102 protein-coding genes, 1 tRNA gene, 1 pseudogene and 1 riboswitch (2 of these 105 only partly in view) are annotated in these 115,343 nt (G+C 57.4%); of the genes and pseudogenes, 48 read left to right on the top strand and 56 right to left on the bottom strand.

What is annotated here, in order from left to right:
• Both NR795_RS19075 and NR795_RS19070 read left to right on the top strand, forming a co-directional pair.
• On the top strand, positions 1 to 284 hold the end of the coding sequence (locus NR795_RS19075; protein ID WP_257759047.1) for a DUF3300 domain-containing protein. Its footprint begins 1,222 nt before the window's first position; only the last 284 of its 1,506 coding nucleotides appear in the window; its start codon lies off the left edge, out of view; the stop codon is at positions 282 to 284.
• 12 nt (positions 285 to 296) lie between these two features.
• Positions 297 to 1,091 carry a DUF2950 domain-containing protein gene (locus NR795_RS19070; RefSeq protein WP_257759046.1) on the top strand — a complete coding sequence of 265 codons (795 nt, stop codon included), beginning with the start codon at positions 297 to 299 and terminating at the stop codon, positions 1,089 to 1,091.
• A gap of 92 nt (positions 1,092 to 1,183) precedes the next feature.
• On the opposite strand, the gene NR795_RS19065 is transcribed toward NR795_RS19070, so the two are convergent.
• From NR795_RS19065 to pdhR, 5 genes are all read right to left on the bottom strand, one after another.
• Complete coding sequence (locus NR795_RS19065; RefSeq protein ID WP_144817718.1) at positions 1,184 to 1,468, bottom strand: hypothetical protein; 285 nt, start codon at positions 1,466 to 1,468, stop codon at positions 1,184 to 1,186.
• A gap of 246 nt (positions 1,469 to 1,714) precedes the next feature.
• Positions 1,715 to 3,139, bottom strand: a complete 1,425-nt coding sequence (lpdA, locus tag NR795_RS19060; RefSeq protein ID WP_144817717.1) for a dihydrolipoyl dehydrogenase — start codon at positions 3,137 to 3,139, stop codon at positions 1,715 to 1,717.
• Positions 3,140 to 3,337: 198 nt separating this feature from the next.
• Positions 3,338 to 5,239, bottom strand: coding sequence for a pyruvate dehydrogenase complex dihydrolipoyllysine-residue acetyltransferase (aceF, locus tag NR795_RS19055; RefSeq protein WP_257759045.1), 1,902 nt, complete (start codon positions 5,237 to 5,239; stop codon positions 3,338 to 3,340).
• Between the two features lie 14 nt (positions 5,240 to 5,253).
• The gene (aceE, locus tag NR795_RS19050; RefSeq protein ID WP_257759044.1) at positions 5,254 to 7,917 is read right to left on the bottom strand and encodes a pyruvate dehydrogenase (acetyl-transferring), homodimeric type; all 2,664 of its coding nucleotides are present in this window, start codon (positions 7,915 to 7,917) and stop codon (positions 5,254 to 5,256) included.
• A gap of 241 nt (positions 7,918 to 8,158) precedes the next feature.
• Positions 8,159 to 8,923: a pyruvate dehydrogenase complex transcriptional repressor PdhR gene (pdhR, locus tag NR795_RS19045; RefSeq protein WP_042390535.1), complete on the bottom strand. Its 765-nt coding sequence runs from the start codon at positions 8,921 to 8,923 to the stop codon at positions 8,159 to 8,161.
• Between the two features lie 544 nt (positions 8,924 to 9,467).
• Here pdhR and aroP point away from each other — a divergent pair.
• The 3 genes from aroP (at position 9,468) to NR795_RS19030 (ending at position 13,377) form a co-directional block, all read left to right on the top strand.
• Positions 9,468 to 10,844 carry an aromatic amino acid transporter AroP gene (gene aroP, locus NR795_RS19040; protein WP_144817663.1) on the top strand — a complete coding sequence of 459 codons (1,377 nt, stop codon included), beginning with the start codon at positions 9,468 to 9,470 and terminating at the stop codon, positions 10,842 to 10,844.
• Positions 10,845 to 11,018: 174 nt separating this feature from the next.
• A complete protein-coding gene (locus tag NR795_RS19035) occupies positions 11,019 to 12,416 on the top strand; it encodes a glycoside-pentoside-hexuronide (GPH):cation symporter (protein ID WP_144817662.1) in 1,398 nt (465 codons plus the stop codon).
• Positions 12,417 to 12,426: 10 nt separating this feature from the next.
• Positions 12,427 to 13,377, top strand: coding sequence for a family 43 glycosylhydrolase (locus NR795_RS19030; protein ID WP_257759043.1), 951 nt, complete (start codon positions 12,427 to 12,429; stop codon positions 13,375 to 13,377).
• A 58-nt stretch (positions 13,378 to 13,435) separates the two neighbouring features.
• Here the strand turns inward: NR795_RS19030 and ampE are convergent, their stop codons facing one another.
• A complete protein-coding gene (gene ampE, locus NR795_RS19025) occupies positions 13,436 to 14,290 on the bottom strand; it encodes a beta-lactamase regulator AmpE (RefSeq protein WP_144817660.1) in 855 nt (284 codons plus the stop codon).
• Complete coding sequence (gene ampD / locus NR795_RS19020; protein ID WP_144817659.1) at positions 14,287 to 14,850, bottom strand: 1,6-anhydro-N-acetylmuramyl-L-alanine amidase AmpD; 564 nt, start codon at positions 14,848 to 14,850, stop codon at positions 14,287 to 14,289. Before ampD ends, ampE begins: the two co-directional genes overlap by 4 nt.
• A gap of 88 nt (positions 14,851 to 14,938) precedes the next feature.
• On the opposite strand from ampD, the gene nadC reads away from it, so the two are divergent.
• The 4 genes and pseudogenes from nadC (at position 14,939) to hofC (ending at position 18,881) form a co-directional block, all read left to right on the top strand.
• On the top strand, positions 14,939 to 15,832 hold the full coding sequence (nadC, locus tag NR795_RS19015) for a carboxylating nicotinate-nucleotide diphosphorylase (protein WP_257759042.1): 894 nt from the start codon (positions 14,939 to 14,941) through the stop codon (positions 15,830 to 15,832).
• A gap of 198 nt (positions 15,833 to 16,030) precedes the next feature.
• The gene (ppdD, locus tag NR795_RS19010) at positions 16,031 to 16,468 is read left to right on the top strand and encodes a prepilin peptidase-dependent pilin (RefSeq protein ID WP_257759092.1); all 438 of its coding nucleotides are present in this window, start codon (positions 16,031 to 16,033) and stop codon (positions 16,466 to 16,468) included.
• A 36-nt stretch (positions 16,469 to 16,504) separates the two neighbouring features.
• A pseudogene (gene gspE / locus NR795_RS19005) lies at positions 16,505 to 17,689 on the top strand (type II secretion system protein GspE); the annotation flags it as partial.
• Positions 17,679 to 18,881 (top strand): protein transport protein HofC, encoded by a 1,203-nt coding sequence (gene hofC, locus NR795_RS19000; RefSeq protein ID WP_257759039.1) that lies wholly within the window; start codon positions 17,679 to 17,681, stop codon positions 18,879 to 18,881. The pseudogene gspE and the gene hofC, both read left to right, overlap by 11 nt.
• 44 nt (positions 18,882 to 18,925) lie before the next feature.
• Here the strand turns inward: hofC and NR795_RS18995 are convergent, their stop codons facing one another.
• Positions 18,926 to 19,969 (bottom strand): GMP reductase, encoded by a 1,044-nt coding sequence (locus NR795_RS18995; RefSeq protein WP_144817655.1) that lies wholly within the window; start codon positions 19,967 to 19,969, stop codon positions 18,926 to 18,928.
• A 261-nt stretch (positions 19,970 to 20,230) separates the two neighbouring features.
• On the opposite strand from NR795_RS18995, the gene coaE reads away from it, so the two are divergent.
• From coaE to yacG, 3 genes are read left to right on the top strand one after another with little or no spacing between them, the layout of a single operon-like run.
• Complete coding sequence (gene coaE, locus NR795_RS18990; RefSeq protein WP_144817654.1) at positions 20,231 to 20,851, top strand: dephospho-CoA kinase; 621 nt, start codon at positions 20,231 to 20,233, stop codon at positions 20,849 to 20,851.
• Entirely contained in the window at positions 20,851 to 21,594 is a 744-nt protein-coding gene (gene zapD / locus NR795_RS18985) for a cell division protein ZapD (RefSeq protein ID WP_144817653.1), read from the top strand. Before coaE ends, zapD begins: the two co-directional genes overlap by 1 nt.
• Before the next feature lie 9 nt (positions 21,595 to 21,603).
• Positions 21,604 to 21,798 carry a DNA gyrase inhibitor YacG gene (gene yacG / locus NR795_RS18980; RefSeq protein ID WP_222889600.1) on the top strand — a complete coding sequence of 65 codons (195 nt, stop codon included), beginning with the start codon at positions 21,604 to 21,606 and terminating at the stop codon, positions 21,796 to 21,798.
• A 69-nt stretch (positions 21,799 to 21,867) separates the two neighbouring features.
• Here the strand turns inward: yacG and mutT are convergent, their stop codons facing one another.
• The 23 genes from mutT to leuO all read right to left on the bottom strand — a co-directional run bounded on the left by mutT (position 21,868) and on the right by leuO (position 49,082).
• The gene (gene mutT, locus NR795_RS18975) at positions 21,868 to 22,257 is read right to left on the bottom strand and encodes an 8-oxo-dGTP diphosphatase MutT (protein ID WP_144817651.1); all 390 of its coding nucleotides are present in this window, start codon (positions 22,255 to 22,257) and stop codon (positions 21,868 to 21,870) included.
• 59 nt (positions 22,258 to 22,316) lie between these two features.
• Positions 22,317 to 25,022 (bottom strand): preprotein translocase subunit SecA, encoded by a 2,706-nt coding sequence (secA, locus tag NR795_RS18970; RefSeq protein WP_144817650.1) that lies wholly within the window; start codon positions 25,020 to 25,022, stop codon positions 22,317 to 22,319.
• Between the two features lie 58 nt (positions 25,023 to 25,080).
• Entirely contained in the window at positions 25,081 to 25,584 is a 504-nt protein-coding gene (gene secM, locus NR795_RS18965; RefSeq protein WP_238083097.1) for a secA translation cis-regulator SecM, read from the bottom strand.
• Between the two features lie 291 nt (positions 25,585 to 25,875).
• Positions 25,876 to 26,793, bottom strand: coding sequence for a UDP-3-O-acyl-N-acetylglucosamine deacetylase (gene lpxC, locus NR795_RS18960; protein ID WP_144817648.1), 918 nt, complete (start codon positions 26,791 to 26,793; stop codon positions 25,876 to 25,878).
• Between the two features lie 100 nt (positions 26,794 to 26,893).
• On the bottom strand, positions 26,894 to 28,045 hold the full coding sequence (gene ftsZ / locus NR795_RS18955) for a cell division protein FtsZ (protein ID WP_042390697.1): 1,152 nt from the start codon (positions 28,043 to 28,045) through the stop codon (positions 26,894 to 26,896).
• A gap of 114 nt (positions 28,046 to 28,159) precedes the next feature.
• Entirely contained in the window at positions 28,160 to 29,416 is a 1,257-nt protein-coding gene (ftsA, locus tag NR795_RS18950; protein WP_144817647.1) for a cell division protein FtsA, read from the bottom strand.
• Positions 29,416 to 30,246: a cell division protein FtsQ gene (ftsQ, locus tag NR795_RS18945; protein WP_144817646.1), complete on the bottom strand. Its 831-nt coding sequence runs from the start codon at positions 30,244 to 30,246 to the stop codon at positions 29,416 to 29,418. The genes ftsA and ftsQ overlap by 1 nt, the downstream gene beginning before the upstream one ends.
• Position 30,247: 1 nt before the next feature.
• Complete coding sequence (locus NR795_RS18940; protein WP_257759038.1) at positions 30,248 to 31,168, bottom strand: D-alanine--D-alanine ligase; 921 nt, start codon at positions 31,166 to 31,168, stop codon at positions 30,248 to 30,250.
• Positions 31,161 to 32,639: a UDP-N-acetylmuramate--L-alanine ligase gene (gene murC, locus NR795_RS18935; RefSeq protein WP_144817644.1), complete on the bottom strand. Its 1,479-nt coding sequence runs from the start codon at positions 32,637 to 32,639 to the stop codon at positions 31,161 to 31,163. The genes NR795_RS18940 and murC overlap by 8 nt, the downstream gene beginning before the upstream one ends.
• A gap of 55 nt (positions 32,640 to 32,694) precedes the next feature.
• The gene (murG, locus tag NR795_RS18930) at positions 32,695 to 33,762 is read right to left on the bottom strand and encodes an undecaprenyldiphospho-muramoylpentapeptide beta-N-acetylglucosaminyltransferase (RefSeq protein WP_257759037.1); all 1,068 of its coding nucleotides are present in this window, start codon (positions 33,760 to 33,762) and stop codon (positions 32,695 to 32,697) included.
• Positions 33,759 to 35,012, bottom strand: a complete 1,254-nt coding sequence (ftsW, locus tag NR795_RS18925; protein WP_042390452.1) for a cell division protein FtsW — start codon at positions 35,010 to 35,012, stop codon at positions 33,759 to 33,761. Before ftsW ends, murG begins: the two co-directional genes overlap by 4 nt.
• The gene (murD, locus tag NR795_RS18920; protein WP_222889593.1) at positions 35,012 to 36,328 is read right to left on the bottom strand and encodes a UDP-N-acetylmuramoyl-L-alanine--D-glutamate ligase; all 1,317 of its coding nucleotides are present in this window, start codon (positions 36,326 to 36,328) and stop codon (positions 35,012 to 35,014) included. Before murD ends, ftsW begins: the two co-directional genes overlap by 1 nt.
• 2 nt (positions 36,329 to 36,330) lie before the next feature.
• Positions 36,331 to 37,413, bottom strand: coding sequence for a phospho-N-acetylmuramoyl-pentapeptide-transferase (gene mraY / locus NR795_RS18915; RefSeq protein WP_144817641.1), 1,083 nt, complete (start codon positions 37,411 to 37,413; stop codon positions 36,331 to 36,333).
• Positions 37,407 to 38,765, bottom strand: a complete 1,359-nt coding sequence (gene murF, locus NR795_RS18910; protein ID WP_257759036.1) for a UDP-N-acetylmuramoyl-tripeptide--D-alanyl-D-alanine ligase — start codon at positions 38,763 to 38,765, stop codon at positions 37,407 to 37,409. Before murF ends, mraY begins: the two co-directional genes overlap by 7 nt.
• Complete coding sequence (gene murE, locus NR795_RS18905) at positions 38,762 to 40,249, bottom strand: UDP-N-acetylmuramoyl-L-alanyl-D-glutamate--2,6-diaminopimelate ligase (protein ID WP_222889590.1); 1,488 nt, start codon at positions 40,247 to 40,249, stop codon at positions 38,762 to 38,764. Before murE ends, murF begins: the two co-directional genes overlap by 4 nt.
• Positions 40,236 to 42,002 (bottom strand): peptidoglycan glycosyltransferase FtsI, encoded by a 1,767-nt coding sequence (gene ftsI / locus NR795_RS18900; protein WP_144817638.1) that lies wholly within the window; start codon positions 42,000 to 42,002, stop codon positions 40,236 to 40,238. Before ftsI ends, murE begins: the two co-directional genes overlap by 14 nt.
• Before the next feature lie 15 nt (positions 42,003 to 42,017).
• Complete coding sequence (gene ftsL, locus NR795_RS18895) at positions 42,018 to 42,383, bottom strand: cell division protein FtsL (RefSeq protein ID WP_042390442.1); 366 nt, start codon at positions 42,381 to 42,383, stop codon at positions 42,018 to 42,020.
• Positions 42,380 to 43,321, bottom strand: coding sequence for a 16S rRNA (cytosine(1402)-N(4))-methyltransferase RsmH (gene rsmH / locus NR795_RS18890; protein WP_042390440.1), 942 nt, complete (start codon positions 43,319 to 43,321; stop codon positions 42,380 to 42,382). The genes ftsL and rsmH overlap by 4 nt, the downstream gene beginning before the upstream one ends.
• 2 nt (positions 43,322 to 43,323) lie before the next feature.
• On the bottom strand, positions 43,324 to 43,782 hold the full coding sequence (gene mraZ, locus NR795_RS18885; RefSeq protein WP_042390438.1) for a division/cell wall cluster transcriptional repressor MraZ: 459 nt from the start codon (positions 43,780 to 43,782) through the stop codon (positions 43,324 to 43,326).
• Positions 43,783 to 44,403: 621 nt separating this feature from the next.
• The gene (cra, locus tag NR795_RS18880; protein WP_103820720.1) at positions 44,404 to 45,408 is read right to left on the bottom strand and encodes a catabolite repressor/activator; all 1,005 of its coding nucleotides are present in this window, start codon (positions 45,406 to 45,408) and stop codon (positions 44,404 to 44,406) included.
• 180 nt (positions 45,409 to 45,588) lie between these two features.
• On the bottom strand, positions 45,589 to 46,080 hold the full coding sequence (gene ilvN, locus NR795_RS18875; RefSeq protein ID WP_103820721.1) for an acetolactate synthase small subunit: 492 nt from the start codon (positions 46,078 to 46,080) through the stop codon (positions 45,589 to 45,591).
• Between the two features lie 2 nt (positions 46,081 to 46,082).
• Entirely contained in the window at positions 46,083 to 47,807 is a 1,725-nt protein-coding gene (gene ilvI, locus NR795_RS18870; RefSeq protein ID WP_257759035.1) for an acetolactate synthase 3 large subunit, read from the bottom strand.
• Positions 47,808 to 48,116: 309 nt separating this feature from the next.
• On the bottom strand, positions 48,117 to 49,082 hold the full coding sequence (leuO, locus tag NR795_RS18865; protein ID WP_144817636.1) for a transcriptional regulator LeuO: 966 nt from the start codon (positions 49,080 to 49,082) through the stop codon (positions 48,117 to 48,119).
• Positions 49,083 to 49,701: 619 nt separating this feature from the next.
• Between leuO and leuL the strand changes: the two genes are divergently transcribed.
• The 6 genes from leuL (at position 49,702) to NR795_RS18840 (ending at position 54,981) form a co-directional block, all read left to right on the top strand.
• Positions 49,702 to 49,788: a leu operon leader peptide gene (leuL, locus tag NR795_RS20760; protein ID WP_374544398.1), complete on the top strand. Its 87-nt coding sequence runs from the start codon at positions 49,702 to 49,704 to the stop codon at positions 49,786 to 49,788.
• 95 nt (positions 49,789 to 49,883) lie between these two features.
• Complete coding sequence (leuA, locus tag NR795_RS18860; protein WP_257759034.1) at positions 49,884 to 51,455, top strand: 2-isopropylmalate synthase; 1,572 nt, start codon at positions 49,884 to 49,886, stop codon at positions 51,453 to 51,455.
• Complete coding sequence (gene leuB / locus NR795_RS18855; RefSeq protein ID WP_042390427.1) at positions 51,455 to 52,546, top strand: 3-isopropylmalate dehydrogenase; 1,092 nt, start codon at positions 51,455 to 51,457, stop codon at positions 52,544 to 52,546. The genes leuA and leuB overlap by 1 nt, the downstream gene beginning before the upstream one ends.
• Positions 52,547 to 52,548: 2 nt before the next feature.
• Positions 52,549 to 53,949 (top strand): 3-isopropylmalate dehydratase large subunit, encoded by a 1,401-nt coding sequence (gene leuC, locus NR795_RS18850; protein WP_257759032.1) that lies wholly within the window; start codon positions 52,549 to 52,551, stop codon positions 53,947 to 53,949.
• Between the two features lie 10 nt (positions 53,950 to 53,959).
• Positions 53,960 to 54,565: a 3-isopropylmalate dehydratase small subunit gene (leuD, locus tag NR795_RS18845; protein ID WP_144817632.1), complete on the top strand. Its 606-nt coding sequence runs from the start codon at positions 53,960 to 53,962 to the stop codon at positions 54,563 to 54,565.
• 203 nt (positions 54,566 to 54,768) lie between these two features.
• Positions 54,769 to 54,981: a YdgH/BhsA/McbA-like domain containing protein gene (locus NR795_RS18840; protein ID WP_103820729.1), complete on the top strand. Its 213-nt coding sequence runs from the start codon at positions 54,769 to 54,771 to the stop codon at positions 54,979 to 54,981.
• A gap of 36 nt (positions 54,982 to 55,017) precedes the next feature.
• Here the strand turns inward: NR795_RS18840 and NR795_RS18835 are convergent, their stop codons facing one another.
• On the bottom strand, positions 55,018 to 56,196 hold the full coding sequence (locus NR795_RS18835; RefSeq protein ID WP_257759031.1) for a sugar efflux transporter: 1,179 nt from the start codon (positions 56,194 to 56,196) through the stop codon (positions 55,018 to 55,020).
• A 185-nt stretch (positions 56,197 to 56,381) separates the two neighbouring features.
• On the opposite strand from NR795_RS18835, the gene sgrR reads away from it, so the two are divergent.
• From sgrR to thiQ, 4 genes are all read left to right on the top strand, one after another.
• On the top strand, positions 56,382 to 58,037 hold the full coding sequence (gene sgrR / locus NR795_RS18830; protein WP_257759030.1) for an HTH-type transcriptional regulator SgrR: 1,656 nt from the start codon (positions 56,382 to 56,384) through the stop codon (positions 58,035 to 58,037).
• Positions 58,038 to 58,073: 36 nt separating this feature from the next.
• A riboswitch (TPP riboswitch) is annotated at positions 58,074 to 58,172 on the top strand.
• A gap of 35 nt (positions 58,173 to 58,207) precedes the next feature.
• Positions 58,208 to 59,206, top strand: a complete 999-nt coding sequence (gene thiB, locus NR795_RS18825; protein WP_257759029.1) for a thiamine ABC transporter substrate binding subunit — start codon at positions 58,208 to 58,210, stop codon at positions 59,204 to 59,206.
• Entirely contained in the window at positions 59,182 to 60,792 is a 1,611-nt protein-coding gene (gene thiP, locus NR795_RS18820) for a thiamine/thiamine pyrophosphate ABC transporter permease ThiP (protein WP_257759028.1), read from the top strand. The genes thiB and thiP overlap by 25 nt, the downstream gene beginning before the upstream one ends.
• Positions 60,776 to 61,477, top strand: coding sequence for a thiamine ABC transporter ATP-binding protein ThiQ (gene thiQ / locus NR795_RS18815; protein ID WP_257759027.1), 702 nt, complete (start codon positions 60,776 to 60,778; stop codon positions 61,475 to 61,477). The genes thiP and thiQ overlap by 17 nt, the downstream gene beginning before the upstream one ends.
• Here thiQ and NR795_RS18810 read toward each other — a convergent pair.
• Both NR795_RS18810 and araC read right to left on the bottom strand, forming a co-directional pair.
• Positions 61,471 to 62,241: a DedA family protein gene (locus NR795_RS18810; RefSeq protein WP_257759026.1), complete on the bottom strand. Its 771-nt coding sequence runs from the start codon at positions 62,239 to 62,241 to the stop codon at positions 61,471 to 61,473. The two genes, thiQ and NR795_RS18810, sit on opposite strands and share 7 nt — an antisense overlap.
• 125 nt (positions 62,242 to 62,366) lie before the next feature.
• On the bottom strand, positions 62,367 to 63,212 hold the full coding sequence (araC, locus tag NR795_RS18805) for an arabinose operon transcriptional regulator AraC (RefSeq protein ID WP_144817624.1): 846 nt from the start codon (positions 63,210 to 63,212) through the stop codon (positions 62,367 to 62,369).
• 337 nt (positions 63,213 to 63,549) lie between these two features.
• On the opposite strand from araC, the gene araB reads away from it, so the two are divergent.
• From araB to rluA, 6 genes are all read left to right on the top strand, one after another.
• The gene (gene araB / locus NR795_RS18800) at positions 63,550 to 65,244 is read left to right on the top strand and encodes a ribulokinase (RefSeq protein ID WP_257759024.1); all 1,695 of its coding nucleotides are present in this window, start codon (positions 63,550 to 63,552) and stop codon (positions 65,242 to 65,244) included.
• Positions 65,245 to 65,254: 10 nt separating this feature from the next.
• The gene (araA, locus tag NR795_RS18795) at positions 65,255 to 66,757 is read left to right on the top strand and encodes an L-arabinose isomerase (RefSeq protein ID WP_238083058.1); all 1,503 of its coding nucleotides are present in this window, start codon (positions 65,255 to 65,257) and stop codon (positions 66,755 to 66,757) included.
• A gap of 51 nt (positions 66,758 to 66,808) precedes the next feature.
• Positions 66,809 to 67,504 (top strand): L-ribulose-5-phosphate 4-epimerase, encoded by a 696-nt coding sequence (araD, locus tag NR795_RS18790; RefSeq protein WP_144817621.1) that lies wholly within the window; start codon positions 66,809 to 66,811, stop codon positions 67,502 to 67,504.
• A gap of 75 nt (positions 67,505 to 67,579) precedes the next feature.
• A complete protein-coding gene (gene polB, locus NR795_RS18785) occupies positions 67,580 to 69,937 on the top strand; it encodes a DNA polymerase II (protein ID WP_257759023.1) in 2,358 nt (785 codons plus the stop codon).
• 154 nt (positions 69,938 to 70,091) lie between these two features.
• Positions 70,092 to 72,998 (top strand): RNA polymerase-associated protein RapA, encoded by a 2,907-nt coding sequence (gene rapA, locus NR795_RS18780; protein ID WP_144817619.1) that lies wholly within the window; start codon positions 70,092 to 70,094, stop codon positions 72,996 to 72,998.
• Positions 72,999 to 73,010: 12 nt separating this feature from the next.
• Positions 73,011 to 73,670 (top strand): bifunctional tRNA pseudouridine(32) synthase/23S rRNA pseudouridine(746) synthase RluA, encoded by a 660-nt coding sequence (rluA, locus tag NR795_RS18775; RefSeq protein WP_144817618.1) that lies wholly within the window; start codon positions 73,011 to 73,013, stop codon positions 73,668 to 73,670.
• A gap of 24 nt (positions 73,671 to 73,694) precedes the next feature.
• On the opposite strand, the gene NR795_RS18770 is transcribed toward rluA, so the two are convergent.
• Genes NR795_RS18770 through trmB form a run of 3 tightly spaced genes read right to left on the bottom strand, consistent with a single transcriptional unit; the run spans position 73,695 to position 75,518 of the window.
• The gene (locus NR795_RS18770) at positions 73,695 to 74,414 is read right to left on the bottom strand and encodes a DUF2884 domain-containing protein (RefSeq protein WP_257759022.1); all 720 of its coding nucleotides are present in this window, start codon (positions 74,412 to 74,414) and stop codon (positions 73,695 to 73,697) included.
• Between the two features lie 58 nt (positions 74,415 to 74,472).
• On the bottom strand, positions 74,473 to 74,799 hold the full coding sequence (locus NR795_RS18765; RefSeq protein WP_042390393.1) for a YggL family protein: 327 nt from the start codon (positions 74,797 to 74,799) through the stop codon (positions 74,473 to 74,475).
• Positions 74,799 to 75,518 carry a tRNA (guanosine(46)-N7)-methyltransferase TrmB gene (gene trmB / locus NR795_RS18760; protein ID WP_144817616.1) on the bottom strand — a complete coding sequence of 240 codons (720 nt, stop codon included), beginning with the start codon at positions 75,516 to 75,518 and terminating at the stop codon, positions 74,799 to 74,801. Before trmB ends, NR795_RS18765 begins: the two co-directional genes overlap by 1 nt.
• Before the next feature lie 155 nt (positions 75,519 to 75,673).
• On the opposite strand from trmB, the gene mutY reads away from it, so the two are divergent.
• Genes mutY through mltC form a run of 3 tightly spaced genes read left to right on the top strand, consistent with a single transcriptional unit; the run spans position 75,674 to position 78,169 of the window.
• Positions 75,674 to 76,726 carry an A/G-specific adenine glycosylase gene (mutY, locus tag NR795_RS18755; protein WP_257759091.1) on the top strand — a complete coding sequence of 351 codons (1,053 nt, stop codon included), beginning with the start codon at positions 75,674 to 75,676 and terminating at the stop codon, positions 76,724 to 76,726.
• 25 nt (positions 76,727 to 76,751) lie between these two features.
• Positions 76,752 to 77,021: an oxidative damage protection protein gene (locus NR795_RS18750; protein WP_257759021.1), complete on the top strand. Its 270-nt coding sequence runs from the start codon at positions 76,752 to 76,754 to the stop codon at positions 77,019 to 77,021.
• A gap of 59 nt (positions 77,022 to 77,080) precedes the next feature.
• Positions 77,081 to 78,169, top strand: coding sequence for a membrane-bound lytic murein transglycosylase MltC (gene mltC / locus NR795_RS18745; RefSeq protein WP_257759020.1), 1,089 nt, complete (start codon positions 77,081 to 77,083; stop codon positions 78,167 to 78,169).
• Positions 78,170 to 78,208: 39 nt separating this feature from the next.
• On the opposite strand, the gene NR795_RS18740 is transcribed toward mltC, so the two are convergent.
• Positions 78,209 to 80,350: an ornithine decarboxylase gene (locus NR795_RS18740; RefSeq protein ID WP_257759019.1), complete on the bottom strand. Its 2,142-nt coding sequence runs from the start codon at positions 80,348 to 80,350 to the stop codon at positions 78,209 to 78,211.
• A gap of 286 nt (positions 80,351 to 80,636) precedes the next feature.
• On the opposite strand from NR795_RS18740, the gene NR795_RS18735 reads away from it, so the two are divergent.
• Together NR795_RS18735 and NR795_RS18730 are read left to right on the top strand one after the other, a co-directional pair.
• Entirely contained in the window at positions 80,637 to 81,353 is a 717-nt protein-coding gene (locus tag NR795_RS18735) for a DUF554 domain-containing protein (protein WP_257759018.1), read from the top strand.
• 105 nt (positions 81,354 to 81,458) lie between these two features.
• Positions 81,459 to 81,534, top strand: a tRNA-Phe gene (locus tag NR795_RS18730).
• A 672-nt stretch (positions 81,535 to 82,206) separates the two neighbouring features.
• Here the strand turns inward: NR795_RS18730 and NR795_RS18725 are convergent.
• On the bottom strand, positions 82,207 to 82,443 hold the full coding sequence (locus NR795_RS18725; RefSeq protein WP_144817612.1) for a hypothetical protein: 237 nt from the start codon (positions 82,441 to 82,443) through the stop codon (positions 82,207 to 82,209).
• A gap of 471 nt (positions 82,444 to 82,914) precedes the next feature.
• On the opposite strand from NR795_RS18725, the gene NR795_RS18720 reads away from it, so the two are divergent.
• The 3 genes from NR795_RS18720 to NR795_RS18710 all read left to right on the top strand — a co-directional run bounded on the left by NR795_RS18720 (position 82,915) and on the right by NR795_RS18710 (position 85,513).
• Positions 82,915 to 83,475 carry a thioredoxin gene (locus tag NR795_RS18720; RefSeq protein ID WP_144817611.1) on the top strand — a complete coding sequence of 187 codons (561 nt, stop codon included), beginning with the start codon at positions 82,915 to 82,917 and terminating at the stop codon, positions 83,473 to 83,475.
• A 62-nt stretch (positions 83,476 to 83,537) separates the two neighbouring features.
• A complete protein-coding gene (yghU, locus tag NR795_RS18715) occupies positions 83,538 to 84,404 on the top strand; it encodes a glutathione-dependent disulfide-bond oxidoreductase (RefSeq protein ID WP_144817610.1) in 867 nt (288 codons plus the stop codon).
• Positions 84,405 to 84,535: 131 nt separating this feature from the next.
• Positions 84,536 to 85,513, top strand: a complete 978-nt coding sequence (locus tag NR795_RS18710; protein ID WP_222889569.1) for a sensor domain-containing diguanylate cyclase — start codon at positions 84,536 to 84,538, stop codon at positions 85,511 to 85,513.
• On the opposite strand, the gene NR795_RS18705 is transcribed toward NR795_RS18710, so the two are convergent.
• From NR795_RS18705 to NR795_RS18680, 6 genes are all read right to left on the bottom strand, one after another.
• Positions 85,510 to 87,150, bottom strand: coding sequence for a methyl-accepting chemotaxis protein (locus tag NR795_RS18705; protein WP_257759016.1), 1,641 nt, complete (start codon positions 87,148 to 87,150; stop codon positions 85,510 to 85,512). The two genes, NR795_RS18710 and NR795_RS18705, sit on opposite strands and share 4 nt — an antisense overlap.
• Positions 87,151 to 87,931: 781 nt before the next feature.
• Positions 87,932 to 88,378: a DUF943 family protein gene (locus tag NR795_RS18700; protein ID WP_257759014.1), complete on the bottom strand. Its 447-nt coding sequence runs from the start codon at positions 88,376 to 88,378 to the stop codon at positions 87,932 to 87,934.
• Positions 88,379 to 88,418: 40 nt separating this feature from the next.
• Positions 88,419 to 88,865: a DUF943 family protein gene (locus tag NR795_RS18695; RefSeq protein ID WP_257759012.1), complete on the bottom strand. Its 447-nt coding sequence runs from the start codon at positions 88,863 to 88,865 to the stop codon at positions 88,419 to 88,421.
• A 40-nt stretch (positions 88,866 to 88,905) separates the two neighbouring features.
• Positions 88,906 to 89,352, bottom strand: a complete 447-nt coding sequence (locus NR795_RS18690) for a DUF943 family protein (RefSeq protein WP_257759011.1) — start codon at positions 89,350 to 89,352, stop codon at positions 88,906 to 88,908.
• Positions 89,349 to 90,215 carry a DUF3289 family protein gene (locus NR795_RS18685; protein ID WP_257759010.1) on the bottom strand — a complete coding sequence of 289 codons (867 nt, stop codon included), beginning with the start codon at positions 90,213 to 90,215 and terminating at the stop codon, positions 89,349 to 89,351. Before NR795_RS18685 ends, NR795_RS18690 begins: the two co-directional genes overlap by 4 nt.
• 188 nt (positions 90,216 to 90,403) lie before the next feature.
• Positions 90,404 to 90,925: an ESA_00282 family adhesion-associated protein gene (locus NR795_RS18680; protein ID WP_144817606.1), complete on the bottom strand. Its 522-nt coding sequence runs from the start codon at positions 90,923 to 90,925 to the stop codon at positions 90,404 to 90,406.
• Positions 90,926 to 91,028: 103 nt separating this feature from the next.
• On the opposite strand from NR795_RS18680, the gene NR795_RS18675 reads away from it, so the two are divergent.
• From NR795_RS18675 to NR795_RS18665, 3 genes are all read left to right on the top strand, one after another.
• The gene (locus NR795_RS18675; protein WP_144817605.1) at positions 91,029 to 91,442 is read left to right on the top strand and encodes a hypothetical protein; all 414 of its coding nucleotides are present in this window, start codon (positions 91,029 to 91,031) and stop codon (positions 91,440 to 91,442) included.
• Positions 91,435 to 91,884 (top strand): cytoplasmic protein, encoded by a 450-nt coding sequence (locus tag NR795_RS18670; protein ID WP_257759009.1) that lies wholly within the window; start codon positions 91,435 to 91,437, stop codon positions 91,882 to 91,884. The genes NR795_RS18675 and NR795_RS18670 overlap by 8 nt, the downstream gene beginning before the upstream one ends.
• 113 nt (positions 91,885 to 91,997) lie before the next feature.
• A complete protein-coding gene (locus NR795_RS18665; protein WP_257759007.1) occupies positions 91,998 to 92,894 on the top strand; it encodes an SDR family oxidoreductase in 897 nt (298 codons plus the stop codon).
• Positions 92,895 to 92,955: 61 nt separating this feature from the next.
• Here the strand turns inward: NR795_RS18665 and exbD are convergent, their stop codons facing one another.
• Both exbD and exbB read right to left on the bottom strand, forming a co-directional pair.
• A complete protein-coding gene (exbD, locus tag NR795_RS18660; RefSeq protein ID WP_222889564.1) occupies positions 92,956 to 93,381 on the bottom strand; it encodes a TonB system transport protein ExbD in 426 nt (141 codons plus the stop codon).
• Positions 93,382 to 93,387: 6 nt separating this feature from the next.
• Positions 93,388 to 94,122, bottom strand: a complete 735-nt coding sequence (gene exbB / locus NR795_RS18655) for a tol-pal system-associated acyl-CoA thioesterase (RefSeq protein ID WP_144817602.1) — start codon at positions 94,120 to 94,122, stop codon at positions 93,388 to 93,390.
• 277 nt (positions 94,123 to 94,399) lie between these two features.
• On the opposite strand from exbB, the gene metC reads away from it, so the two are divergent.
• Complete coding sequence (gene metC / locus NR795_RS18650; RefSeq protein ID WP_257759006.1) at positions 94,400 to 95,587, top strand: cystathionine beta-lyase; 1,188 nt, start codon at positions 94,400 to 94,402, stop codon at positions 95,585 to 95,587.
• A 12-nt stretch (positions 95,588 to 95,599) separates the two neighbouring features.
• Here the strand turns inward: metC and NR795_RS18645 are convergent, their stop codons facing one another.
• Positions 95,600 to 96,766: a transposase gene (locus tag NR795_RS18645; RefSeq protein ID WP_257759089.1), complete on the bottom strand. Its 1,167-nt coding sequence runs from the start codon at positions 96,764 to 96,766 to the stop codon at positions 95,600 to 95,602.
• Positions 96,767 to 96,982: 216 nt separating this feature from the next.
• Between NR795_RS18645 and yghB the strand changes: the two genes are divergently transcribed.
• The gene (gene yghB / locus NR795_RS18640) at positions 96,983 to 97,642 is read left to right on the top strand and encodes a DedA family general envelope maintenance protein YghB (protein WP_042390355.1); all 660 of its coding nucleotides are present in this window, start codon (positions 96,983 to 96,985) and stop codon (positions 97,640 to 97,642) included.
• A gap of 56 nt (positions 97,643 to 97,698) precedes the next feature.
• On the opposite strand, the gene NR795_RS18635 is transcribed toward yghB, so the two are convergent.
• Entirely contained in the window at positions 97,699 to 98,589 is an 891-nt protein-coding gene (locus NR795_RS18635; protein ID WP_257759005.1) for an AraC family transcriptional regulator, read from the bottom strand.
• A 192-nt stretch (positions 98,590 to 98,781) separates the two neighbouring features.
• Here NR795_RS18635 and yqhD point away from each other — a divergent pair, with 192 nt between their 5' ends.
• The 3 genes from yqhD to NR795_RS18620 all read left to right on the top strand — a co-directional run bounded on the left by yqhD (position 98,782) and on the right by NR795_RS18620 (position 102,542).
• Entirely contained in the window at positions 98,782 to 99,945 is a 1,164-nt protein-coding gene (gene yqhD, locus NR795_RS18630) for an alcohol dehydrogenase (protein WP_257759004.1), read from the top strand.
• 104 nt (positions 99,946 to 100,049) lie between these two features.
• Positions 100,050 to 100,877, top strand: coding sequence for a 2,5-didehydrogluconate reductase DkgA (gene dkgA / locus NR795_RS18625; RefSeq protein ID WP_257759003.1), 828 nt, complete (start codon positions 100,050 to 100,052; stop codon positions 100,875 to 100,877).
• A gap of 192 nt (positions 100,878 to 101,069) precedes the next feature.
• On the top strand, positions 101,070 to 102,542 hold the full coding sequence (locus NR795_RS18620) for a DASS family sodium-coupled anion symporter (protein WP_186370567.1): 1,473 nt from the start codon (positions 101,070 to 101,072) through the stop codon (positions 102,540 to 102,542).
• Here the strand turns inward: NR795_RS18620 and NR795_RS18615 are convergent.
• The 5 genes from NR795_RS18615 to NR795_RS18595 form a co-directional block, all read right to left on the bottom strand.
• Positions 102,539 to 104,713 carry a YgiQ family radical SAM protein gene (locus tag NR795_RS18615; RefSeq protein ID WP_257759002.1) on the bottom strand — a complete coding sequence of 725 codons (2,175 nt, stop codon included), beginning with the start codon at positions 104,711 to 104,713 and terminating at the stop codon, positions 102,539 to 102,541. The two genes, NR795_RS18620 and NR795_RS18615, sit on opposite strands and share 4 nt — an antisense overlap.
• Positions 104,714 to 104,847: 134 nt before the next feature.
• A complete protein-coding gene (gene ftsP / locus NR795_RS18610) occupies positions 104,848 to 106,260 on the bottom strand; it encodes a cell division protein FtsP (RefSeq protein ID WP_144817594.1) in 1,413 nt (470 codons plus the stop codon).
• A 45-nt stretch (positions 106,261 to 106,305) separates the two neighbouring features.
• Positions 106,306 to 107,049, bottom strand: coding sequence for a 1-acylglycerol-3-phosphate O-acyltransferase (locus NR795_RS18605; protein WP_144817593.1), 744 nt, complete (start codon positions 107,047 to 107,049; stop codon positions 106,306 to 106,308).
• Positions 107,050 to 107,230: 181 nt separating this feature from the next.
• Positions 107,231 to 109,489: a DNA topoisomerase IV subunit A gene (gene parC, locus NR795_RS18600; RefSeq protein WP_144817592.1), complete on the bottom strand. Its 2,259-nt coding sequence runs from the start codon at positions 109,487 to 109,489 to the stop codon at positions 107,231 to 107,233.
• Positions 109,490 to 109,607: 118 nt separating this feature from the next.
• On the bottom strand, positions 109,608 to 110,015 hold the full coding sequence (locus NR795_RS18595) for a YgiW/YdeI family stress tolerance OB fold protein (protein WP_257759001.1): 408 nt from the start codon (positions 110,013 to 110,015) through the stop codon (positions 109,608 to 109,610).
• 150 nt (positions 110,016 to 110,165) lie between these two features.
• Here NR795_RS18595 and qseB point away from each other — a divergent pair, with 150 nt between their 5' ends.
• From qseB to NR795_RS18575, 4 genes are all read left to right on the top strand, one after another.
• A complete protein-coding gene (gene qseB / locus NR795_RS18590) occupies positions 110,166 to 110,825 on the top strand; it encodes a quorum sensing response regulator transcription factor QseB (protein ID WP_222889554.1) in 660 nt (219 codons plus the stop codon).
• A complete protein-coding gene (qseC, locus tag NR795_RS18585) occupies positions 110,822 to 112,171 on the top strand; it encodes a quorum sensing histidine kinase QseC (protein ID WP_257758999.1) in 1,350 nt (449 codons plus the stop codon). Before qseB ends, qseC begins: the two co-directional genes overlap by 4 nt.
• 107 nt (positions 112,172 to 112,278) lie before the next feature.
• A complete protein-coding gene (locus NR795_RS18580) occupies positions 112,279 to 112,860 on the top strand; it encodes an NAD(P)H-dependent oxidoreductase (protein ID WP_257758998.1) in 582 nt (193 codons plus the stop codon).
• A 30-nt stretch (positions 112,861 to 112,890) separates the two neighbouring features.
• The gene (locus NR795_RS18575) at positions 112,891 to 113,205 is read left to right on the top strand and encodes a putative quinol monooxygenase (RefSeq protein WP_042390335.1); all 315 of its coding nucleotides are present in this window, start codon (positions 112,891 to 112,893) and stop codon (positions 113,203 to 113,205) included.
• An 83-nt stretch (positions 113,206 to 113,288) separates the two neighbouring features.
• Here the strand turns inward: NR795_RS18575 and NR795_RS18570 are convergent, their stop codons facing one another.
• Both NR795_RS18570 and NR795_RS18565 read right to left on the bottom strand, forming a co-directional pair.
• On the bottom strand, positions 113,289 to 114,476 hold the full coding sequence (locus NR795_RS18570; RefSeq protein ID WP_257758996.1) for a glycoside hydrolase family 88 protein: 1,188 nt from the start codon (positions 114,474 to 114,476) through the stop codon (positions 113,289 to 113,291).
• A 31-nt stretch (positions 114,477 to 114,507) separates the two neighbouring features.
• A protein-coding gene (locus NR795_RS18565) for an oligosaccharide MFS transporter (RefSeq protein WP_042390331.1) crosses the window boundary here: on the bottom strand, positions 114,508 to 115,343 show its 3' portion. It continues 418 nt past the right edge of the window; 836 of the gene's 1,254 nt are visible here — the last part of the coding sequence; the start codon falls outside the window, past its right edge; its stop codon occupies positions 114,508 to 114,510.

The raw sequence follows: 115,343 nt of genomic DNA, 5'->3' as shown, positions 1-115,343 counted from the left end.
ATAACTATCGCGGCTACGATAGCGATACGCCGCGTCCTACCCAGCAGGCGAAACAGCGGCACGAGACGCGACAGCAGCGACCAACCTCTACGAATCTGCAGCGCGAACAGCGTCTGGCCAGTACCCGCGCCAACGCCTTTAGCGGCAACGACAGCCGCTCGCCCTCGTGGCAGTCGCAGCAGCTGCGGGGCCAGCAGAGCCGCCGCATCAACAGCGGCAACCTTGAACAGCGTGGCGCGGGGCGTGAAGGCCTCTCTGAACAGCGCGAGTTTCGCCGTCGTTAACCGGAGCCAACAATGAAAAAAATCCTGTTAAGTGCCCTGCTGCTCTCACTGCCCTTTATGAGCGATGCCCAGCAGCTGTTTTCCACTCCTGACGAGGCGGCTAACGCTTTTGCGGCGGCGGTAGCCGACCAAAATGAGGCCCGGCTCGCTGCCGTGCTGGGTGATGACTGGCGACAGTTTTTGCCGCAGGAAGAGGTCGATCCCGAAGCCATTGCCCGCTTTAACCGCGACTGGGCGGTGAAGCATGAGGTCGTCGAGCAGGCGGATGTTGCCCATCTTAACGTTGGGGATCATGGCTGGCAGCTGCCGATCCCCATCGTCAAAATCGCCACAGGGTGGCATTTCGATATGTCTGCCGCTCAGGAGGAGATCCTCACCCGCGCTATTGGCCGCAACGAGCTGTCGGCGATTGAAGCCATGCATGCCTACGTTAATGCTCAGTATGATTACCGCCAGCGTAAGCAAGTCTATGCCACCAGGCTTATCAGCAGTGAAGGTCAGCAGGACGGTCTCTACTGGCCGGTACAGCCAGGCGAAACGCCCAGCCCGCTGGGTCCGGCATTTAGCCCTGGCGAGCCGGGCGTAGGTTACCACGGCTACCATTTCCGCATTATTCAGAGCGACAGTGCTCAGGGGTTTGCCCTGCTGGCGTGGCCGGTAGAGTGGCAAAAAACCGGGGTAATGAGCTTTATGGTGAATCAGGACGATCGGATCTATCAGGCGGATTTAGGCAAGGAGACGGGTAAGAAAGCGCAGGCGATCAATACGTTTGCCGCCGCTGAGCCCTGGCAGCCTGTGGAACCTTAAGCAGAGTAGGCCCGATAAGCGTAGCGCCACCGGGCATTGATCGGTTAATGCCTTCATGCCGGGCGGCACTGCGTTTGCCCGGCCTACGATGCTCAGCCCTGATGGGGCATCAGACCAGGGTCGCCTTTCACCGGCGGCTTGCCGCTGTTGAGCACCGCCTCATCGGCCTGAATGCTGCCGGAGTTCTTCGCCCACTCCCCTTCCCCCGTCTGGGTAACCTGCTGATGCTGAGCGTTCAGGTTTTCGCCCATTGCCGCAATATGCGTGCTTTGCGTGCCGCCGCTGTTATCAGCCCAGGGAATAGTGGCATCGTCAGCCATCGCCATACCGGAAACCAGCGCCGTCGCTAATGCGGCAGTTGTCCAAAATAATTTCACCATGCACTCCTTGTATTCGTTGTGAGAGGCCAGCGTAGAACAAATTAGATTTCCGGCCGGTATCAAAATACAAAGGGATATTTCTTTCAAAACAAGGGAGTTTCGGCTTTCATGCGGTTTCTGTAACGCGGAAGAGGGATTAGGCGTAATAAAATCTGTCTTTTCGTGCACTTAGTACATCTTTTGCAATTTACAGACATAAAAAAAGCGGCTCCGTGAGCCGCTTTAATCATACTGCGTCGAAGATTACTTCTTCTTCGCTTTCGCGTTCGGCAGGTCGGTGATGCTACCTTCGAACACTTCTGCCGCCAGACCCACGGATTCGTGCAGGGTCGGGTGCGCATGGATGGTGAGCGCGATATCTTCAGCGTCACAGCCCATTTCGATAGCCAGACCGATCTCACCCAGCAGCTCGCCGCCGTTGGTGCCGACAATCGCACCACCGATCACACGGTGAGTTTCTTTGTCGAAGATCAGTTTGGTCACGCCGTCTGCGCAGTCGGAAGCGATAGCACGGCCAGAAGCAGCCCACGGGAAGGTGGCGGTTTCGTAGCTGATGCCTTTCTCTTTCGCTTCTTTCTCGGTCAGGCCAACCCAGGCAACTTCTGGCTCGGTGTAGGCGATAGACGGGATCACTTTCGGATCGAAGTAGTGTTTCATGCCGGCGATAACTTCAGCGGCAACGTGACCTTCGTGAACACCTTTGTGCGCCAGCATCGGCTGACCGACGATGTCGCCGATAGCAAAGATGTGCGGTACGTTGGTACGCAGCTGCTTGTCAACGCGGATGAAGCCACGGTCGTCCACTTCGACGCCCGCTTTGCCTGCGTCGAGGTTTTTACCGTTCGGCACGCGGCCGATAGCCACCAGCACCGCGTCGTAACGCTGCGCTTCAGCCGGGGCTTTTTTGCCTTCCATGGAAACGTAGATGCCGTCTTCTTTCGCTTCAACGGCGGTCACTTTGGTTTCCAGCATCAGGTTGAACTTCTTGCTGATGCGCTTGGTGAAGACTTTAACGATATCTTTGTCAGCAGCCGGGATAACCTGGTCGAACATCTCAACCACGTCGATCTCTGAACCCAGCGCATGGTACACGGTACCCATTTCCAGACCGATGATGCCACCGCCCATAACCAGCAGACGCTTCGGCACTTCTTTCAGCTCCAGCGCATCGGTGGAGTCCCACACGCGCGGATCTTCATGCGGAATGAACGGCAGTTCAATCGGACGGGAGCCTGCCGCGATGATCGCGTTGTCGAAGTTGATCACGGTTTTGCCGTTTTCGCCTTCCACTTCCAGGGTGTTCGCGCCGGTGAATTTGCCCAGGCCGTTAACCACTTTCACTTTACGGCCTTTTGCCATGCCCGCCAGACCGCCGGTCAGCTGGTTGATGACTTTTTCTTTCCAGGTACGAATTTTGTCGATGTCGGTTTGCGGCTCGCCAAAAACGATACCGTGCTCGGCCAGCGCTTTCGCTTCTTCGATCACTTTCGCTACGTGCAGCAGCGCTTTAGAAGGGATACAGCCGACGTTCAGGCAAACACCACCGAGGGTGCTGTAACGCTCAACAATGACGGTTTCCAGACCTAAATCCGCTGCGCGAAACGCTGCGGAATAACCTGCCGGGCCTGCCCCAAGTACCACGACCTGAGTTTTGATTTCAGTACTCATCATGACCTCTTAATTATTTCCGGCCGTACAAAGTGCTTGTGCTTTGCACCCGCCGGGACGTTCTATCCGCCCGCAGTTTACAAAATTGTTAACATTTTTGAAACAACAAACGGCAAACGAAGTGTCCTTTGTCCCAGTAACCTCAACAACATAATGAGATTACCAGAAAAAAGCCGACCGTCAGGCCGGCTTTTACGATTACATCACCAGACGGCGGATGTCAGACAGCATGTTGTTGATGATGGTAATGAAACGCGCACCATCAGCACCGTCGATCACGCGGTGGTCGAAGGAGAGAGAGATCGGCATCATCAGACGCGGTACGAACTCTTTCCCGTTCCAGACCGGCTCCATCGCGGACTTAGAGACGCCCAGGATGGCCACTTCCGGCGCGTTAACGATCGGCGCGAAGTGGGTCGTACCCAGGCCGCCGATGCTGGAGATGGTGAAGCAACCGCCCTGCATTTCGCCAGCGGTCAGCTTGCCATCACGCGCTTTCTTGGAGATCACGGTCAGCTCACGAGACAGCTCGGTGATGCTCTTCTTGTTCACATCTTTAAAGACCGGAACAACCAGACCGTTCGGGGTATCAACCGCAACGCCGATGTTGATATATTTCTTCAGCGTCAGGCGCTGTGCATCTTCGGACAGCGAGCTGTTGAAGCGCGGCATCTGCTCCAGGGCAGCGGCAACGGCTTTCATGATGAAGACAACCGGGGTGAATTTCACGTCCAGTTTGCGCTTCTCAGCTTCGGCGTTCTGCTGTTTACGGAACGCTTCCAGATCGGTGATGTCGGTTTTGTCGAAGTGGGTAACGTGCGGGATCATCACCCAGTTACGGCTCAGGTTGGCACCGGAGATTTTCTGGATACGGCCCAGCTCAACTTCTTCAACTTCACCAAACTTGCTGAAGTCCACTTTCGGCCACGGCAGCATGCCTGGCAGACCACCACCGGTTGCGGCAGCAGCAGGTGCAGATTCAGCGCGCTTAACGGCGTCTTTCACGTAAGCCTGAACGTCTTCGCGCAGGATACGGCCTTTACGACCGGTGCCTTTCACTTTCGCCAGGTTCACACCGAACTCGCGCGCCAGGCGGCGGATCAGCGGGGTCGCGTGGACGTAAGCGTCGTTTTCAGCGAACTCAGATTTGCCTTCTGCTTTCGCAGCCGGAGCCGCAGCAGGTTTAGCAGCCTGAGCCGGTGCAGCAGCTGGCGCCGGAGCGGCAGCGGCCGGTGCAGCAGCAGGCGCAGCGCCTTCTACTTCGAAGACCATGATCAGGGAGCCGGTTGAGACTTTGTCGCCGGTGCTGATTTTGATCTCTTTAACGGTACCGGCGAACGGGGCCGGAACTTCCATAGAGGCTTTGTCACCTTCAACGGTGATCAGTGACTGCTCAGCGGTGACTTTGTCGCCGACTTTCACCATCACTTCAGTGACTTCAACTTCATCACCGCCGATGTCTGGAACGTGAACTTCTTTCGCGCCAGCGGCAGCAGCTGGCGCAACGGCAGCCTGCTCTTTCACTTCCGGCTTGGCAGCGGCGGCAGCCGGGGCAGCGCCCGCGACCTCGAAGATCATGATCAGGGAGCCGGTAGAGACTTTGTCACCGGTGTTGATCTTGATCTCTTTAACGGTACCTTCGAACGGTGCCGGGACTTCCATAGAGGCTTTATCACCCTCTACGACAATCAGGGACTGCTCAGCGGTAACGGTATCGCCCACTTTTACCAGGATCTCGGTCACTTCAACTTCGTCACCGCCGATGTCCGGTACGTTCACTTCTTTCGCTGCCGCGGCAGCTGCTGGAGCAGCGGCCGGAGCGGCTTCTTTCTTCTCTTCCTGCGCAGGTGCAGCAGCTGCTGCACCGTCGGCGGAATCGAAAATCATGATCAGTTTACCGGTCTCGGTTTTGTCGCCAACAGAGACTTTGATCTCTTTAACAACGCCAGCCTGAGGAGACGGAACTTCCATAGAGGCTTTATCGCCCTCTACGACGATCAGCGACTGTTCAGCTTCAACTTTGTCGCCCACGTTGACCAGAATCTCGGTGATCTCTACTTCGTCCGACCCGATGTCCGGTACATTGATTTCGATAGCCATTCTCTCTTTACCTCTTATGCCAGACGCGGGTTAACTTTATCTGCATCGATATTGAACTTGGTGATAGCTTCCGCTACCACTTTCTTATCGATGTCGCCACGTTTAGCCAGTTCGCCCAGCGCTGCTACCACCACGTAAGATGCATCCACTTCGAAGTGGTGACGCAGGTTTTCACGGCTGTCAGAGCGACCGAAACCGTCGGTACCCAGTACGCGGTAATCATCAGCCGGTACATAAGTACGAACCTGCTCGGCGAACAGTTTCATATAGTCAGTGGACGCCACTGCCGGTGCATCGTTCATCACCTGAGCGATGTACGGCACGCGCGGGGTTTCCATCGGGTGCAGCATGTTCCAACGCTCACAGTCCTGACCGTCACGAGCAAGCTCGGTGAAGGAGGTAACGCTGTAAACATCAGAGCCAATACCGTAGTCGTTCGCCAGGATCTGCGCTGCTTCACGGACGTGACGCAGGATAGAACCGGAGCCCAGCAGCTGAACTTTACCTTTCGCGCCTTCAACGGTTTCGAGTTTGTAGATACCTTTACGGATACCTTCCTCTGCACCCTGCGGCATAGCCGGCATGTAGTAGTTTTCGTTCAGCGTGGTGATGTAGTAGTAAATGTTCTCTTGCGCTTCGCCGTACATACGCTGCAGACCGTCATGCATGATGACTGCCACTTCGTAAGCATAGGACGGATCGTAGGAGATACAGTTCGGGATAGTCAGCGACTGAATGTGGCTGTGACCATCTTCATGCTGCAGACCTTCACCGTTCAGCGTCGTACGACCGGAAGTACCACCGATCAGGAAGCCGCGCGCCTGCTGGTCACCTGCTGCCCAGCACAGGTCGCCGATACGCTGGAAACCAAACATGGAGTAGTAGATGTAGAACGGGATCATCGGCAGATCGTTGGTGCTGTAGGAGGTCGCCGCAGCCAGCCAGGAAGAACCTGCGCCCAGCTCGTTGATGCCTTCCTGCAGGATCTGGCCTTTCTCGTCTTCTTTGTAGTAGGCAACCTGCTCACGGTCCTGCGGGGTGTACTGCTGGCCGTTCGGGCTGTAGATACCGATCTGACGGAACAGACCTTCCATACCGAAGGTACGCGCTTCGTCAGCAATGATCGGAACCAGACGATCTTTGATCGACTTGTTCTTCAGCATCACGTTCAGGGCACGAACGAAAGCGATAGTGGTAGAGATCTCTTTGTTCTGCTCTTCCAGCAGCGATTTGAAGTCTTCCAGCGCAGGCAGCTCCAGCTTCTCGCTGAATTTAGGCTGGCGGGACGGCAGGTAGCCGTTCAGCTTCTGACGCTGGGCGTGCAGGTAGGTATGCTCTTCAGACCCTTCCGGGAAGGTGATGTAAGAGAGGTTTTCCACCTGCTCGTCGGTGACTGGAACGCTGAAACGGTCGCGGATATAGCGCACGCCGTCCATGTTCATCTTCTTAACCTGGTGAGCGATGTTTTTACCTTCTGCGGTATCACCCATGCCGTAACCTTTAACGGTGTGGGCCAGGATTACAGTCGCTTTACCTTTGGTTTCCTGCGCTTTTTTCAGTGCAGCGTAGACTTTCTTCGGATCGTGACCACCGCGGTTCAGGGCCCAGATCTGCTCGTCAGTCCAGTCGGCAACCAGCGCTGCGGTCTCCGGGTATTTACCGAAGAAGTGTTCGCGCACGTAAGCGCCATCGCGGGATTTGAAGGTCTGGTAGTCACCGTCAACGGTTTCGTTCATCAGCTGGATCAGTTTACCGCTGGTATCTTTACGCAGCAGCTCATCCCAACGACCGCCCCACATCACTTTGATCACGTTCCAGCCAGCACCTGCGAAGATGCCTTCCAGTTCGTTGATGATCTTGCCGTTGCCGGTTACCGGACCATCCAGACGCTGCAGGTTACAGTTGATGATGAAGCACAGGTTGTCCAGCTTCTCACGGGTCGCAATGGTGATTGCGCCTTTGGATTCTGGCTCATCCATCTCGCCGTCGCCCAGGAAGGCGTAAACGGTCTGCTGAGAGGTATCTTTCAGGCCACGGTGTTCCAGATATTTCAGGAATTTAGCCTGGTAGATGGCACCGATCGGGCCCAGACCCATAGATACGGTCGGGAACTGCCAGAATTCCGGCATCAGTTTCGGGTGCGGGTAAGAGGAGAGGCCGTTGCCATGCACTTCCTGACGGAAGTTGTTCATCTGCTCTTCAGTCAGACGACCTTCCAGGAACGCACGTGCGTAGACGCCCGGAGAGATGTGGCCCTGGAAGTACACCAGGTCGCCGCCGTCTTTCTCGGTGCGCGCGCGGAAGAAGTGGTTAAAGCACACTTCATAAACGGTTGCAGAAGACTGGAAGGAAGCCATGTGGCCGCCCAGCTCCAGATCTTTTTTGGACGCGCGCAGCACGGTCATGATGGCGTTCCAGCGGATTGCAGAACGAATGCGGCGTTCCAGATCCAGATTGCCCGGGTATTCCGGTTCGTCTTCAACGGCAATCGTGTTTACGTAGTTGTTAGCCCCTGCACCTGCAGCTACTTTCACGCCGCCTTTGCGGGCTTCAGAAAGCATCTGTTCAATTAGATACTGAGCGCGCTCAACACCTTCTTCACGGATGACCGATTCGATCGCCTGTTGCCAGTCGCGAGTTTCGATCGGATCCACGTCATTTTGGAGACGTTCTGACATGGGGGTATTCCTTATCTATCTGATTACGTTAATTGTCTGGAACCTGTCCCATTGCACTTTTTGCCCTTCATTCTTCAGGCCGTATCTTTGTTGGCTACGCTCCTCACCCCAGTCACATAGTTCACTATGCTCCTGGGGATTCGATTGCTTGCCGCCGCGATACAACCTGAATTATTTTGGGCAACCAAAAATGCAATAAGACAGGTTCTGCGTGAGTTGCCGCGCGTTTAAAGAACCACGCTTAGTCCTTTCGTTGCTGAAGCCTGCGCATTGAGCGTTCCCGACGGCTCTGCTCACGGCTGCGATCCAGCAATATCTCCTCAATAAATGCCAGGTGGCGGTGCGACGCTTCACGCGCCTGCTCCGGTTCCCTGGCAATAATCGCCTCAAAAACACTGGTGCGATGTTTGCTTACCAGCGGGAGCATCTCCCTGCGGGCATAGAGCAATTCAAAATTCTGGCGAACGTTCTGGGCTAGCATCGGCTCCATGCAGCGTAGCAGATGCAGCAGCACGACATTGTGTGCCGCTTCGGTGACAGCAATTTGATACTGGACCACCGCGCTGGACTCGGCATCAAGATCCCCTGACGTCTGCGCCAGCTCGATGGCGTGGTGCAGCTCGCGGATACGCACCCGATCTTCATCGGTGCCGCGTAGCGCCGCGTAATAGGCGGCAATCCCTTCCAGCGCATGGCGCGTCTCGAGCAGGTCAAATTGGGATTCAGGATGATCGGAGAGCAGTTCGACCAGCGGGTCGCTAAAGCTCTGCCACAGGCTGTTCTGGACAAACGTACCGCCGCCCTGGCGACGAAGCAGCAGGCCCTTGGCTTCAAGACGTTGGATCGCCTCACGGAGCGAAGGACGGGAAACGTCGAACTGTTTAGCCAGCTCGCGTTCAGGTGGAAGTTTTTCACCGGGGCGCAGTGTCCCCTCAAGGATCAAGAACTCCAGTTGCTGCTCAATCACATCGGATAGTTTTGGTTGGCGGATTTTGCTGTAGGCCATTATTCCCTGTCTCTGCCATTAGCCCGGAGTAAATTGGTCTTACCAATTTCATGTTCTTAGCGCTAAAGTAACAAAGTATTCACCTTCTGTCCATACAGGTTTTGATTGAAATCAGGGAACCCTGCACATTTTAACAACATTACAGAAATGACGTTTCAGGAATGTAACTTTGCACAAAAGATACCGTTACCCCTTAAGAGGCAGATTTAACCTCATTGAAACCTTAAAATTACTAATTGAACCGATTCAGTTGTCATTATTTTGCATATTAAATCAAATAAAGCGCTTAATTATTTTAAATAATCGATAGGGTAGTAGCTGGGGGTAGTCGGTGCGAATTTACAAATGTTTGCTTTTCATCCAACCCGCTTCTGGCCCTGCATAAAGCAGGTGCATTCCCGCGCGCTTATCATTATTCTGAGCCTTACGAAAGAGATGGGCCGATATTTCAGATCCTGCTTACGTAAATAAAAAAATACAAAAATGGAATTTTATACGTACACGCACACAACAGCGTACAAAAAATAACCACATATGAGGTTTCATGATGGAAGATCAACAGCACGGTGAAACGCTGAAGCGCGGTCTTAAAAACCGCCATATTCAGCTAATTGCGCTGGGTGGTGCTATCGGGACGGGTCTGTTTCTGGGCAGCGCATCCGTTATTCAGTCCGCAGGGCCGGGGATTATCCTCGGCTATGCCATCGCCGGTTTTATCGCGTTCTTAATTATGCGTCAGCTGGGTGAAATGGTGGTTGAAGAGCCGGTCGCCGGCTCGTTCAGCCACTTCGCCTACAAATACTGGGGCGGGTTTGCTGGCTTTGCCTCCGGCTGGAACTACTGGGTGCTCTACGTGCTGGTCGCAATGGCTGAGCTGACGGCCGTGGGGAAATACATTCAGTTCTGGTGGCCGGAGATCCCCACCTGGGTATCAGCGGCGGCCTTCTTTGTGATCATCAACGCCATTAACCTGACCAACGTCAAAGTGTTCGGGGAGATGGAGTTCTGGTTCGCCATTATTAAAGTTATTGCTGTGGTCGCCATGATCCTCTTCGGCGGCTGGCTGCTGTTTAGCGATAGCGCGGGCCCGCAGGCCACCGTGCGTAACCTCTGGGAACAGGGCGGCTTCCTGCCCCACGGCTTTACCGGGCTGGTGATGATGATGGCGATCATCATGTTCTCCTTCGGCGGCCTGGAGCTGGTGGGGATCACCGCCGCCGAAGCGGATAACCCGGAAGTGAGCATTCCAAAAGCCACTAACCAGGTTATCTACCGGATCCTGATCTTCTACATCGGCTCGCTGGCGGTGCTGCTCTCGCTGCTGCCGTGGACGCGCGTAACCGCCGACACCAGCCCGTTTGTGCTGATCTTCCACGAACTGGGAGATACCTTTGTGGCTAACGCCCTCAACATCGTGGTCTTAACCGCCGCGCTGTCGGTCTATAACAGCTGCGTCTACTGCAACAGCCGGATGCTGTTTGGCCTGGCGAAGCAGGGCAACGCCCCGAAAGCGCTGGCGAAAGTCGATAAGCGTGGCGTACCGGTGGCGACCATTCTCACCTCTGCCCTCTTTACCGCGCTGTGCGTGCTGATTAACTACCTGGCGCCTGGCGAAGCCTTTGGCCTGCTAATGGCGCTGGTGGTCTCCGCGCTGGTAATCAACTGGGCGATGATCAGCCTGGCGCACATGAAGTTCCGCCGCGCCAAAGACAAGCAGGGGGTGAAGACGCGCTTCCCGGCGCTCTTCTACCCGCTGGGGAACTGGATCTGCCTGCTGTTTATGGCGGCGGTACTGGTGATCATGGCGATCACGCCTGGCATGGCGATCTCCGTCTGGCTGATCCCAGTCTGGGTGGCCATCCTTGCCGTAGGTTACTTCATCAAGCAGCAAAAAGCAGGAAAGCCGGTTAAGGCACACTAACCGCACGCTCTGCCCTGCCCCCTAAATCCAGGGAGGCAGGGCAGATGTGAAATGTAAGACGCTTCACAAATTCACTTTCGTAGCCGTTTTGTCCATCTCTGCGCCCCTATCCTGTAACGCAAAAATTCCGTAGCGAGCAAATAATCTCTTCCTATATCAACGGGAGATTTCGCGATGGACAATAACAAGCTGTCAGTGAAAGAGAAGATCGGCTACGGCATGGGCGACGCCGGGTGCAATATCATTTTCGGCGCTATCATGCTGTTCGTTAACTACTTCTATACCGACATATTTGGTCTGGCACCGGCGCTGGTAGGGGTACTTCTGCTCTCTATCCGCGTTATTGATGCGGTAACGGACCCGATTATGGGGGCGCTGGCCGACCGTACCCGCAGTAAATATGGCCGTTTCCGCCCCTGGCTGCTGTGGATCGCCCTGCCCTACGCGCTGTTCAGCATCCTGATGTTTACCACGCCAGAGTGGAGCTACAGTAGCAAGGTTATCTATGCCTTCGTCACCTACTTCCTGCTCTCTCTGACCTATACGGCGATCAATATTCCCTACTGCTCGCTGGGTGGCGTCATCACCAACGATCCGAAAGAGCGCGTGGCGTGTCAGTCCTACCGCTTCGTGATGGTCGGTGTGGCGACCCTGCTGCTGTCGCTCACGCTGCTGCCGATGGCCGACTGGTTTGGTGGGGATAACAAAGCCAAAGGCTACCAGATGGCAATGACCGTGCTGGCGCTGATTGGCACCTGCATGTTCCTGTTCTGCTTCGCAACGGTGCGGGAACGCGTTCGCCCGGCGGTACAAACCAACGATGAGTTGAAAAACGATCTGAAAGATGTCTGGAAAAACGACCAGTGGGTGCGCATTTTGCTGCTGACGCTGTGTAATGTATGCCCGGGCTTTATCCGCATGGCGGCAACCATGTACTACGTCACCTGGGTGATGGGTCAGAGCACCCACTTTGCCACCCTGTTTATCAGCCTGGGCGTGGTGGGTATGATGCTGGGCAGCATGCTCGCAAAAGTGCTGACCGACCGCTGGTGCAAGCTGAAGGTATTTTTCTGGACCAACATCGCGCTGGCTATCTTCTCCTGCGCGTTCTACTTCTTCGATCCAAAGGCGACTACCACTATCGTGGTGCTCTACTTCCTGCTTAATATCCTGCACCAGATCCCCTCCCCGCTGCACTGGTCCCTGATGGCCGACGTAGACGACTACGGCGAGTGGAAAACCGGTAAGCGCATTACCGGTATTAGCTTCTCGGGCAACATCTTCTTCCTCAAGCTGGGGCTGGCCATTGCCGGCGCGATGGTCGGCTTCCTGCTCTCCTGGTATGGTTATAACGCCAGTGCGAAGGCACAAAGCCCTGATGCCATCAACGGTATCGTCCTGCTGTTCACCGTGATCCCGGGGGTAGGTTATCTGATTACGGCGGGCGTCGTCCGGCTGCTGAAGGTCGATCGCGAAACGATGGCACGGATCCAGGAGGACCTGGAGAAGCGTCGCACCAACTACCGTGAACTGAGCGACTATCAGGAACTGAAAGCCGCAGAGAATAAATAAGGAGCGTCCTATGCAAAACTGGCCAAACCCCTTTATTGAGCAGCGCGCCGACCCGTTTATTCTGCGTCACGGCGATGGGTACTACTTTATCGCCTCCGTGCCGGAGTATGATCGGCTGGAGATCCGCCGCGCCGCTACCCTGGAGGGGCTACGCGACGCCGAACCGGTGGTGGTATGGCGTAAACCGCAGACCGGCCCGATGAGCCAGCTGATCTGGGCCCCGGAGCTGCATCAGATTGACGGAAAGTGGTACATCTACTTTGCCGCAACCCATACGCACGATCTCGACGAGCTGAATATGTTCCAGCACCGCATGTTTGCGCTGGAGTGTGCCGATGCCGATCCCTTAACCGGGCGCTGGACAGAGAAAGGGCAGGTGCAGACGCCGTTTGATACCTTTGCGCTGGATGCCACGACGTTCAATCACCAGGGCAAACAGTGGTATCTGTGGGCGCAGAAAGCCCCCGATATTGCAGGCAACTCAAACATCTACCTGGCGGAGCTGGAGAACCCGTGGACGCTGAAAGGCGACCCGGTGATGCTAAGCAAGCCGGAGTTTGAGTGGGAGTGCCGGGGGTTTCTGGTCAACGAGGGGCCGGCAGTGATTACTCATGGTGACAGGCTGTTTGTCACCTACTCCGCCAGCGCCACCGATGAGAACTACTGTCTGGGCCTGCTGTGGATCGATATTGCTGCCGATCCACGCCAGCCGGAAAACTGGCATAAATCACCGCAGCCGGTGTTTACCACCAGCTACGACAACCGGCAGTACGGGCCGGGCCACAACAGCTTTACCAGTACAGCGGACGGTGAAGACGTGCTGGTTTACCATGCGCGTAACTACACCGAGATTGAAGGCGACCCGCTCTACGATCCGAACCGCCATACGCGGCTGAAGCTAATTAAGTGGGATAAAGACGGCATGCCGATTTTTGGCGTACCGCCTGCGGATACCTTATAGCTAATAGTGCTACGTTGCTTTGTAGGCCCGGCAAGCGAGCGCCGCCGGGCGTTAAAAGCTACACCAACGTCCCGTAAATAGTCAGCAGCGCCACCACTACCACCACGGCGAAGGAGGTCTTCTTCGCCATCGATACCGCAGCTTTTGGCGTTTCGACTTTATCGAGATGCGGCTCGCGCGCCAGTGAAAACTGGGCCAGCCGGGTCAGGACATGATACTGCGAGGTGCGCCAGTCGGTGAGCGAGGCAAACCAGGCGGGCAGCGCTTTTTCACCATGGCCAATGAGCGCGTAGACCACGCCCACCAGCCGCACCGGGATCCAGTCCAGCAGGTGCAGAATAGCATCGATACCGGACTGTAACCGCGCGTGCGGGGTCATGTATCGCGCCAGCCACGACTGCCAGGCGCGCAGGAAGGCGTAGCCCACCAGCAGCACCGGCCCCCATACGCCGCCAACAACAAACCAGAACAGCGGTGCCAGGTAGAAGCGAAAGTTAATCCACAGCAGGGCATTTTGCAGCTCGCGCAGGTACTCACGCTCGTCGCACTCCGGCGGCACGCCGTGAATTAGCGTCAGCTCGCTGGCCATAGTATCCCGCGCGTGGCTGTCATCTCGCGAGGCCGCCTTCAGATAGGCGTGATAGTGCAGGCGCACCTTACCCGCACCAATACAGAGCAGGCCGAGCATAATCCACACCACCAGCAGCGGCACGTTGAAAAAGAGTCCGTAGAGCGCACGCAGCAGCAGAAAGGTCACCAGCATCGCCACGGCGGTCAACAGCAGCGTGCGCAGCATCGAGAAGCGCTTTATCCGACGGAACAGCACCTCAAGGCGGTGATCCAGATGCCAGTGCTCACCCAGCTTAAAAAGGCGCTCGGCGATCAACACCAGCAGCATCGTGAATAGCGTCATGTCATCTCCTTATCTGACGAGAGGGCAACCAGAGCGTGAAACTTCGCCCAGTCAAAGGCCGGGCCGGGGTCGGTTTTACGCTCGGGCGCAATGTTGCTGTGTCCGGTCATATTGTCAGCAATGGCGGGGTAAAGCGCAACCAGCGCCTGGGTAATCGCCGCCAGCTGTTGATACTGCGTTTCGGTATAGGGCAGCGTATCCGTCCCTTCCAGCTCAATACCGATGGAAAAATCGTTACAGCGCTCGCGCCCACAATAGCGGGAGACGCCCGCGTGCCAGGCGCGCTTATCAAAAGGCACATACTGAACAATTTCGCCGTCGCGGCGGATCAGGCAGTGCGCAGAGACGCGCAGATGGGCAATCTCGGCAAAGAAGGGATGCGCGGTGGCATCCAGCGTGCCCGTAAACAGGGCGTCGATCCACGGCCCACCAAACTCACCGGGGGGCAGGCTAATGTTATGCACAACCAGCAGGGAGGGACACTCATCATCCGGGCGACAGTCATAATGCGGGGAGCGGACCTGCCGCACACCGACCAGCCAGCCCTCGTTTAACTGCATACGGGATCTCCTCAAGTATGGCTCTAATACTCGCTTCAGAGTAGCATGTTTCAATCTTTTGATTCGTTACCCTTTTTGGAGTTTTATCATGCCGCCTCGCCGTTACAACCCCGATAGCCGTCGTGAAGCGCTGCTGGAACGTATAAATCTGGATATCCCCGCCGCCGTGGCGCAGGCCCTGCGTGAAGACCTGGGCGGCGAGGTGGATGCGAACAACGATATTACCGCCCAGCTGCTGGCGGAAGATACGCGCTCGCACGCGGTGGTGATCACCCGTGAAGATGGCATCTTCTGCGGTAAGCGCTGGGTAGAAGAGGTCTTTATTCAGCTGGCAGGCGACGATGTGCAGATCCAATGGCACGTTGCCGACGGGGAGAGCGTTACCGCTAACCAGCCGCTGTTCGAACTGGACGGCACATCTCGCGTGCTGCTGACCGGCGAACGCACGGCGCTGAACTTTGTACAAACGCTCTCCGGCGTGGCGAGCGAGGTCCGCCGCTACGTCGATCTGCTAGTGGGCACCAAAACCCAGCTGCTGGACACCCGCAAAACTTTGCCAGGCCTGCGTACCGCCCTGAAGTACGCGGTGCTGTGCGGCGGCGGGGCTAACCACCGCCTCGGCCTCTCCGATGCATTCCTGATCAAAGAGAACCACATTATCGCCTCCGGCTCGGTGCGCCAGGCCGTAGAGAAAGCCTTCTGGCTGCACCCGGACGTGCCGGTGGAGGTAGAGGTGGAGACGCTCACGGAGCTGGAAGAGGCGCTGAAGGCCGGGGCGGATATCATCATGCTGGATAACTTCACCACCGAGCAGATGCGCGAGGCGGTGCGGATCGTCGACGGGCAGGCACGGCTGGAGGTCTCCGGCAACGTCACCTTTGATACGATCCGCGAGTTTGCTGAAACCGGCGTGGACTATATCTCAGTGGGCGCGCTGACCAAGCACGTACGCGCCCTCGATCTCTCGATGCGTTTCCGTTAGTCCCGGTAATGCCCCGGTGGCGCTGCGCTAACCGGGGCGACGGATTGCGTCCCTGCGCGCAAAAACGTTGTTTACCTCTGCAACGGCGTAAAAAACTCGGGAAGCTGACTTCCTGAACGCCGCTTTGCTCCCTCGTCACACTCTCCCTGGACTGACACACTCCCCACACCAACCAGGGAGCAGATCATGAAACAGTCATTGGAAAAACAGCAGGGTTTTACCTTAATCGAGCTGATGGTAGTTATCGGTATTATTGCCATCCTCAGCGCCATCGGCATTCCCGCCTATCAGAATTACCTGCGCAAAGCGGCCCTCACCGACATGCTGCAAACCTTTATCCCCTACCGTACCGCCATTGAGCTGTGCGCGCTCGATCGCGGCGGTACGGAGAGCTGCGACGGCGGCAGCAACGGTATCCCCTCTCCTGGCACCACGCGCTACGTTTCCGAGATGAGCGTCGAGAACGGCACGGTCACGCTGACCGGGCAGGAGAGCCTGACCGGGCTGAGCGTGACGCTGGTGCCCCAGTGGAGTAGCAGCAGCGGAGTGAGCGGCTGGCAGCGGACTTGCGACGTGCAAAACGACGCGACGTTCCAGCAGGCCTGCGAAGACGTTTTCCGCTTTGACTATCAGTAAGGAGGGAGCATGGCTATCTCCGCATCGTTCGCTGCACAAAGCCATTTGCCTGCCGTCAGCGAGGGCAGCACCTCCGTGGTTGAACTGCTTAACCAGACGCTCCAGCAGGCGCTGGCGCAGCGGGCGTCCGACATCCATTTTGAGCCGGGGGAAGAGCACTACCGCATTCGGTTACGCATTGACGGCGTGCTCCACACGCTTCCCTCGCTGGCGCGGGAGAGTGCAAAGACGCTGACGGCACGCCTGAAGGTACTGGGCAGTCTGGACATCGCCGAGCGGCGTCTGCCGCAGGACGGACAGTTCACGGTTACGATCTCCGGCAGGGCGATCTCGTTTCGTATCGCCACGCTGCCCTGCCGCCACGGGGAGAAGATCGTCCTGCGCCTCCTGCACCAGGTGAATCAGCCGCTGGATCTCGCTGCGCTGGGCATGGAGCCGCAGCAGCTGGCTCAGTTTCAGACGGCGCTGGCCAGACCGCAGGGGCTGATGCTGGTCACCGGGCCCACGGGCAGCGGCAAAACCGTGACGCTCTACAGCGCGCTGGCGGCACGTAACCTGCCCGAGGTCAATATTTGCAGCGTGGAGGATCCGGTAGAGATCCCGTTGGAAGGGCTAAACCAGACGCAGATTAACCCCCGGGCGGGGCTGCACTTCCACAGCGTGCTGCGGGCGCTGCTGCGCCAGGATCCAGACATCATCATGGTGGGCGAGATCCGCGATGGCGAAACGGCGGAGATCGCTATTAAAGCCTCCCAGACCGGCCATCTGGTGCTCTCTACCCTGCACACCAGTTCGACCAGCGAAGCGCTGGTGAGGATCGCCCAGATGGGCGTCGCGCGCTGGATGATCGCTTCCGCACTCTCGCTGGTGGTGGCGCAGCGGCTGGTGCGTAAGCTCTGCCCGCACTGTCGTCGCCAACATTCGGACGAGGTTACCCTGCCGCCAGGCCTGTGGCCCCGTGCCCTGCCCCACTGGCAGGCCATCGGCTGCGAAGCGTGCTACCACGGCTTCTGCGGGAGGGTGGCCCTCTTTGAGGTGCTGAGCGTCAACCGCGCCCTGCGTCAGGCCATCGCCAGCGGCGAGCCTGCTGAGCGCATTGAGCACGAGGCGCGCCAGGAGGGTATGCTCACCCTGTTTGAACACGGCTGCCTTGCCGTCGAGCAGGGATTAACGACCCTGGAGGAGCTGCTACGGGTGCTGGGGATGCCCCATGCAGGCTAAACAGCTCTGGCACTGGCGGGGCCTTGATGCGGGCGGTCAGCGCTGCCAGGGGGCACGCTGGGCGGCAGATCGTCTGGCCGTCGCCGACGCGCTGCAGGCTGAGCAGATCTTTATTCTGGCCCTCAGGCGCAGCGCGGTTCGAACGGCAGCCTGGCGCGGGACGTACCGCTGCGAGGTTGTTCATCAGCTGGCAACGCTGCTCAAGGCGGGCCTGCCTCTGCCCGATGCGCTGCTGATGCTCTCCCGCCAGCACCCGGTACGCCAGTGGCAGGCGCTGCTGCAAACCCTGGCGGAGGATCTGGCCCAGGGCACCGCGCTCTCTGCGGCCATGCGCCGCTGGCCGGATGCCTTTCCACCGATCTATATCGCCATGATCCATACCGGTGAGCTGACCGGCGCGCTGGATGAGTGCTGCTTCCAGCTTGCCGCCCAGCAGAAAACTCAGCTAACGCTGGCCGGTAAGGTAAAAAAGGCGCTGCGCTACCCGCTGATCGTTCTGCTCCTGGCCGTAGCGGTAACGCTGGCGATGATCCTGCTGGTGCTGCCCGAATTCGCCGCCATCTACCAAACCTTTAATACGCCGCTGCCAGCACTTACCCGCGGCGTCATGGCGCTCTCGGGGCTGATTACCCGCGCTGGCCCCTGGACGCTGGGGGCGGCTCTGCTGCTTGCCGCCAGCGGATTTGCCCTGCGTAAGCACCCGCCGTGGCTCCGCTATCGGCAGCGGCTGTTACTGGGCATACCGGTTGTCGGTGGGCTGGTGCGAGGCCAGAAACTTAGCCAGATATTTACCGTGTTGGCCCTCACCCAGCGGGCGGGTATTGCTTTCCTGCAGGGAGTGGAGAGCGTCGAGGCAACCTTAACCTGCCCCCACTGGCGCGAAGCGATCCATCATATCCATCAGGAGATCGCGCAGGGAACGCCCATCTGGGCAGCGCTAAAAAACAGCGGGCAGTTTAGCGCCCTGTGCATTCAGCTGGTGCAAACCGGGGAGGCGTCGGGAGCGCTCGATACCATGCTCGACAACCTTGCTCGTCACCATAGCGAGCTGACGCAGCAGCAGGCGGATAGCCTGGCCACGCTGCTGGAGCCGCTGATGCTGGTGGTGACCGGGGTTATCATCGGAACGCTGATCGTCGCAATGTATTTGCCGATTTTTCATCTGGGAGATGCGATGAGTGGAGTGGGATAACGACAGGAGAGAAGCTGGCGCAGCGAACCGCGCCAGCACAGGCATCAGAGGCTATTGAAAACGCGGTTTTCCTGCTCGGCGACGCGAATAAAGGTAGTGCGCTTGGTCAGCTCTTTCAGGCGGGAAGCCCCGACATAGGTGCAGGCTGAACGCAGGCCGCCAAGGATATCACGCGCGGTATTCTCAACCGGGCCGCGCAGGGCCAGCTTAACGGTTTTCCCTTCCGCAGCGCGGTAGCCCGCAACGCCGCCAACGTGACGGTTCATCGCTGACTCGGAGCTCATGCCGTAGAAGAGCATGAATTTCTCGCCGTTCTCGTCAACGACGGTACCACCGCTCTCTTCATGACCGGCCAGCATGCCGCCCAGCATCACAAAGTCTGCGCCGCCGCCAAAGGCTTTTGCCACGTCGCCCGGCACGGTACAGCCGCCGTCGCTGACGATCTGGCCGCCGAGACCGTGGGCTGCATCGGCACACTCAATCACCGCAGAGAGCTGCGGATAGCCGACGCCGGTTTTCACACGGGTGGTGCAGACGGAGCCTGGGCCGATGCCGACCTTGACGATGTCTGCCCCGGCGAGGATCAGCTCTTCACACATTTCGCCTGTCACTACGTTACCGGCGCAGATGGTTTTATTCGGCCATGCCGCACGCGCTTTAGTCACGAACTGCACGAAGTGCTCGGAGTAACCATTAGCCACGTCAATACAGATAAAGCCCAGCGCCGGGCTGGCGTCGAGGATCTGTTTAGTCTTTTCAAAATCAGCGTCGGAGGTACCGGTTGATACCATCACATGTTTCAGCACGTCGACGGACTCTGCATTAACAAAGGCTTTCCACTCTTCAACGGAGTAGTGTTTGTGCACGGCTGTCAGGATGTCGAACGACGCCAGCGCTTTCGCCATCGCGAAGGTTCCCACAGTATCCATGTTCGCGGCCATAACAGGAACGCCAGACCAGGTCATGCCAGAGTGCTTAAAGGTATATTCACGTTCTAGCTGGACATCAGAACGACTTTTGAGGGTAGAGCGCTTAGGGCGGATAAGAACGTCTTTAAAGCCTAATTTCAGATCTTCTTCAATACGCATGAACGGATTCCTGGGGTTAATGGCGACTAACGCATACGAGCTAACACACAACTCCAGTGACGCTATCATACGCACTAAATAGGAGTCCGCAAGACTGCGAAATTCTCTTTTTTTACGCTACAATCCTATAAATTTACCTGCCGAATGGGCAGAGTCCGGATTATTGAACGTTTCGTTTTCCGTACAAATTATAACCTTTTGATTTGTGAAAAAATAAATCAAGAGCTCGTGAGCTGGCAGAGCAGTCTGGGATTTTGCGTTATGGGGTATACGGTCGCCTTAACCGGGGGAATAGGCAGCGGGAAAAGTACGATTGCCAACGAATTCCTGAAAAATGGAGTTAGCGTCGTTGATGCTGATGTCATCGCCCGCCAGGTGGTAGAGCCTGGCGCTCCTGCCCTACGCGCAATCGCGGCCCATTTTGGGCCAGAGACGATCCAGCCGGATGGCACGCTCAACCGCCGCCTGCTGCGTGAACGCATCTTCGCCTCGCCAGACGACAAACGCTGGCTTAATGCCCTCCTCCACCCCCTGATCCACGCAGAAACCCAGCGGCAGATTGCTGAGGCGACATCGCCCTACGTGCTGTGGGTGGTACCGCTGCTGGTAGAGAACCAGCTGCACACCAAAGCCGATCGGGTTCTGGTGGTCGACGTCTCCCCGGAGACACAAATTTCCCGCACGATGGCGCGCGATGGCGTTACGCGTGAGCATGCCGAGCATATTCTTGCCGCTCAGGCCACGCGAGAAGCCCGTCTTGCCGTCGCGGATGACGTTATTGACAATAATGGCGCACCAGATGCCGTTGCATCGGATGTTGCCCGCCTGCATGAGGCGTACCTACGCTACGCTTCCCAGGTCGTATCACAGGAAAAACCGTAATGCACACCCACGTCCTTTTTGAACACCCGCTCAATGAAAAGATGCGCACCTGGCTGCGCATTGAATTTTTGCTCCAGCAGCTCAAAGCCCGGCTCCCTGTCAGCGATCACGCTGACGCCTTACACTTTTTTCGTAACGCCGGAGACCTGCTTGATGTGTTCGAACGCGGCGATATCCGCACCGAGCTGCTGAAAGAGCTTGAGCGCCAGCAGCGTAAGCTGAAAGCGTGGGTAGAAGTGCCTGGCGTCGATCAGAGCCGCATTGATGCGGTACGCGACCAGCTTAAGCAGAGCAGCAGTACGCTGATGGCCGCTCCGCGTGTTGGGCAACTGCTGCGTGAAGAGCGGCTGATTGGCCTGGTGCGCCAGCGTCTCTCTATTCCCGGCGGCTGCTGCAGTTTCGATCTGCCGACGCTGCACCTGTGGCTCTATGCGCCTCAGTCCCAGCGTGATGAGCAGGTTGCCGTCTGGCTGGACAGCCTCCAGCCGCTGACCCAGACGCTGACGCTGATCCTCGACCTGATCCGCAACTCTGCCCCCTTCCGCAAGCAGACCAGCCTGAACGGCTTTTACCAGGATAACGGCGACGATGCCGATCTGCTGCGTCTGGAGCTAACGCTTGCTGACCAGCTCTATCCGCAAATCTCCGGGCACAAGAGCCGCTTTGCTATCCGCTTTATGCCGCTGGACAGCGAAAATGGCCACGTGCCCGAGCGTCTCGATTTTGGTCTGGCCTGCTGCTAAGGAGCAATGATGTCTGAAGAAACCGTTGTAAACTGCCCCACCTGCGGCCGGAAAGTGATCTGGAACGAGACCAGCCCGTTTCGCCCGTTCTGCTCTAAGCGCTGCCAGCTTATTGATTTAGGTGAGTGGGCCGCAGAAGAGAAGCGTATCCCCAGCGAGGGCGATCTCTCCGACAGCGATGGCTGGAGCGAAGAGAAACAGTAACCGCTACCCATCCGCCGAAATAACGCCTGCTGGCGCTTCGCTTAGCAGGCCTACAAACTGGACTAAAACTTACTCGCCGCGTAAGCGGGCGACAATCGGCTGGTTCGCGGGTGGAAAATCGTCCGCGTTCAGCGCCTGCGGCGTTAGCCACTCTCCCGGCTGACCCTCTTTGCCCCACGGCTCCCCTTCCCAGCCCTCGACCAGGTAGAACCACAGGGTGATGTGCAGCTCTGGATACTGATAATCCAGCTTCTCAAACAGCTGCGCGGAGGTGACGGTTATGCCCACCTCCTCGTCCAGCTCGCGCGCCAGCGCCTGCTCCGGGGTTTCGCCAGCCTCAATCTTGCCGCCGGGAAACTCTTTCTTATTGGCCATGTGCGCGTCGGCGGCACGCTGGGTAATAAAGATTTCGCCCTGCGGATTGCGAATGATCCCGGCGGCGATATTCAATACTTTCATCAGGTAGACTCCATAAAAAAGGCGCAGAATCTGCGCCTTTGTTTTTTATTGTGTTGCGTTTAGCTCAGACGGCCGTGGCACTGTTTGTACTTTTTGCCGGAGCCGCATGGGCATGGGTCGTTACGGCCCACTTTACGCTCGCCGGATTGCTCGGCCAGATCGGCGGCGGCCTGCGCGTCGTCGGACTGATGGCTAAGCTGCTGCATCTGGGCCAGGCGCTCTGACTCCTCACGACGCTGCTGCTCCATCTCCTCTACCTCTTCCGGCATCCGCACCTGTACTTTCGACAGGGTGCTGATCACTTCGTACTTCAGCGACTCAAGCATAGCGGCGAACATCGCGAAGGACTCGCGCTTGTACTCCTGCTTAGGATCTTTCTGCGCATAGCCACGCAGGTGGATACCCTGACGCAGGTAGTCCATCGCCGCCAGGTGCTCTTTCCACAGGGAGTCGAGCGTTTGCAGCATGACGCCTTTTTCGAAGTGGCGCATCATCTCGACACCCACCACCTCTTCTTTACGCTGATACACCTCTACGGCGCTCTGCATAATACGTTCGCGCAGCGTCTCTTCATGCAGATCCGGCTCTTTGTCCAGCCACTCGGCAATCGGCAGGTCGAGATCGAAATCGTTCTTCAGACGCTCCTGCAGGCCAGGGATGTCCCACATCTCCTCCAGCGACTGCGGCGGAATGTGCCCGTCGATGGTCGCCTTGAAGACATCTTCGCGGATGCTGGCGATGGTTTCGCTCACGTCGCTCACGTCCAGCAGTTCGTTACGTTGGGTGTAGATCGCGCGGCGCTGGTCGTTGGCCACGTCATCATATTCCAGCAGCTGTTTACGAATGTCGAAGTTGCGGCTCTCAACCTTACGCTGGGCGTTGGCGATGGCCTTGGTCACCCACGGGTGCTCGATCGCTTCGCCCGGCTTCATCCCCAGCTTACGCATCATGTTGGAGACGCGGTCGGAGGCGAAGATACGCATCAGGGCATCTTCCATTGACAGGTAGAAGCGAGAGGAGCCCGCATCACCCTGACGACCGGAACGGCCGCGCAGCTGGTTATCGATACGGCGGGATTCATGGCGCTCGGTACCGATGATGTGCAGACCGCCAGAGGCCAGCACTGCATCATGACGCACCTGCCAGTCTGCTTTGATCTGCGCGATCTGCTCTGCGGTTGGCTCCGGCAGGGCGGCAACCTCTGCCTGCCAGCTGCCGCCGAGCATAATATCGGTACCACGACCGGCCATGTTGGTGGCGATGGTCACCGCTGCCGGGTAGCCCGCCTGGGCAACAATTGCCGCTTCGTTGGCGTGGAACTTGGCGTTCAGAACGTTGTGCTTGATACCCGCTTTGGTCAGCTCGTTAGAGACCACCTCGGATTTCTCGATGGAGATGGTCCCCACCAGCACCGGCTGGCCGTTAGCGGTACGCTCTTTGATATCTTCGATAATAGCCTGAATTTTTTCCGCTTCGGTCATGTAGACCAGGTCCGGCAGATCTTTACGGATCATCGGACGGTTGGTCGGCACCACCACGGTGTCCAGCTTGTAGATAGAGCTGAACTCAAACGCTTCGGTATCAGCGGTACCGGTCATACCTGCCAGCTTCTCATACAGACGGAAGTAGTTCTGGAAGGTGATGGAGGCCAGCGTCTGGTTTTCGTTCTGGATCTCCACGCCCTCTTTGGCCTCAACGGCCTGGTGCAGACCATCGGACCAGCGGCGGCCCTGCATAGTACGGCCGGTGTGCTCATCAACGATGATCACCTCGCCGTCTTTCACGATGTAGTCCACGTCGCGGGTAAAGAGTACGTGGGCGCGCAGTGCAGCGGTGACGTGGTGCATCAGCATGATATTGTTTGGGGAGTAGAGCGACTCACCCTCGTCCATGATGCCTTCTCGCACCAGCAGCTCTTCAATCAGCACCAGCCCGCGCTCGGTCAGGTTCACCTGACGCGCTTTCTCATCCACGGAGAAGTGGCCTTCACCCTGGAAGGTGTCAGAGTCCTCTTTCTCCTGACGGATCAGGTTAGGGATGATTTTGTTGACGCGCTTGTACATGTCGGAGCTGTCTTCCGCCGGGCCGGAGATGATCAGCGGCGTACGCGCTTCGTCGATCAGAATGGAGTCGACCTCATCCACCAGCGCATAGTGCAGCTTACGCTGAACGCGCTCTTCCGGGCTGAACGCCATGTTGTCACGCAGGTAGTCAAAGCCATATTCGTTGTTGGTGCCGTAGGTGATATCGGCAGCATAGGCTTCACGTTTGGCTGGCGCAGGCAGGCCGGACATGTTGATACCCACGCTCATGCCAAGGAACTCGAACAGCGGACGGTTATTTTCGGCGTCACGCTGGGCGAGGTAGTCGTTGACGGTGACCACGTGCACGCCTTTACCGCTAAGCGCGTTCAGGTAGGCCGGCAGGGTTGCGGTCAGGGTTTTACCTTCACCGGTACGCATCTCGGCGATACAGCGATCGTTAAGCACCATCCCGCCCAGCAGCTGGACGTCAAAGTGACGCATGCCGAACACGCGCTTGCTCGCTTCACGCACTACGGCGAACGCTTCCGGGATCAGGCTCTCGACGGTCTCGCCTTTTTCCAGACGGGCGCGGAACTCGGCGGTTTTGGCTTTCAGCTCATCATCGCTGAGCTTCTCCATGGCCGGTTCCATGCTGTTGATGAGAGTGACAGCTTTGCGCATCCGGCGCAGGGTACGATCGTTACGGCTACCAAATACTTTTGTTAACAGTTTAATAAGCATAATAAATTCTCAAACGCCCCAAAATGGGCAGATAAATTAAGGTGTTAAAGCGGTTAATTTAGCTGAGGCGTTGAGGTCCGGCGCGGATCCCCTGCACCTGCGCGAGCCAGCTGGCGACGGTAAACGCAGCGTGCGGTTCGGGAGTAGAGACAGGCTTGTGCCGGACAATAACCGGCGGTTTGCCCTCCTGGGTCAGCAGGGCATTAAGCGTATCCAGCAGCGCTAAATGGTGTGCCTGGACGGGCAGCGGCTCTTCGGCAACCGACAGCGCCTGGGGCGCCATTGCAAAGGAGAGGTGACGAATAACGGTGCGAATAGCATGCTGATGCCAGTAGTCGACGGTAAAGGTCGGACGGCGGCTGGCTTCGAGCAGCGCAAGGCTGGTGAAATTGACCGGGCTGGTGCGGTTATGGTTGCTGGCGGTTGCCTTCTCAGGCTGGGTGGGGCGCTCCTGCGTACCGGGCGCGGGCAGGCCAAGACTCGCCGCGACCATCCCTAAAAAGAGATGCGGCCAGAAGTAGCGTCTGCCAAATTGTCGCCAGCGCGTCAGTAATCCGCTCACTTGCTCCACCATTAATGGGTTAAACCGACCCGGTTCACATCAACATCCGTTATTTTGCGACCAAATATTACCATTAAAGGCGCTACACGGCAGTAACAATGAGGGGCATAGCCGGGTGAAAATGCTTAAGAAAACAGCGAACGCACCGCTTTTGGCGCTATTTTAAGTCTGTGTTTATGCGTCAGAAGAAAAGAAGAGAAGCGCGAAACCTGGAAACAAAAACGACTGGCGCCCCTGACCGGAGAGAGTGCCAGGTTAACCAGTCGAATTTTTACTAAACGGTCTGGAGGATTATGCCAGTACCGTTGACGGTGCTTTGAATGCCAGAGGCAGTTCAGCGTCGTCCTGGAACGTCGCGTACTCCCAGGCTTCCTGTTTAGCCAGAACCGCCTGCAGCAGCTTATTATTCAGCGCATGACCGGATTTATAAGCGGTAAATGCCCCGATAATGTTGTGACCACACATGAACAGGTCACCAATCGCATCCAGCATTTTGTGACGCACAAACTCGTCTTCAAAACGCAGGCCGTCTTCGTTTAGCACGCGATAGTCATCGACTACGATGGCACAATCGAAGCTGCCACCCAGGCACAGGCCACGGGACTGCAGGTACTCGATATCACGCATAAAGCCGAAGGTACGCGCGCGGCTAATCTGGCGCATAAATGCGTCGGCAGAGAAGTTCATCGCGTAGCGCTGGTTGCTGGCATCAATCGCCGGATGGTTAAAATCGATGGTAAAGTCCAACGAAAAACCATTGTACGGCTTGAATTCAGCCCATTTATCGCCGTCTTCGACACGCACGGTCTCTTTGATGCGAACAAATTTCTTCGCACAGTTCAGCTCTTCGATACCGGCATCAAGCAGCAGGTAAACGAACGGGGCTGCACTACCGTCCATGATTGGGATCTCGGGGGCGTCAACTTCAATCATGATGTTGTCGATACCCAGACCCGCCAGCGCGGCGTTAAGGTGCTCTACGGTAGAAATCCGCACGTCATGCTCGTTGACCAGACAGGTACAGAGCATGGTATCACGCACAGATTTGGCATCTGCCGGAAAATCTACCGGTGGATTCAAGTCAGTGCGACGATAGATGACCCCGGTGTTGGCCGACGCAGGTCGCAGCGTCAGGGTGACTTTCTTGCCGGTATGTAAACCGACGCCAGTCGCCTGAACGATACGTTTAAGTGTCCTTTGTTTGATCATCGTATAATCTCGCCTAGTTACTAATCCAACCGAATTGTACTATACAACCGGCGGGCCAGTTTAGCACAAAGAGCGACAATGCCCAACTTCCAGCTAATTCTTAGTCAGCCTGCTTACGCAAGAACGCCGGAATATCGAGATAATCTGGCTCTTTTGCGGTCTGCGGCGTCGGGTCATTGACGACTTTAGCGGCCGGTTTCTGCTCCTGGCTCAGCGGAGCCATACCGTGCTGCTGATAGCGATCCATCACCGGCTGCTGCTGCTGTTTGTTGGTCACCAGGGTAATTTCAGGACGCTTGTCCATACCGATACCGGTGGCAACAACGGTCACGCGCAGCTCGTCGTTCATCTCTGGATCCAGAGAGGTACCGATAACCACGGTAGCGTTATCCGATGCAAAGGCACGGATGGTGTTACCCACGGTTTCAAACTCATCCAGACGCAGGTCGAAGCCCGCCGTAATGTTGACCAGTACGCCACGCGCGCCGGAGAGGTCGATATCTTCCAGCAGCGGGCTGGAGATAGCCATCTCGGCCGCCTCTTCCGCACGGTCTTCCCCTTTCGCCACGCCGGAGCCCATCATCGCGTAGCCCATTTCGGACATAACGGTGCGCACGTCGGCGAAGTCGACGTTCATCAGGCCCGGACGGGTGATCAGCTCAGCGATGCCCTGGACCGCGCCTTTCAGCACGTCGTTGGCTGCGCCAAAGGCGTCCAGCAGAGAGATACCGCGACCCAGCACCTTCAGCAGCTTGTCGTTCGGGATGGTGATCAGGGAGTCAACGTGCTTAGAGAGCTCGGTGATCCCCTGCTCAGCAAAGGCCATACGCTTCTTGCCTTCAAAGTTGAAAGGCTTGGTCACGACGGCAACGGTCAGAATACCTAAATCTTTGGCCACTTCGGCAACGACCGGAGCAGCACCTGTGCCAGTACCCCCGCCCATACCTGCGGCGATAAATACCATGTCTGCGCCGTCAAGCGCTGCGCGCAGTGCTTCACGGTCCTCTTCGGCGGCATTGCGGCCGACTTCCGGGTTAGCGCCTGCTCCCAGACCTTTGGTGATGCCGCCGCCGATCTGGATGGTCTGCCCCACCGCGGTCTTACGCAACGCCTGGGCGTCGGTATTCACTGCAAAGAATTCAACGCCTTCGATGCGCTCGCGCACCATGTGCTCAACGGCGTTACCGCCGCCGCCACCGACGCCGATGACTTTAATCACCGCGTCGTTGGTCAGTTCCATAGGTTCAAACATAATTTTCTCTCCGATTTTACACATCATCCTTCAAACTGCGTTACGGCTGCAAGAGGGATTCAATGTAAGTACCTGTCGCCTGAGTCCGCTAATTTTGTGCGGTCTCTGAAAATATTAAAACTCTTTTCGCAGCCAGCTGTTCAGACGTTTGATCCACGAGCCGACTGACGCACGTTTTTCCACCTCTGCTTCACCACTTAAATGGGACTCCTTCCCGTAGTGCAGCAGACCTACCGCCGTTGAATAGTACGGCTCCTGGGCATAGTCCGTCAGACCCGTGATATTCAGCGGCGCACCTATGCGCACCTGTGTATGAAACACGCGTTGCGCACAGGCTGCAAGCCCTTCGATCTGCGCTGCGCCGCCGGTTAATACAATTCCTGCTGCAAGATGGTGCTTAACGCCTTGTTGCCGGAGCTGTTCTTGCAGTTGCAAAATTTCTTCGTTCACCAGATTGAGCAGCTCGGCATAGCGCGGCTCAATCACTTCCGCCAGCGTTTGACGCTGCAGGCTGCGCGGCGGACGTCCGCCCACGCTCGGCACCTCTACGCTTTCGTCTTTACCGACGATAGCGCCCAGGGCACAGCCGTGGCGAACCTTAATGGCTTCGGCATCGCTTGGCGGCGTACCGAAGGCATAGGCGATGTCGCTGGTCACCACGTTCCCCGCATAGGGGATCACTTTGGTATGGCGCAGCGCACCGCCGGTATACACGGCGATGTCCATTGTACCACCACCGATATCGACCACGCAGACACCCAGCTCACGTTCGTCTTCCGTCAACACGGAATAGCTTGACGCCAGTCCGGCAAAAATGAGTTGGTCAACTTTCAGACCACATCGTTCAACGGCTTTGACAATGTTTTTCGCCATATCGTTGTGACATGTGATCAAGTGCACTTTTGCCTGCATCCGCACGCCGGATAACCCTACCGGATTTTTGATCCCTTCCTGGTAGTCAATGGCATACTCCTGCGGGATGACATGCAGAACCCGGTGCTCATCGCGCACGCGCACCGACTTGGCGGTGTGCACAACGTTTTCAACATCTTCCTGGGTCACTTCCTCTTCGGAAATGGGCACCATGCCGATCTCATTCTGACAGCTAATATGCTTGCCGGAGAGCGCCAGGTAAACCGACGAAATCTGGCAGTCCGCCATCAGCTCGGCCTGATCGATGGCGCGCTGCACGCACTTCACCACCGACTCTAAATCGTTGACCCCGCCTTTATCCATACCCCGCGACGGGCAACTGCCCACGCCAATGATATTGATCATACCGTCGGGCAGAACTTCCCCTACCAAAGCGGCAACCTTCGCGGTGCCAATCTCCAGTCCTACTACCAGTTTTCTGTCCGTCGCCTTGATCATTATTGCTCTGCCTGTGCCTGATTCTGTTGCTGATTAGGATCCACAATAGGTGCCGGTTTCCAACCGACTGCCGCGCCTGAGTCATAGCGCAGATCGACATAGCTGATCTCTTTGCCGTCGGTTTGCGCCTGCTGCTGCAGAACAGGATAGAGTTCTACAAAGCGTGACAGACGTTTCATCGTCTCCCCCCGGCCCAGGTTGAGCTTGATTCCATTGTTAAGCGTCAACTGCCAGGAGCGACGGGCGGTCATCGCCGCCTCTTTCAATGTAAATTTATCCTTTGCCAGCACCTGCCCCATGTCGCGATAGCCCTGCAACACTTCGCTTTCGCTTCCTTCCGGGCCAAAGAGCAGCGGAAGATTCTGTTCTTTAGCCCGGTCGGTGGGCACGCTGAACGAATTTCCGTCTACGTCCATCATGTGCTGATCATTCCACCGCGCAATCGGGACATATTCAACCAGATGAATCTTCAATTCGTCCGGCCACTGCTTTCTTACGCTGGCCTGCTTGATCCACGGCAGGCGTTCGATCTGGCTCTGGATGATGTTCACATCCTGGGTCATAAAGGTGCCAGGAGCGCCCAGCGCCAGAATCGACTGGCGAATATCATCGTTGCGCGTGTAGTGGCGCTCACCGGTGACCACAAGCTTCGACAGCGGCAAGCGCTGCGCATCGTCCATCCAGCCCAGAATCATCCAGCCGCTCACCAACACGGTGCACAGCACCGCCAGCAGGAAAACAATTCCTGCAAGACGCGTTCCATTATTCCGCCGGGAGGCAATAACCTCCTCCTCTTCGCGGTTTCGCGTGTTTAGCGCAGCCTGCGACATATCAGTCCGCCAACTCCAGAATTCGTACAACCAATTGCGAGAAACTTAATCCAGCCTGGCGAGCCGCCATCGGGACCAGACTGTGGCTGGTCATCCCCGGCGAGGTGTTCGCTTCCAGCAGATAGAAGTGACCATCGCGATCCTGCATGGCATCGATTCGACCCCATCCACGGCAGCCTAATACGGTCCAGGCCTTTAGTACCAGATCGCGTAACTGCGCTTCGCGCTCCGCTTCTATTCCGCTGGGGCAGAAATACTGAGTCTCATCAGAGAGATACTTTGCCTCATAATCATAGAAGGTTCCTGCGGGTTGGATGCGAATTGAGGGTAAAATTTCTTCCCCTAATACTGCAACGGTAAATTCGGGCCCGCTCAGCCACTTCTCAACTAAGACTTCGTCATCGTGCTGAAACGCTAAAGCTAACGCCGCATGCAGCGCACCGGCCTCGTCAACTTTCGACATGCCGACGCTGGAACCTTCGCGGCTGGGCTTAACGATCAGCGGCAGGCCCAGGCTGGCAATGTGCTGAGTTACGCTCTCGTCCAGCCCCTGCTCAAACTCTTTGCGCGTCAGTGCCGCCCACGGGGCGACAGGCAAGCCCGCGCCCTGCCACAGCAGCTTGCTGCGCAGCTTATCCATGGAGATGGCGGACGCCATCACGCCGCTGCCGGTATAGGGCAAGCCGGTCAACTCAAGCAGCCCCTGCAGCGTACCGTCTTCGCCGCCGCGACCGTGCAGGGCAATAAAGACCTTATCGAAGCCCATGCTCTTAAGCTGGGTCACATCGGTGTCACGCGGATCCACCGGATGGGCATCCACGCCGCCTTCGCGCAGGCCAGCCAGCACCGCCGCGCCGGAGTTCAGCGACACGTCGCGCTCGGCGGAGGTGCCGCCCAGCAGGACTGCAACTTTATTAGCCATGACGCTCTTCCTCCTGCGACTGCTGCGGCTTCAGTTTACCCTCGGCCAGGCTGCGGGCGACTTTACCAATATTGCCTGCACCCTGAACCAGAATGAGATCGTTCCCGGTTAATACCGGAGCCAGCATCGCCGCCACCTGGGTCGCATCGGGAACCAGAATCGGGTCGATTTTCCCCCGGCCACGGATGGTGCGGCACAGGGAGCGGCTATCCGCGCCAGGGATCGGCGTCTCGCCTGCGGCGTAAACGTCCAGCATCAGCAGGGCATCGACCTGGGTCAACACGTTGGCAAAATCATCGTACAGGTCACGGGTACGGGTGAAACGGTGCGGCTGGAAAATCATCACCAGATTTTTATCTGGCCAGCCTGCACGCGCAGCTTTAATGGTGGCATCCACCTCGGTAGGGTGGTGACCGTAGTCGTCAACCAGCATGGCGCTGCCCGCTTTGCCGTTTACCTGCTCCAGCGGGAACGCACCGAGGAAGTCGAAGCGGCGTCCGGTACCCTGGAAGCTCTCCAGCGCCCGCAGGATCGCCTCATCGTCAATCCCCTCTTCCGTGGCTACGGCAACGGCCGCCGCCGCGTTCAGGGCGTTATGGCGGCCCGGTGCGTTCAGCGTGACCTGTAAATTAGGTTTGTCCTGGCGTACCAGCACAAAGTGTCCCTGCGGCCCGGTCTGCTGGTAGCTCTCTACCCGCACGTCCGCGTCGTCGCTAAAGCCGTAGGTGGTGGTCTGACGACCCACGCGCGGCAGCAGCTCGCGGCACACCGGATCGTCCACGCACATCACCGCCCGGCCATAGAACGGCAGGTTATGCAGGAAGTTAATAAAGGTCTGCTTCAGGTTCTCGAAGTCGCCCTGGTAGGTATCCATATGGTCGGCTTCGATATTGGTCACAATGGCGACCATCGGCTGCAGATGCAGGAACGAAGCATCGCTCTCATCCGCTTCGGCAATCAGATAGCGGCTGTGGCCCAGGCGAGCATGTACGCCCGCGGCTTTCACCAAGCCACCGTTAACAAAGGTCGGATCCAGTCCGGCCTCGGCATAGATACTGGAGACCATCGCGGTGGTCGTGGTTTTGCCATGCGTCCCGGCGATGGCGATGCCGTGGCGAAAACGCATCAGCTCCGCCAGCATCTCTGCACGGCGGATCACCGGAATACGCGCCTCGTGCGCGGCAACAATCTCCGGGTTATCGGCAGAGATGGCACTGGAGACCACGACTACGCTGGCGTCACGTACGTTTTCCGGACGATGGTTGAAGTAGATGGTCGCGCCAAGGGCGGCCAGCTGCTGCGTAACCGGGTTTGGCGCAAGGTCGGAACCGCTGATCTGATAGCCTTCGTTCGCCAGGACTTCAGCGATGCCGCCCATGCCGGCCCCGCCAATGCCAACGAAGTGAATGTGCCGGACGCGACGCATCTCGGGCACGATTGAACGCAGTTTCGCCAGTTGTTGTGTATTCATTCTCTAAACGCCATAAACTTCTAAAATTCGTGCGACGCAAAAGGCGTCGCGATGGTTAAGCCTGTGCAGCAAGGCTTACGGCTTTTGCTACCCGGTCGGTAGCATCAGGAATGGCTGCGGCGCGTGCGCGCTCGGCCATCCCCAGTAACGTAACGCGATCCCAACTCGCCAGCGTCTCGACGACGGAATCAACGGTAAACTGCGGCTGCTCAAGGATCTTCGCCGCGTGCGCCTGCTCAAGCGGCAGCGCATTCCAGTACTGCTGCCGATCTTTATGCTGGAACGGCACAAACAGCGCTGGCAGCCCGGCGGCGGCGATCTCGCTCACCGTTAGCGCCCCGGAGCGGCAAACCACTACGTCGGCCCAAGCGTAAGCTGCCGCCATATCATCAATAAATTCGGTCACGCGGTGCTGCGGCTGGCCCGCATCGGCATAGGCCTGCTCAACGGTCTGCTGCGCTCCTTTCCCGCTCTGGTGCCAGATCGTCACTGCATCACCCAGCCGGGCAGCCACCTGCGGCAGCGTCTGGTTCAGCACCCGAGCGCCCTGTGAGCCGCCGACCACCAGCACCCGTACCGGCCCTTCACGACCCGAGAGGCGATCCGCCGGCAGCGGCAGCGCCAGCACGTCGGTACGCACCGGGTTACCGACCACGTCGGCCTGCGGAAACGCACCGGGGAAGGCCTGCATCACCTTGGTGGCGATCTTCGCCAGCCATTTGTTGGTCAGCCCGGCAATGCCGTTCTGCTCGTGCAGCACCACCGGGATACCCAGTGACCAGGCGGCAAGGCCACCCGGCCCGGAGACGTAGCCCCCCATCCCCAGCACCACGTCCGGTTTAAAGCGCTGCATAATCGCCCGCGCCTGACGCCAGGCGTTAAAGATGCGCAGCGGCGCAAGCAGCAGCGCCTTTAGCCCTTTCCCGCGCAGGCCAGAGATGCGGATAAAGTCGATCTCGATCCCGTGTTTTGGCACCAAATCCGCTTCCATACGATCGGCGGTGCCCAGCCAGCGAACCTGCCAGCCCTGGGCCATTAAATGGTGCGCAACCGCCAGGCCGGGAAAAACGTGCCCGCCCGTGCCGCCTGCCATCACCATTAACCGCTTCGGTTGCCCACTCATCGAACACCTCGTGTAAACGCCTGGGCTTTTTCCAGACGCGTCTCATAATCTATACGCAACAGCATCATGATCGCCGTCGACATAATTAACAGGCTGGAACCACCGTAGCTGATCAGCGGCAGCGTCAGACCCTTGGTTGGCAGCATCCCGGCGGCCGCGCCAACGTTGACGAGTGCCTGAAAACTAAACCAAATACCGATCGAACAGGCCAGAAAACCCGAGAAGCGGTGGTCGATATCCAGCGCTTTCCGTCCAATAGACATCGCGCGGAAAGCCACGAAGAATACCATCAAAAGCGCCAGTACCACACCGATATAACCCAGTTCTTCGCCGATAATGGAGAAAATGAAGTCGGTATGCGCTTCCGGCAGGTACTCTAGTTTTTGTACCGAGTTGCCCAGCCCCTGTCCCCAGAACTCGCCCCGGCCAAACGCCATCAGCGACTGGGTCAGCTGGTAGCCGCTGCCAAAGGGATCTTCCCACGGGTTCCAGAACGAGGTAACGCGGCGGATACGGTACGGCTCGGCAAGGATCAGCAGGACCACGGCAGAGATACCCATCCCGATGATGGCGATAAACTGCCACAGCTTGGCTCCGGCGAGGAACAGCATGGCCAGGGTAGTCACGAACAGCACAACCACTGTCCCGAGGTCAGGCTGCGCCAGCAGCAGCACCGCCAGCACCAGGATCACGCCCATCGGCTTTAAGAAGCCACGCAGGTTATTACGCACCTCGTCCACCTTACGCACCAGGTAGTTGGCGAGATAGCAGAAGAGAGAGAGCTTGGTGAACTCTGCGGGCTGGAAGCGCATCACGCCAAGGTCAATCCAGCGCGATGCCCCGTTAATGGAGCTCCCCACCAGCAGTACCAGCAGCAGCATGACAATAGAGGCGATCAGCATCGCCGAGCTCCAGCGCTGCCAGAACTCCATTGGCAGGCGCAGGGTGATCATCGCCATACAAAACGCGAGGAAGATGTAGAGCGCATCGCGTTTAGCAAAGAAGAAGGGATCGTTGGTCAGGCGCTGCCCTACCGGCATCGATGCGGAGGTGACCATAATAAAGCCCACGGCCGCAAGGCCAAAGGTCAGCCACAGCAGCATCCGGTCGTACATGACCAGGCTATCATCGTCCTTCGGACGCGACCCCATGACCCAGCCTTTAAGCGCCGCAAACAGCCACTCCAGGATACCGAGTCCCGGCAAATGCGGCATGCGTGGCAGCCTCAGGCGAGGAAGTGATAAGCGCATCAGCCTAACTCCTTCGCCAGACGGGTGAACTCATCGCCCCGTTGTTCAAAGTTCTTAAACTGATCGAGACTGGCACAGGCGGGTGATAGCAGCACCATATCGCCAGGCTTAAGCTGCGGGGCAATAAGGCGCATCGCTTGCTCCATGGTCTCGGTTCGTTGGGCAATCTCAGGGCGTAACGCCGCCAGCTCTGCGCCGTCACGGCCAAAGCACCAGAGGCGCACATTATTGCCGTTCAGGTAGCGGCTCAGGGGCGAGAAGTCCGCCGACTTGCCGTCGCCGCCCAGCAGCAGGTGCAGGGTACCCTCAACGTGCAGGCCGTTAAGCGCCGCCTCGGTGCTGCCGACGTTGGTCGCCTTGGAGTCGTTGATCCAGCGCACGCCGTTGTGTTCCAGCGCCAGCTGGAAACGGTGCGCCAGGCCGGTAAAGGTCGTTAACGCCTTCAGGCTGGTGGCACGCGGCAGGCCTGCGGCGTCCGCCAGGGCCAGCGCCGCGAGGGCATTGGTATAGTTGTGCTGGCCGCTGAGCTTCATCTCTTTGACGTTAAGCACTTTCTCACCCTTCACCCGCAGCCAGGTTTCGCCCTGCTGGCGGTTGAGGTGATAGTCGCCCACGTCGACGCCAAAGCTAATGCAGCGATCGTCCGCGCCGCGAACCGGCATGGTCAGGGCATCGTCGGCATTGACCACGCAGACTTTGGCATTCTCAAAAATACGCAGCTTGGCGGCGCGGTACTGTTGCAGGCCAAACGGATAGCGATCCATGTGATCTTCCGTGACGTTCAAAATCGTTGCCGCCACGGCGTGCAGGCTGGAGGTGGTCTCCAGCTGGAAGCTGGAGAGCTCCAGCACGTACAGCTCACGGTTGCTGTCGAGCAGCATCAGCGCCGGCAAACCAATGTTGCCGCCAACGCCAACGTTAACGCCCGCCGCTTCCGCCATCTCGCCGACCAGCTTGGTAACGGTGCTCTTGCCGTTAGAGCCGGTGATCGCAATCACCGGTGCCTGGGCTTCGCGTACGAACAGTTCGATATCGCCGACAATCTCCACGCCAGCTTCGGCGGCCGCGCTCAGCGACGGGTGCGCCAGTGCGAGACCGGGGCTGGCAACGATCAGATCGGCCGCCAGCAGCCAGTCGTCATTCAGACTACCAAGGTGGCGCTCAACCGACTCCGGCAGCTTATCCAGCCCCGGCGGCGCGCTACGCGTATCCATCACCCTCGGCGTCACGCCACGCGCGAGGAAAAAGTCCACGCAGGATAGCCCGGTTAACCCTAACCCAATGATGACGACCTGTTTACCCTGGTAATCTGCCATGATTAACGCACCTTCAGCGTAGCCAGGCCAATAAGCACCAGCATCAGCGAAATAATCCAGAAGCGCACGATCACGCGCGGCTCCGGCCAGCCTTTCAGTTCATAGTGGTGGTGAATCGGAGCCATCCGGAAGATGCGCTGTCCGCGCAGCTTGAAGGAGCCCACCTGCAGGATCACCGACAGGGTCTCCACCACGAATACGCCGCCCATGATCACCAGCAGGAACTCCTGGCGCAGCAGCACAGCGATGATGCCCAATGCGCCACCTAACGCCAGTGAACCGACGTCGCCCATAAAGACCTGCGCCGGATAGGTGTTAAACCAGAGAAAGCCCAGCCCTGCCCCGACGATAGCCGTACAGACAATCACCAGTTCACCGGCGTGACGCAGATAGGGAATATGCAGATAGCTGGCAAAATTCATGTTGCCGGTTGCCCAGGCGACCAGCGCAAAGCCTGACGCTACCAGCACGGTAGGCATAATCGCTAAGCCGTCGAGGCCGTCGGTGAGGTTCACGGCGTTGCCGGTCCCGACGATAACGAAGTAGGCCAGCAGGATATAGAGAACGCCCAGCTGCGGCATGACGTCTTTAAAGAACGGCACTACCAGCTGCGTAGCTGGCGTATCGTTCCCCACCAGATAGAGCGCAAACGACACGCCCAGGGCGATGACCGACATCCAGAAATATTTCCAGCGGGCGATAAGGCCTTTGGTATCTTTGCGCACCACCTTACGGTAGTCGTCGACAAAGCCGATGATGCCGTAGCCCACCAGTACCACCAGCACGCACCAGACGTAGGGGTTGGAGGGGTAAGCCCACAGAAGGACCGACACCACAATGGCGGTGAGGATCATGATCCCCCCCATCGTCGGGGTGCCGCGTTTGCTGAAGTGCGATTCCGGACCGTCGTTACGAACAACCTGGCCAAACGAGAGCTTTTGCAGGCGGGCGATCATGCGCGGCCCCATCCATAAGGAGATGAAGAGCGCGGTCAGCAGGCTGACAATGGCGCGAAACGTCAGATAGGAAAAGACGTTAAAGCCCGAATAATATTTGACCAAATGCTCGGCCAGCCAAACTAACATGTCCCGTTCTCCTGTAATGCGCGTACTACCTCTTCCATGGCAGCACTACGTGAACCTTTTACCAAAATGGTAATAATCTGCTGCTCGGCAATCAGCGCCTTGAGGCGCGCAATCAGCGCAGCTTTATCGTTAAAATGTTCGCCAACGCCGCTAGCGTCGGAGATACCTTTGCTCTGGACGCCCACGCTCAGCACGCGATCGAGGCCGGACGCCTTCGCCGCCTCACCCACCTGCTGATGGCACGCTTCGCTTTCATCGCCCAGCTCAGCCATATCACCCACGACCATCACCCGGTAGCCCGGCATCTCGGAGAGCACCTGCGCTGCGGCAGTCATCGAGCCGACGTTAGCGTTGTAGGAGTCATCAAGCAGGAGCTGATTTTCCGCAAGCGGGATCGGGAACAAGCGTCCCGGCACGGCTTTCAGCTTCGCCAGCCCGGCTTTTACCGCGTCCAGCGGAGCACCTACCGCCATCGCCAGCGCCGTAGCGGCCAGCGCGTTCGCAATGTTGTGACGACCCGGCAGCGGCAGCAGCACCTCAACGTTACCGGTCGGGGTTTGCAGCGTGAAGTGGGTTCCCTGCGACGTGACATGCACGTTATTGGCGGTAAAGTCGCTGTTGGCGGCATTCGGTGAGAAGCGCCAGATTTTGCGCCCGCCGATAATGCTCTGCCAGTTCAGCCAGTCATTGTTGTCCGCGTTCATGATCGCCACGCCGTTGAGCGGCAGGCCGGTAAAGATTTCACCCTTCGCCTTCGCCACGCCCGCCAGCGAGCCAAAGCCCTCCAGATGCGCCGCCGCCAGGTTATTGACCAGCGCCGCTTCCGGGCGGGTCAGGCTAACGGTCCAGGCGATTTCACCCTGATGGTTAGCCCCCAGCTCGATCACCGCGTACTGGTGCGCTTTCGTCAGGCGTAGCAGTGTCATCGGCACGCCGATGTCATTATTTAGGTTGCCAGCGGTATAAAGTGTATTGCCGCACTCGCCGAGGATGGCGGCGGTCATCTCTTTCACCGAGGTTTTACCCGAGGAGCCGGTGAGCGCGACCACACGGGTCGGCACCTGCTGGCGCACCCAGGCACCCATTTCACCGAAGGCGAGACGGGTATCTTTCACCACCAGCTGAGGCAGATCGCAGTCGAGCTTGCGGCTGACCAGCAGCGCGCCCGCGCCGCCCGCCTTCGCCTGCTCGGCAAAATCGTGGGCGTCGAAGCGTTCGCCTTTCAGGGCAACAAACAGGCAGCCCGGCGTCAGCTGACGCGTATCGGTGGTGACGGCATCAATAGTCAGACTCTGGCCGTGCAGCTCGCCGTTGAGGACCTGTGCCAGCTCGTTAAGGGTTACGCTAATCATGCCACCACTCCCAGCAGACGCGCAGCAGTGACGCGGTCGGAATAGTCAAGACGGCGGTTGCCGACAATCTGGTAATCTTCGTGGCCCTTACCGGCCAGCAGCACGACGTCACTCTCTTTCGCCTGCATAATGGCGCTGGTTACCGCTTCGGCGCGGCCTTCGACCACCCGGGCGCGGCCAGCGTCGAGCATGCCGGCAAGAATATCGTTAATGATGGCGCGCGGCTCTTCGGTACGCGGGTTGTCGTCGGTCACGACCGGCACGTCGGCGAACTCTTCGGCAATGGCTCCCATCAGCGGGCGCTTGCCTTTATCGCGATCGCCGCCGCAGCCAAAGACGCACCACAGCGTGCCGGTGCAGTGCAGACGCGCGGCCTGCAGTGCTTTCTCCAGCGCGTCCGGGGTGTGGGCGTAATCCACCACCACCGTTGGTTTGCCCGGCGCACTGAAGACTTCCATGCGACCGCATACCGGCTGCAGGCGCGACGCCGTTTTCAGCAGGTCGCTCAACGGGAAGTCCAGCGCCAGCAGCGTAGCCAGGGCCAGCAGCAGGTTACTGACGTTAAACGCCCCCATCAGGCGGCTTTCAATCTCGCCTTCGCCCCATGAGGAAGTGAAACGCACTGTCGCCCCGCTGTCGTGATAGCTTACCGCCTCGGCTTTTAGCCAGCGGCCGTGACAGTCCGGGTTGATGTGCCCTTCCATAGATACCGCCACGGCGTCCGGCAGGTTAGCCAGCCAGCGGCGGCCCACTTCGTCATCGGCGTTAACAATCGCCTGACCGTAGTGGTGCGCGGAGAAGAGCAGCCATTTTGCCGATTCGTAACCCGCCATATCCCCGTGGTAGTCGAGGTGATCGCGGCTCAGGTTAGTAAAGACCGACGCCCGAAACTTCAGGGCGGCCACGCGGTGCTGCACCAGACCGTGGGAGGAGACCTCCATCGCGGCAAAGGTTGCCCCCTGCTCTGCCAGATCGGCCATCACATGCTGAACGTCAATGGCGGAACCGGTGGTGTTTTCGGTTGGGATCACCTTGCCCAGCAGGCCGTTGCCCACCGTGCCCATCACCGCGCTGGTTTCACCCAGCAACTGAGCCCACTGCGCCAGCAGCTGGGTGGTGGTGGTCTTGCCGTTAGTACCGGTGACGCCGACCAGGCTTAAACGCTCAGCAGGCTCGTTGTAGAAACGTCCGGCCAGCGCGGAGAGGCGCTCGTTAAGCTGGCTGAGATAGATAACCGGCACGCCGTGAACCTCGCGGATTTCACCATCGGCAGCCTCGCCTTTGGCTTCCGCAATGATGGCCGCCACGCCCTGCGCTATCGCCTGCGGGATATACCGACGCCCGTCCGCCTGGTGGCCCACTACCGCCACAAAGAGATCGCCCGCTGCCGCCACGCGACTGTCGAGTGTCATTTCCCGCAAAGCTCGCGCGGGCAGATTCGATACCCACGGAGCGAGAAGGTCGCGCAAATTACGATCTGCCACCTGTTCCCTCGCCTTCATTAATCACAAATTCACTTTTTTCGCCCGTTGCTAACGCGTCCGGCTCGATGTTCATGGTACGCAGTACGCCGCCCATGATGGCCCCGAAGACCGGTGCGGAAACGGCACCACCGTAATATTTACCTGCCTGCGGATCGTTAATGACCACCACCAGCGCAAAACGCGGCTGGCTGGCTGGCGCAACGCCCGCGGTATAAGCAATGTATTTGTTGATATAGCGCCCGTCCGGCCCGACCTTTTTCGCCGTACCGGTTTTAATGGCGATGCGGTAGCCTTTGATGGCCGCTTTCACGCCGCCGCCGCCGGGCAGCGCCACGCTCTCCATCATGTGCACCACGGTACGGACGATAGATTCCGGGAAGATGCGCTCGCCCGGTACGGGAGGATCAACTTTGGTGATCGACAGCGGACGGTAGATGCCGTAGCTGCCAATCGTTGCGTAGACTCGCGCTAACTGTAACGGGGTTACCATTAGCCCATAGCCGAAAGAGAAGGTGGCCCTCTCTATGTCAGACCACCGTTGTTTTTGAGGATATAAGCCACTGCGTTCTCCGACCAACCCCAAATTGGTCGCTTTTCCCAATCCAAAACGCGAGTAAGTTTCTACCAGCGCTGAGGAGGGCATCGCTAACGCCAGCTTTGAAACACCGACGTTACTCGACTTCTGTAGTACCCCGGTCAGGGTCAATTCGCTGTAGCGCGCCACGTCTTTGATCTCGTGGCCGTTAATACGGTATGGCACGGTATTTAAGACGGTGTTCTCTCTGACCACGCCGCGCTGCAGAGCGGTCATTACCACCATCGGCTTCACGGTAGAGCCGGGTTCGAACACGTCGGTAATGGTACGGTTACGCATTACGTCTTTCTGCGTACCGCTGAGGTTGTTCGGGTTATAGGAGGGGCTGTTCGCCATCGCCAGCACTTCGCCGGTGTTAACGTCTACCAGCACCGCACTGCCGGACTCCGCCTTGTTGAAGGCCACGGCGTTATTCAGCTCGCGATAGACCAGCGCCTGGAGGCGCTCGTCAATGCTCAGGGCGAGGTTGTGCGCCGCCTGGCTGTCAGTAGAGGAGATATCCTCAATGACGCGGCCATAGCGGTCTTTACGCACGATGCGCTCGCCGGGCTGGCCGGTGAGCCACTTATCGAAGCTCTTCTCAACGCCTTCAATGCCCTGGCTGTCAACGTTGGTAAAGCCTATAAGGTGAGCGGTTACTTCGCCGGAGGGGTAGTAACGACGCGACTCTTCCCGCAGGTGAATGCCGGGTAGCTTCAGCTTTTTAATGTAATCGCCAATGTCCGGGTTCACCTGGCGCGCCAGATAGATAAAGCGGCCTTTCGGGTTGGCATTTACGCGGGCAGCCAGCTGATCGAGCGGGAGATGCAGCGCATCCGCCAGCGCTTTCCAGCGGTTATCGAGCGTAATGCCGCCGGCGTCATGCAGCTCTTTCGGATCGGCCCAAATTGCCTTCACCGGCACGCTCACCGCCAGCGGACGGCCGGAGCGGTCGGTGATCAGGCCGCGAGAGGTAGAGACCTCCTGCACGCGCAGCGAGCGCAGATCGCCCTGGCGCACCAGCATATCCGGGTTGATGACCTGTAACCATGCGACGCGCCCCAGCAGAAACGCCAGCGCCAGTAAAATACATCCGCAAAGCAACGCAAAACGCCAACTCACAAAGTTGGCCTGCTCTTCCTGACGTTTTGGTTTAAGCGTCTTCACCGCTGCTTTCATGCGTCGCGTAAGTCCTTATTTTTGTACTACTATGTTTTCTTGTGAGGGATCAACATGCTGCAACTGCAGCTTCTCGGTAGCGACGCGTTCAACGCGGCTGTGATCGCCGAGGGCATTCTCTTCAAGGATCAGGTTACGCCACTCGATATCCAGCGCATCACGCTCCAGCACCAGCTGTTCACGCTGCGCCGTCAGCAGACGGGTATGGTGCGCGGTCGTGACGACCGTTACCGCCGTCACGATAATGCAGATGAACAGGCAGAGCGGCAGTTTCCCGAAACGCAAAAGATCGTCTGCGATCACGCCAGGCAAGGCATGGCGCTCGGTGTTGCCTAACGACCCTTTTACTTTACTGAGCGTCTCTGCCACCCTGCTGATCATGCGTTCGTCCTCTCTGCGATACGCAGCACTGAACTCCGGGCGCGTGGATTCTCAGCCACCTCCTCTTCGCCCGGCATTAACTTGCCTAAGGCTCGCAGATAGCGGCCCCCCAGCTTGTTGAGCTGGGCTTCGGTCATCGGTAACCCGGCGGGAACCTGCGGCCCACGGCTCTGCTCACGCATAAAGCGTTTTACAATGCGGTCTTCCAGCGAGTGGAAGCTGATAATCGACAGCCGTCCCCCTGGGGCCAGCACGTCGAGTGAGTTTTTTAGCGCCTGCTCTATCTCTTCCAGCTCACTGTTCACCCAGATGCGTACCGCCTGGAAGGTGCGAGTGGCGGGATGTTTATGCTTATCCTTCACCGGCATTGCCGCAGCAATTACTGAGGCCAGCTCTTTGGTGCGGGTCATCGGCTCAATGCGGTTACGCTCGACGATGGCGCGGGCAATACGTTTGCCAAAACGCTCTTCGCCAAAGGTTTTAATCACCCATGCGATGTCGGCTTCGTCAGCGGTTTGTAACCATTCGGCGGCAGACTGGCCGCGGGTGGGATCCATGCGCATGTCCAGCGGACCGTCGCGCATAAACGAGAAGCCACGTTCAGGATCGTCAAGCTGTGGAGAGGAGACGCCAAGATCGAGCAGAATACCGTCGATTTTACCGGCGAGATCGCGCTCGCGCACGTAGTCCGCCAGCCCGGAAAAAGGGCCGTGTATAATGGTAAAGCGGGGATCGTCAATGGTTTTGGCGATAGCAATCGCCTCAGGATCGCGATCGATTGCCAGCAGTCGCCCCTCCGCCCCCAGCTGGGAGAGGATCAGGCGCGAGTGGCCACCGCGACCAAAAGTTCCATCTATGTAGATGCCGTCAGGACGAATGTTCAGGCCGTTTACGGCCTCGTCCAGCAGTACCGTTGTATGTTTAAAATTTTCCATCATCGTTATAGAGACAAATCCTGCAATCGCTCTGAAAGCGGTTCAGAGCCTGACTGCTCAGCGTCGATATCTTCCTTGACCCGTTGATACCAGGTCGTTTCATCCCACAGCTCAAACTTGTTGAACTGCCCGACCAGCATCACTTCTTTGTTCAGTCCGGCATGGTGCCGTAAAACGGGGGCAATCAGTAAGCGCCCCGCGCTATCCATCTGACACTCACTGGCATGTCCCAGCAGTAAACGCTGCACGCGTCGCTCTGCGGGATTCATGCTCGACAGACGCGATAATTTTTGCTCAATAATTTCCCATTCCGGGAGAGGATAAAGGAGCAGGCAGGCGTGATGGATGTCTATGGTACAGACCATCTGACCGGCAGCATGCTCGACAAGTTGTTCCCGGTAGCGAACAGGCACGGACAACCGACCTTTACTGTCGAGATTAACTAACGTTGCCCCACGGAACATGCCAGTTTCACCTCAAAATCAACCTTTCACCACTTTATCCCACAAATCCCCACCGAGGGAGTTTACGGAGCGGAGGAAAAGCTTGTCAAGCCAGCACTGACGCTAACGTGTCTGAAACAACCACGATTAATTGTGAACAGCAGGCCCGCACAAAATGTGCTCAACATGCGCTGCAAATTAACGTCATGAATATTTGCAAAAAAAATAGTGCCTCCGCATGCACCACTTAAAGACCTCGGCCACGATACGGATTAAATATAAAGTGTCAGTTTGCGACGCGGGCGGCATTTTAAGCCATATTGTCAATGGTTAACAGCGACAGTTGCAGGCGGAGCGACGGCAGGTGGATTGGGAGGAGTAGAAGTGAATGGTCATACTAAAGAAAAGGTCATTAATTCAACAACCCTCGGTTAGATGTAACAAAACAATACAAAATTAATGCGCCGTTACCTCTTTCCTCTCTAAAAAAGGGCCTTTTTAAAATAAGGCGGAATTTAAAATATAGCGGCCTACGGATTTTAAGGATTAATCCGAACGTTAATTTACGTTAATACACCAACGGCTGTCATATTAAAAAAGACGCTAACGGAAAAGGGCAGCTTTCGCTGCCCTTAAGCAAGATCAGATGCGGTTTAGCACGCCGCGGCGGTAGAGGTTGCGCCGGATGCGGCTCAGACCAGGCTTCGGCTTACGCGGCTCGTCGAGGCTGGCAAGGACAATCTCCAGCACGCGCTCTGCGACATCGCGATGGCGCTGGGCCACGGCCAGTACCGGGCACTGCAGGAAGTCGAGCAGCTCGTGATCGCCAAAGGTGGCGATAGCCAGATTAGCAGGCAGATGACCATCGCGGCGCAGCGTCACGTCCATCACCCCCTGTAACAGAGCAAAGGAGGTGGTAAACAGCGCCTGCGGCATTGGGTTAGTCTCCAGCCACTTATCGAACAGCTGCGCCGCGGCTTCCCGCTCGTAGCTATTGGCATAGAGAAAGCTGACCTCACGCGGATCGTCTTTCCAGGCGGTACGGAAACCCTGCTCGCGTAAAAAGCTGACCGACAGCTCCGGCAGCGCGCCCAGATAGAGCACGTTTTCTGCGGGGAAGGTACGCAGCTCCGCCGCCAGCATCTCGGCATCGTCCTGATCCGCACCCACCACGCTGGTGAAGTGCTCCCGATCTAAAGCCCGGTCCAGGGCCACGATAGGGAAGGCGTCATTGGCCCAGCGCTGGTAGAAGGGGTGCTCCGGTGGAAGTGACGTCGACACAATAATGGCATCAACCTGGCGCTGCAGGAGATGCTCAATGCAGCGCATCTCGTTATCCGGCTGGTCTTCCGAACAAGCAATCAAGAGCTGGTAACCGCGCTGGCGCGCCTGCCGCTCAAGGTAGTTAGCAATGCGGGTATAGCTGGTGTTTTCCAGATCGGGGATCACCAGCCCAATCGATCGCGTGCGTCCTGCCCGCAGCCCGGCGGCTACCGCATTCGGATGGTAATTATGCTCGCGTACGACGGCCATGACTTTTTCAACGGTTTTATCGCTGACGCGGTACTGCTTCGCTTTGCCGTTAATCACATAGCTTGCTGTGGTACGTGAGACGCCGGCAAGCCGGGCGATTTCATCCAGTTTCACAATTGCCTCTCAAAGAAAAAAGGATACTCCATAACCTTTTTTGGAATATAGGTTTAATCCATCACATCTAAACGCAGAATAGTCACTGCGGCAACCGCTTTCGATCAGCCTTCCGGCTGTTTTCGCAAAAAAAAGCCCGACGGGATCCGCCGGGCTGCTCATTTTGCCGTTGCCTTCAACCTAACGCATGATTTTATCGCCGCGCGACAGACCCACCACGCCGGAGCGGGCAACCTCGACGATTTTCGCCACGTCGCGGATAGAGGCCAGAAACGCATCCAGCTTATCGCTGGTACCGGCAAGCTGGACCGTATAGATCGAGGGGGTGACGTCAATGATCTGGCCGCGGAAGATCTCCGCGTTACGCTTCACCTCTTCCCGGCCATAGCCGCTGGCCTGGATCTTCACCAGCATGATCTCGCGTTCAACGTGTGCGCCCTGCCCCAGCTCGCTGACGCGCAGCACGTCCACCAGCTTATGCAGCTGCTTCTCGATCTGCTCCAGCACTTTGGCATCGCCCACCGTCTGGATGGTCATGCGCGAGAGAGTAGGGTCATCGGTCGGGGCTACGGTCAGGCTCTCGATGTTGTAACCGCGCTGGGAGAAAAGGCCGATCACGCGCGATAGCGCACCTGATTCGTTCTCCAGTAACACAGATAATATCCGGCGCATAATCAGGTTCTCTCCGTTTTGCTTAACCACATCTCATCCATGCCGCCCCCACGGATCTGCATGGGATACACGTGCTCACTGCCGTCGACGGTGACATCGACAAACACCAGCCGGCCATTTTTCACCTGCGCCAGGGCCTCGCTCAGCTTCGCTTCCAGCTCATCGGGGCGGGTAATGCGGATACCCACGTGGCCGTAGGCTTCGGCCAGGCGGGCAAAGTCCGGCAGGGATTGCATATAGGACTGTGAGTGGCGACCGGAGTAGATCATATCCTGCCACTGCTTCACCATCCCGAGATAGCGGTTATTAAGGTTAAGCACCAGCACCGGCAGCTCATATTGCAGCGCCGTGGACAGCTCCTGAATGTTCATCTGGATACTGCCATCGCCGGTTACGCAGACCACCGTCTCCTCCGGCAGGGCCATTTTCACCCCCAACGCGGCGGGCAGGCCAAAGCCCATCGTGCCGAGGCCGCCGGAGTTGATCCAGCGCCGTGGCTTATCGAAAGGATAATAGAGGGCAGCAAACATCTGGTGCTGACCGACGTCAGAGGTGACGTAGGCATCGCCATCGGTCAGGCGCCAGATAGCTTCAATCACCGCCTGCGGCTTGATGCTCTCGCTCTGGGTGTCGTACTTCAGGCACTGACGGGCGCGCCAGCCATCAATCGTCAGCCACCAGTCGCGAATGTCATCGAGGGGCTGCACGCTCTCTTCCTGGGCCAGCAGCTCCAGCATCTGCTCCAGCACCAGCCGGGCATCACCCACGATGGGGACATCCGCCGCTACCGTTTTCGAGATCGAGGTCGGATCGATATCAATGTGCAGCACCGTGGCGTTCGGGCAGTACTTCATCAGATTGTTAGTGGTGCGATCGTCGAAACGCACGCCGACGGCAAAGATCACGTCGGAGTGGTGCATCGTCATGTTGGCTTCATAGGTGCCGTGCATTCCCAGCATCCCGAGCGCCTGACGATGGGTGGCCGGAAATGCGCCTAATCCCATTAATGACGAGACGACCGGCAGGTTCAGCTTCTCGGCCAGCTCGCGCAGCTGTTTGTCACAGGCGGAGTTGATCGCCCCACCCCCAACGTAAACCACCGGTTTTTTCGCCGCGATCAGCGTCTGCAGTGCGCGCTTGATCTGCCCCTTGTGGCCCTGGGTGGTGGGATTGTAGGAGCGCATGCTCACTGACTCCGGCCAGACGTAGGGGAGCTTATTTGCCGGGCTCATAATGTCTTTCGGCAGATCGACCACGACCGGACCAGGACGGCCGGTAGAAGCTAGCCAGAACGCCTTTTTCAGCACGCCGGGGATATCTTCCGCCTGTTTAACCAGGAAGCTGTGTTTTACCACCGGGCGGGAGATCCCCACCATATCGCACTCTTGAAAAGCGTCGTAGCCAATCAGCGAGGTTGCAACCTGTCCGGAGAGCACCACCAATGGAATAGAGTCCATGTAGGCGGTAGCAATGCCGGTGATGGCATTGGTTGCGCCAGGCCCGGAGGTCACCAGCACCACGCCCACTTCGCCCGTAGCGCGTGCTAGCCCATCCGCCATATGAACCGCTGCCTGCTCGTGCCGCACCAGCACATGCTCAATCCCGCCTACCGTATGCAGGGCGTCGTAGATATCAAGGACGGCCCCTCCAGGGTAACCAAAGACCTGCTTTACCCCCTGATCGATGAGCGATCGGACGACCATCTCGGCTCCAGACAACATCTCCATGACTTGCCTCCAGGCATTTGTTCATTGTCAGTTACCTTAACCGTTGATTCCGGGGCAGGCAATTAGCAAACGATTAGCGTCGCGACGGCAAAAAAGAGGAAGCGGGAGGTGAATAAAAAGTTATTGGTGGATTCAACTACGATAGGGAAAGCTGATGATGGTTCATCATTTAAAACGGGCGACGTACAGCGATTCATCCATTTTTCACCTGCTGGCAAAGCGCAGGCAAATAGCAGATTAGTCAAAAATAGCGTAGATGAGGCCATATGCAGCATAAACCGGATAGAAGCTATCCGGTTTTATTAATAGCTATACGCGGCGGCAAACGTCAATGAGTAACTCTTCCATCCACTGATGGCCTTTGTCACGCCCGGCGGCCTCGTGCCATGACAGAAAACAGGTTCGGCTATTACGCTTTAACGGCAGCGGCATAATTTGTAACTCCAGGCTGTCGGCAAATTTTTCGCTTAGCCAGCGCGGGGCAATACAGACCAGATGGGTTTGCGAGACGACATTAAGTACGCTAACCAGCGCCATGCCCTGATAGGCAATACGGCTCTGTTTATCCGGCGTGTCATACCATGGCTGACTAAAAGAGGCATAGCGTTCAAGGGAAACCACCGCATGCTCTTCAATATATATATCAGTCTCTTTTAACGGCAGATGGATCCGCGGATGATTTTTGCTGGCTACCAGCACCATTTCATCATTAAAAAGCGGCAGGCAAGAGAACTCAGGACGCTTAAACTCCTCATAGCCAACAACAAATCCCGTTTCCTGATAGCGCAGCTGATGTTCAATGTTTTTATCGAGCGCCGAGCTAAAAACTAAATGTATATTTGGTGCCTCTTTTTCAATCCGGTTGTAGATCGTTGACGTCAGATAGGTATCCAACGGACTGCAGATACAAATATGGAAAATGCGCTCGCTTTTTAGTGGGTCAAAGCCCGAGCCAGGGAGTTCATTCTGAATAAGCTGCAGCGCCTGGTGAACCGAGCCGAAGAGCTGATAGGCCCGGGCCGTAGGCTTGATGCCGCGGCCATAGCGGGAGAAGAGATCGTCGTTAAACAGCACCTTAAGCCGGGCTACCGCATTACTCACCGCTGGCTGTGACATGCCAAGATTACGCGCGGCGCGGGTGATATTTTGCTCCTGCATCACCGCATCAAAAACGGTTAATAAATTCAGATCGACCTGCCGGAGCTTTGATTTCATATCATAAGGTACCGAGAGATATTCACTGTTGGCTTCTGACATTTTTGACTCCACTGTCATGCTAAACTCCTTTTGCCGGCAAGCGTAGCGCTTGGCTATAAATATGATTTGTTAAACATATAAATAAGCAAAAGCAGTATCGTATAATTTAAGAAAAAATACAGGGCAATTTTGGATACCTTCGCGAGAAAAACGTACGCGATAAAAGCGAAAGTCACGCCGTGCTTTTTTATTGCACAACGCATAACCTTGACGCTATGGGGACAATGTAAACATAAACATCATGAATAACCAAAGCAATATATACTTAAAAGCAAATTCAGATAAACTAAATTCAACTAATTAATTATTGGTAAAATGAATATTAATTGTTCCAGTATTGTGAATAAATATATTAAAAAGAGATTATAAAAACATTTAAACCAGCCAAATCAATCAAATAAACCCGCTTTTATAAATGTGACAATATATATATTTCTGTAAATAAAATATGTCTACTGGAAAACAACCGAGACCGCAGGTAATCAACAAATGTAAATGTTCGCGCAGGCTCTCCTGAATAGCACAATAATCTACTGCACCGATCCCACGCGCAGCGTTTTTTCCGCCTCTGCTGTTGACATCAATGGCCATATCCAGTACCACTTAAAGCATATCGATTTCATCTGGAGCCTGACGCATGATTCGCAACGCTCGTATCGCCGGTCTACTACTACTAAACGCATCCTCATTGCGCGGTGGACTGGTGGGCGACAAACAGAGTTAAGTCAGCTTCCGGTTAAAACAGAGAACCCGCGCCAATGCGCGGGTTTTTTTATGCTCGTAGCACAAGGCGACTTCCGACAGACAAGGACCTAAACCATGAGCCAGCAGCACGTTACCATTTTCGATACCACCTTACGCGACGGTGAACAGGCGTTACAGGCAAGCCTGAGTGTAAAAGAGAAGCTGCAGATTGCACTGGCGCTTGAGCGTATGGGCGTGGACGTGATGGAGGTAGGCTTTCCGGTCTCTTCCCCAGGCGATTTTGAGTCTGTCCAGACCATCGCCCGCCAGGTGAAAAACAGCCGCGTATGCGCCCTGGCGCGCTGCGTCGAGAAAGATATCGACGTGGCGGCAGAGTCGCTGAAGGTCGCCGAGGCCTTCCGCATCCATACCTTTATTGCTACCTCGCCGATGCATATCGCTACCAAGCTGCGCAGCACCCTGGACGAGGTGATCGAGCGCGCTATCTATATGATTAAGCGCGCACGTAACTATACCGACGACGTCGAGTTCTCCTGTGAAGATGCGGGCCGTACCCCGATTGCCGATCTGGCGCGAGTGGTTGAAGCGGCGATTAACGCCGGGGCGAAAACTATCAATATCCCTGATACCGTCGGCTACACCATGCCCTTTGAGTTTGCCAATATCATTACCGGCCTGTATGAGCACGTACCTAACATCGATCAGGCCATTATCTCTGTCCACACCCATGACGATTTAGGCCTCGCAGTCGGCAACGCCATTGCCGCAGTCCATGCCGGTGCGCGCCAGGTTGAGGGTGCGATGAACGGTATCGGCGAACGCGCCGGTAACTGCTCGCTGGAAGAGGTGATCATGGCGATTAAGGTGCGCAAGGACATCATGAACCTGCAAACCCGCATCAATCACCAGGAGATCTGGCGCACCAGCCAGGTGGTTAGCCAGATCTGCAACATGCCGATCCCGGCGAACAAGGCGATTGTCGGCACTGGCGCGTTTGCTCACTCCTCGGGTATTCACCAGGACGGCGTGCTGAAAAATCGCGAAAACTACGAAATCATGACCCCAGAGTCTATCGGCCTGAACCAGGTGCAGCTGAACCTGACCTCCCGCTCCGGCCGCGCGGCAGTGAAACACCGCATGGATGAGATGGGCTATAAAGAGAGCGACTACAGCCTGGATAACCTGTACGACGCCTTCCTGAAGCTGGCGGATAAGAAAGGCCAGGTCTTTGATTACGATCTGGAGGCGCTGGCCTTTATCAACAAGCAGCAGGAGGAGCCAGAGCATTTCCGTCTGGACTACTTCAGCGTGCAGTCCGGCTCCAACGATATCGCCACTGCCTCCGTGAAGCTGGCCTGCGGTGATGACGTGAAAGCCGAAGCGGCTAACGGCAACGGCCCGGTTGACGCGGTCTATCAGGCGATCAACCGCATCACCGACTACAACATCGAGCTGGTGAAATATGGTCTGAGCGCCAAGGGCCACGGTAAAGATGCCCTGGGCCAGGTGGATATCGTCGTCAACTATAACGGCCGCCGTTTCCACGGCATGGGCCTGACCACCGATATCGTGGAGTCCTCTGCCCGCGCCATGGTGCACGTGCTGAATAATATCTGGCGCGCCAATGAAGTCGAAAAAGAGCTGCAGCGCAAAGCGATAAAAGAAAACAACCAGGAAACCGTGTGATGTCTAAAAATTATCATATTGCAGTTTTGCCGGGCGACGGCATTGGCCCGGAAGTGATGGCGCAAGCCTTGAAAGTACTGGAAGCTATTCGGGCGCGTTTCTCCCTGCGCATTACCACCAGCCACTACGACGTAGGCGGTATTGCGATTGACCGCCACGGTAATCCGCTGCCGCAGGCGACCGTGGCTGGCTGCGAGCAGGCCGATGCGATCCTGTTCGGCTCGGTCGGCGGCCCGAAGTGGGAGCACCTGCCCCCGGCCCAGCAGCCAGAGCGCGGCGCGCTGCTGCCGTTGCGTAAGCACTTTAAGCTGTTCAGCAACCTGCGTCCGGCGAAACTGTACCAGGGGCTGGAAGCCTTCTGCCCGCTGCGGGCAGACATTGCCGCCAACGGTTTCGATATTCTCTGCGTGCGCGAGCTGACCGGCGGGATCTACTTTGGCCAGCCAAAGGGCCGTGAAGGCAGCGGCCAGCATGAAAAAGCGTTTGATACCGAGGTCTATCACCGCTTCGAGATCGAGCGCATCGCCCGCATCGCCTTTGAGTCTGCGCGCAAGCGCCGGAATAAAGTGACCTCTATCGATAAGGCCAACGTGCTGCAAACCTCTCTGCTGTGGCGTGAGATCGTAAACGACATTGCAAAAGAGTACCCGGACGTTGAGCTGGCGCATATGTACATCGACAACGCCACCATGCAGCTGATCAAGGATCCGTCCCAGTTCGACGTCCTGCTCTGCTCTAACCTGTTTGGCGACATCCTCTCTGACGAGTGCGCGATGATCACCGGCTCGATGGGGATGCTGCCCTCGGCCAGCCTCAACGAGCAGGGCTTTGGCCTGTATGAGCCCGCAGGCGGCTCGGCGCCGGACATCGCCGGGAAAAACATTGCCAACCCGATTGCCCAGATCCTCTCTCTGGCCCTGCTGCTGCGCTATAGCCTGAACGCCAACGATGCGGCGGATGCCATTGAAGCCGCTATTAATCGCGCGCTGGAAGAGGGTGTGCGTACCGGAGACCTGGCCCGCGGCAGCGCGGCGGTGAGTACTGATGAGATGGGCGACATTATTGCCCGCTACGTAGCGGAAGGGGTGTAATCATGGCTAAGAGTTTGTATGAGAAGTTGTTTGACGCCCACGTGGTCTATGAAGCGCCAAACGAAACCCCGCTGCTCTATATCGACAGGCATCTGGTGCATGAGGTGACCTCTCCGCAGGCGTTTGATGGCCTGCGCGCGCATCATCGCCCGGTGCGCCAGCCGGGTAAAACCTTCGCCACCATGGATCACAATGTCTCTACCCAGACGAAAGATATCAACGCCTCAGGCGAGATGGCGCGCATTCAGATGCAGGAGCTGATCAAGAACTGCAATGAGTTTGGCGTAGAGCTGTACGATCTGAATCACCCCTACCAGGGCATCGTCCACGTGATGGGGCCGGAGCAAGGCATTACCCTGCCGGGGATGACCATCGTCTGCGGCGACTCCCATACCGCCACCCACGGTGCCTTCGGCGCACTGGCCTTCGGGATCGGCACCTCGGAAGTTGAGCACGTATTGGCGACCCAGACCCTGAAGCAGGGCCGCGCCAAAACCATGAAAATTGAAGTTCAGGGCCAGGCCGCACCGGGTATCACAGCAAAAGATATCGTGCTGGCGATCATCGGTAAGACAGGCAGTGCGGGCGGTACCGGCCACGTGGTCGAGTTCTGCGGCGAAGCTATTCAGGCACTGAGCATGGAGGGTCGGATGACCCTGTGCAACATGGCCATCGAGATGGGTGCCAAAGCGGGTATTGTCGCCCCTGACGAGACCACCTTTAACTATGTGCGAGGCCGTCTGCACGCGCCGAAGGGCAACGATTTCGATGAAGCGGTGGCCTACTGGAAGACGCTGAAAACTGACGAAGGCGCAACCTTTGACACCGTGGTCACGTTGCAGGCGGCAGAGATCGCCCCGCAGATCACCTGGGGAACTAACCCAGGTCAGGTTATCGCCGTCGGCGAAAACATTCCCGATCCGGCTTCGTTTGCCGATCCGGTTGAACGTGCCAGCGCGGAGAAGGCGCTGGCCTATATGGGCCTGAAGCCGGGCATTCCGCTGACCGAGGTGAACATCGACAAGGTGTTTATTGGTTCCTGTACCAACTCGCGCATTGAAGACCTGCGCGCGGCGGCAGAGATCGCCAAAGGGCGCAAGGTTGCACCAGGCGTTCAGGCGCTGGTCGTGCCTGGCTCAGGCCCGGTGAAAGCCCAGGCGGAAGCGGAAGGCCTGGACCAGATCTTTATCGAGGCGGGCTTTGAGTGGCGCTTGCCGGGCTGCTCTATGTGCCTGGCGATGAACAACGATCGTCTGAATCCGGGCGAGCGCTGCGCCTCAACCAGCAACCGTAACTTTGAAGGTCGCCAGGGACGTGGAGGACGCACCCACCTGGTCAGCCCGGCCATGGCCGCCGCCGCCGCCGTCACCGGCCACTTCGCCGATATTCGCAGCATCAAATAAGGAGACCACCATGGCAGAGAAATTTATCCAGCATACCGGCCTGGTCGTCCCTTTGGACGCCGCCAACGTTGATACCGATGCGATCATTCCGAAGCAGTTTTTACAGAAGGTGACGCGTACCGGCTTCGGCGCACATCTGTTTAACGACTGGCGTTTCCTCGACGACAAAGGCGAGCAGCCTAACCCGGAGTTCGTGCTGAACTTTCCGCAGTACAGAGGGGCTTCAATCCTGCTGGCGCGGGAGAACTTTGGCTGTGGCTCCTCGCGCGAGCATGCGCCCTGGGCCCTGACCGACTACGGTTTTAAAGTGGTTATTGCGCCGAGCTTCGCCGATATCTTCTACGGCAACAGCTTTAACAACCAGCTGCTGCCGGTCACGCTGAGCGACGACGAGGTAGATGAGCTGTTTAGCCTGGTGCAGAGCAATCCCGGCATCTCCTTCGTCGTAGACCTGGAGGCGCAGAAGGTCGTCGCCGGGGAGAAATCCTACAGCTTCAATATCGACGCATTCCGCCGTCACTGCATGTTAAACGGGCTGGACAGCATTGGCCTGACGCTGCAACACGAAGAGGCTATCTCTGCTTACGAACAGCGGCAGCCCGCCTTTATGAACTAATTTGCTAGCGTTTTGAGACCTTCTAAGCGGCGGGGAGCGATCCCCGCCGCTTTTTTATCTATTGAATTCCTTAGCTTTCCTAAATTAATTAATGCTCGTTATAAAATAGTATTGACGCGGGTTATGGATCGCGCCTATCATTTGTCTATCGATCGTTAATTAATTAACGACCCCAGACAAAACCAAGCTTAAGGAACACCACCATGAAATCGATTAAAACGCTTGTTGCCGCCGTTGCCCTCTCTACCCTCTCATTTGGTGCGTTTGCTCAGAGCGTAACTGCCAGCGGTACCACTATTGATGATGCTGAAGCAAAAATCGCCGCTCAGGCAGAGCAGGCCGGTGCTTCTTCCTATAAAATCACCGAAGCCAACGTCAACAACACCGTGCATATGACGGCTGAGCTGTATAAATAAGTGCTGTATTGCCCGGCGGCATTACGCCTGCCGGGCCTACACATCCTTCACCCGCATTGTCAGCCCCAGCGTCAGCAGTGATATCCCCGCGATAGCCCAGTAAACCACCTCATGGCCATAGCTTTGCGCCAGCGCCCCTTGAATGACCCCTGCTAAAATCACTCCGGTAGAGATACTGTTGGTAAACAGCGTGGTGGCCGATCCTGCCCGTCCCGGCATCAGATCCTGAAACCAGAGCATGCCGATCCCGGCAACTATCCCAATAAACACCGCATTAAAGAGCTGTAAGAGCAGCAGCGCATGTTCACTATGAAAGAAGATCAGCCCGATGTAGAACAGCACTCCCGCCGCTACCGCCAGGGTCATCATCCGCCGCTTGCCGATGCGTTTAACGTAGTAGCCGGCCAGGATCATCGCCGGGATCTCCAGCCCGGCGGCGGTGCCCATCAGGATCCCCGCCAGCCGATCGGGCAGGCCGAGATCCCCGCTGATCCACAGCGGCATATCGATGATGTACATGGTATTGCAGGTCCACATCAGCGTGGAGGCGACAAACAGCTTGCGCACGTTGCCGTCGCGCCAGCCGCTTATCTGCGTGACCGCCACATCCGCTGGCTGCTCCACCCGTGCCACCGACGGCAGGATCAGCGCTATCAGCGCCAGGCTGATGATAAAGATCCCGGCGGCGATAGAGAACATGGCGGTAAAGCCGTAGTTCAGCGCCAGCATAAAGGCCAGCGGCGGACCGATCACCCATGCCAGCGAGAGCTGGGCGCGCATCACGGAGCTGAACATCACCACCTCACGGGCGGAGCTGTCGGCATACTCGCGGGCAAGGGCAAAGAGCTGCGGCATGGCGGTATTAGCCAGCGAAGCCAGCAGCACGCCGCAGGTGATAAGCGTTAAGTAGTGGCGGTTAAAGGCAAACAGCAGCGCGTTGCCCACCGCCATCACACAGCAAAACATGATCAGCTTGCGGCGATCGCCCTGGCTGTCGGATCGTTTCGCCAGCCACAGGCTGACGAGGATCCCGGCGATGGCGTTGACGGTGTAGAACAGCCCTACCCAGAACGGCTCGGCCCCCACCTCGCGGCTGAGAAAGAGGCTGAGCGTCGGTGCCTGTAACGCCCCGGCAATGCCCATCATAAATGCGACGATCATAAACGCGGCATAGACCCCGTTTAGCCGCCTTCCCATTGTCATCAGCCAGAGCATAAGCATCCTTTTAGCGTGTGAGAAAAGAAAAAAGCCAGCAGGATCATAGCTGCTGGCGTGGCGATAAGCACCAATACTCAGTCACACAGGATGAAAGCAGTTGGGCACCGCTTTCATCTGCAAGGATTATTGGCTTAATATAGGGAAAAATAAATTGCTGACTTTTTGCCGGGAGTTCCCCTTTTATGTCCTCTGGTCGTCTGCAACAACAGTTTATCCGCCTCTGGCAGTGCTGCAACGGTGCCTCTCAGGAGACGACGCTGAACGAGCTGGCGGAGCAGCTAAGCTGTTCCCGCCGCCATATGCGTACCCTGCTTAACGCCATGCAGCAACGCGGCTGGCTGACATGGGAGGCGGAGGCCGGTCGCGGCAAACGCTCGCGCCTCTCCTTTCTCTATACTGGCCTCGCGCTCCAGCAGCAGCGGGCAGAGGATCTGCTGGATCAGGATCGCATCGATCAGCTGGTACAGCTGGTGGGCGATAAAAGCGCCGTACGACAAATGCTGGTTTCGCACCTTGGCAGAAGCTTTCGTCAGGGACGGCATATTCTGCGCGTGCTCTACTACCGGCCATTACGCAACCTGCTGCCCGGCACGGCCCTGCGCCGCTCGGAAACCCACATTGCCCGCCAGATCTTCAGCGCGCTCACGCGGATAAATGAGGAAAACGGGGAACTGGAGCCGGATATCGCCCACCACTGGAAATGTCTCTCCCCGCTGCACTGGCGTTTTTATCTGCGTCCCGGCATTCACTTTCACCACGGCCGCGAGCTGGAGATGAGCGACGTCATCACCTCCCTGCAACGGGTTAATGCCCTGCCGCTCTACTCGCATATCACCGGGATCGTCTCACCTACCTCCTGGACGCTGGATATTCATCTCTCCCAGCCCGACAGCTGGCTACCGTGGCTGCTGGGTCATGTACAGTCGATGATCCTCCCCAAGGAGTGGCCGACCATGGAGAACTTTGCCAGCCTGCCGGTGGGCACCGGACCGTACGCGGTCACGCTTAATAACAGCAACCAGCTGAAAATCCACGCTTTTGATGACTACTTTGGCTTTCGAGCGCTGATTGATGAGGTGAATGTCTGGGTGCTGCCCGACGTCAACGACGATTTAAGCGCGGGCCTGACGCTGGAGGGGCCCGGTGGCGAGGAGAAAGCCGTTGAGAGCCGCCTTGAAGAGGGGTGCTACTACCTGCTGTTTGATGCCCGCACTGGTCGCGGGGCCAGCCAGCAGGTGCGAGAGTGGGTGAGCCAGATCCTCTCTCCAGCAAGCCTGCTGTTTCACGCCGAGGAGCATCACCAGCGCTACTGGTTCCCGGCCTACGGCCTGCTGCCGCGCTGGCATCATACCCGGCCGGGCGGCAGCGAGAAGCCTGCCGGACTGGAGTCGCTGACTCTGACCTACTACCGGGAACACATCGAACACCGGGTGCTGGCCCAGACCATGAGCGCCCTGCTGGCGGCGCATCAGGTGACGCTGCACATTCAGGAGGTGGACTACGAGGAGTGGCACAGCGGCGACGCGGTGAGCGATATCTGGCTCAACAGCGCTAACTTTACCCTGCCGCTGGATTTCTCACTCTTTACCCACCTCTATGAGGTGCCGCTGCTGCAGAAGTGTATTCCGCGCGACTGGCAGGCAGATGCCACGCAGTGGCGAGCGGGCGAGATGAACTTAGCCGCCTGGTGCCAGCAGTTGCTGGCGGGCAAGGCGATTGTGCCGCTGATCCATCACTGGCTGATGATCCAGGGGCAGCGCAGCATGCGCGGCCTGCGGATGAACACCCTCGGCTGGTTTGATTTTAAATCGGCATGGTTTGCGCCCCCAGATCCTTAGCGCTTTCAGAATGCTGACATAATCACTACAATGAGGCCGTGCTCAACGGGGTGCTGCGCGATGCGTGTGCTGAGAAAATACCCGTCGAACCTGATCCGGATAACGCCGGCGAAGGGATTTGAGGCTGCTACTCAAAATCCTTTGCCACTCTCTTTCTATTGAGGTGCAAAGTGTTAAAAAAATGTCTGCCGCTGCTGCTACTCGTGGCCGCCCCCGTGTTTGCCGCCCCGGCTTCTGATAAACCCGTTCTCACCGTCTACACCTACGACTCGTTCGCCGCCGACTGGGGGCCAGGTCCTGCGGTAAAAAAAGCCTTTGAAGCCGACTGTCACTGTGAGCTGAAGATGGTGGCGCTGGAGGATGGCGTCTCGCTGCTCAACCGTCTGCGCATGGAGGGCAAAAACAGCAAGGCCGACGTGGTGCTGGGCCTCGACAATAACCTGCTGGAGGCCGCCAGCCAGACCGGACTGTTTGCCAAAAGCGGCGTGGCGGCCGACGCCGTTAACGTCCCCGGCGGCTGGAAAAACGACACCTTTGTGCCCTTCGACTACGGCTACTTCGCTTTCGTCTATGACAAGAACAAGCTGAAGAATCCGCCGAAGAGCCTGAAAGAGCTGGTAGAGAGCGACCAGAAGTGGCGGGTAATCTATCAGGATCCGCGCACCAGCACCCCAGGGCTGGGCCTGCTGCTGTGGATGCAAAAAGTCTACGGCGATAAAGCACCTGAGGCGTGGCAGAAGCTGGCGGCGAAAACCGTTACCGTCACCAAAGGCTGGAGCGAAGCCTACGGCCTGTTCCTGAAGGGCGAGAGCGATCTGGTTCTAAGCTACACCACCTCCCCGGCCTATCACCTGATCGAAGAGAAAAAGGATAACTACGCGGCGGCGGACTTTAGTGAAGGCCACTACCTGCAGGTAGAGGTCGCTGCCCGCACCGCAGCCAGCAAGCAGCCCGAGCTGGCAGAAAAGTTCCTCAAATTTATGGTGAGCCCGGGGTTCCAGAACGCCATCCCGACCGGCAACTGGATGTACCCGGTGAGCAACGTAACGCTGCCCGCTGGCTTTGACTCGCTGACGAAGCCGAAGACCACCCTGGAGTTCACGCCGCAGCAGGTCTTCTCCCAACGCGCTGAGTGGATTAACACGTGGCTTCGCGCGACCAGCCGCTAATTCCCGGCTGGCTGCTGCCCGGCGCTGCCGCTGCCACCCTGCTGATAGCGGTGGCGCTGGCAGCGTTTCTTGCCCTCTGGCTCAACGCGCCGACCACCGACGTCGCGGCGTTGTGGCACGACAGTTACCTGCGCCACGTGGTGGCCTTCTCCTTTGGCCAGGCGTTTCTCTCTGCCCTGCTCTCGGTGACGCCCGCTATTTTCCTGGCCCGCGCCCTCTATCGCCGCCGCTTTCCCGGGCGGCTGATGCTGCTCCGCCTCTGCGCGATGACCCTGATCCTGCCGGTGCTGGTGGCGGTCTTTGGCATCCTCACCGTCTACGGCCGACAGGGCTGGCTGGCGTCGCTGTGTGACTCGCTCGGCCTGCCGTGGGGATTCTCACCCTACGGGCTGAGCGGCATTCTGCTGGCACACATCTTTTTTAACCTGCCGATGGCGACCCGCCTGCTGCTGCAAGCCCTGGAGCAGATCCCCGGCGAGCAGCGCCAGCTTGCCGCTCAGCTGGGGATGCGTGGTTTCGCCTTCTTCCGCTTCGTCGAGTGGCCGTGGCTGCGGCGACAGATCCCTCCGGTGGCGGCGCTGATCTTTATGCTCTGCTTCGCCAGCTTCGCTACCGTGCTGTCGCTGGGCGGCGGCCCCAGGGCGACCACCATTGAACTGGCGATCTACCAGGCCCTGAATTTCGACTACGATCCCGGCCGCGCCGCGCTGCTGGGACTATTGCAGATGATCTGCTGCCTGGCGCTGGTGCTGCTTAGCCAGCGTCTGAGCAAGGCCATTCCGGTGGGCAGCAGCCAAATCCAGGGCTGGCGCGATCCGCAGGACAGCTGGCACGCCCGGCTGGGGGATGGCCTGCTGATTGGCCTGGCGCTGCTCCTGCTCCTGCCGCCCCTGCTGGCGGTGATTATCGAGGGGATAAACCGTAACCTGCCCGAAGTGCTGGCCCAGCCGGTGCTGTGGCAGGCGGTGTGGACCTCTCTGCGCATTGCCCTGCTGGCCGGTCTGCTCTGTGTGATCCTCACCATGATGCTGCTCTGGAGCAGCCGCGAGCTGCGGGCGCGCGGACAGCTGCGCCGGGGACAGGCGCTGGAGCTGAGCGGGATGCTGATCCTCGCCATGCCCGGCATCGTGCTGGCAACCGGCTTCTTTTTGCTGCTCAACAACTCTGTGGGTCTGCCTACTTCGGCGGATGGGATCGTGATCTTTACCAACGCCTTAATGGCTATCCCCTACGCCCAGAAGGTGCTCGATAACCCGATGCGGGACATCACCGCCCGCTACGGCCTGCTGTGTGAGTCGTTGGGCATGCGCGGCTTTTCACGCCTGCGAGTGGTAGAGCTGCGAGCGCTGCGGCGGCCGCTGGCCCAGGCGCTGGCCTTCGCCTGCGTGCTCTCGATCGGCGACTTTGGGGTGGTAGCGCTGTTTGGCAACGATGACTTCCGCACGCTCCCCTTCTATCTTTACCAGCAGATTGGCTCCTACCGCAGCCAGGACGGCGCGGTGACGGCGCTGATCCTGCTGGCGCTCTGCTTTATTCTGTTTACCGTTATTGAAAAACTTCCGGGCCGCCATGCTAAAACTCACTGATGTCACCTGGCTCTATCAGCATCTGCCGATGCGCTTTACTCTCGCCGTCGAGGCGGGAGAGCAGATTGCCGTGCTGGGACCCAGCGGCGCGGGGAAAAGCACGCTGCTCAACCTCATCGCCGGTTTTATCCAGCCGGTGAGCGGCACGATTTTAATTGGCGAGCGGGAGCATACCGCTACGCCGCCGTCGCGCCGTCCGGTATCCATGCTGTTTCAGGAAAACAACCTGTTCACCCACCTGACGGTGCGGCAGAACATCGGCCTCGGCCTGCATCCCGGCCTGAAGCTCAATGCCGTTCAGCAGCAGAAACTGGCGGAGATTGCCGCTCAGATGGGGCTTGAGACGCTGCTCGACCGGCTGCCGGACCAGCTCTCTGGCGGGCAGCGGCAGCGGGTGGCACTGGCGCGCTGTCTGGTGCGGGAGCAGCCCATCCTGCTGCTGGATGAGCCGTTTTCGGCGCTCGATCCGGCCCTGCGTCAGGAGATGCTGGCCCTGGTGCAGAGCGTCTGCAAGCGACAAAACATCACCCTGCTGATGGTCTCCCACAGCATTGAGGATGCCGCACGCATTGCCGGCCGGGCGCTGGTCGTGGCCGAGGGACGCATCGCCTGGGACGGCGCAACCGATGAGCTGGTCAGCGGTCGCGCCCCGGTCTCGGCGCTGCTGGGAATTGAACGTCAGTGACCGCTGACGACCTTACCCAGGATCGTTAAATAGGTGGGCATCAGCGGATGACGGGCCACCGCCACGCAGGCGATAACCGCCACGCCAAGCAGCAGGGGAGCCACCCACAGCAGCCGCCCGCGCGGCAGGTATTTTGTCAGCCGATCGCTGCCGGGCCTGCCGCTGCGCCACAGTCGCCAGCAGAGCCATACCGCAATCCAGAGCAGCAGCGCCGCACCCAGCAGCAGCCACTTAAACGCCCCGCTCTGCTCATCAGCAGGAATATCGATCGCCGCCCCGGCGAGAATGCCCGGTAAAAAGTAGAACGGCGGCCAGAGCAGGCAGCCGATAATGTTAGGCAGCAAAAACTTGCTGACGGGCAGATCGAGCATCCCGGCAACCATCGGCACCAGCGGACGGGTTGGCCCAACAAAGCGGCCGACAAGGATAGTAAACATGCTGTGCTGGTGCAGGGCGTGCTCGGTCTTATCGAGCAGCGCCTTGTTCTTTTTCATAAACGACCAGCGGTGCAGCGGCTTCTTAAAACGCCACCCGAGCCAGAAGGAGATCCAGTCTCCCAGCAGGCAGCCGACAATGCCCGCCAGCCAGGCATACCAAAAGTTCACCTCGCCGCTGCCGATCAGCGCCCCTAGCCCGGCCATCATCACCGTACCGGGCAGGATCAGGCCCACCAGCGCCAGCGACTCCAGAAAAGCCACAAGAGCGATCGCAATGAGCGTATAGGTCGCTGATTGAGTAATAAAATGTTCCAGAAATGCCTGCATACGCGGTCCGTTTTAGTGACGAAGCAGGGATTCTCCAGAGCCGGTAACGCCTCGTCAAGCTCACAATTGTCTGATTAGTTTACTGTCTGTATCAGAGGTCGGCGGCGGCATTTCGTTTCTTTACGTTATTCGCACCCGGCGCGGAACTCGCTCGGGCTGGCTCCGGTACATTTTTTGAACACGCGAGAGAAGTAGAGCTGGTCCTCAAAACCGACGTTGCGCCCCACGCTGGCTATGGGCATTCGCGTCGTGCTGAGCAGCAGCTTGGCCTGGCTGATGCGCTGATCCTCCCGCCAGCTGAGCACGCTCACCCCCAGCTGCTGGCGGAAGAGGTGCGACAGCCGCGACGGCGACAGACAGACGTGCTGCGCCACACCGGCGATATCGAAATGGTTGTCCGCCAGGTGATCGCTGATGTACTGGCAGGCGTCACGCACCCGGTTATCCAGCGGCGGATGCAGCGATTCGTTGATCGCGTCCATCCGTCGCAGCAGCACCTGTTCCAGCAGGTTGATCGCCAGCAGTTCGCCATAGCGCCCGCTGCTCTGCCCGGCGCTGATAATCTGCGCAAACAGCTCACTAAAGCGTGCCTGGTGCACCTCGTCAGGACGGAAATAGCCGGTCTGGGCAAAAAGGGTTGGCCAGGCCAGCCACTCATGCCAGTAGGCCCGCGGACGGAAGTAGACCCACTGGTGATACCACTCCCGCGCCTCAGGGTGACGGCCATAGTGGTGCACCTCGCCTGGCGGGAAAAGCAGGATGTCGCCGGGGCGGCAGACAAACTGGCGGCCATTGTTATTGACAATCCCCTCTCCCCGCACCGTCAGGTTGAGAATATAGCCTTTCATCCCCAGCGGGCGATCGACAAAGAAATCGAGGTAGCCGTCGGCCTCAATGGGCGTCAGTCCCGCCACGAGATGGGCATTGAACGAATAGCCAGGCAGCAGAGGATCGGTTTGTAATTCAGCCATAAACAGCGCGCTCCAGGTAGTGGTCAAGGAAACCATTTGTCCATATTGGGTTTTATTTCACTACGCGGCGACTCTGGTGAACCAGATATAAAAACCGCAGCGTGACAACCCCGCCAGATAAAAGCACTTTCCCCGTTTTGACTAATCTACACCGATAAAAAGGGGTAACAAAAGTGTCTATAAACCCGGCAGAAATGTCCACATTGAATATTTGCAGTGAGTCACACTTTCTGCTGCCATAGCATTTTTATCCATAAGATTAGCGGATCCTGCCTGACGCTTTTTGCCCCCTGTCTCTAATGTTTCTCCATACGCTTATTTTGGATGGAGTAAGACGATGGCAATTGCAATTGGCCTCGATTTTGGCAGCGACTCGGTACGCGCCCTGGCAGTAGACTGCGAGCACGGCACAGAGATCGCCACCAGCGTGGAGTGGTATCCGCGCTGGCAGGAGGGGCGTTATTGCGACGCTCCGCGGAATCAGTTTCGCCATCACCCACGCGACTATATCGAGTCGATGGAAGCGGCAATCAAAAGCGTGCTGGCCCAGCTAAGCCCTGACCAGCGCGAACAGATCAGCGGTATCGGCGTGGACAGCACCGGCTCGACGCCAGCCCCGATCGACGCCGAGGGGCGCGTGCTGGCGCTGCGTCCGGAGTTTGCCGACAACCCCAACGCCATGTTCGTGCTCTGGAAAGATCACACGGCGGTTGAGGAAGCCGAGGCCATCACCCGCCTCTGTCACCAGCCGGGCAAAACCGACTACTCACGCTATATCGGCGGGATCTACTCCAGCGAGTGGTTCTGGGCCAAGATCCTGCATGTCACCCGTGAGGATGCCGCCGTCGCCCAGGCCGCCACCTCGTGGATTGAGCTATGCGATTGGGTCCCCGCCCTGCTCTCCAACACCGTCCGTCCGCAGGATATCCGCCGCGGACGCTGCAGCGCTGGACACAAATCCCTCTGGCACGAAAGCTGGGGTGGCTTGCCTCCGGCCAGCTTCTTTGACGAGCTGGATCCGATCATTAATAAGCATCTGGCCTGGCCGATGTTTACCGAAACCTGGACCGCCGATCTGCCTGTGGGCAACCTGAGCCCGGAGTGGGCCCAGCGTCTGGGCCTGTCGGAGAAGGTGGTGATTGCCGGAGGCGCATTCGACTGCCATATGGGCGCAGTGGGCGCAGGGGCGCAGCCGAACACGCTGGTCAAAGTGATTGGCACCTCAACCTGCGACATCCTGATTGCCGATAAGCCCAGCGTCGGCGAGCGAGCGGTAAAAGGCATCTGCGGCCAGGTTGACGGCAGCGTGGTCCCGGACTTTATCGGCCTTGAAGCCGGACAGTCGGCCTTCGGCGATATCTATGCCTGGTTTGGCCGCATTCTCGGCTGGCCGCTTGAGCAGCTTGCGCTCCAGCATCCAGAGCTGAAAACCCAGATCCAGGCCAGCCAGAAACAGCTGCTGCCTGCCCTGACCCAGGCCTGGGCGGATAACCCTTCCCTCGATCACCTCCCGGTGATCCTCGACTGGTTTAACGGTCGCCGCACCCCTAACGCTAACCAGCGCCTGAAGGGGGTGATCACTGACCTTAACCTTGCTACCGACGCGCCACTGCTGTTTGGCGGGCTGATCGCCGCTACCGCCTTCGGCGCGCGCGCCATTATGGAGTGCTTTACCGAACAGGGGATCGCGGTCAACAACGTGATGGCCCTTGGCGGTATCGCCCGTAAAAACCGGGTGATCATGCAAGCCTGCTGCGACGTGCTCAACCGTCCGCTGCAGATCGTCGCCTCCGATCAGTGCTGCGCTTTAGGCGCGGCCATCTTCGCCGCCGTAGCCGCAGGGGATCATGCTGATATCCCGACCGCGCAGCGCCATATGGCCAGCGCCGTCGAAAATACGCTCCAGCCTGCTCCGGCTCAGGCGCAACGCTTTGAACAGCTCTATCGCCGCTACCAGCACTGGGCGGCCAGCGCCGAACAACACTATCTCCCTTCAGCTGCGCCAGCGTCGCAGGCCGCTCTGACTCATTAAGGACACGATAATGACTATTTTTGATAACTACGAAGTATGGTTTGTGATTGGCAGCCAGCATCTCTATGGCCCGGAGACCCTACGCCAGGTCACGCAGCACGCTGAGCAGGTAGTGAATGCGCTGAACAGCGAAGCCAAACTGCCCTGCAAGCTGGTGCTGAAGCCGCTCGGCACCTCGCCGGATGAGATCACCGCTATCTGCCGCGACGCCAACTACGACGACAAGTGTGCGGGCCTGGTGGTATGGCTGCACACCTTCTCCCCGGCCAAAATGTGGATCAACGGCCTGACCATCCTTAACAAGCCGCTGCTGCAGTTCCATACCCAGTTCAACGCCTCCCTGCCGTGGGACAGCATCGACATGGACTTTATGAACCTGAACCAGACCGCACACGGCGGCCGCGAGTTCGGCTTCATTGGCGCGCGGATGCGTCAGCAGCACAGCGTGGTGACCGGCCACTGGCAGGATCAAAAAGCCCAGCAGCGCATCGGGGCGTGGATGCGTCATGCGGTCTCCAAACAGGATACCCGCCATCTGAAAGTGTGCCGTTTCGGCGACAACATGCGTGAAGTTGCCGTCACCGACGGCGATAAAGTGGCAGCGCAGATCAAGTTCGGCTTCTCGGTCAATACCTGGGCGGTGGGCGATCTGGTGCAGGTGGTAAATGACATCAGCGAAGGCGATATCAGCGCGCTGGTGGACGAGTATGAGAGCAGCTACCGCCTGACCGCTGCCGCGCAAGTTAACGGTGATAAACGCCAGAACGTCATTGACGCGGCCCGCATCGAGCTGGGCATGAAGCGCTTCCTTGAACAAGGCGGCTTCCACGCCTTCACCACTACCTTTGAAGATCTGCACGGCCTGAAACAGCTTCCGGGCCTCGCCGTGCAGCGCCTGATGCAGCAGGGCTACGGCTTTGCGGGCGAAGGCGACTGGAAAACCGCCGCCCTGCTTCGCATCATGAAGGTGATGTCGACCGGTCTACAGGGCGGCACCTCCTTTATGGAGGACTACACCTACCACTTTGAGGACGGCAACGATCTGGTGCTCGGCTCCCATATGCTGGAAGTGTGTCCAACCATCGCTCTGGATGAGAAACCGATCCTCGACGTGCAGTACCTCGGCATCGGCGGCAAAGCCGATCCGGCCCGCCTGATCTTCTCCACTAAAACCGGCCCGGCGATCAACGCCAGCCTGATCGATCTCGGGGATCGTTTCCGCCTGCTGGTGAACTGCGTTGATTCCGTTGAGACCCCTCACCAGCTGCCGAAGCTGCCGGTCGCCAACGCGCTGTGGAAAGCCCAGCCGGATCTCGCCACCGCCTCTGAGGCGTGGATCGTTGCCGGGGGTGCACACCACACCGTCTTCAGCCACGCGCTGGATCTCAGCGATATGCGCCAGTTCGCCGAGCTGCACGACATTGAGCTGGCGGTGATCGACAACGACACCCGCCTGCCAGCGTTCAAAGATGCGCTGCGCTGGAACGAAGTCTATTACGGCTCTAAACGTTAAGTCCGTAACGCCCGGTGGCGCTGCGCTTACCGGGCCTACGTGGAGATAACTATGCTTGAAGATCTCAAACGCCAGGTGCTGGAAGCCAACCTGGCGCTACCGAAACATAATCTGGTCACCCTGACCTGGGGCAACGTCAGCGCCGTCGATCGCGAACGCGGTGTGTTTGTCATCAAGCCCTCTGGCGTCGACTACAGCGTAATGACGGCAGAGGATATGGTGGTGGTGAGCATCGAAACTGGCGAGGTGGTCGAGGGGACGAAAAAACCCTCGTCCGATACGCCGACCCACCGCCTGCTCTACCAGGCTTTCCCCTCCATCGGCGGGATTGTGCATACCCATTCGCGCCACGCGACCATCTGGGCGCAGGCGGGACAGTCCATTCCGGCAACCGGCACGACCCACGCTGACTACTTCTACGGCCCCATCCCCTGCACCCGCAAGATGACCGATGCCGAGATCAACGGCGAGTATGAGTGGGAGACCGGTCAGGTGATCGTCGAAACCTTTACTACCCAGGGGATCGATGCTGCCCAGATGCCTGGCGTGCTGGTGCACTCCCACGGTCCCTTTGCCTGGGGCAAAAATGCTGACGACGCGGTGCATAACGCCATCGTGCTGGAAGAGGTCGCCTACATGGGGATCTTCTGCCGCCAGCTCACCCCGGATCTGCCAGCCATGCAGCAGACGCTGCTGGATAAGCACTATCTACGCAAACACGGGGCGAAGGCCTATTACGGACAGTAAGACTGTATAAAAACCCAGCTAAAACAGTGAAACCAGGCTATAATAATGCCTGGTTTTATTTTATGAGAAGAGAGCGTGGCGCAGGCGCAAGAAGGCTTTTTACTGACCCGACACTGGCGGGATACCCCGCAAGGCACCGAGATCGCGTTCTGGCTGGCAACCGATAACGGTCCGCTGCGGGTGGTGCTGCCCGTTCAGGAGTCGGTAGCGTTTATCCCCTCGGCGCAGGTGCCTCAGGCGCAGCGGATCCTGGCGGGCGAAAGCCACTACCGCCTGACGCCGCTTGAGCTGAAAGACTTCAGTCGCCAGCCGGTGCACGGCCTCTACTGTCGCGCCCATCGTCAGCTAATGCGCTATGAGAAGCTGCTCCGCGAGGGCGGCGTAACGCTTTACGAAGCCGACATCCGCCCGCCCGAACGTTTCTTAATGGAGCGCTTTATCACGGCTCCGGTGTGGGTCAGCGGCGAGGCACGCGACGGCGAGCTGGTGAATACTCGCCTGAAGCCCAGCCCGCACTACCGCCCGCCGCTGAAGTGGGTGTCGCTGGATATCGAAACCACCCGCCACGGTGAACTGTACTGCATTGGGCTGGAAGGGTGTGGCCAGCGCACGGTCTATATGCTCGGGCCGGAAAACGGTGACGCCACGGGCCTCGACTTCCATCTGGAGTACGTTGCCAGCCGTCGGCAGCTGTTGGAGAAGCTCAACGCCTGGTTTGCCGCCCACGATCCCGACGTGTTGATCGGCTGGAACGTAGTGCAGTTCGATCTGCGCGTGTTACAGAAGCACGCCGAGCGCTACGGCGTTCCGCTGCGGCTGGGGCGCGGCAACAGCGAGCTGGAGTGGCGCGAGCACGGCTTTAAGAACGGCGTCTTCTTTGCACAGATGGCGGGCCGGCTGATTATCGACGGCATCGATGCCCTGAAGTCCGCCTTCTGGAACTTCCCGTCATTCTCTCTCGAAGCGGTGGCCCGGGAGCTGCTCGGGGAAGGCAAGTCGATCGATAACCCGTGGGACCGCATGGACGAGATTGAGCGACGCTTTAACGAAGATAAGCCTGCCCTTGCCACCTACAACCTGAAAGACTGCGAGCTGGTGACGCGCATCTTCCATAAGACCGCCATCATGCCCTTCCTGCTGGAGCGCGCCTCGGTCAACGGCCTGCCTGCCGATCGCCACGGCGGGTCGGTCGCGGCCTTCAGCCATCTCTATTTTCCCCGCATGCATCGGGCGGGCTACGTGGCCCCAAATCTCGGTGACGTGCCGCCGCAGGCCAGCCCCGGCGGCTATGTGATGGACTCCACTCCCGGCCTGTATGACTCGGTGCTGGTGCTGGACTACAAGAGCCTCTATCCGTCGATCATCCGCACCTTTCTGATCGATCCGGTGGGGCTGATAGAGGGCATGGCGCAGCCGGACGAAGCCCACAGCATTGAGGGCTTTCTCGGGGCGTGGTTCTCCCGCGAGAAGCACTGCCTGCCAGAGATTGTCGGCCAGATCTGGCACGGCCGTGACGAGGCCAAACGCCAGGGTAACAAGCCGCTTTCGCAGGCGCTGAAGATCATCATGAACGCCTTCTACGGCGTGTTGGGCACCAGCGCCTGCCGCTTCTTCGATCCCCGGCTGGCGTCGTCGATCACCATGCGCGGGCATGAGATCATGCTTCAGACTAAAACGCTGATCGAGTCCCAGGGCTTTGAAGTGATCTACGGCGACACGGACTCGACCTTCGTCTGGCTGAAGCACGCCCATAGCGAAGAGCAGGCCGCCCGCATCGGCCAGACGCTGGTTGCGCTGGTCAATGACTGGTGGCGGGAGCATCTCGCCAGCAAGGGGTTAGTTAGCGCGCTGGAGCTGGAGTTTGAGACCCACTTCAGCCGCTTCCTGATGCCAACCATTCGCGGGGCGGATACCGGCAGCAAGAAGCGCTACGCCGGGCTGATTCAGGAGGGTGACAGCCAGCGCATGGTCTTTAAGGGTCTGGAGACGGTACGCACCGACTGGACGCCGCTGGCGCAGACGTTCCAGCAGGCGCTCTACCTGCGCATTTTTCGCCGCGAGCCGTATCAGGATTACATTCGCGAAACCATTGCCCAACTGATGGCGGGCGAGCTTGATAGCCAGCTGGTGTATCGCAAGCGCCTGCGGCGTCCGCTGGCGGAGTATCAGCGCAACGTGCCGCCGCACGTGCGGGCGGCGAGGCTGGCGGATGAGCAGAACCAGAAGCGCGGCCGGGCGTTGCAGTATCAGAAACGCGGCACCATCAAGTATGTCTGGACCATCCACGGCCCCGAGCCAGTGGACTACCAGCAGTCGCCGCTGGACTACGATCACTACTTAACTAAACAGCTACAGCCGGTGGCGGAGGGCATCCTGCCGTTTATGGAGGATGACTTTGCTACACTGGTTACGGGGCAGATGGGGCTATTTTAATGCGGTTCGAATGGTGACGAAGACGTGACGAACGCATTGCCATCCAGTACCATAGCGCCCTTTCCAATCCCTGGCCCCAATTTTTTGACGCGCTGTCGCTCTCTGACGGTGGTCTAACTATTGCCTGCAATTTGAGATATAGAGCCGAATAACTATGCCTTTTACACTTGGTCAACGCTGGATCAGCGATACAGAAAGCGAACTCGGACTGGGAACCGTTGTGGCGATGGATGCGCGTACCGTTACGCTGCTCTTCTCCTCAACCGGAGAGAACCGTCTCTACTCCCGCAGTGACTCCCCGGTTACTCGCGTAATGTTTAATCCAGGCGATACGGTGACCAGCCACGAAGGCTGGCAGCTCACCATTGATGACGTAAAAGAGCAAAACGGTCTGCTGACCTACACCGGCACGCGCCTCGATACCGGCGAAACCGACGTGGCGCTGCGTGAAGTGCTGCTCGACAGCAAGCTGGTGTTCAGCAAGCCGCAGGACCGCCTGTTTGCCGGGCAGATCGACCGTATGGATCGCTTCTCCCTGCGCTACCGCGCACGTAAATACCAGAGCGAGCAGTACCGGATGCCGTGGAGCGGCCTGCGCGGCCAGCGCACCAGCCTGATCCCTCACCAGCTGCACATTGCCCACGATGTGGGTCGTCGCCATGCGCCGCGCGTGCTGCTGGCGGATGAGGTAGGCCTGGGTAAAACCATCGAAGCAGGGATGATCCTGCACCAGCAGCTGCTGGCCGGTGCGGCAGAGCGCGTGCTGGTGGTGGTGCCGGAAACCCTGCAACACCAGTGGCTGGTAGAGATGCTGCGTCGCTTCAACCTGCGCTTCGCGCTGTTTGATGACGAGCGTTACGCGGAAGCCCAGCACGAAGCCGATAACCCGTTTGAGACCGAACAGCTGGTGATCTGCTCCCTGGACTTCGTGCGCCGCAGCAAGCAGCGCCTGGAGCACCTGTGCGACGCCGAGTGGGATATGCTGGTGGTCGATGAAGCGCACCACCTGGTGTGGAGCGAAGAGGCACCGAGCCGCGAGTACATGGCGATTGAACAGCTGGCCGAGCGCGTGCCGGGCGTCCTGCTGCTGACCGCGACGCCGGAGCAGCTGGGTCTGGAGAGCCACTTCGCCCGTCTGCGCCTGCTGGATCCCAACCGCTTCCATGACTTTGAGCAGTTTGTGGAAGAGCAGCAGAACTACCGCCCGGTAGCCGATGCCGTGGCCATGCTGCTGGCGGGCAAGCATCTGAGCGACAGCGAGCTGAACACCCTGAGCGAGCTGATTGGCGAGCAGGACATTGAACCGCTGCTGCAAACCGCTAACAGCGATCGCGACGGCGCAGAGGCGGCCCGTCAGGAGCTGGTCTCCATGCTGATGGATCGCCATGGCACCAGCCGCGTCCTGTTCCGTAACACCCGTAACGGCGTGAAGGGCTTCCCGAAACGTGAGCTGCACACCATCAAACTGCCGCTGCCGACCCAGTACCAGACGGCCATCAAGGTCTCTGGCATCATGGGGGCACGCAAAAGCGCCGAAGAGCGCGCCCGCGACATGCTCTACCCGGAGCAGATCTATCAGGAGTTCGAGGGCGACACCGGCACATGGTGGAACTTTGATCCGCGCGTTGAGTGGCTAATGGGCTACCTGACCAGCCACCGTTCGCAGAAGGTGCTGGTCATCTGCGCCAAGGCGGCCACCGCCCTCCAGCTGGAGCAGGTGCTGCGCGAGCGTGAAGGCATCCGTGCCGCCGTGTTCCACGAAGGCATGTCCATCGTTGAGCGCGACCGGGCCGCCGCCTGGTTTGGCGAAGAGGACAGCGGCGCACAGGTGCTGCTCTGCTCTGAGATTGGCTCCGAAGGGCGTAACTTCCAGTTCGCCAGCCACCTGGTGATGTTCGATCTTCCGTTTAACCCGGATCTGCTGGAGCAGCGTATTGGTCGTCTGGACCGTATCGGCCAGGCGCACGATATCCAGATCCACGTGCCCTATCTGGAAAAAACCGCTCAGTCGGTGCTGGTGCGCTGGTTCCACGAAGGCCTCGACGCCTTTGAGCACACCTGCCCTACCGGTCGCACTATCTACGACCAGGTTCACAGCGATCTGATTGGCTACCTCGCCGCGCCGGAAGAGACCGACGGCTTCGATGAGCTGATCAAAACCTGCCGCGAGCAGCACGAGGCGCTGAAGGCTCAGCTGGAGCAGGGCCGCGATCGCCTGCTGGAGATCCACTCCAACGGCGGTGAAAAAGCGCAGGCGCTGGCAGAGAGCATTGAAGAGCAGGATGACGATACCGGACTGATCAGCTTTGCCATGAACCTGTTTGATATCGTGGGCGTCAACCAGGACGATCGCGGTGAGAACATGATCGTGCTGACCCCGTCCGATCACATGCTGGTTCCGGATTTCCCGGGCCTGCCGGAAGATGGTTGCACTATCACCTTCGAGCGCGACGTAGCTCTGTCGCGGGAAGATGCTCAGTTTGTTACCTGGGAGCATCCGCTGATCCGCAACGGTCTGGATCTGATCCTCTCCGGCGATACCGGTAGCAGCACCATTTCACTGCTGAAAAACAAGGCGCTGCCGGTGGGCACCCTGCTGCTCGAGCTGATCTACGTCGTCGAGGCGCAGGCACCGAAGCAGCTTCAGCTCAACCGCTTCCTGCCTGCCACGCCGGTGCGTATGCTGCTGGATAAAAACGGCAATAACCTTGCCGCCCAGGTGGAGTTCGAAACCTTCAACCGCCAGCTGAGCGCGGTCAACCGCCACACCGGCAGCAAGCTGGTGAACGCGGTGCAGCAGGACGTGCACGCGATCCTGCAGCTGGGTGAAGCACAGATCGAGAGCGCGGCGAAGGCGCTGATTGCGGCGGCGCGTCAGGAGGCAGATGAACGTCTCTCGGCAGAGCTGTCACGCCTGGAAGCGCTGAAGGCGGTGAACCCGAACATCCGTGATGATGAGCTGGCCGCCATTGAGAGCAACCGTCAGCAGGTGCTCGATAGCCTTGCTCAGGCGGGCTGGCGTCTCGATGCCCTGCGTCTTATTGTCGTTACGCACCAGTAACAGGAACCCGTTATGTTGATGGAGCCCTACAATCCGCCGCAGTCGCCCTGGCTGGTCGTGTTATACCAGGACGAGCACATTATGGTGGTTAACAAGCCGAGCGGCTTGCTCTCCGTGCCAGGAAGGCTGGACGAGCACAAAGACAGCGTGATGACGCGCATTCAGCGCGACTATCCGTTGGCCGAGTCGGTGCATCGTCTGGATATGGCCACCAGCGGCGTTATCGTAGTGGCTCTGACCAAAGCCGCGGAGCGGGAGCTTAAGCGCCAGTTCCGCGATCGCGAGCCGAAGAAGCAGTACGTGGCCCGCGTGTGGGGACATCCGGAGAAGGCAGAGGGTCTGATCGATCTGCCGCTGATCTGCGACTGGCCGAACCGCCCGAAGCAGATGGTGTGCCATGAGACCGGGAAAGCGGCGCAGACCGAGTATGAGGTGCTGGAGTACGCGACGGATAACACCGCTCGCGTGCAGCTGAAGCCGATTACCGGGCGCTCGCACCAGCTGCGCGTGCATATGCTGGCGTTGGGCCATCCGATCCTCGGCGACCGCTTCTATGCCACGCCCGAGGCGCTGGCGATGGCGCCTCGTCTGCAACTTCACGCCGAGATGTTAACCATCACGCACCCAGCGTACGGCACCAGCATGACGTTTAAAGCGCCCGCCGATTTCTAGCAGGCGCGAGCCGGAGGGCGGGCGTTACTTTAGCCCGCTCACCAGCGACTTGCGGCTCTCTTCCAGAGAGATAACACGGCTACATACCGCCTTGCCGAACTGCTCAAAGTCCGCTTCCTGATTCTTCCACTCGCTTTGAATGGCCGTTTGCAGGCCGCCGAGGCTGCCCATTACGCTCTGTAACGGATTACCGCCGCCTTTGAGTACCGCCTGAGCACCCATCTCGTTAATGCTGTCCTGCAGGATGCCGCCCATCGCCTGGTTCACCAGCTGCTGACCGTTGGCGCGTACCTCATCAATCGCCTTATAGTGAAACGCGAGGCCATCGCTGCGATGCTCCAGAATGCGGTTCATCTGCTCTTTCAGCTGCGCGTCGAGCTTGGTTAAGCGCCCGCGCATGTTGCTGCTTTGACCCACTTCCTTGGCGATGATCTTATCCAGCGCCACGCGGCCCTTTTCAACGCGGCTGCGCGCGCCCTCGTCGATCCACGGCAATGCGTTACGCAGATCGGCCTGGTAATCTTTCGCCTGCTCGCGCTGGGCCGCGCTGAGGCTATACTGCTTGCCGTTGAACATGACGTTGCCGTCTGGCGTCATCACCAGATTGCCGTTTTCGCCCACCACCTGCACGGTCTGCGGGTTGACGATCACATCGTCACGCGGGTTCACGCTACATTTGTATTCTGCCTGGGCAGTAAAGGCGGTTGCCGCCATTGCCGCAGCCAGCAGCGCTTTACGCATCATAAAAACTCCTGTCCTGTAGAGACAAAACGGGCCGGCAATCGCCAGCCCCGATAGTGACTTAGTCCCACCAGACGTCGAAAAGTTCGCTGATGCGCACATCTTCAAAGCCGCGGCCTTCCAGCCAGCTACGCACGGTAGCCTGATGCTCCTCGGTACACTTGCCAATCTCCTGCTTGCAGATCAGCCCTTCCCAGACCAGGTAGCCGCTGCCGTCAAACGCCAGCTTGTTTGGCTCAATCACCTCGTTGATGAAGGCATCAACCGTCTGGTCGATCTGCTCCTCAGAGGTGCCCTCCGGGAAGCGCCAGGCAACGGAGAAGCCCAGCTCCTGGAATTCATCGATATGTAACTTCTTACGCAGACGACGGCTACGGTTCGTTGCCATTATTTTACCCTCTCGAACATTAAGTCCCATACGCCGTGGCCAAGACGATGACCACGCTGTTCAAATTTGGTTACCGGGCGCGTCTCCGGGCGCGGTACATAGTCGCCGCTCTCAGAGCGGTTTTGATATCCGTCGATAGCGGACATCACTTCCAGCATGTGCTCGGCGTAGGCTTCCCAGTCGGTCGCCATATGGAAAACGCCGCCCAGCTTCAGCTTGCCCTTCACCAGTTCGGCAAACGGCGTCTGCACGATACGGCGTTTATTATGGCGCGCTTTATGCCACGGGTCAGGGAAAAAGAGCTGCACCATGTTCAGCGAGTTGTCCGGGATCATCTTATGCAGCACCTCCACCGCGTCGTGACACATCACGCGCAGGTTCTCAACGCCCTCTTCGTGGGCATGAGCGAGGCATGCCCCCACGCCCGGAGAGTGGACTTCAATGCCGAGGAAGTTCTGATCTGGCCTGGCCTTCGCCATCGCCACCAGCGAGGTGCCCATACCAAAGCCAATCTCCAGGGTCACCGGCGCATCGCGGCCAAACAGCGCGGTGAAATCCAGCGGCTGCTCGCTAAACTCAACGCCCATCACCGGCCAAAAGTTATCCAGCGCGTGCTGCTGCCCCTTGGTCAGACGGCCCTGGCGGCGGACGAAGCTGCGAATACGGCGCAGCGGGCGACCGTTTTCATCAAATTCGGGTGAAATGACGTCGTTGTTCATAGGTGTTTAGTCTGCTTGTGAGAGTGTTCGGGAAACGGGCATTATCCAAAGTTAATAGCCGGATGCAAGCACCGGAAAGTTCCGGTTTACAGCCCGGTGCCGCTGTGCTGCAATCTGGCCCCTTAATCATGCAATTCGGAACTCCTGCTTTGACCATGCACGCGTCTCAGTTTTCAGCCCAGGTGCTGGAGTGGTACGACAAATACGGGCGTAAAACCCTGCCCTGGCAAATTGAAAAAACGCCCTACAAAGTATGGCTCTCTGAGGTGATGTTGCAACAAACGCAGGTGGCGACGGTTATCCCCTACTTTGAGCGCTTTATGGCGCGTTTCCCAACCGTCACCGATCTGGCCCATGCGCCTATCGACGAGGTGCTGCATCTGTGGACCGGACTGGGCTACTACGCCCGGGCGCGCAACCTGCACAAGGCCGCGCAGCAGGTCGCTGACCAGCACGGCGGCGTGTTCCCTGATACCTTTGAGGAGGTTGCCGCTCTGCCGGGCGTCGGCCGCTCGACGGCGGGGGCGGTGCTCTCCCTTGCGCTCGGCAAACACTTTCCTATCCTTGATGGTAACGTGAAGCGCGTGCTGGCCCGCTGCTATGCCGTTGACGGCTGGCCGGGCCGCAAAGAGGTGGAGAAGCGCCTGTGGGAGATCAGCGAACAGGTCACGCCTGCCGAGGGCGTAGCGCAGTTTAACCAGGCGATGATGGATCTTGGCGCAACGGTCTGCACCCGTTCGAAACCGAAGTGTACGCTCTGCCCGCTGAATAATGGCTGTATCGCGTATGCCAACGAGAGCTGGGCGCAGTACCCAGGCAAAAAGCCGAAGCAGACGCTGCCGGAGCGCACCGGTTTCCTGCTGCTGATGCAGCACGGCGAGACGGTCTGGCTTGATCGCCGACCGCCGTCTGGCCTGTGGGGTGGCCTCTACTGCTTCCCGCAGTTCAGTGATGAAGCGGCCCTGCGCGACTGGCTGGCGCAGCGGCAGATTCAGGCCGATACTCTTACCGAGCTCAACGGATTTCGCCATACATTCAGCCATTTCCATCTGGATATTGTGCCAATGTGGCTTCCCGTGTCCTCCTTCACGTCATGCATGGATGAGGGAACAGGTCTCTGGTATAACTTAGCCCAGCCGCCGTCGGTGGGCCTGGCCGCGCCGGTAGAGCGCCTGTTACAACAATTACGCGCGGGCGCACCCGTTTAGCGCCGCGACATCACGAGGAATGACCATGAGCAGAACCATTTTTTGTACCTTCCTGGGCCGCGAAGCGGAAGGCCAGGACTTCCAGCTCTATCCGGGCGATCTGGGCAAGCGGATCTACAATGACATCTCCAAAGAGGCCTGGTCCCAGTGGCAGCAGAAGCAGACCATGCTGATCAATGAGAAGAAGCTCAACATGATGAACGTGGAGCATCGCAAGCTGCTGGAAGAGGAGATGGTGAACTTCCTGTTCGAAGGGAAAGACGTACACATCGAAGGCTATAAGCCACAAGATTAAGGGCCTCGGCCCTTTTTTTGGAAAGAATAACGACTTAACACAACATACATCCAGGAATGATGAAAAAATATTTAGCGCTAGCCCTTATTGCGCCGTTGCTCATCTCGTGTTCCAGTTCCAATAAAAAGGGCGATAGCTATAACGAGGCCTGGGTAAAGGACACCAACGGTTTTGATATCCTGATGGGTCAGTTTGCCCATAACATTGAAAACATCTGGGGTTTTAACGAAGTCCTGATTGCCGGACCCAAGGACTACGTAAAGTATACCGACCAGTATCAGACCCGCAGCCACATCAACTTTGATGCCGGGACGATCACCATCGAGACCATTGCCGGTACCGAGCCGGCGGCGCATCTGCGCAAGGCGATCATCAAAACCCTGCTGATGGGCGACGATCCCGGCTCTATCGATCTCTACTCCGACGTTGATGATATCCAGATCTCTAAACAACCCTTCCTCTATGGCCAGGTGGTGGATAACAACGGCGAGGCGATCCGCTGGCAGTGGCGCGCCGAGAAATATGCCGACTACCTGCTGCAAAACCAGATGAAGAGCCGCACCAACGGCCTGAAGATTATCTACAGCGTGACCATTAACCTGGTGGCTAACCATCTCGATAAGCGTGCGCATAAGTACGTGGGCATGGTGCGTCAGTCGGCACGCAAGTATGGCGTAGATGAGTCGCTGATCCTCGCGATTATGCAGACCGAATCCTCGTTCAACCCCTATGCGGTCAGCCGCTCTGACGCGCTGGGCCTGATGCAGGTGGTGCAGCACAGCGCCGGGAAAGATGTCTTCCGGGCGCAGGGACGTTCCGGCATGCCGGACCGCAGCTTCCTGTTCGATCCCGCCAGCAATATCGATACCGGTACCGCCTATCTGGCGATGCTGAACAATATCTACCTCGCTGGCATCAGCAACCCGACCTCACGCCGCTACGCGGTGATCACCGCCTATAACGGCGGCGCGGGCAGCGTGCTGCGGGTCTTCTCTAACGATAAGGTGCAGGCGGCGAACATCATTAACACCATGTCGCCGGGCGACGTCTATGAGACGCTCACCACCCGTCACCCGTCGACGGAGTCGCGCCGCTACCTCTACAAGGTGAATACGGCGCAGAAGGGGTATCGCGGGGGCAGGATTTAAGCCGCAATGAAACGCCGGGTGGCGCTGCGCTTACCCGGCCTACGCGTGCTGCATGACGTATCCGTATAAACGCTTTATGCCGTCGGGGTCGGTTTCACTGTAGACCCCTTGCAGCTCTGGCGAGAAGCCCGGCAGCAGGTTGACCCCCTCCTCCAGCGCCAGGAAGTAGCGCTGCACTGCCCCACCCCAGATCTCACCCGGCACCACGCAGAGCACCCCCGGTGGATAGGGCAGCGCCCCCTCGGCGGCAATGCGCCCTTCCGCCTCGCTGATGCGCACCAGCTCGACGTTGCCGCGAATAAACTCGCTGTTGGCATCCTGCGGGTTCATCGCTATCGGCGGCAGACTCTGCTGGCGGAACATCGCCTTCTGCAGATCCTTCACGCCAAAGCTGACGTAGAGATCGTGCATCTCCTGACACAGCTCGCGCAGGGTATAGTCGCGGTAGCGCACCGGATACTTATTGAAGATGGTCGGCAGCACGTCCGCCAGCGGCGTATCATCCTCAATATGCTGCTCAAACTGCCCCAGCATCGCGACCAGCTGGTTGAGTTTCTCCTCGCTTTCGGCAGGGGTCAGCAGGAAGAGGATCGAGTTGAGATCGCACTTCTCCGGCACGATGCCGTTCTCACGCAGATAGTGCGCCAGAATCGTGGCCGGGATACCAAACTCGCTGTACTCGCCGGTTTCCGCATCAATGCCCGGCGTGGTGAGCAGCAGCTTGCAGGGGTCAACAAAGTACTGCTCACGCGCATAGCCCTCAAAGCCGTGCCACGCCGCGCCCGGCTCAAAGCTGAAGAAGCGGCGCTCGCTGGCAATGGCGTGGGTGGGGTGATCCTGCCACGGTCGCCCCGCCACCTCCGGCGGTACGAAGGGTTTGATCATCTTGCAGTTAGCGATGATCGCTTTGCGCGCCTCAATGCCTACCGCCACGCACTCGGCCCACAGGCGACGCCCGCTCTCCCCTTCGTGAATTTTGGCGTTCACGTCGAGGGCAGCGAACAGCGGATAGAACGGGCTGGTCGAAGCGTGAAGCATAAAGGCGTTGTTCAGCCGCTTGTGGGGGCAGAAGCGCGCCTGGCCACGCAGGTGGTTATCCTTCTTATGGATCTGCGAAGTCTGGGAGAAACCGGCCTGCTGCTTGTGCACCGACTGGGTCACAAAGATCCCCGGATCGTTCTCGTTAAGTTCGAGCAGCAGCGGCGAGCAGTCCGCCATCATCGGGATAAACTGCTCGTAGCCCACCCACGCGGAGTCAAACAGCACGTAGTCGCACAGCGCGCCGATCTTATCGATCACCTGCCGGGCGTTATAGATCGTGCCGTCGTAGGTGCCGAGCTGGATCACAGCCAGGCGGAACGGGCGTGGCGCATCGGCCTTTTCCGGCGCCACGGCGCGGATCTGCTCGCGCAGGTACGTTTCATCAAAGCAGTGGGCATCGATCCCGCCGATAAAGCCGAACGGGTTGCGCGCTGCCTCCAGGTAGACCGGCGTAGCCCCCGCCTGAATAAGCGCTCCGTGATGGTTCGACTTATGGTTGTTGCGATCGAATAGCACCAGATCGCCGCGCGTGAGCAGTGCGTTTGTCACCACCTTATTCGCCGCCGACGTGCCGTTGAGCACGAAGTAGGTTTTATCTGCGTTAAAGACTTTGGCGGCAAATTTCTGCGCGTGCTTGGCGGAGCCTTCGTGGATCAGCAGATCCCCCAGCTTGACGTCGGCGTTGCACATATCAGCGCGAAAGACGTTTTCGCCAAAGAAGTCAAAGAACTGGCGACCCGCCGGATGCTTTTTAAAGAACGCACCATGCTGATGTCCCGGACAGGCAAAGGTGCTGTTATCCATCGCCACGTACTGGCTCAGGGTGTCAAAAAACGGCGGCAGCAGGTTCTCTTCATACCGGCAGGCGGCCGCTTCCAGCTCCAGCATCGCCTGCTCTTTGCCGTTAATCACCGCATCGACGCCCGCAGGCGTCTCTGCCTGCTCATCGGCAAACATAAACACCGGCAGATTGAAGCCCGTGCGCTTGAGCAGTGCAAGGATGCCGCTATGGCTATCCGCCCGCGTAATGACGACTGCCGCCACATCGGCAAAGTCCGTGTTGTCCAGCGTCACCACTTCCCGATGCGTGGAAAGCGTAGAGACCAGCTCGCGGCTGGCGGCAATTTTCATTGTTTTCATAAGCTATGGGTAACCGTTAGCCTCACCGCATGGTGAGAAAAGTAGAGATCGGGAACGTAGGGGTTAAGGATCGCATAAGTATGCGATGGGTCCGGCGAGCAAATTGATGTGTCATCTGGCAGCCCCCCGCATTAAGAACACCGAATTTCAAGAAGCGGCATAAGGAGAAATTTCGCGCAATAATGTCACTTTTAATCTACCCATGCAACCCACAATGAGTGCGTAAACAGAGGGGTTTTCCGGCATACTATGCAGTTAGGTAAATCGATATTTCAGGAGAAACAGCGTGCTAACCGGACCCTTTATAAATGCCGCCGCCGTGCTGATTGGCGGGACGATTGGTGCTGTTCTGAGCCAGCGGTTGCCGGAGCGAGTGCGTACCTCTATGCCCGCTATCTTTGGCCTCTGCTCGCTGGGGATTGGTATTCTGCTGGTGATGAAGTGCGTTAACCTGCCGGTGATGGTGCTGGCGACGCTGCTCGGCACGCTGATTGGCGAGATATGCTACGTTGAGCGCGGGATCGGCGGTGCGGTGAACGGCCTGCGTCGGCTGATGCAGCGCGGCGGCAAGCAGGACGCCCCTGCCCCCCATGAAACCTTTATCCAGAGCCTGGTGGCGATCATCATCCTATTCTGCGCCAGCGGCACCGGGATTTTCGGCGCGATGCGCGAGGGAATGACCGGTGATGCCAGCATCCTGATCGCTAAAGCGTTCCTCGATTTTTTTACCGCGGTGATTTTTGCTACCTCGCTGGGCATTGCAGTCGCGGCGATCTCTGTGCCAATGCTGCTGATCCAGCTCAGCCTGGGTGCCTGCGCCACGCTGGTGATGCCTCTGACCACGCCCGCAATGATGGGCGACTTCACCGCCGTCGGCGGGATCCTGCTGCTGGCTACCGGGCTGCGGATCTGCGGCATCAAGATGTTTGCCGTCGCCAATATGCTGCCCGCGCTGGTGATCGCCATGCCGATCTCCGCCGCCTGGAGCGCATTTTTTGCCTGAAAACGGGTGCAGGAGCGGCAAAGTGGTGATAGATTGTGCAGTCTGCAACGATTTAAATAAATTTCGTTGACGACACGAGGCGAATCGGTTTTAATGCGCCCCGTTGCCCGGATAGCTCAGTCGGTAGAGCAGGGGATTGAAAATCCCCGTGTCCTTGGTTCGATTCCGAGTCCGGGCACCACTATTCAGAAGAACCCGCCTAAAAGGCGGGTTTTTTGCTTTTGTCAGGCCGCAGCCTTCATCAAACTTCGCTCAGGCACTCATCGCATCCCTGTGACCCGCCCTGTAGGCCAGCGCAAGCGCTGTTAACCGCGTTCATTGTTAGTCCAAGTACCTCTATTTAAAAACATTGCCCTAAAGATGTTTTTTTGCTTTAAGTATTCCTAAAAATCTCTAGGTATCCTAGAAAATGGGGTATATAAAAAGCGTGAAGTAAAACTTCTATCACATGCCCAATGAATAATAAAATATGACTCTAAAAATTTCATTATCCGAAATGATTTAGTGCTAAAAAACGTCATTCCGGTCATAGATCCATTGCAGCAAAAAAACCTTCAACTAGCTGGGTTTATAAACAATTCAAGAGGCTCATCTTTCCTAGGGAAGCATTGCAAAAGCCAAATGACACATCCCTTTTAAATAATTACAATTCAAGAAGCCCCCTATCTCTTTTCATTGATTAGGTTAAGCCCACAAAACACCCAAATAGCTATTCCATCGAAATACAAAAGAGCCATTAAATTTGTGAAGCCGCTCATGCAAGTTATATAATGAATATGCTAAACGCACCTAAATCCAGTAGAAATAATTTAATTATAAATATGCCATTCAAGTCCTTATACAAAACAAAGCTTTAATTTTCTTTCATTATTGCAGGCCTGACATAACAGCCGCGGAATTGATAATCGCCATATTCCTCACGCAGTTCAGAGTCAACTTCGACAAAGATTCGGTCATATAGATGATTGATCGGCTCGTTATCTTGAGCTTTGACAAAACATATGCCTTGCCCGCACGAAACTGCTACTGTAGAAAAACGAAAATTTACTTGCCAGACGGCTACTAGGTTTGGATCAAGATGATATTTCATACTCCCTCCTCAGCTTATTAAAATGGTCAGAACAGGCGTTCAAATCGGCAAAAAAGTATGATAGTGCTAACATTTTTTGGAATATGAATTAATCCTCCTTTACCAGGAAATAGTCAGCCACTTCATCTTTCCGTCAAGCCAATATCATGCCTTTCATTTTTTATGACATAAAGAAAGAAAAGCGCATAGCGCAATACTTTTATGGGATTTTGTGTTATGAGCAAGCCATTAAACATCTCCATTAATAAGCCGTTTTTTGTAGTAAGCAAAGCAGAACATGCGCAGGCATTAAAAAGGGAAGGAGCACTAGCGTTAACTTCATATTTTCCTCACTATCATCGGGACCATACATCATAAAATTGTAGCGATTATATTTGCGTAGTACGCTTATAAATGAGTGTATTTTTTAGCTAACCCCATCTCAAAAAAAGTGGGGTAGACTGCTGTCAACATCATTAAAAAGGAGAAAAGATGAACCAGCCAACAGCGTTACAACCACAGCCACTGGAGTGGGGACACGGTCCACGCACCTTTGAGGTCTTTCTGGAACCCACCTGCCCTTTCTCAGTAAAAGCCTTTAACAAGCTGGACGCGCTGCTCAGGCATGTCGGGGAAGATAAGGTCACGGTAAAAATTCGCCTGCAGTCGCAGCCGTGGCATATCTACTCTGGATTAATTGTCCGCTATATCCTTGCCGCTTCAACGCTGCCGAACGGCAGAGAAGCCGCGCATAAAGTCATGCAGGCCATAGCGGATCGTCGGGAAGAGTTTGAGTTTACCGATCACTGTCGCGGCCCTAACCTGGATGTTACGCCAAAGCAGATGTTAGAGCGTCTCAGAGAGTACAGTGGGGTTGACGCCCGCGAGCCTTTTGACCGCGCCGATTTACAAAACATGATTAAGTGGCACTGCAAGTATGCCCGCCAGAACGGTGTCCATGTCTCGCCGACCTTTATGGTCAACGGGCTGGTGCAGGCCGATCTGGGCAGCGGTGACGAGGTGGGTGTCTGGGCCGAGCGCATCCTTGCCTGACGCACAGTTGTACGCCTAACGCCTGCTACACTGCTTATCACATCAATGAAAGGGGAATCGCTATGTCAGAGAATAACTATCAGCCACCTAAAGTCTGGGCGTGGGATAAATCCGGCGGCGGCGCGTTTGCCAATATCAACCGCCCGATCTCCGGTCCGACGCACGAAAAAACGCTGCCGGTGGGCAAACATCCGCTGCAGCTCTACTCCCTCGGCACACCGAACGGCCAGAAGGTCACTATTCTGCTGGAGGAGCTGCTGGAAAAAGGCGTCAGCGAGGCGGAGTATGATGCCTGGCTGATTCGCATCGGCGAGGGCGATCAGTTCTCCAGCGGTTTCGTTGAGGTCAACCCCAACTCGAAAATCCCGGCACTGCGCGACCATAGCACCACGCCGCCGACTCGCGTTTTTGAGTCCGGTTCTATTCTGCTCTACCTGGCTGAGAAGTTCGGCTATTTCCTGCCAACCGATCCGGCAGGCCGTGCCGAAACGCTGAACTGGCTCTTCTGGCTGCAGGGTTCAGCCCCGTTCCTCGGCGGCGGTTTCGGCCATTTCTATAGCTATGCGCCGGTAAAAATTGAGTACGCCATCAACCGCTTTACGATGGAGGCCAAGCGCCAGCTCGACGTGCTCGACAAGCAGCTTGCCGAACACAGGTTTGTGGCGGGTGATGAATATACCATTGCCGATATCGCCATCTGGCCGTGGTACGGCAACGTCGTGCTTGGCAACGTTTACGACGCGGCAGAGTTTCTCGACGCAGGCAGCTATAAAAACGTGCTGCGCTGGGCGAAGGAGGTTGCTGAACGTCCCGGCGTACAGCGTGGCCGCATCGTTAACCGTGTTAACGGGCCGCTCAACGAGCAGCTGCACGAGCGCCACGACGCCAGCGACTTTGCGAATAACACGCAAGATAAACGCCAGGCCTAACGCTTTCCGACCGGGCATTTCCCGCCCGGTCACTTTTTGGAATCGATTACGTTTCCTCTTTTTTACCTGCTGTATTTACAACAAAAAAATAACTAGTAAGAATAGTTTTTATTTAAACCTAATCGGCCGGTATGTCTGAACTCGCGCTTAAGCAGCAGATCCAGAATCTGAAGAAGCACAACGCCCGTCTGGTGCGGCTGGCGCGTGACGCCCGCAGCAAACTCAGCGCGGCGCTGGACGGTACCGGCCTCTGTCTGTGGCAGCTGGACGTGCCCAGCGGCAAGCTGATCATCTATAACCGCCGCTGGGGATCGATGCTGGGCTACCAGCCGAAAGAGCTCAACGCCCGCTTTGAGGTCTGGAAAGAGCATTTGCATCCGGACGACAGAGAGCGGGTGCTGGATGCCTTTTACGGTCATCTGCACGGGAAAACCCCTTACTACGAAGCGCTGCACCGCATGCAGCATAAAAACGGCACCGTGACATGGGTTCTTGACCGGGGGCGCGTCAGCGAGTGGGATGATAGCGGCCAGCCGCTGAAGGTCACCGGTACGCATATCGATATGACCAAAGAGAAGCAGTATGAGGAGCAGCTCGCCCTGCTGGCGAACCACGATCCGCTCACCGGTCTTGCCAACCGTCATGCCCTGATTCAGCATTTCGAGGCGTTAAAGATGGCGGGGGCGCTCTGCGTGGCGTTTATCGATCTCGATGATTTTAAAAACGTGAATGATACTTTTGGCCACCGTAGCGGCGACGAGCTGCTGATGCAGCTTAGCCAGCGTCTGCGTGAGACCTGCCCGCCGGGAACGATCGTTGGGCGGCTTGGCGGGGATGAGTTTGTGCTGCTGCTGCCCTTTATGCTGAGTGATATACAGGTTAGCGATGCCGCTCGCGACTGTTTGCAGGTGGCCCTGACGCCGTTTGAGTTGAATAACGGCACGGCGAACGTCGGTGCCTCTATCGGTATTGAGCAGGTGTTACCGCAGGACGATTTTGTCAATGCGCTGGTGCGTGCCGACCAGGCGATGTATCAGATCAAGCATGCCGGTAAAAACGGTGCAGCACTGGGTGCCACACCGCTAACTGACTTTTTTAACGGCGCTTAGAACGCGACCCACTCATCATCTGTAGGGCCAGCAACGGCCGCACGGCGTAAGGCAGGCGTGTTGTTGCCCACGGCTTCGCTCTTCTGCTCATTGGCGGAGAGACGGAACCGCTGTACCGAACGCTGTAGCTCTTCGGTCTGACGCTCAAGCGCTGCCGCTGCTGCAGAGACCTCTTCAACCAGCGAGGCGTTTTGCTGCGTAACGCTGTCCATCTGGGTAATCGCGACGCCAACCTGGGAGATGCCTTTGCTCTGCTCGGCGGAGGCGTTAGCAATTTGCTTCATGATGGTGGTCACTTCCGTCACCGCGCGCAGAATGCCTTCCATGGTTGTACCGGCGTCGTTAACCAGCTGCGCCCCTTTATCGACCCGGCTAACGGAATCAGCGATCAGCGACTCGATCTGTTTCGCCGCATCGGCGCTGCGGCTGGCAAGGTTACGTACCTCACCGGCCACGACGGCGAAACCACGTCCCTGCTCGCCCGCGCGTGCCGCTTCCACCGCCGCGTTGAGTGCCAGGATATTGGTCTGGAAAGCGATACTGTTAATCACCGTGGTGATCTCAGCAATCTTTTTCGAGCTATCGGAGATGCCGGTCATAGTGCCGATCACCGCCTCGACCAGCTCGCCGCCTTTACTCGCTCGCGTTGAGGCAACGTCCGCAAGCTCGCTGGCCTGGCGCGCGTTGTCCGCATTCAGCTTCACCGTCGCGGTCAGCTGCTCCATGCTGGCTGCCGTCTCTTCCAGGGCCGCCGCCTGCTCTTCGGTACGGGAAGAGAGATCGTTATTGCCGCTGGAGATTTCGGTCGCGCCGCGCCAGATGTTGTCGCTGCCCTGGCGGATAGTGCTGACCGCTTCACGCAGGCTATCCTGCATTGCACGCAGCAGCGGTACCAGCTGGCCGACACAGTTACGGCCAAGATCCTGCACCGGCTGGCTGAGATCGCCCTGAGCGATGATGCGGAAATGTTCCCGGATGATGGCCAGCGGTTTTACCAGCATGTTCACCAGATAGCGATCGGTAAACAGCAGGATCAGCAGGCCGAGGATCACCGCGGTCAGGATCAGGATGCGGGTGACGCTGGTCTGCCCGTCAACCATCACGCGCGTCTCGTCCAGACGTGCGCTGGCGGCATTATTAAAAGCTTCTGCCGATGCGCCAAAGGCGCGGCTCAGCGCAGGAGTTACGTTATTTGCCTGCTGGCGATAAGCGTCCAGCGAGCCCTGCTGTGCCAGCTGAACCTGCGGCGTTACGCCCTGATCCAGCAGCGCCTGCCAGTTGGCAATGGCCTGGGCAGAGACCTTCTCATCCATAGGGCCTGGCGAGATGGCTTTCAGCGCATCCAGCTTGCTTTTCATGTTGTCCAGCGCCAGCTCGACCTGGCTGAAGTCCGCGTTGCCGCCAGCGGCTTTTGTCTCCAGCGCGCGGGAGAGGCGGGTCACTACGCGAAAGTATTGATCGTTGCCCTGGCTGAGCAGCGTCATCTGGTTAACCAGCTGACGATCTATCTCATTGCCTTCAGCCACCTTTGAGAGCGAAAAGACGCTATACAGTCCGACGCCGGACCACATCAGGCAAAAGACGCCGAGGATAACCAGCATCACCAAACGAATGGTGAAGTTTTGCAGCATGCGCATAATTAATTCCTTGCCGATAAGGGGGATACTTCTTGTCGCAAGCGACTTAGCAGAGTTATCGGCATATAAATGACAATATGTAGAGTAATGCGTAATTTTTTTGATCAAAAAACGCGCCATGGGTTGTCTTGCTTACAACAAGGCATGGCGAACCATAATAGTGCGCACCCTGCATTTATGCCTATAATTTTAGAAGAAAAAATAGATCATTAAGAATTATCTTAAACTCAAGTTACTGAAAAGTAAGCACAAAAAATGTCAGGCTTCAGGGTTGTTCATAAAAGCACTTTTTACCCTGATCTGCTTCCACACTGACAGTGATAAAATATCATTTACTAATAACTTAAAAATTTAAAAGCGTTTTAAAATATTAAATAGCGCATATCAAAAAATGCCAAAAATATTTGTTGAGTAATTTACCGTATACCTATTTTGCTTATTTAGGCTAAGCCTTGTGGAGTTAACCTGGCTATTCATCTAATACGTTAAGAAAAGGAGGATCTCACCATCAAGCCGCGCCCCTGCTCGCTTCGTACCTGCAGGAGAGGGGCTGACAGAGCACCACAATCTGTTTACGCCGAAGATACTCGTAGAAAAGAGACTATTTGCATCACTGGAAAGCGCTGCCGGTGCAGCAGAATGCAATCGCGCAATGCGATATTTTAGCAGCGCTAAACAGTTCCTTAACTTTACTATTTCGTGGGTAACATCTGATTAATTATATGATGACGCGCGGTTATCGTTTAAGAGCAACCGAGAGAGGAACCGGCAGCTCAGCGAGTCAGAGCGTAAAAGAGACGATTTTTCCGTCTTTCAGCGTGTACCTTCCATTGTAGGTAGTAAAAAAAACGATACCTTCAACGGTATTATCAACACTAAACACAATGTTTTTTTCGATGCAGTTTTTCTTGGTTTTCATATCGCTAAAGCATAAAAGGTCGTATGCATCTTCTTTAAATCCGTCTTTGAAATCCCAGAAAGAGATAGAGTACAGCCCGTACGGACCGGGACGGGGGATCGCGTATTTCACTTTCAACGCATCGGCATGAGCCAACCACCATGCAATTTTGCCCTTATCGGTCAGGGGGAAGTTATGCACTAAGACGTCAGCAAAATTATTATCCTGATGCACAGTAACCACCTCTACCGGGCGGAGATTAAGCCATGCCAGCAACAGCACTCCCGCGATACAAGCGACAATCCCGCATTTCTTGAGAGACAATTTCATAATGCGCCAGCGATCTACATTGTCGTTTCCGTTAAACACGTTAAATCTTATGAGGAACGATTTTTCCATCTTTCAACGTGTATGCATCATTATCAGTGGTAAAAATAACTGTTCCTTCAATGTTATTATCAATGCTAAGAACCATGTTTTTTTCGATGCAGTTTTTCCTGGTTTTCATATCGCTAAAGCAGAACAGATCAAAAGCATCTTCTTTATAGCCATCCCCGAAATCCCAGAAAGAGATAGAGTACAGCCCGTATGGGCCAGGGCGGGGAATCGCGTATTTTGCCTTCAGCTCATTGGCGTGCGCCAGCCACCACGCAATTTTGCCTTTATCCGTCAGGGGGAAGTTATGTACCAGGATATAGGCAAATTCATCGTCCTGATGCACTGCAACCAACTCTACAGGGCGAAGGTTAATCCATGCCAGTAAGAGCACCGCCATAATGCAAGCGACAATCCCGCATTTTTTGAGAGACAATTTCATAACGTGCCAGCGATCTCCATTGTCGTTTCCATTCAAGATGTTAAATCTTATAGGGGACGATTTTTCCGTTTTTCAGCGTATATGCATCATTATCGGTGGTAAAAATAACGGTGCCGTCACGAGCGTTATCAACTCTAAAAACAACGTTTTTTTCGATGCAGTTTTTTTTGGTTTTCATATCGCTAAAGCATAAAAGGTCGTATGCATCTTCTTTATAACCATCATCGAAATCCCAGAAAGAGATGGAATACAATCCGTACAGACCGGGGCGGGGAAAACCATATTTCGCTTTTAACTCATCGGCGTGAGCCAGCCACCACGCAATTTTGCCTCTATCCGTGAGGGGGAAGTTACGTACCAGAATGTAGGCAAATTCATCGTGCTGATGCACGGCAACCAGCTCTACCGGGCGGAGGTTAATCCATGCCAGCAACAGCACTCCTGCTATGCAAGCAACAATCCCGCATTTTTTAAAAGAAAATTTCATAGCGCGCCAGCTATCTCCATTGTGGTTTCCATCTCGGTAATAAAGGGTCTGTGGGCCATGGCACTGTACCGCTGTAGGACAAACCATAGGCGGAAGAAGCGCCACTGGCGAAACTCCCAGTTCAGGATGTCGTCGTCATCCAGTCCAAAGTGATCCTGAATGCGGTAATGGACTAATGCTTTCCAACTCGTGGTGCCAAAGACGAAAGAAGTTATAGTGATATGTGTGGCCCACGTATCATGGACGGTAATGCCCAGCCCGTTTGTCCTGTCCTCAAGACGGTTGAATTTTGGTAAACGCCCGCTTGAAAGTCTTTCTTTAGTAAGTGGCTTTAAAGAGGTTGGGACGGTTTTCTTTTGCTTATCAATGATGACATCCAAGACACTTTTTATCCTTATTAGCGTGTTATTCTCTGAGCTGTCCTGAGTGATTTGCTCCCTAAGCGCCTGATTCAACAGAGGTGAACGGAATACCTGCCCGTGACCGTATTGCAGATGATCAATCATCTCATTTATCACATAGCGATACGGCCCATACAGCGAAAACGGCATATGGGAGAGCGAACGCATCTCATTAAACATACGTCGAATACACTCCTCACGGCTCAACATTACTCGTTTCGGTAACGGTTGATAGAGGGGAATGTGGACGCTATTCCCTGGAAGCTGTTGCAGAGTATAGGGGTCTACCAGGGTTGAAACATCGGTGAGTCCATAGTACGTCATCAGGCGATGGGCGTTGAGATCGCCGTAACGCATATCGGGGGCCTGATAATCATCCATTTTATTCTGTGTTTCATACACCACACAGGGAAAATGCTGCACCTGCGGTGCAGCAGGCGTATCTGCCACTCTTTCGTCCATGAGCTGTTCACCCCTTCCTATGACATGTAACAGGTCTTATTAACCATATGAATATGAAGGTTATTATAGAGATTTAGGACGAGGATTTTTTGACATAAGTTGCTTAAATTTCACTTAAGCAACTTAGGTGTGGCGCGTCTGGCTGGAGACACGGTGAGGGTGGATTGCTGGGTCAGCCACCCGAGCGGTTACTCTACGGGGAAGGTTGTGACCTGATTGGGATCGACATCCGGACGCTGATACTCAGGCCACACCAGCGCGACCAGCGTCGGGTAGGCCTCAAGGCTAAATTCCCGAAAGCACTGGCGTAAATTGAGCACGTCCAGATCGGCATGGGAAACCTTCTCACCGTTAAGACAGCGTTTTTTTATATTGTCATAATAACGATACACCGCCGAATTGAGATCGCTACAGCGACGCTGCGCTTCAAATAAGCCCGGCGTGCGGTTCAGATCCGCCATGTTCATTCGCTTAATAGTGGCGTGGAGAAAATCAATATATTCATGGTTAATGCGCCAGTACCAGACGGGGGTAATGGCATTCATCAGCATAGAAAAATGATCTTCCCCCTCCTCTTTTGTTAAGGGTTCGGGGCCGTAATCGGGACTTATCTCTGCCTCTGGCGAGCTTTCATTGAACCCACGCATCATTAAAAGTACGCCACCGGTAAGCAGCAGCAGGGCAATAACAGAATAAAAGATACTGTTCATCAGCGGGCTCCATTTTTTTTGATTTTAAAATTGCTCCATGATATTGTCAACGACACTCACGCCCTAACCCTCTCCACCTCGTTGAAATAACAGGATATTATCGATGCTGCCCGAGAACCTTGTCCCGGCACGTTTTCACGTTTGCACGGAGAAAACAGACGCGGGAGAAGCAGAAAAAGATGTCAATTTAGCCCAGGGGAAAACAACGCTCGCAGATTATGAAAGCGATATATTAACTAACGTGAGCCCTACCCGGCAATCACGTAATATGTTGCTGGAAGAGCGTGACCGTCATATAAAAGACAGGCTATACCGGGTGGTAAAAATTGAATGCTTTCGTCGGTTGCTAAACGATCTCCAGGGCGCAGGCGACATCGACCCACAGCTTTTAAGTCAAATAATCGCAAAAAAAACCAGTGAGATTAATGATGCTGGAAATGAAATTTGGCTTAATCTCATCACCCACGAAAAAGATATGCCTATGTTTTATACGCTACAGGACGATTCGCGTGGATAAAGAAATTAAGAATAACAATGTCTATTTGACTTTAGATGAGACAAAAACGGATGAATTTATCTTAAAGCAAAATCTGGATGCGTTAATTCAAAATAAAAATGAGACGATTCAGCGTATTGCCAGAGAGTCAGTCTCTATCCCGGCGGCATTGATAAAGCTGAAGTGGCAGAACCGCCGTGAGATCTATGCCCTACAGGTTAAAGAGGAGATCTACGGCGCGGCAATCAATGAAATTATCGCCCTCTGTCCCGACCTGGAGGAAAAGATCATGACAACGCTGGAAACAAACTACCAGCACATCCTGGAGCGTGAAGCCGCCACGCTACGGCTCACTCGCAAACTTGCTGACGGCGAGTATCGCACCGGCAACGTCAATGTGGTTGCACTTCCTGAAGAGCAGGAAAGCATGCCTGCGCGCCCCTCTACCTCCTCCAAACCATAACCTCGCAAGAGCTTAGGCCGCGATCGCTAGCCATAGGAAATCGTCCGAATCGCCTGCATTTCCCCTATAAGCATCTATCCTTAATCAGGATATATCACAGATGGAGACGACTTATGGCAAACGACCAGACGAAAATTCAGGATCCCACTACACAGTATTACACTGAGGGATTTCCGAAGCAGAAACAGCCCGCGCCAGGGGTGCAGGCTAAAATGGATCCCGTCCCAGACTGTGGCGAGAAGAGCTATGTAGGTAGCGGCCGCCTTAAGGATCGTAAGGCACTGGTGACAGGGGGCGACTCCGGCATCGGACGCGCTGCCGCCATCGCTTACGCGCGTGAAGGCGCTGATGTGGTTATCAACTATTTGCCCGCTGAGGAAGAGGATGCGCAGGAAGTCAAAGCGCTGATTGAAGCGGAAGGGCGCAAAGCGGTGCTGATCCCAGGCGATCTGACCGATGAAGCCTTTACCCGCTCGCTGGTTAACCAGGCGCGCGATGTGCTAGGTGGCTTAGATATCCTGGCGCTGGTTGCCGGTAAACAGACCGCCGTGGAAGATATTGCCGATCTTACCTCAGAGCAGTTTGAGCAGACCTATAAAACCAACGTCTTCTCGCTGTTCTGGATCACGCAGGAGGCGCTGAAGTTCCTGCAGCCGGGTGCCAGCATTATCACCACCTCCTCGGTGGAAGCCTACCAGCCAAACGCGACCCTGTTGGACTATGCCTCTACCAAGGCGGCAATCCTTAACTTTACCCGCGGGCTGGCAAAACAGGTGGCCGAGAAAGGCATTCGTGTGAACAGCGTTGCCCCAGGCCCTGTCTGGACTGCGCTGCAGATCTCCGGCGGCCAGCCGCAGGAGAAGCTACCTAAGTTTGGCCAGTCTACACCGCTGAAACGCGCCGGGCAGCCTGCTGAGGTCGCCGCTGTTTACGTCTACCTGGCAAGCCAGGAGTCGAGCTACGTGACTGCCGAAGTACACGGCGTCACCGGCGGAATGCATTTGAGCTAGTTTTGTAGGCAATAAAAAAGGGGGCCGCCATGGCCCCCTTCTCTTTGTCTGAATACCGCGCTTATTTGGCGCGCGTGACCTCTTCACCCACCAGACCAATCTTCAGATAGCCTGCCTGATGCAGAGTGTCCATCACCTTCATCATCGTTTCGTAATTGACGGTTTTATCCGCCCGGAAGAAGACGGTGGTGTCCTTCTTGCCTTCGGTCAGGGTATTCAGCGCGTTAACCATCGTCTCTTCGGTCACCGGATCGTTACCGATAAACATGCTGTTATCCGCTTTCACCGACAGGTAGATCGGCTTCTCCGGACGCGGTTGCGGCTGACTGGAAGAGGCCGGTAGGTTTACCTTCACATCAACGGTGGCCAGCGGGGCCGCCACCATGAAGATAATCAGCAGCACCAGCATGACGTCGATAAACGGCGTCACGTTGATCTCATGCATTTCACCGTTATCGTCCAGATTTTCATTAAGACGCATTGCCATACGGAATTAACCTAAACGTAATTTCTGTGCGGAGTGAACCGGCGCAGCCGACGGGCTGGCAGCCAGGTCGAGATCGCGGCTCTGCAGCAGCAGCACCTGCGCGGCGACATCGCCCAGCATGGCTTTATAGCTGCCGATAGAGCGAGCAAAAATGTTGTAGATCACAACGGCCGGAATAGCAGCCACCAGACCGATAGCCGTTGCCAGCAGCGCCTCGGCGATGCCGGGTGCCACGACAGCGAGGTTAGTGGTCTGCGTCTGGGCGATACCGATAAAGCTGTTCATGATGCCCCATACGGTACCAAACAGGCCGATAAACGGTGAGATGGCCCCAATGGTAGCGAGGAAGCCGTTACCGCGCCCCAGGTGGCGGCCCACAGCGGCGACGCGACGCTCCAGACGGAAGCCGGTACGCTCTTTGATGCCTTCGTTATCTTCCGAGCCAGCGGAGAGCTCAAGCTCGTTCTGCGCTTCATTCAGCAGCAACGTGCTCAGGCTGTTGGCGTGGAAACCGGCTGCGATTTCGCTTGCTTGATCCAGCGTGCGCGCTGCGCTTAACAGCTTCTGCTCGCGCTTAAGGCGGCGCTTATGCGAGAACATCTCCACGCTTTTGCTGAAGAAAATGGCCCAGGTAACCACGGACGCCAGAATCAAACCAATCATCACCAGCTTCACGACGATATCGGCATGGTGATACATACCCCAAACGGAGAGATCCGTCTGCATCAAATTATTACCCACTCTGTATCTCCGGACGCAAATCACAAAATCTTGGCGTAATAATATCAAAACAGCATCGAATTGATAGTAGTTCTCATTAGTATTTACATACTGGCCTAATTTTGACAAAGTTTCCTTGCGCTTACGCAGTAAAAAAGGCGGTAAAGGTAATTTTCAGAGTTTTCGATTCAACATCGTATTAAAAAAATTTCGCTCTCCCTGTGCTTACAGGGGCCAATTTACCTCCTGCCGTGGTAGTCTGGACATCCAGACGTATAAAAATCAGGGTAGCGTGAAGATGACAGCGAAGCACATTGATACCGCGCTGGTAAATGCCGGACGCAGTAAAAAATACACCCAGGGTTCAGTAAACAGCGTGATCCAGCGCGCCTCGTCGCTGGTCTTTGACACGGTGGAAGCCAAGAAGCAGGCAACGCGCGGTCGGGCCAAAGGCGAACTGTTCTACGGTCGCCGGGGAACGCTGACCCACTTCTCCCTGCAGGAAGCGATGTGTGAGCTCGAGGGCGGCGCAGGCTGCGCGCTCTTCCCCTGCGGCGCAGCCGCCGTGGCAAATACTCTCCTCGCCTTTGTTGAGCAGGGCGACCATGTCCTGATAACTAACACCGCCTATGAGCCAACGCAGGACTTCTGTACCAAAATTTTAGCGAAGCTCGGCGTCACCACCGGCTGGTTCGATCCGCTGATCGGTGCGGATATCGCTAATTTGATCCAGCCCAATACAAAAGTGGTGTTTCTCGAAGCGCCCGGCTCTATCACCATGGAAGTCCACGACGTTCCGGTGATTGTGGCGGCGGTCAGACGCGTGGCCCCAGAGGCGATCATCATGATCGACAATACCTGGGCGGCGGGCATCCTGTTTAAGGCGCTGGAGTTTGGAATCGATATCTCCATCCAGGCCGGGACCAAGTACCTGATTGGTCACTCGGATGCGATGGTTGGCACGGCGGTGTCCAATGCCCGCTGCTGGGATCAGCTGCGCGAGAATGCTTATCTGATGGGCCAGATGGTGGATGCGGACACCGCCTACATGACCAGCCGCGGCTTGCGCACTCTGGGCGTGCGCCTGCGTCAGCACCAGGAGAGCAGCCTGGCGATTGCCGAGTGGCTGGCGACGCATCCGCAGGTGGCGCAGGTGAACCACCCTGCCCTAGCAGGCAGCAAGGGCCATGAGTACTGGAAGCGGGACTTTACCGGCAGCAGCGGTCTCTTCTCGTTTGTGCTGAACAAACGCCTGAGCAACGACGAGCTGGCGGCCTATCTGGATAACTTCAGCCTGTTCAGCATGGCCTACTCCTGGGGCGGCTTTGAGTCACTGATCCTCGCTAACCAGCCGGAGCACATTGCCGCCATCCGTCCTGAGGGAGAAGTTGACTTCACCGGGACGCTAATCCGCGTACATATTGGTTTAGAAAACGTTGACGATCTGATGGCTGATTTAGCGGCAGGATTCGAGCGTATCGTTTGACTACTCCCCACCCTAAAGGACGAGGATTCCCACTTCACTGAGCCGTACCTGAGCCGCTTTAAGCGGGGCAGGATTTACAGGCTCTCCGTGGGCTAACACTGCCAGCCCGGCAGCTTTGATATTACGGGCCGCGTTAACGTCGCGATCGTGGTCTGCGCCGCATTCCGGGCAGTGCCATTTACGCAAATTAAGGGGCATTTTTTGCAGGGTAAAACCACAACAGCTACAGCGTTTTGAAGACGGGAAAAACGGGTCGATTGCGACCACGCTACGCCCGGCCCACTCGCCTTTGTACCGGAGCTGGCGCACAAATTCGCCCCAGCCCACGTCTGCTATTGCTTTCGACAGCGACGAGTTACGCATCATGTTCTTCACCCTGAGGGATTCGACGCAAACAACCTGGTTCTCGTTAATCAGTTTGCGGGTGGCCTTGTGCAGGGCATCCAGTCGGCAATCGGCAATTTTCGCGTGGAGCCGGGCCACCTTTAAGCGGGCTTTAGCGCGGTTCTTTGAGCCTCTGGCCTTTTTGCTTAACCGGCGCTGGAGCAGCGCCAGGCGTGACGCGTATCTCGCGGTATGGCGGGGATTGCCGGATTTGAATCCGCTATCGGTGACAAATACATCTTTTAAACCCACATCAATGCCGACCGTGGAAGCGGTGACTGGCAGTGATTTTCGTTCAAATTCGCAGAGGCAGGAGACGGAATATCGTCCAGCGGCATCGCGGGTGATGTTGATGGAGGAAGGCGCAGACGGCAGCGGGCGACTCCAGTGCACGTCCAGCGGGGTGGCACTCTTTGCCATGTATAGCCTGCCGTCGCGGTATCTGAATGCCGTATTCATAAAAGTAGCGGCCTGTTTATGGCGCTTGCTCTTGAATGCCGGATACTCGGCGCGGCCTGCAAAGAAGTTTTTAAACGCGTCCTGCTGGTGACGTATGGCTTGCTGGAGCGGCACGGCTGAAACATCGCGCAGGAAAGCATATTCCGGCATGGCTTTCAGGGCTGTCAGTCGCTTATCGGCCTGAGGATAGCCAATTTTCTCCTGCCGTTCGTAGTACGCGTCAGTGCGCCAGCGAAGGATGCTGTTATAGACAAAACGCACACATCCGAACGTCTGAGCCAGTAGCTCAGCCTGCTCGGCTGTCGGGTAGAACCGGTATTTGTATGCGCGTTTCATAGGGTTTACAGAATACGCTGAAAACCCGTAAGCCATACTGACGAAGGTCAACGAATATTACGCAGATACCGCACGTATCGTGTAAAGTGTATGAGGCTGGTACAAATTTAGATAAAACCAGTGGAATTGTCTGCATTTCTTGCGCTAACGATCAAGGTGCTGCGGGCATTTCAGGAGTACAATAAGCCTTAATTACGCGGTTCCACAGGAATGTCCATGGCTGTTATTCAAGAAATTATCGCTGCGCTCTGGCAACACGATTTCGCAGCGTTAGCTAATCCACATGTTGTTGGCGTTGTTTACCTGGTTATGTTTGCGACGCTGTTTTTGGAAAATGGACTGCTTCCTGCCTCATTCCTGCCCGGCGACAGCCTGCTGCTGCTGACCGGGGCGCTGATCGCCCGCGGCGTGATGGACTTTGTCCCGGCGCTGGTGATCCTGACCACTGCCGCCAGCCTTGGCTGCTGGCTGAGCTATATCCAGGGCCGCTGGCTCGGTAATACGCGGGTAGTCAAGGGCTGGCTGGCGCAGCTGCCGGCCAAGTATCACCAACGTGCCACCTGCATGTTTGACAGGCATGGCCTGCTGGCATTGCTGGCCGGGCGCTTCCTCGCCTTCGTGCGCACCCTGCTGCCGACCATGGCCGGTATCTCCGGGCTGTCAAACCGTCGTTTTCAGCTGTTTAACTGGCTGAGCGCCCTGCTGTGGGTAGGTGTGGTTACTGGCCTCGGCTATGCCCTGAGCATGATCCCCTTTGTGAAGCGTCATGAAGACCAGGTCATGACCTTCCTGATGATCCTGCCGGTATTCCTGCTGGTCGCCGGGCTGCTGGGCACGCTGGTGGTAGTGATTAAGAAGAAATACTGCAACGCGTGATCTCTTCATTAGGGTAAAAGCCGGATGGCGCTGTGCTTATCCGGCCTGGATCGTCCTCATCCCCCTCTAATCCTTGCTGCATCCTCTCCCGGCGTCACGCCAAAGTAGCGCTTGAACTCGCGACTGAACTGCGAAGGGCTTTCATAGCCAACGCGTATCGCCGCCGCACTGGCCTTCATACCGTCGTGGATCATTAGCATTCGCGCCCGATGCAGGCGGTAGGTCTTCAGATATTGCAGCGGCGAGGTGCTGGTCACCGATTTAAAGTTATGATGAAACGCCGACACGCTCATGTTCGCTTCTGCGGCCAGCTGGTCCACGCTCAGGCTCTCGGTATACTGGCTTTCGATACGTTTCAGCACCCGGCTGATGAGGCTAAAGTGGGTCTGGCGGCTCACCAGCGCCAGCAGCGCCCCGCCGCACGGCCCGGTCAGCACGTGGTAGAGGATTTCACGCACGATCTGCTTACCCAAAATCCGCGCATCCAGCGGCCGGGCCATGACGTCCAGCAGCCGCTCGATGGCGCAAAGGATCTCCCCGGATAGCGTAGCCGAATTGATGCCGCTTGCCGCCATAGCCGGCTGAAAATGCTCATCCTCGCCGATGTCCATCAGCAGCTCCTGCAGCTGCAAAATATCTACGTTCAGACGGATCCCCGCCAGCGGCACCTCTGGCGTGGCGAAGGTTTCGCACTCAAAGGGCAGCGGCACGGTAAGCAGCAGATACTCATTGGTGTCGTAGCGAAAGACACGATCGTTGATATAGCCGATTTTATGCCCGGAAAAGAGGATCACGATGCCTGGCTGGTACATGACTGGCGTACGTGTCCCCGGCTGGGTGCCATAAAGCAGACGCACGTCGGGCAACAGAGCGCTGAGCCTGTTTTCATTATTTTTCAGCTGCTTAATTTGCTCCGTCAGCTGAAGGCAGATCGCTTCGCGGTTCATTTCATCCCACTCCACTCGCGTTTTTTATTGCGTCCAGTGTGCGCGCTTTTGTGCGTTTTCTCCAGTGGGCGGGAGAAATGGGCAAGACATCGGCAGGAATGTGCATTGAGAGCGCCGGACGCGCGGACCACAATAGTCTCCAGCAGGCAGCCCGCTGCCGTTCGTCTTTTCACCGATACAAGGGAAAGCGTCATGAATAACTTTAATCTGCATACCCCCACCCGCATCCTGTTTGGTAAAAACGCTATTGCCGATCTGCGCGACCAGATCCCGGCAGGTGCACGCGTGCTGATCACCTACGGCGGCGGCAGCGTCAAAAAAACCGGCGTGCTGGATCAGGTCTATAGTGCACTGAACGGCCTCGACGTGCTGGAGTTTGGCGGCATTGAGCCGAACCCCTCTTACGAAACGCTGATGAAAGCGGTAGCCATTGCCCGGGCAGAGAAGATCACCTTCCTGCTGGCGGTCGGCGGCGGCTCGGTGCTGGACGGCACAAAATTTATCGCTGCCGCTGCGCACTACGCTGACGGCATCGATCCGTGGCACATTCTGCAAACTGGCGGTAGCGAAATCAAAAGCGCGATCCCGATGGGCTCCGTGCTGACCCTGCCGGCCACCGGCTCCGAATCTAACAAAGGCGCGGTCGTCTCCCGTAAAGCCACCGGCGACAAGCAGGCGTTCCACTCCCCGTTCGTCCAGCCGGTATTCGCCATTCTTGACCCGGTCTACACCTACACCCTGCCGCCGCGTCAGGTGGCAAACGGCGTGGTGGATGCCTTTGTCCATACCGTTGAGCAGTACGTGACCTATCCGGTCGATGGCAAAATTCAGGATCGTTTCGCGGAAGGTATTCTGCTGACGCTCATCGAGGATGGCCCGAAAGCGCTGCAGGAGCCGGAAAACTACAACGTACGCGCCAACGTGATGTGGGCAGCAACCCAGGCGCTGAACGGCCTGATTGGCGCAGGCGTACCGCAGGATTGGGCAACCCATATGCTGGGCCACGAGCTGACAGCGATGCACGGCCTGGATCACGCTCAAACGCTGGCGGTAGTCCTGCCCGCGCTGTGGAATGAAAAACGCGACGCCAAACGCGGCAAGCTGCTGCAGTACGCCGAGCGCGTGTGGAACATTACCGAAGGCAGCGATGACGAGCGCATTGACGCGGCCATTGCCGCCACGCGTAGCTTCTTCGAGCAGATGGGTGTCCCGACCCGCCTCTCTGGCTACGGCCTCGACGGTAGCTCTATCCCTGCCCTGCTTGAGAAGCTGAACGAGCACGGCATGACCCAACTAGGCGAACATCAGGATATTACCCTCGACGTTAGCCGTCGCATCTACGAAGCCGCGCGTTAAAGGTTTTTTCTTCTAATACTTTCGTTTTTGGGCTTTTCGTCCAGACTTAAGTCACTCAACTCCACCTGGGCCAGCCCGGGTGGATTTCATATAAGGAGGAATGCATGGCAAATCCAACCGTGATTAAGCTTCAGGACGGCAACATCATGCCGCAGCTGGGCCTCGGCGTATGGAAAGCGGGCAATGAGGAGGTCATCTCCGCCATTCATAAGGCACTGGAGGTGGGTTATCGTTCGATTGATACCGCTGCAGCCTACAAAAATGAAGAGGGCGTCGGCAAGGCTATCGAAAGCGCCGGGATCCCGCGTAGCGATCTGTTTATCACTACGAAATTGTGGAATGACGATCAGACTCGTCCTCAGGAAGCGTTGCAGGCGAGCCTCGACAAGCTGAAGCTCGATCATGTTGATCTCTACCTGATGCACTGGCCGGTACCGGCTAGCGATCGTTACGTTGAAGCCTGGAAGGGGATGATCAAGCTCCAGGAGCAGGGGCTGGTGAAGAGCATCGGCGTCTGTAACTTCCAGATTAGCCACCTGCAGCGTCTGATCGATGAGACTGGCGTGACGCCGGTGATCAACCAGATCGAGCTGCATCCGCTGTTACAGCAGCGTCAGCTTCATGCCTGGAACGCCACTCACAAGATCCAGACCGAATCCTGGAGCCCGCTGGCCCAGGGCGGCGAAGGCGTCTTCGATCAGAAGATCATTCGCGAGCTGGCAGATAAGTACGGCAAAACCCCGGCGCAGATCGTGATCCGCTGGCACCTTGACCAGGGCCTGGTGGTGATCCCGAAATCGGTTACCCCGGCACGCATTGCGGAAAATTTCAAGGTGTGGGACTTCCGCCTCGATAAAGACGAACTGAGCGAAATCGCGAAGCTTGATCAAGGCAAACGCCTTGGTCCGGATCCGGATCAGTTCGGCGGCTAAGCGCCTCTGCAATCTTTCAACCCGGCCTGTGCGCCGGGTTTTTTATTGCCCATCTCCCTGCACAAGAAATATCCTGCAACAATTCCACTTCATTATTAGGTGTATTTCTTACCCGCCTCGATGCAGCATATTATCGATATAACCCATTGATTATTCATAGAATCTATTTCATTTTTATATTTCATCCGCACGATGAATAAGGATATGGCTGTGGCGGAAACAAAAACATCGGGCGTCCGTTGGCTCCCGCTCATCATCATCGTTGCCGCTGCGGCGGCTCTCTGGCACCTGACACCTCCCTCTGGCTTGAGCGTAGCGGCCTGGCGCTCGGCTCTGATTTTTGTGGCAACCATTGCCGCCATTGTGGCAAAGGTGCTGCCGATTGGCGCAGTGGGCATTATCGGCATCACCGTCTTTGCACTGGCCTATGCCGCCGGGGACACCACCGCCAGCGGGGCCATTACCACGGCGCTCAGCGAACTGAATAGCTCGCTGATCTGGCTGATCGTCGTCGCCTTTATGATCGCCCGCGGTTTTATTAAAACCGGCCTCGGGCGGCGGATCGCGCTACAGATGATCCGCCTGCTGGGTAAACGTACCCTGGGGCTGGCCTACGGGCTGGCGTTTGCCGATCTGATCCTCTCCCCGGCAATGCCCAGCAATACCGCCCGCTGCGGAGGTGTCATCTACCCCATTGCCGACTCGCTGGCGCGCAGCTTTGGCTCTCGCCCGGATGACGAATCCCGCAGTAAAATCGGCACCTTTCTCATCACCTGTATCGGCAACGTCAACGACGTCACTGCCGCACTGTTCATGACCGGCTATACCGGCAACCTGCTGGCGGTGAAGCTGGCGGCTAACGCCGGTGTAACCTTGACGTGGGGAAGCTGGTTTATGGCTGCCCTGCTGCCCTGCCTGGTATCGCTGCTGATCGTCCCACTGCTGGTCTACTGGCTTACCCGCCCGACGATCCGCCATACGCCTGATGCCCCAGCGCTGGCCCGTCAGGAGCTGGCGCAGATGGGCAGCATGTCACGCGGCGAGTGGCTGATGCTCGCTACGGTAGTGGTGCTGCTGATACTGTGGATTTTTGGCGATGCACTCGGCATCGACCCGACAACGGCGTCGTTTGTTGGCCTCTCCATCCTGCTGCTCTCGGGCGTGCTGAGCTGGGAAGATGTGAAGAGCGAAAAAGGGGCATGGGATACGCTGATCTGGTTTGCAGCGCTATTGATGATGGCCAACCAGCTGAAAAAGCTCGGGTTCACCACCTGGTTTGGTAATCTGATTGGCGATAGCCTTGCCAGCTCACTGCACGGCACCAGCTGGGTGGTGGTTTTGCTCTTGCTGAACGCGGCCTACTTCTACACCCACTACTTTTTTGCCAGCGGCAACGCGCAGATTGCCGCGCTCTACGCGGTGTTTCTTGGCGTCGGGCTGCATCTGGGGATCCCGGCAGCGCCGTGCGCGCTGATGCTGGCGTTTACCAGCAGCCTCTACTGCTCCCTGACTCAGTACACCCACGCTCGCGGCCCGATCCTGTTCGGTGCGGGCTACGTGCCCACCGGGGTTTGGTGGCGCACGGGGTTTCTGGTCAGCCTCTTCAACCAGGCGGTCTTTATTAGCGTCGGACTCGCCTGGTGGAAGATGATTGGGCTGTATTAACCTTTAGCGCCAGCCTTGCTGCGCACTTTATTGCCTGCCGGCGTCTGGCGCTGGTGGGCAATCGGCGTGTGCTTGGTGAGCGCCGGGCGTGTATGGCGGTTCTGGCGTTTTGCCTCACGCATCTCGTCCAGCGTCGGCGCGGGCACCAGGCAGTCGCGACGGCTACCGATCAGATGCTTTTTACCCATCTCTTCCAGCGCCTGGCGGATCAGCGGCCAGTTTTTCGGATCGTGATAGCGCAGCAGCGCTTTATGCAGGCGACGCTGTTTCTCGCCCTTCGGCACCACGACGTTCTCACTCTTGTAGCCAATTTTGCCGAGTGGGTTCTTGCCGGTGTAATACATGGTCGTCGAGTTGGCCAGCGGCGACGGATAGAAGTTCTGCACCTGATCGAGGCGGAAGCGGTGCTTTTTGAGCCACAGGGCGAGGTTCACCATATCTTCATCACGCGTTCCTGGGTGCGCGGAGATAAAGTACGGGATCAGGTACTGCTCTTTACCGGCCTGCTTCGAGTAGGTATCAAACAGCTCTTTGAAGCGGTCGTAGCTGCCCATCCCCGGCTTCATCATCTTCGACAGCGGGCCTTCTTCAGTATGCTCTGGCGCAATCTTCAGATAGCCGCCGACGTGGTGGGTCGCCAGCTCTTTGATATAGCGCGGATCTTCCACGGCGATATCGTAGCGCACGCCGGACGCGATAAGGATCTTCTTGATCCCCTTCAGATCGCGAGCGCGGCGGTAGAGGTTGATCGTCGGCTCATGGTTGGTATCCATATGCGGACAGATGTCCGGATAGACGCACGACAGGCGGCGGCAGGTCTGCTCGGCGCGTGGCGACTTGCAGCGCAGCATATACATGTTGGCCGTCGGGCCGCCCAGATCGGAGATCACGCCGGTAAAGCCAGGCACGGTGTCACGAATCGCTTCGATCTCGTTGATGATCGACTCTTCAGAGCGGCTCTGGATAATGCGCCCTTCGTGCTCGGTGATGGAGCAGAAGGAGCAGCCGCCAAAGCAGCCGCGCATGATGTTGACCGAGAAACGGATCATCTCATAGGCGGGAATGCGGCTGGTGCCGTAGGCCGGATGCGGCACGCGCTTGTAGGGGAGCGCAAAAACGCTGTCCATCTCTTCGGTAGAGAGTGGGATCGCTGGCGGGTTGATCCAGATGTAGCGATCGCCGTGCTTCTGCATCAGTGCTCGCGCGCAGCCCGGGTTGGTTTCATGGTGCAGGATGCGCGAGGCGTGGGCATAGAGTACCTTGTCAGCCTTCACCTTCTCAAAGGAGGGCAGCAGAACGTAGATCTTTTCCCACGGTTTCGGACGCGGCGGCTGGATGACGACGGCTTTCGCTTCGGCCTTTTTGGGTTCGACAGGTTTGTTGTCGGCACACGGCAGATCGTCCCCGTAAGGATGGGGGATCGGATCAATCTTGCCTGGCATATCAATGATGCGGGAGTCTACCCCACTCCAGCCCGGCAGCGCCTCTTTGACCATAATCGCGGTGTTGCGCACGTCACGGATGCTGGACACCGGCTCGCCCTGCGACAGACGATGGGCGACCTCAACCAGCGGACGTTCACCGTTGCCGAAGATCAGCATATCGGCTTTGGAATCCACCAGCACCGAGCGACGGACGGTATCCGACCAGTAGTCGTAGTGCGCGGTACGACGCAGGCTCGCCTCAATGCCGCCAAGGATCACCGGCACATCTTTCCACGCCTCTTTACAACGCTGGGTATAGGCCAGGGTGGCGCGATCCGGGCGCTTGCCCGCTACGTTATCCGGCGTATAGGCATCGTCATGGCGCAGCTTACGATCGGCGGTGTAGCGATTAATCATCGAGTCCATGTTGCCCGCGGTGACGCCGAAGAACAGATTCGGTTTGCCGAGGCGCATAAAGTCCTCTTTGCTGTTCCAGTCCGGCTGGGCAATGATGCCGACCCGGAAGCCCTGAGCCTCCAGCATCCGTCCGCAGATCGCCATGCCGAAGCTCGGGTGATCAACATACGCATCTCCGGTAACCAGAATAATGTCGCAGCTATCCCAGCCAAGCTGATCCATCTCTTCTCGTGACATGGGCAAAAACGGCGCGGGGCCGAAACAGGCAGCCCAATACTGCGGCCATGAGAAGAGGTCGCGATCCGGCTGGATCAGGGAAATAGCGCTCATAATGCTTCCGAAGAAAAAATAAACAAAAGGGCGGGGATTATACGCTTGAACAGTGGGGAGAATGAAGAAGTTTCATGCAGACAGATTAACGCCCGGTGGCGCTGCGCTTACCGGGCCTACAGGTTTCAATAAGGTTAAGGAGCCGGGTTCACCAGCAGCTGGCCGATAGAGCCACGGTCTGACATCTCCAGGGTCTGGCTAAAGAACTGGAACGGGAAATGCGGCCACGAAGGCTGGCCGTAGTAGACCAGCAGCTCAACCTGCCCATCCACCCAGACGGTATCCTTCATGCCCCGATCCTCCGGGAACGGCATCGCGCCGTTGACGTTGCGGATCAGGAAGCTGACGCCCTCAATATGGAACGACTGCGGCGTATCGGCGCGTACCGTCCAGCGCTCCCACGTCCCCTGCTGGGCGGTAATATCAATACGCTTGATATCCCACAGCTGGCCGTTGATCCCCGGATCGTCGCCGAGGGCAATATCGCGGCTGCGCACCGCTGCCCCGCTCATCAGATCCGTCGGCAGCAGCCGCAGCGGCAGCGTATCGGTTACCAGCGGCAGCAGCCCGGTAGGACGCAACGTCAGCACCAGGGTGGAGATCAGAATACTCGATGGCTCAAAGAAACCGCGGATGCGGTCGACAATGCCCGCCGCCTCGCCGCAGGTAATCGACACCTCGTCGCCATCGGTCATATTCACGAGAATTTCACGCCGCTCGCCGGGGGCCAGCGAGAGCTGTTTCACCGATACCGGCGCAGGCAGGAAGCCCTGGTCGCCGGAGATAACGTGCAGTGCCCGGCCATCGCTCATCTGCAGCTGATAGCGGCGGGCGTTGGAGGCGTTCAGCAGGCGCAGGCGCACCCAGCCGCGTGACACCTCGACATAGGGACTCTGCGCGCCGTTAACCAGCAGCGTATCGCCAACAAAACCGCCGCTGCCCGGCTCGCTGTACTCCGGTGTGCCGAAGTTATCAAGCCGCTTGTCCTGAATAATAACGGGAAAGTCATCCACGCCGTAGTGATTGGGGATCGGCAGGGATTTACTCACCTCATCCTCAATCAGCCACATTCCGGCCAGGCCGTTATAGACCTGTTCAGCGGTACGGTTTGGCGTGTTGGCGTGATACCAGAGCGTTGCTGCGCTCTGGCGGATCGGCAGCACCGGTGCCCAGTCAGCGCTGGGAGACATCATCCGCGCCGGACCACCAATCAGGGGGCCGGGAACCTGCAGGCCGCTGATGGTCATGGCAACGTTCTCTGCCAGCCGGTTGCTGTAGATCATCTTCACGTCATCGCCGCTCCAGACGCGAATAGTCGGCCCAAGATAGCGCCCGTTAATGCCCCACACCTGGGCGCGGGTACCCGGCGTAAAGGACCAGTGCGCCCGCTGCAGGGTCAGAAACAGCGGTTGCCCACGGCGAGATTCAACGAGCGGCGGTACAGGCAGCGGCTGCTGCTGCCCGGCAGCGTTGGCCCGCAGCGGAACCGCGCCTACACAAAGCGCAGCGCCGGAGGCCTGGATAAACTGACGCCGACTGAGTGACATATCTTGCTCCCTGTAAAACGGACTAAAGCGCGTAAAAAGGTACGGCTACACCTGGCGCTTGCCAGCGGCCTCGCGGGCGGCGACTTCACTATCAAGTTCGGCAATCTTTTCCGCCATCAGTGCACGACAATGGGTTGCCAGCTCGCGCACCTGATCTTTGCCAAACTGGCTGGTGTCCACCGGCGGCAGCATTTCGACGATCACCAGGCCGTTATTTAAACGGTTAAGGTTAATTTTATTGGAGGTGTTCGAAACACATACCGGAATAACGGGCACGCCAGCGGCGATGGCCGCATGGAATGCGCCGGTCTTAAACGGCAGCAGCCCGCGTCCGCGGCTACGTGTACCCTCCGGGAACATCCAGATAGAGATATCGCGCTTTTGAATGTTTTTGACTACCTGAGCGATGGTTCCGTGCGCTTTGGCGCGGTTATCGCGGTCGATCAGCAGGTTACCGGTTAGCCAGTAGAGTTGACCAAAGAACGGGACCCACAGCAGGCTTTTCTTGCCAACGGTGACGGTGCGCGGCTGCACAATGCTGGCTGCGGTGACCATATCGTAGTTGTTCTGATGGTTGCCGATGTAGATCGCATTGCCATACGTCGCCGCCTCCGGCGGCAGACGCAGCTCAACTTTTAAGCCCATAACCGGTGCCAGACGGCCAAACAGATGGCCAAAGGTGGCGACGTGTTTTGGATTCCGTGGGCTAAACAGGCAGTAGATACAGCCAAAGATACAGACCAGGATGCTGTAAATAACAATAATGATTGCACGTAAAATGAATAGCATAGCTACCTCGAAAGCCCGGACACCCGCCCATTATAGTGTAGCGGCTGACGGCGTACGGCTTTGTTCCATCGGGTCCGTGAAAAAGGTATTGTTAATCGTAACCTGCGATTTAACAATGACTTTACGGGAAATTTTATGGATAGCTCCCCCTTCGGCGCGAAGGGGGAGAAGCACACAGGAATTACTCTTCGCTGTCGCCAGGGGTTGCCCGACGCGGCGAGTCGATCTCGACCTTGTCGATACGCTGGAGTCCGCGCATCAGCGTCCCGCGACGGCCACGCTCGCCGTGCACCTTCTGCAACTCTTCCGGGCGCATTTTGATTTTGCGCTTGCCGGCGTGCAGGGTCAGCGTGCTCTGCGGCGGCAGGATAAAGAGGTGCGCCAGGCTATCCTCCCCCTTCGCCGCTTCGGCTGACGGAATGCTGATGATCTTATTCCCTTTACCTTTCGACAGCTGCGGCAGATCGCTAATCGGGAACATCAGCATGCGCCCGGCGGCGGTGATCGCCAGCAGCAGGTCGCTGTCGTCCACTATCTCCAGCGGCGGCAGCACATGCGCGTTTTCCGGCAGGGTGATCAGCGCCTTACCGGCCCGGTTGCGGGCAATCAGATCGTTGAAGGTGCAGACGAAGCCATAGCCCGCGTCAGAGGCCATCAGCAGCTTCTGCTCCTCACCGGCCATCACCATATGCTCAACGGTGGCACCCGGCGGCAGCGTCAGCTTGCCGGTCACCGGTTCGCCCTGCCCGCGCGCCGACGGCAGCGTCAGCGGATCGACGGCGTAGCTGCGCCCGGTGGTATCAATAAACACCACCGGCTGATTGGTTTTGCCTTTTGCGGACGCTTTCCAGCTATCGCCCGCTTTGTAGCTCAGGCCCTGGGCATCGATGTCATGGCCTTTGGCGCTGCGTACCCAGCCCATCTGCGACAGCACGATAGTCACCGGCTCGGACGGCAGCATGTCATGCTCGCTCATTGCCTTCGCCTCTTCACGCTCGTGCAGCGGCGAACGGCGATCGTCGCCGAACGCCTCGGCATCGGCCTGCAGCTCTTTCTTCAGCAGGGTGCTCATCTTACGCTCGGAGGCCAGCGTGCTTTGCAGACGGTCGCGCTCTTTTTCCAGCTCGCTCTGCTCGCCACGGATTTTCATCTCTTCCAGCTTGGCGAGATGGCGCAGCTTAAGTTCGAGGATCGCTTCAGCCTGGGTTTCGCTAATGCCAAAACGCGACATCAGCACCGGCTTAGGTTCATCTTCACCACGGATGATCTCAATCACCTCGTCGATGTTGAGGAACGCCACCAGCAAACCTTCGAGGATATGCAGGCGCTTGAGCACCTTCTCCAGGCGATGATTCAGGCGGCGGCGCACGGTATCGCGGCGGAACGCCAGCCACTCGGTGAGGATCTCCAGCAGATTTTTCACCGCCGGACGTCCGTCGAGGCCGATCATGTTCAGGTTGATGCGGTAGCTCTTCTCCAGATCGGTGGTGGCGAACAGATGGTTCATCACCTGATCCATATCTACCCGGTTGGAGCGCGGCACCACCACCAGACGGGTCGGGTTCTCGTGATCGGACTCGTCGCGCAGGTCGTCCACCATCGGCAGCTTTTTATTGCGCATCTGGGCCGCGATCTGCTCCAGCACCCGCGCCCCGGAAACCTGGTGCGGCAGGGCGGTAATCACCACCGCACCGTCCTCTTTTTTCCACACCGCGCGCATGCGCACGGAGCCGCGACCGTTCTGGTAAATTTTGCGGATCTCGGCCCGGGAGGTGATGATCTCCGCTTCGGTCGGGTAGTCCGGCCCCTGGACAATATCCAGCAGCTCATCGAGGGTGGTCTTGGGCTGGTCGATTAGCGTAATGGCCGCCTGGGCCACTTCGCGCAGGTTGTGCGGCGGAATATCCGTCGCCATGCCAACGGCGATCCCGGTGGTGCCGTTCAGCAGAATGTTTGGCAGGCGGGCAGGTAGCATTTTCGGCTCCTGCATCGTGCCGTCAAAGTTAGGCACCCAATCGACCGTCCCCTGCCCCAGCTCACCCAGCAGCAGCTCGGCGTATTTAGAGAGACGCGACTCGGTGTAACGCATCGCCGCGAAGGATTTCGGATCGTCCGGCGCGCCCCAGTTCCCCTGGCCGTCAACCAGCGGATAGCGATAGGAGAACGGCTGGGCCATCAGCACCATGGCTTCGTAGCAGGCGCTGTCGCCGTGGGGATGGTATTTACCCAGCACGTCGCCCACGGTACGGGCGGATTTTTTAAACTTTGCGCTGGCGCTGAGGCCCAGTTCAGACATGGCGTACACGATACGCCGCTGCACCGGCTTCAGGCCGTCGCCGATAAACGGCAGCGCACGGTCCATGATGACGTACATGGAGTAGTTTAGGTAGGCGTTTTCAGTGAATTCATGTAGCGCGAGGCGCTCTGCCATATCGCTCATTACGTGTGATTCCTCAGCGTTTGCACCCAATTATTCAGGGGCAATATTGCCGCAGATTTTACCTTATCTGCCCTCCTGAGTCACAAGAAAAAGGCCGGATAACCGGCCCTTCAGCGATTTACTTAGCGAGCTTGGTGATCTGCTTCACTTCAATCTCAAACTCGTTCCAGTCTTTGTCAACTTTACCCTGAATTTCAACCTGATCCTGCGGAGTCACGTTCTGGCCGTTCCAGCGTTTTTGATCGATTTCCACATTGACCGTACCGCTGGCATCGCGGAAGACATAGCGATCGTCAGAGAGGCGCTCGGTAATGTTGCCCCGCAGCTTCACCCAGCTGTCATCTTTCAGATCTTTCGCCTTCGCCGCCGTCGTCGGGCTGACGTTGTTATCCACAAACCCGCCCTGCTGGGTCTGGTTTTGCGTCTGGGTTTGCGTGGCCGATGGCCCGCTGAAGCCCCCCTCGGCAGCGAAAACGGGGGCAGAGGCCATCATGGCGATGGCGGCAATAGCAGCAAATTTTTTCATCGTGTATCTCCTTTTTGTCTCAAGTCATGCTCCATTAAACAGGGTAGATCTTAACGAGTTCTTAAGCGGAAAATTTAAATTTTTTTACTGTACAGCCGTGGGTTACAGGAGGTTTACTGCCTAAAAGCAGGCTACGGCAAGGAGAGGCAGATGCGAATTTTACTGGTGGAAGATGACAAGCTGATAGGCGATGGCATCAAAGCCGGACTGGGTAAAATGGGCTTTACCGTTGACTGGTTTACCGCAGGCGGCATAGGGAGAGAGGCACTCTATCGCGCGCCTTACGATGCGGTGATCCTCGATCTGACCCTGCCCGAGGTCGACGGGCTGGCGATCCTGCGCGACTGGCGTCAGGCTGGTCGCAGCGAGCCGGTGCTGATCCTGACCGCACGCGACGCCCTCAACCAGCGCATCGAGGGATTACGCCTTGGGGCGGACGACTATCTGTGTAAACCCTTCGCTTTGATTGAAGTGGCAGCGCGACTTGAAGCGCTAATCCGCCGGAGCCATGGCCAGATCCACAGCGAGCTACGCCACGGCAACGTCACGCTCGATCCCACTCGTCTGACGGTCCTCGTCGCTGGCGAAACGCTGATCCTGAAGCCAAAAGAGTTTGCCCTGCTGGAGCTGCTGATGCGCAATGCTGGGCGCGTGCTGCCGCGCAAAGCGATAGAGGAGAAGCTCTACAGCTGGGATGACGAGGTATCGAGCAACGCCGTTGAGGTACATATCCATCATCTGCGCCGCAAGCTGGGCGCGGAGTTTATCCGCACCGTGCACGGCATTGGTTACACCCTGGACGGCGAATGAAACTGACGCAACGTTTAAGCCTGCGGGTTCGGCTCACCCTGCTTTTTTGCCTGCTGGCGTTAGCCGCCTGGCTGGTTGCAAGCGTGGCCGCGTGGCAGCAGACCACTCACAAGCTGGATAAGCTCTTCGATACCCAGCAGATGCTTTTTGCCAAACGCCTGCTGGCGATGGATCTCAACGAGGTCCCTGCTCCGCTGCGCCAGGTCTCCACGCCGGACAAGGTCAGACATGGTCATCTCGATGATGACGCGCTGGCTTTTGCTATCTACTCCCGCGACGGCAAACTGCTTCTGCACGATGGCGAAAACGGTCGGGATATACCCTATCACTATCGTCGGGACGGCTTCAGTAACGGGCAGCTCAAAGACGATAACGATGCCTGGCGTCTTCTCTGGCTCACTGCCCCTGACGGGAGATACCGCATTGTGGTGGGCCAGGAGTGGGAGTATCGCGAAGAGATGGCCATGGAGATCGTGACCTCCCAGCTTACCCCGTGGCTTGTGGCGCTGCCGCTGATGCTGCTGTGCCTGGTGGTGTTGCTCAGCCGCGAGCTGCATCCGCTGAAAAAACTGGCGCGGACACTGCATCAGCGTGCACCAGATACCACCGACATGCTTCCCACTGAGGCGATCCCACCGGAGGTGCGGCCTCTGCTGGACGCGTTAAATAGCCTGTTTGCCCGTACCCAGCAGATGATGGCCCGCGAGCGGCGCTTTACCTCAGACGCAGCTCATGAGCTCCGCACCCCCCTTGCCGCGCTGAAGGTCCAGGCTGAAGTAGCACAGCTCTCGTGGGACGATGCCGAGGGTCAGCAGCGTGCGCTGAGCCAGCTGCACTCCGGCATTGATCGCGCGACACGGCTGGTGGATCAGCTTCTTACCCTTTCGCGCCTCGACTCGCTCGATAATCTGGACGATGTCGAGCAGATCCCGCTGGCGGATCTCCTGCAATCGGCGGTAATGGATATTGATGCCTCGGCGCACCGGGCTGGCATTGCCATCCACCTTGGTATCCATGCGCCAGAGGTGACGCGCCCCGGCCAACCGCTGCTGCTCGGCCTGCTGGTGCGTAACCTGCTGGACAACGCGGTGCGTTACAGCCCGCGTGGCAGCCGGATTGACGTCACCCTGGAGCAGTGCTGTTTTACCGTACGCGATAACGGACCGGGTATTCCACCTCAGGCGCTACCGCGTCTCGGCGAGCGCTTTTACCGTCCGCCGGGACAGGAGGAGACGGGCAGCGGCCTGGGGCTGTCGATTGTGAAACGTATTGCCACGCTGCACAACATGACGGTGAAGGTAGACAATGCGGCAGACGGTGGCGCTATGATCCAGGTTAGCTGGTAGCTGGATTATTGCTGTGAGTGCAAAAGTCTTTGCACATTTTGCTTATTTTTCAATAGGGTCGTGACCGTTAGAATAGTCGGCAAATTCGTTTTCTAACGGGACAAATAATGAGCAACATCTTAATTATCAACGGCGCTAAAAAATTCGGCCACTCTAACGGCCAGCTGAATGACACCATGACCGACGTGGCCGCCAGCTTCCTGCGCGACAGCGGTCACGACGTGAAAGTGGTTCGCACCGATGGCGACTACGACGTGAAAGAGGAAGTGCAGAACTTCCTGTGGGCCGACAACGTGATCTGGCAGATGCCGGGCTGGTGGATGGGTGCACCGTGGACGGTGAAAAAGTACATTGATGACGTCTTTACCGAAGGTCATGGCTCCCTGTACGCCAGCGATGGTCGTACTCGCTCCGACGATGCGAAAAAATATGGCTCTGGCGGCCTGATTCAGGGCAAAACCTACATGCTGTCGCTGACCTGGAACGCACCGCTACAGGCCTTCACCGATAAAGAGCAGTTCTTCCATGGCGTCGGCGTTGATGGCGTTTACCTGCCGTTCCACAAGGCAAATCAGTTCCTTGGGATGGACGCGCTGCCGACTTTTATCGCTAACGATGTGATTAAAATGCCGGACGTGCCTCGCTATACCGCAGAATATCGCAAGCATCTTGCGGAAATTTTTGCTTAACTGTTTGGCGGTACAAAGAAGGAGTTGACCATGTTGACAGTGATTGCAGAGATTCGCACCCGTCCGGGCCAGCATCATCGCCAGGCCGTGCTGGACGAGTTTGCGAAAATTATCCCCACCGTATTAGAGGAAGCGGGCTGCCACGGCTATGCGCCAATGGTAGATACCGCCGCTAACGTGAGCTTTCAGGCCACCAATCCGGACTCTATCGTGATGGTGGAGCAGTGGGAGACCGTTGCTCATCTTGAAGCGCACCTGCAAACCCCGCACATGAAAGCGTGGGGCGAGGCGGTTAAAAGCGACGTGTTAGAAACCCATATCCGAATTCTGGAGCAAGGGGTTTAATCAGGCGGGGGCCAGGCCCCCGCATGTTATACGACGTAGGCCCGGTAAGCACAGCGCCACCGGGCGTTTACCACCCGTACCCGTTACCAGTAGAGCTTCCAGCTCTGGCTAAACCGCATCAGCGCCTCGACGTAGAAGTAATCCCCCCAGCTAGCACACTCATCCACGCCCTTGTTACTGGCGAGATGGTACACCGAGTGCTTCAGCAGCCCGTTGCCAGGTTCGTTAACCCCCATCAGATAGTGCTTATTTAGCGACGACATGATGTGCATCGCCCACTGCTGATAGCGGGCGCGATCGGGATCGCTCACCGGCAGCTGTTTCACCAGCTCCAGCAGGCCGCAGACGGCAATGGCGGCGGACGAGGAGTCCCGCAGCGCATCGCTGCCCACTAAGGCCAGATCCCAGTGGCAGACGCCATCTTCCGGCAAGCGGTTAAGGAAGTAGTTCGCCAGCCTTTTTGACAGCGCAACCATCGTTCTATCACCGGTGTAGAGGTAGCTCAGCAGGAAGCCGTAGATCCCCCACGCCTGCCCCCGCGACCAGCACGAATCATCGGCATAGCCCTGCTGGGTATTGCCGTAGCGCGGTGCACCGGTCTGCACGTCCATGTAATAGGTGTGAAAGGTCGACGCATCGTCGCGGATCAAATATGCCGCCGCCTGCTGAACATGGGCCTGCGCCGCCTCGGCAAAGCGCGGATCGCCGGTCTGCTCGCTGGCCCAGTAGAGCAGCGGCAGGTTCATGTTGCAGTCGATGATCATCCTTCCCGCCTGCTGTGGATCGCTAAGATCGCCCCACGCCTGGATGATCTGCGCCTTTTGATGGAACCGCTCCAGCAGCGCCTCGGCTGCCTGAAGCGCAAAGCCGCGCGCGTCGCGGTTGCCGGTCAAGCGCCAGGCCGCCACGCAGGAGAGCGTATAGAGAAAACCGAGATCGTGGGTGTTGGTATCCTGCCGTCCGGCAATGCGTAGCCCAAAGGAGCGCACGTGCTTCTCCGCCAGCGCGCGATAGGACGCCTCGCCGCTCAGCTCCCACGCCAGCCACAGCTGGCCGGTCCAGAAGCTGGTGGTCCACTCCACGTTATCGGTGAGCGGGTAGTAGCCTTTGACGCAGGTTTCGGCTGGAAACTTTTCACCGAACTCCGTTAAATGACGGCTTATCAGTTCAAGAGTCTGACGGCGGGCGGTAATCAGCTCATCCTGAAAGGCGTGCTCATCCACCGGCGCAGGCACCTCTCCCAGACGCTCCTCAACGATACGATTTAACATATTCCGGTCCTTCTTCTTGTGAATAAATGATCTACCCGGCGACGTTGACCGCAGGCGCACCGCGCCGCTTGCTCTGACAGGCCGACAGGGTAAAGGCAGAGATAAGGGTAAAGGTCAGGGCTATCGCGCCCATGATGATATAGGTCTGCTCAAAGCCGATTTTGTCGTAGAGGATCCCTGCCGGGGAGGAGACCACCACGTTGCCGACGTAGAGCATCGCCTGGTACCCCAGCAGGTACATGGTGGCGTTCACACGCTTATCGAAATGCTCAGCGATGTATTTAAAGACCGACACCAGCAGGAGGCAGATCTCCAGACCGTAGAGCGGCTTGAGCACGGAGATTAAGAGGTGGGAATCACATAGCCCGGAGATGATCAGCCGCGCACCCACCACCAGCCCGACAATCAGCAGCCCGCGCTTGGCCCCGACGTAGTTCACAAACATTGGGATGATCATGTACATCACAAACTCCATCCCCGACTGCACGGTGCCCAGGTAGCCAAACACGGCGTTGCCCTGATGCACATCGTCAAAGAAGGTAACGAAGTAGCGGGAGAACTGCTGCTCGGCGATAAACATCATCCACGCTACGCCCGCCACATAGAGGCAGAAGGCCCAGAACTTGCGGTTTTTCAGCAAGGCATAGACGTCGGCGGGAACGATCTTCTCCTTCGCCAGCACCTCGCCCGCACGCTCGGTTCGCGTATCCACCTTCAGGCTAAACAGCACCACCAGCATCACGAGGGAGGCCACGCTGCCCATAATGAAGTTATAGGCCGGAGAGAGGTTAAACAGCAGACCAGAGAAGGAGGAAGCCACCGCCCAGCCCAGCGATCCCCACATGCGGATCTGGCCAAACTCCATGC

Source organism: Pseudescherichia sp. L3 (genome assembly GCF_024656065.1).
Lineage (GTDB): Bacteria > Pseudomonadota > Gammaproteobacteria > Enterobacterales > Enterobacteriaceae > Pseudescherichia.
The sequence above is the reverse complement of the archived record's forward strand: the minus strand, read 5'-3'. Positions and strand labels throughout refer to the sequence as shown.

Excerpts from the sequence above, each read along its gene's own strand:
- ilvN (WP_103820721.1), bottom strand. The coding sequence starts at position 46,080 with ATGCGCCGGATATTATCTGTGTTACTGGAGAACGAATCAGGTGCGCTA.
- NR795_RS18605 (WP_144817593.1), bottom strand. The coding sequence starts at position 107,049 with ATGCTATTCATTTTACGTGCAATCATTATTGTTATTTACAGCATCCTG.
- NR795_RS18580 (WP_257758998.1), top strand. The coding sequence starts at position 112,279 with ATGAGCAACATCTTAATTATCAACGGCGCTAAAAAATTCGGCCACTCT.
- leuD (WP_144817632.1), top strand. The coding sequence starts at position 53,960 with ATGGCAGAGAAATTTATCCAGCATACCGGCCTGGTCGTCCCTTTGGAC.
- hofC (WP_257759039.1), top strand. The coding sequence starts at position 17,679 with ATGCAGGCTAAACAGCTCTGGCACTGGCGGGGCCTTGATGCGGGCGGT.
- zapD (WP_144817653.1), top strand. The coding sequence starts at position 20,851 with ATGCACACCCACGTCCTTTTTGAACACCCGCTCAATGAAAAGATGCGC.
- mraY (WP_144817641.1), bottom strand. The coding sequence starts at position 37,413 with ATGTTAGTTTGGCTGGCCGAGCATTTGGTCAAATATTATTCGGGCTTT.
- ftsW (WP_042390452.1), bottom strand. The coding sequence starts at position 35,012 with ATGCGCTTATCACTTCCTCGCCTGAGGCTGCCACGCATGCCGCATTTG.
- leuC (WP_257759032.1), top strand. The coding sequence starts at position 52,549 with ATGGCTAAGAGTTTGTATGAGAAGTTGTTTGACGCCCACGTGGTCTAT.
- qseB (WP_222889554.1), top strand. The coding sequence starts at position 110,166 with ATGCGAATTTTACTGGTGGAAGATGACAAGCTGATAGGCGATGGCATC.
- aroP (WP_144817663.1), top strand. The coding sequence starts at position 9,468 with ATGATGGAAGATCAACAGCACGGTGAAACGCTGAAGCGCGGTCTTAAA.
- yqhD (WP_257759004.1), top strand. The coding sequence starts at position 98,782 with ATGAATAACTTTAATCTGCATACCCCCACCCGCATCCTGTTTGGTAAA.
- NR795_RS18750 (WP_257759021.1), top strand. The coding sequence starts at position 76,752 with ATGAGCAGAACCATTTTTTGTACCTTCCTGGGCCGCGAAGCGGAAGGC.
- murG (WP_257759037.1), bottom strand. The coding sequence starts at position 33,762 with ATGAGTGGGCAACCGAAGCGGTTAATGGTGATGGCAGGCGGCACGGGC.
- NR795_RS18710 (WP_222889569.1), top strand. The coding sequence starts at position 84,536 with ATGTCTGAACTCGCGCTTAAGCAGCAGATCCAGAATCTGAAGAAGCAC.
- coaE (WP_144817654.1), top strand. The coding sequence starts at position 20,231 with ATGGGGTATACGGTCGCCTTAACCGGGGGAATAGGCAGCGGGAAAAGT.
- leuB (WP_042390427.1), top strand. The coding sequence starts at position 51,455 with ATGTCTAAAAATTATCATATTGCAGTTTTGCCGGGCGACGGCATTGGC.
- aceE (WP_257759044.1), bottom strand. The coding sequence starts at position 7,917 with ATGTCAGAACGTCTCCAAAATGACGTGGATCCGATCGAAACTCGCGAC.
- NR795_RS18570 (WP_257758996.1), bottom strand. The coding sequence starts at position 114,476 with ATGTTAAATCGTATCGTTGAGGAGCGTCTGGGAGAGGTGCCTGCGCCG.
- NR795_RS19070 (WP_257759046.1), top strand. The coding sequence starts at position 297 with ATGAAAAAAATCCTGTTAAGTGCCCTGCTGCTCTCACTGCCCTTTATG.
- parC (WP_144817592.1), bottom strand. The coding sequence starts at position 109,489 with ATGAGCGATATGGCAGAGCGCCTCGCGCTACATGAATTCACTGAAAAC.
- NR795_RS18705 (WP_257759016.1), bottom strand. The coding sequence starts at position 87,150 with ATGCGCATGCTGCAAAACTTCACCATTCGTTTGGTGATGCTGGTTATC.
- exbD (WP_222889564.1), bottom strand. The coding sequence starts at position 93,381 with ATGGCAATGCGTCTTAATGAAAATCTGGACGATAACGGTGAAATGCAT.
- NR795_RS18725 (WP_144817612.1), bottom strand. The coding sequence starts at position 82,443 with ATGAAATATCATCTTGATCCAAACCTAGTAGCCGTCTGGCAAGTAAAT.
- thiQ (WP_257759027.1), top strand. The coding sequence starts at position 60,776 with ATGCTAAAACTCACTGATGTCACCTGGCTCTATCAGCATCTGCCGATG.
- dkgA (WP_257759003.1), top strand. The coding sequence starts at position 100,050 with ATGGCAAATCCAACCGTGATTAAGCTTCAGGACGGCAACATCATGCCG.
- ftsP (WP_144817594.1), bottom strand. The coding sequence starts at position 106,260 with ATGTCACTCAGTCGGCGTCAGTTTATCCAGGCCTCCGGCGCTGCGCTT.
- murC (WP_144817644.1), bottom strand. The coding sequence starts at position 32,639 with ATGAATACACAACAACTGGCGAAACTGCGTTCAATCGTGCCCGAGATG.
- araC (WP_144817624.1), bottom strand. The coding sequence starts at position 63,212 with ATGGCTGAATTACAAACCGATCCTCTGCTGCCTGGCTATTCGTTCAAT.
- lpdA (WP_144817717.1), bottom strand. The coding sequence starts at position 3,139 with ATGAGTACTGAAATCAAAACTCAGGTCGTGGTACTTGGGGCAGGCCCG.
- ampE (WP_144817660.1), bottom strand. The coding sequence starts at position 14,290 with ATGACGCTATTCACGATGCTGCTGGTGTTGATCGCCGAGCGCCTTTTT.
- NR795_RS18690 (WP_257759011.1), bottom strand. The coding sequence starts at position 89,352 with ATGAAATTTTCTTTTAAAAAATGCGGGATTGTTGCTTGCATAGCAGGA.
- NR795_RS18995 (WP_144817655.1), bottom strand. The coding sequence starts at position 19,969 with ATGCGTATTGAAGAAGATCTGAAATTAGGCTTTAAAGACGTTCTTATC.
- NR795_RS18575 (WP_042390335.1), top strand. The coding sequence starts at position 112,891 with ATGTTGACAGTGATTGCAGAGATTCGCACCCGTCCGGGCCAGCATCAT.
- NR795_RS18680 (WP_144817606.1), bottom strand. The coding sequence starts at position 90,925 with ATGAACAGTATCTTTTATTCTGTTATTGCCCTGCTGCTGCTTACCGGT.
- araB (WP_257759024.1), top strand. The coding sequence starts at position 63,550 with ATGGCAATTGCAATTGGCCTCGATTTTGGCAGCGACTCGGTACGCGCC.
- NR795_RS18740 (WP_257759019.1), bottom strand. The coding sequence starts at position 80,350 with ATGAAAACAATGAAAATTGCCGCCAGCCGCGAGCTGGTCTCTACGCTT.
- NR795_RS18700 (WP_257759014.1), bottom strand. The coding sequence starts at position 88,378 with ATGAAATTGTCTCTCAAGAAATGCGGGATTGTCGCTTGTATCGCGGGA.
- NR795_RS19035 (WP_144817662.1), top strand. The coding sequence starts at position 11,019 with ATGGACAATAACAAGCTGTCAGTGAAAGAGAAGATCGGCTACGGCATG.
- ftsI (WP_144817638.1), bottom strand. The coding sequence starts at position 42,002 with ATGAAAGCAGCGGTGAAGACGCTTAAACCAAAACGTCAGGAAGAGCAG.
- NR795_RS18645 (WP_257759089.1), bottom strand. The coding sequence starts at position 96,766 with ATGAAACGCGCATACAAATACCGGTTCTACCCGACAGCCGAGCAGGCT.
- NR795_RS18635 (WP_257759005.1), bottom strand. The coding sequence starts at position 98,589 with ATGAACCGCGAAGCGATCTGCCTTCAGCTGACGGAGCAAATTAAGCAG.
- NR795_RS18840 (WP_103820729.1), top strand. The coding sequence starts at position 54,769 with ATGAAATCGATTAAAACGCTTGTTGCCGCCGTTGCCCTCTCTACCCTC.
- ftsA (WP_144817647.1), bottom strand. The coding sequence starts at position 29,416 with ATGATCAAGGCGACGGACAGAAAACTGGTAGTAGGACTGGAGATTGGC.
- NR795_RS18695 (WP_257759012.1), bottom strand. The coding sequence starts at position 88,865 with ATGAAATTGTCTCTCAAAAAATGCGGGATTGTCGCTTGCATTATGGCG.
- NR795_RS18685 (WP_257759010.1), bottom strand. The coding sequence starts at position 90,215 with ATGGACGAAAGAGTGGCAGATACGCCTGCTGCACCGCAGGTGCAGCAT.
- yghU (WP_144817610.1), top strand. The coding sequence starts at position 83,538 with ATGTCAGAGAATAACTATCAGCCACCTAAAGTCTGGGCGTGGGATAAA.
- ampD (WP_144817659.1), bottom strand. The coding sequence starts at position 14,850 with ATGCAGTTAAACGAGGGCTGGCTGGTCGGTGTGCGGCAGGTCCGCTCC.
- pdhR (WP_042390535.1), bottom strand. The coding sequence starts at position 8,923 with ATGGCCTACAGCAAAATCCGCCAACCAAAACTATCCGATGTGATTGAG.
- NR795_RS18720 (WP_144817611.1), top strand. The coding sequence starts at position 82,915 with ATGAACCAGCCAACAGCGTTACAACCACAGCCACTGGAGTGGGGACAC.
- mraZ (WP_042390438.1), bottom strand. The coding sequence starts at position 43,782 with ATGTTCCGTGGGGCAACGTTAGTTAATCTCGACAGTAAAGGTCGGTTG.
- trmB (WP_144817616.1), bottom strand. The coding sequence starts at position 75,518 with ATGAACAACGACGTCATTTCACCCGAATTTGATGAAAACGGTCGCCCG.
- rluA (WP_144817618.1), top strand. The coding sequence starts at position 73,011 with ATGTTGATGGAGCCCTACAATCCGCCGCAGTCGCCCTGGCTGGTCGTG.
- murD (WP_222889593.1), bottom strand. The coding sequence starts at position 36,328 with ATGGCAGATTACCAGGGTAAACAGGTCGTCATCATTGGGTTAGGGTTA.
- ftsQ (WP_144817646.1), bottom strand. The coding sequence starts at position 30,246 with ATGTCGCAGGCTGCGCTAAACACGCGAAACCGCGAAGAGGAGGAGGTT.
- metC (WP_257759006.1), top strand. The coding sequence starts at position 94,400 with ATGACAGCGAAGCACATTGATACCGCGCTGGTAAATGCCGGACGCAGT.
- leuL (WP_374544398.1), top strand. The coding sequence starts at position 49,702 with ATGATTCGCAACGCTCGTATCGCCGGTCTACTACTACTAAACGCATCC.
- ftsZ (WP_042390697.1), bottom strand. The coding sequence starts at position 28,045 with ATGTTTGAACCTATGGAACTGACCAACGACGCGGTGATTAAAGTCATC.
- mltC (WP_257759020.1), top strand. The coding sequence starts at position 77,081 with ATGAAAAAATATTTAGCGCTAGCCCTTATTGCGCCGTTGCTCATCTCG.
- leuA (WP_257759034.1), top strand. The coding sequence starts at position 49,884 with ATGAGCCAGCAGCACGTTACCATTTTCGATACCACCTTACGCGACGGT.
- yghB (WP_042390355.1), top strand. The coding sequence starts at position 96,983 with ATGGCTGTTATTCAAGAAATTATCGCTGCGCTCTGGCAACACGATTTC.
- rsmH (WP_042390440.1), bottom strand. The coding sequence starts at position 43,321 with ATGATGGAAAATTTTAAACATACAACGGTACTGCTGGACGAGGCCGTA.
- NR795_RS18770 (WP_257759022.1), bottom strand. The coding sequence starts at position 74,414 with ATGATGCGTAAAGCGCTGCTGGCTGCGGCAATGGCGGCAACCGCCTTT.
- NR795_RS18765 (WP_042390393.1), bottom strand. The coding sequence starts at position 74,799 with ATGGCAACGAACCGTAGCCGTCGTCTGCGTAAGAAGTTACATATCGAT.
- NR795_RS18595 (WP_257759001.1), bottom strand. The coding sequence starts at position 110,015 with ATGAAAAAATTTGCTGCTATTGCCGCCATCGCCATGATGGCCTCTGCC.
- mutY (WP_257759091.1), top strand. The coding sequence starts at position 75,674 with ATGCACGCGTCTCAGTTTTCAGCCCAGGTGCTGGAGTGGTACGACAAA.
- sgrR (WP_257759030.1), top strand. The coding sequence starts at position 56,382 with ATGTCCTCTGGTCGTCTGCAACAACAGTTTATCCGCCTCTGGCAGTGC.
- NR795_RS18675 (WP_144817605.1), top strand. The coding sequence starts at position 91,029 with ATGCTGCCCGAGAACCTTGTCCCGGCACGTTTTCACGTTTGCACGGAG.
- NR795_RS18940 (WP_257759038.1), bottom strand. The coding sequence starts at position 31,168 with ATGGCTAATAAAGTTGCAGTCCTGCTGGGCGGCACCTCCGCCGAGCGC.
- mutT (WP_144817651.1), bottom strand. The coding sequence starts at position 22,257 with ATGAAAGTATTGAATATCGCCGCCGGGATCATTCGCAATCCGCAGGGC.
- NR795_RS18665 (WP_257759007.1), top strand. The coding sequence starts at position 91,998 with ATGGCAAACGACCAGACGAAAATTCAGGATCCCACTACACAGTATTAC.
- NR795_RS18620 (WP_186370567.1), top strand. The coding sequence starts at position 101,070 with ATGAATAAGGATATGGCTGTGGCGGAAACAAAAACATCGGGCGTCCGT.
- NR795_RS18810 (WP_257759026.1), bottom strand. The coding sequence starts at position 62,241 with ATGCAGGCATTTCTGGAACATTTTATTACTCAATCAGCGACCTATACG.
- secA (WP_144817650.1), bottom strand. The coding sequence starts at position 25,022 with ATGCTTATTAAACTGTTAACAAAAGTATTTGGTAGCCGTAACGATCGT.
- NR795_RS18615 (WP_257759002.1), bottom strand. The coding sequence starts at position 104,713 with ATGAGCGCTATTTCCCTGATCCAGCCGGATCGCGACCTCTTCTCATGG.
- murF (WP_257759036.1), bottom strand. The coding sequence starts at position 38,765 with ATGATTAGCGTAACCCTTAACGAGCTGGCACAGGTCCTCAACGGCGAG.
- NR795_RS18835 (WP_257759031.1), bottom strand. The coding sequence starts at position 56,196 with ATGCTCTGGCTGATGACAATGGGAAGGCGGCTAAACGGGGTCTATGCC.
- yacG (WP_222889600.1), top strand. The coding sequence starts at position 21,604 with ATGTCTGAAGAAACCGTTGTAAACTGCCCCACCTGCGGCCGGAAAGTG.
- leuO (WP_144817636.1), bottom strand. The coding sequence starts at position 49,082 with ATGACAGTGGAGTCAAAAATGTCAGAAGCCAACAGTGAATATCTCTCG.
- qseC (WP_257758999.1), top strand. The coding sequence starts at position 110,822 with ATGAAACTGACGCAACGTTTAAGCCTGCGGGTTCGGCTCACCCTGCTT.
- ftsL (WP_042390442.1), bottom strand. The coding sequence starts at position 42,383 with ATGATCAGCAGGGTGGCAGAGACGCTCAGTAAAGTAAAAGGGTCGTTA.
- araD (WP_144817621.1), top strand. The coding sequence starts at position 66,809 with ATGCTTGAAGATCTCAAACGCCAGGTGCTGGAAGCCAACCTGGCGCTA.
- aceF (WP_257759045.1), bottom strand. The coding sequence starts at position 5,239 with ATGGCTATCGAAATCAATGTACCGGACATCGGGTCGGACGAAGTAGAG.
- rapA (WP_144817619.1), top strand. The coding sequence starts at position 70,092 with ATGCCTTTTACACTTGGTCAACGCTGGATCAGCGATACAGAAAGCGAA.
- araA (WP_238083058.1), top strand. The coding sequence starts at position 65,255 with ATGACTATTTTTGATAACTACGAAGTATGGTTTGTGATTGGCAGCCAG.
- nadC (WP_257759042.1), top strand. The coding sequence starts at position 14,939 with ATGCCGCCTCGCCGTTACAACCCCGATAGCCGTCGTGAAGCGCTGCTG.
- lpxC (WP_144817648.1), bottom strand. The coding sequence starts at position 26,793 with ATGATCAAACAAAGGACACTTAAACGTATCGTTCAGGCGACTGGCGTC.
- NR795_RS19030 (WP_257759043.1), top strand. The coding sequence starts at position 12,427 with ATGCAAAACTGGCCAAACCCCTTTATTGAGCAGCGCGCCGACCCGTTT.
- ilvI (WP_257759035.1), bottom strand. The coding sequence starts at position 47,807 with ATGGAGATGTTGTCTGGAGCCGAGATGGTCGTCCGATCGCTCATCGAT.